At 43.4% G+C, this 115,343-nt stretch carries 87 protein-coding genes and 1 pseudogene (1 of these 88 running past the window's edge); 51 read left to right on the top strand and 37 right to left on the bottom strand.

From position 1 onward, the window contains the following. A protein-coding gene (locus ACP7AE_RS09215) for a hypothetical protein (protein WP_201539854.1) crosses the window boundary here: on the top strand, positions 1-260 show its end. 274 nt of this gene lie to the left of the window's left edge; 260 of the gene's 534 nt are visible here — the last part of the coding sequence; the start codon falls outside the window, past its left edge; the stop codon is at positions 258-260. Between the two features lie 73 nt (positions 261-333). Here the strand turns inward: ACP7AE_RS09215 and ACP7AE_RS09210 are convergent, their stop codons facing one another. The 5 genes from ACP7AE_RS09210 to ACP7AE_RS09190 all read right to left on the bottom strand — a co-directional run bounded on the left by ACP7AE_RS09210 (position 334) and on the right by ACP7AE_RS09190 (position 6,290). After that, entirely contained in the window at positions 334-990 is a 657-nt protein-coding gene (locus tag ACP7AE_RS09210; protein WP_227676385.1) for a YsnF/AvaK domain-containing protein, read from the bottom strand. A 261-nt stretch (positions 991-1,251) separates the two neighbouring features. Next, a complete protein-coding gene (locus ACP7AE_RS09205; RefSeq protein WP_045443477.1) occupies positions 1,252-2,100 on the bottom strand; it encodes a DUF2382 domain-containing protein in 849 nt (282 codons plus the stop codon). Positions 2,101-2,528: 428 nt separating this feature from the next. After that, positions 2,529-3,710 (bottom strand): thiolase family protein, encoded by a 1,182-nt coding sequence (locus ACP7AE_RS09200; protein WP_201539853.1) that lies wholly within the window; start codon positions 3,708-3,710, stop codon positions 2,529-2,531. A gap of 96 nt (positions 3,711-3,806) precedes the next feature. After that, entirely contained in the window at positions 3,807-5,165 is a 1,359-nt protein-coding gene (locus ACP7AE_RS09195; protein ID WP_426242674.1) for a homoserine dehydrogenase, read from the bottom strand. A gap of 270 nt (positions 5,166-5,435) precedes the next feature. Further along, positions 5,436-6,290, bottom strand: a complete 855-nt coding sequence (locus tag ACP7AE_RS09190; protein ID WP_426242672.1) for a DsbC family protein — start codon at positions 6,288-6,290, stop codon at positions 5,436-5,438. A gap of 413 nt (positions 6,291-6,703) precedes the next feature. Between ACP7AE_RS09190 and ACP7AE_RS09185 the strand changes: the two genes are divergently transcribed. After that, the gene (locus ACP7AE_RS09185) at positions 6,704-7,633 is read left to right on the top strand and encodes a DUF808 domain-containing protein (RefSeq protein ID WP_087814859.1); all 930 of its coding nucleotides are present in this window, start codon (positions 6,704-6,706) and stop codon (positions 7,631-7,633) included. 104 nt (positions 7,634-7,737) lie between these two features. Here ACP7AE_RS09185 and ACP7AE_RS09180 read toward each other — a convergent pair whose 3' ends face one another. Then, entirely contained in the window at positions 7,738-12,045 is a 4,308-nt protein-coding gene (locus tag ACP7AE_RS09180; RefSeq protein WP_426242669.1) for an Rne/Rng family ribonuclease, read from the bottom strand. Between the two features lie 1,210 nt (positions 12,046-13,255). On the opposite strand from ACP7AE_RS09180, the gene ACP7AE_RS09175 reads away from it, so the two are divergent. Together ACP7AE_RS09175 and ACP7AE_RS09170 are read left to right on the top strand one after the other, a co-directional pair. Next, positions 13,256-14,266 carry an RluA family pseudouridine synthase gene (locus ACP7AE_RS09175; RefSeq protein WP_201539849.1) on the top strand — a complete coding sequence of 337 codons (1,011 nt, stop codon included), beginning with the start codon at positions 13,256-13,258 and terminating at the stop codon, positions 14,264-14,266. A gap of 120 nt (positions 14,267-14,386) precedes the next feature. Next, positions 14,387-15,100: an HAD-IA family hydrolase gene (locus ACP7AE_RS09170; protein WP_201539848.1), complete on the top strand. Its 714-nt coding sequence runs from the start codon at positions 14,387-14,389 to the stop codon at positions 15,098-15,100. 147 nt (positions 15,101-15,247) lie between these two features. Here ACP7AE_RS09170 and yihA read toward each other — a convergent pair whose 3' ends face one another. Beyond that, a complete protein-coding gene (gene yihA, locus ACP7AE_RS09165) occupies positions 15,248-16,036 on the bottom strand; it encodes a ribosome biogenesis GTP-binding protein YihA/YsxC (RefSeq protein WP_201539847.1) in 789 nt (262 codons plus the stop codon). A gap of 454 nt (positions 16,037-16,490) precedes the next feature. Between yihA and ACP7AE_RS09160 the strand changes: the two genes are divergently transcribed. From ACP7AE_RS09160 to ACP7AE_RS09145, 4 genes are all read left to right on the top strand, one after another. Further along, positions 16,491-16,826, top strand: a complete 336-nt coding sequence (locus tag ACP7AE_RS09160) for a c-type cytochrome (RefSeq protein WP_109592356.1) — start codon at positions 16,491-16,493, stop codon at positions 16,824-16,826. Positions 16,827-17,164: 338 nt separating this feature from the next. Further along, positions 17,165-17,833: a c-type cytochrome gene (locus ACP7AE_RS09155; RefSeq protein ID WP_045443487.1), complete on the top strand. Its 669-nt coding sequence runs from the start codon at positions 17,165-17,167 to the stop codon at positions 17,831-17,833. 446 nt (positions 17,834-18,279) lie between these two features. Next, positions 18,280-19,422 (top strand): hypothetical protein, encoded by a 1,143-nt coding sequence (locus tag ACP7AE_RS09150; RefSeq protein ID WP_201539846.1) that lies wholly within the window; start codon positions 18,280-18,282, stop codon positions 19,420-19,422. After that, a complete protein-coding gene (locus tag ACP7AE_RS09145; protein ID WP_227676383.1) occupies positions 19,410-19,790 on the top strand; it encodes an RnfH family protein in 381 nt (126 codons plus the stop codon). The genes ACP7AE_RS09150 and ACP7AE_RS09145 overlap by 13 nt, the downstream gene beginning before the upstream one ends. A 44-nt stretch (positions 19,791-19,834) precedes the next feature. On the opposite strand, the gene ACP7AE_RS09140 is transcribed toward ACP7AE_RS09145, so the two are convergent. Further along, the gene (locus ACP7AE_RS09140) at positions 19,835-20,254 is read right to left on the bottom strand and encodes an outer membrane protein assembly factor BamE (RefSeq protein ID WP_045443819.1); all 420 of its coding nucleotides are present in this window, start codon (positions 20,252-20,254) and stop codon (positions 19,835-19,837) included. 327 nt (positions 20,255-20,581) lie between these two features. On the opposite strand from ACP7AE_RS09140, the gene fur reads away from it, so the two are divergent. Continuing rightward, a complete protein-coding gene (gene fur / locus ACP7AE_RS09135) occupies positions 20,582-21,016 on the top strand; it encodes a ferric iron uptake transcriptional regulator (RefSeq protein ID WP_045443492.1) in 435 nt (144 codons plus the stop codon). A 148-nt stretch (positions 21,017-21,164) separates the two neighbouring features. Here fur and ACP7AE_RS09130 read toward each other — a convergent pair whose 3' ends face one another. After that, complete coding sequence (locus ACP7AE_RS09130; RefSeq protein WP_055123483.1) at positions 21,165-22,286, bottom strand: PilT/PilU family type 4a pilus ATPase; 1,122 nt, start codon at positions 22,284-22,286, stop codon at positions 21,165-21,167. A 168-nt stretch (positions 22,287-22,454) separates the two neighbouring features. Continuing rightward, entirely contained in the window at positions 22,455-23,510 is a 1,056-nt protein-coding gene (locus ACP7AE_RS09125; protein ID WP_045443495.1) for a type IV pilus twitching motility protein PilT, read from the bottom strand. 399 nt (positions 23,511-23,909) lie between these two features. Here ACP7AE_RS09125 and ACP7AE_RS09120 point away from each other — a divergent pair, with 399 nt between their 5' ends. Further along, entirely contained in the window at positions 23,910-24,626 is a 717-nt protein-coding gene (locus ACP7AE_RS09120) for a YggS family pyridoxal phosphate-dependent enzyme (RefSeq protein ID WP_426242665.1), read from the top strand. An 11-nt stretch (positions 24,627-24,637) separates the two neighbouring features. On the opposite strand, the gene ACP7AE_RS09115 is transcribed toward ACP7AE_RS09120, so the two are convergent. Both ACP7AE_RS09115 and ACP7AE_RS09110 read right to left on the bottom strand, forming a co-directional pair. After that, complete coding sequence (locus ACP7AE_RS09115) at positions 24,638-25,912, bottom strand: hemolysin family protein (RefSeq protein WP_055123481.1); 1,275 nt, start codon at positions 25,910-25,912, stop codon at positions 24,638-24,640. Between the two features lie 247 nt (positions 25,913-26,159). Beyond that, the gene (locus tag ACP7AE_RS09110) at positions 26,160-27,851 is read right to left on the bottom strand and encodes an NAD+ synthase (protein ID WP_426242663.1); all 1,692 of its coding nucleotides are present in this window, start codon (positions 27,849-27,851) and stop codon (positions 26,160-26,162) included. An 807-nt stretch (positions 27,852-28,658) separates the two neighbouring features. On the opposite strand from ACP7AE_RS09110, the gene ACP7AE_RS09105 reads away from it, so the two are divergent. The 3 genes from ACP7AE_RS09105 (at position 28,659) to epmA (ending at position 32,067) form a co-directional block, all read left to right on the top strand. Further along, positions 28,659-29,786, top strand: coding sequence for an AI-2E family transporter (locus ACP7AE_RS09105; RefSeq protein ID WP_201539842.1), 1,128 nt, complete (start codon positions 28,659-28,661; stop codon positions 29,784-29,786). A gap of 70 nt (positions 29,787-29,856) precedes the next feature. Then, positions 29,857-30,969 carry a 4-phosphoerythronate dehydrogenase gene (locus ACP7AE_RS09100; protein WP_426242751.1) on the top strand — a complete coding sequence of 371 codons (1,113 nt, stop codon included), beginning with the start codon at positions 29,857-29,859 and terminating at the stop codon, positions 30,967-30,969. A 72-nt stretch (positions 30,970-31,041) separates the two neighbouring features. Further along, positions 31,042-32,067 carry an EF-P lysine aminoacylase EpmA gene (gene epmA / locus ACP7AE_RS09095; RefSeq protein WP_426242661.1) on the top strand — a complete coding sequence of 342 codons (1,026 nt, stop codon included), beginning with the start codon at positions 31,042-31,044 and terminating at the stop codon, positions 32,065-32,067. A 116-nt stretch (positions 32,068-32,183) separates the two neighbouring features. On the opposite strand, the gene ACP7AE_RS09090 is transcribed toward epmA, so the two are convergent. The 6 genes from ACP7AE_RS09090 to ACP7AE_RS09065 form a co-directional block, all read right to left on the bottom strand. Next, positions 32,184-32,822 (bottom strand): NAD(P)H-binding protein, encoded by a 639-nt coding sequence (locus tag ACP7AE_RS09090; protein WP_201539840.1) that lies wholly within the window; start codon positions 32,820-32,822, stop codon positions 32,184-32,186. Positions 32,823-32,996: 174 nt separating this feature from the next. After that, a complete protein-coding gene (locus ACP7AE_RS09085) occupies positions 32,997-33,446 on the bottom strand; it encodes a YaiI/YqxD family protein (RefSeq protein WP_201539839.1) in 450 nt (149 codons plus the stop codon). Continuing rightward, complete coding sequence (locus tag ACP7AE_RS09080) at positions 33,446-34,798, bottom strand: 5-(carboxyamino)imidazole ribonucleotide synthase (RefSeq protein ID WP_426242658.1); 1,353 nt, start codon at positions 34,796-34,798, stop codon at positions 33,446-33,448. The genes ACP7AE_RS09085 and ACP7AE_RS09080 overlap by 1 nt, the downstream gene beginning before the upstream one ends. Before the next feature lie 190 nt (positions 34,799-34,988). Next, positions 34,989-35,549: a 5-(carboxyamino)imidazole ribonucleotide mutase gene (gene purE / locus ACP7AE_RS09075; protein WP_201539837.1), complete on the bottom strand. Its 561-nt coding sequence runs from the start codon at positions 35,547-35,549 to the stop codon at positions 34,989-34,991. Positions 35,550-35,647: 98 nt separating this feature from the next. Beyond that, positions 35,648-36,613, bottom strand: a complete 966-nt coding sequence (locus tag ACP7AE_RS09070) for a metallophosphoesterase (RefSeq protein ID WP_201539836.1) — start codon at positions 36,611-36,613, stop codon at positions 35,648-35,650. A gap of 157 nt (positions 36,614-36,770) precedes the next feature. Further along, the gene (locus ACP7AE_RS09065) at positions 36,771-37,379 is read right to left on the bottom strand and encodes a rhomboid family intramembrane serine protease (protein ID WP_045443506.1); all 609 of its coding nucleotides are present in this window, start codon (positions 37,377-37,379) and stop codon (positions 36,771-36,773) included. Positions 37,380-37,753: 374 nt separating this feature from the next. Between ACP7AE_RS09065 and ACP7AE_RS09060 the strand changes: the two genes are divergently transcribed. Both ACP7AE_RS09060 and ACP7AE_RS09055 read left to right on the top strand, forming a co-directional pair. Further along, the gene (locus tag ACP7AE_RS09060) at positions 37,754-39,382 is read left to right on the top strand and encodes a hypothetical protein (protein WP_426242656.1); all 1,629 of its coding nucleotides are present in this window, start codon (positions 37,754-37,756) and stop codon (positions 39,380-39,382) included. Between the two features lie 464 nt (positions 39,383-39,846). Then, positions 39,847-41,442 carry an OmpA family protein gene (locus tag ACP7AE_RS09055; RefSeq protein ID WP_426242654.1) on the top strand — a complete coding sequence of 532 codons (1,596 nt, stop codon included), beginning with the start codon at positions 39,847-39,849 and terminating at the stop codon, positions 41,440-41,442. Between the two features lie 125 nt (positions 41,443-41,567). On the opposite strand, the gene nagZ is transcribed toward ACP7AE_RS09055, so the two are convergent. After that, positions 41,568-42,653 carry a beta-N-acetylhexosaminidase gene (gene nagZ, locus ACP7AE_RS09050; RefSeq protein ID WP_426242652.1) on the bottom strand — a complete coding sequence of 362 codons (1,086 nt, stop codon included), beginning with the start codon at positions 42,651-42,653 and terminating at the stop codon, positions 41,568-41,570. Positions 42,654-43,245: 592 nt separating this feature from the next. Between nagZ and ACP7AE_RS09045 the strand changes: the two genes are divergently transcribed. Further along, positions 43,246-45,456, top strand: a complete 2,211-nt coding sequence (locus ACP7AE_RS09045; protein WP_045443512.1) for a carboxy terminal-processing peptidase — start codon at positions 43,246-43,248, stop codon at positions 45,454-45,456. Between the two features lie 555 nt (positions 45,457-46,011). On the opposite strand, the gene ACP7AE_RS09040 is transcribed toward ACP7AE_RS09045, so the two are convergent. Beyond that, a complete protein-coding gene (locus tag ACP7AE_RS09040; protein ID WP_060490376.1) occupies positions 46,012-46,497 on the bottom strand; it encodes an FKBP-type peptidyl-prolyl cis-trans isomerase in 486 nt (161 codons plus the stop codon). A gap of 333 nt (positions 46,498-46,830) precedes the next feature. Between ACP7AE_RS09040 and ACP7AE_RS09035 the strand changes: the two genes are divergently transcribed. After that, positions 46,831-48,834: a M61 family metallopeptidase gene (locus ACP7AE_RS09035; RefSeq protein ID WP_426242649.1), complete on the top strand. Its 2,004-nt coding sequence runs from the start codon at positions 46,831-46,833 to the stop codon at positions 48,832-48,834. A gap of 181 nt (positions 48,835-49,015) precedes the next feature. On the opposite strand, the gene copM is transcribed toward ACP7AE_RS09035, so the two are convergent. Both copM and ACP7AE_RS09025 read right to left on the bottom strand, forming a co-directional pair. Then, positions 49,016-49,837: a CopM family metallochaperone gene (gene copM, locus ACP7AE_RS09030; RefSeq protein WP_426242648.1), complete on the bottom strand. Its 822-nt coding sequence runs from the start codon at positions 49,835-49,837 to the stop codon at positions 49,016-49,018. Positions 49,838-50,102: 265 nt separating this feature from the next. Continuing rightward, positions 50,103-50,729, bottom strand: coding sequence for a pseudouridine synthase (locus ACP7AE_RS09025; RefSeq protein ID WP_055123471.1), 627 nt, complete (start codon positions 50,727-50,729; stop codon positions 50,103-50,105). Positions 50,730-51,190: 461 nt separating this feature from the next. Here ACP7AE_RS09025 and icd point away from each other — a divergent pair. Further along, positions 51,191-52,450 (top strand): annotated as a pseudogene (gene icd, locus ACP7AE_RS09020) (NADP-dependent isocitrate dehydrogenase). Positions 52,451-52,775: 325 nt separating this feature from the next. Here icd and ACP7AE_RS09015 read toward each other — a convergent pair. Continuing rightward, on the bottom strand, positions 52,776-54,995 hold the full coding sequence (locus tag ACP7AE_RS09015; protein ID WP_055123469.1) for an NADP-dependent isocitrate dehydrogenase: 2,220 nt from the start codon (positions 54,993-54,995) through the stop codon (positions 52,776-52,778). A 733-nt stretch (positions 54,996-55,728) separates the two neighbouring features. Between ACP7AE_RS09015 and ACP7AE_RS09010 the strand changes: the two genes are divergently transcribed. From ACP7AE_RS09010 to glyA, 3 genes are all read left to right on the top strand, one after another. Beyond that, positions 55,729-57,099, top strand: coding sequence for a GNAT family N-acetyltransferase (locus ACP7AE_RS09010; RefSeq protein WP_426242645.1), 1,371 nt, complete (start codon positions 55,729-55,731; stop codon positions 57,097-57,099). A 65-nt stretch (positions 57,100-57,164) separates the two neighbouring features. Next, positions 57,165-57,668: a chorismate--pyruvate lyase family protein gene (locus tag ACP7AE_RS09005; RefSeq protein WP_426242643.1), complete on the top strand. Its 504-nt coding sequence runs from the start codon at positions 57,165-57,167 to the stop codon at positions 57,666-57,668. A gap of 458 nt (positions 57,669-58,126) precedes the next feature. Then, complete coding sequence (glyA, locus tag ACP7AE_RS09000) at positions 58,127-59,383, top strand: serine hydroxymethyltransferase (RefSeq protein WP_055123466.1); 1,257 nt, start codon at positions 58,127-58,129, stop codon at positions 59,381-59,383. Between the two features lie 75 nt (positions 59,384-59,458). On the opposite strand, the gene ACP7AE_RS08995 is transcribed toward glyA, so the two are convergent. The 6 genes from ACP7AE_RS08995 to ACP7AE_RS08970 all read right to left on the bottom strand — a co-directional run bounded on the left by ACP7AE_RS08995 (position 59,459) and on the right by ACP7AE_RS08970 (position 66,078). Then, on the bottom strand, positions 59,459-61,507 hold the full coding sequence (locus tag ACP7AE_RS08995) for a WG repeat-containing protein (protein ID WP_426242641.1): 2,049 nt from the start codon (positions 61,505-61,507) through the stop codon (positions 59,459-59,461). Between the two features lie 193 nt (positions 61,508-61,700). Further along, entirely contained in the window at positions 61,701-61,949 is a 249-nt protein-coding gene (locus ACP7AE_RS08990) for a DUF2164 domain-containing protein (RefSeq protein WP_045443523.1), read from the bottom strand. A gap of 141 nt (positions 61,950-62,090) precedes the next feature. Next, complete coding sequence (gene gltS / locus ACP7AE_RS08985) at positions 62,091-63,365, bottom strand: sodium/glutamate symporter (protein ID WP_045453577.1); 1,275 nt, start codon at positions 63,363-63,365, stop codon at positions 62,091-62,093. Positions 63,366-63,454: 89 nt separating this feature from the next. Beyond that, positions 63,455-63,823 carry a barstar family protein gene (locus tag ACP7AE_RS08980; protein ID WP_045453580.1) on the bottom strand — a complete coding sequence of 123 codons (369 nt, stop codon included), beginning with the start codon at positions 63,821-63,823 and terminating at the stop codon, positions 63,455-63,457. A gap of 1 nt (position 63,824) precedes the next feature. Further along, positions 63,825-64,595 carry a ribonuclease domain-containing protein gene (locus ACP7AE_RS08975; protein ID WP_426242639.1) on the bottom strand — a complete coding sequence of 257 codons (771 nt, stop codon included), beginning with the start codon at positions 64,593-64,595 and terminating at the stop codon, positions 63,825-63,827. A 181-nt stretch (positions 64,596-64,776) separates the two neighbouring features. Then, positions 64,777-66,078, bottom strand: coding sequence for a glutamate-5-semialdehyde dehydrogenase (locus ACP7AE_RS08970; protein ID WP_270894755.1), 1,302 nt, complete (start codon positions 66,076-66,078; stop codon positions 64,777-64,779). 449 nt (positions 66,079-66,527) lie between these two features. Here ACP7AE_RS08970 and ACP7AE_RS08965 point away from each other — a divergent pair, with 449 nt between their 5' ends. The 11 genes from ACP7AE_RS08965 to ACP7AE_RS08915 all read left to right on the top strand — a co-directional run bounded on the left by ACP7AE_RS08965 (position 66,528) and on the right by ACP7AE_RS08915 (position 78,298). Next, positions 66,528-66,851, top strand: coding sequence for a hypothetical protein (locus ACP7AE_RS08965; protein ID WP_201539821.1), 324 nt, complete (start codon positions 66,528-66,530; stop codon positions 66,849-66,851). Between the two features lie 566 nt (positions 66,852-67,417). Beyond that, positions 67,418-68,215 (top strand): ABC transporter ATP-binding protein, encoded by a 798-nt coding sequence (locus ACP7AE_RS08960; protein ID WP_045443533.1) that lies wholly within the window; start codon positions 67,418-67,420, stop codon positions 68,213-68,215. Positions 68,216-68,526: 311 nt separating this feature from the next. Continuing rightward, the gene (locus tag ACP7AE_RS08955) at positions 68,527-69,327 is read left to right on the top strand and encodes a transporter substrate-binding domain-containing protein (RefSeq protein WP_173936682.1); all 801 of its coding nucleotides are present in this window, start codon (positions 68,527-68,529) and stop codon (positions 69,325-69,327) included. 32 nt (positions 69,328-69,359) lie between these two features. Beyond that, entirely contained in the window at positions 69,360-70,286 is a 927-nt protein-coding gene (locus ACP7AE_RS08950; protein WP_201539820.1) for a transporter substrate-binding domain-containing protein, read from the top strand. 102 nt (positions 70,287-70,388) lie between these two features. Continuing rightward, a complete protein-coding gene (locus ACP7AE_RS08945) occupies positions 70,389-71,300 on the top strand; it encodes an ABC transporter substrate-binding protein (RefSeq protein WP_426242636.1) in 912 nt (303 codons plus the stop codon). Between the two features lie 233 nt (positions 71,301-71,533). Then, positions 71,534-71,734, top strand: a complete 201-nt coding sequence (locus ACP7AE_RS08940) for a hypothetical protein (protein ID WP_426242634.1) — start codon at positions 71,534-71,536, stop codon at positions 71,732-71,734. Positions 71,735-71,758: 24 nt separating this feature from the next. Further along, a complete protein-coding gene (locus ACP7AE_RS08935; RefSeq protein WP_045453595.1) occupies positions 71,759-72,493 on the top strand; it encodes an ABC transporter permease in 735 nt (244 codons plus the stop codon). Between the two features lie 12 nt (positions 72,494-72,505). Further along, positions 72,506-73,231 carry an ABC transporter permease gene (locus ACP7AE_RS08930; protein ID WP_201604686.1) on the top strand — a complete coding sequence of 242 codons (726 nt, stop codon included), beginning with the start codon at positions 72,506-72,508 and terminating at the stop codon, positions 73,229-73,231. 272 nt (positions 73,232-73,503) lie between these two features. Beyond that, entirely contained in the window at positions 73,504-74,148 is a 645-nt protein-coding gene (locus ACP7AE_RS08925; protein WP_227676394.1) for a fumarylacetoacetate hydrolase family protein, read from the top strand. Between the two features lie 250 nt (positions 74,149-74,398). After that, positions 74,399-76,600 carry a PhoX family protein gene (locus ACP7AE_RS08920; protein ID WP_426242632.1) on the top strand — a complete coding sequence of 734 codons (2,202 nt, stop codon included), beginning with the start codon at positions 74,399-74,401 and terminating at the stop codon, positions 76,598-76,600. Between the two features lie 228 nt (positions 76,601-76,828). After that, positions 76,829-78,298 (top strand): esterase/lipase family protein, encoded by a 1,470-nt coding sequence (locus ACP7AE_RS08915; RefSeq protein ID WP_426242630.1) that lies wholly within the window; start codon positions 76,829-76,831, stop codon positions 78,296-78,298. A 116-nt stretch (positions 78,299-78,414) separates the two neighbouring features. Here ACP7AE_RS08915 and ACP7AE_RS08910 read toward each other — a convergent pair whose 3' ends face one another. Then, complete coding sequence (locus ACP7AE_RS08910; protein ID WP_201539815.1) at positions 78,415-79,395, bottom strand: Hsp33 family molecular chaperone HslO; 981 nt, start codon at positions 79,393-79,395, stop codon at positions 78,415-78,417. A 324-nt stretch (positions 79,396-79,719) separates the two neighbouring features. Here ACP7AE_RS08910 and ACP7AE_RS08905 point away from each other — a divergent pair, with 324 nt between their 5' ends. The 13 genes from ACP7AE_RS08905 to ACP7AE_RS08845 all read left to right on the top strand — a co-directional run bounded on the left by ACP7AE_RS08905 (position 79,720) and on the right by ACP7AE_RS08845 (position 96,600). Then, positions 79,720-80,706 carry a glutamate/aspartate ABC transporter substrate-binding protein gene (locus tag ACP7AE_RS08905; protein WP_426242628.1) on the top strand — a complete coding sequence of 329 codons (987 nt, stop codon included), beginning with the start codon at positions 79,720-79,722 and terminating at the stop codon, positions 80,704-80,706. A 96-nt stretch (positions 80,707-80,802) separates the two neighbouring features. Further along, the gene (locus ACP7AE_RS08900) at positions 80,803-81,549 is read left to right on the top strand and encodes an amino acid ABC transporter permease (protein WP_201501958.1); all 747 of its coding nucleotides are present in this window, start codon (positions 80,803-80,805) and stop codon (positions 81,547-81,549) included. Further along, a complete protein-coding gene (locus ACP7AE_RS08895; protein ID WP_060490392.1) occupies positions 81,546-82,217 on the top strand; it encodes an ABC transporter permease subunit in 672 nt (223 codons plus the stop codon). The genes ACP7AE_RS08900 and ACP7AE_RS08895 overlap by 4 nt, the downstream gene beginning before the upstream one ends. 182 nt (positions 82,218-82,399) lie before the next feature. Beyond that, a complete protein-coding gene (locus tag ACP7AE_RS08890) occupies positions 82,400-83,131 on the top strand; it encodes an amino acid ABC transporter ATP-binding protein (protein ID WP_045443837.1) in 732 nt (243 codons plus the stop codon). 211 nt (positions 83,132-83,342) lie between these two features. After that, entirely contained in the window at positions 83,343-84,563 is a 1,221-nt protein-coding gene (locus ACP7AE_RS08885) for an FAD-dependent oxidoreductase (protein ID WP_426242626.1), read from the top strand. Positions 84,564-84,942: 379 nt separating this feature from the next. Next, positions 84,943-86,730, top strand: coding sequence for an AMP-binding protein (locus ACP7AE_RS08880; RefSeq protein WP_201539811.1), 1,788 nt, complete (start codon positions 84,943-84,945; stop codon positions 86,728-86,730). A gap of 277 nt (positions 86,731-87,007) precedes the next feature. Continuing rightward, the gene (locus ACP7AE_RS08875) at positions 87,008-88,783 is read left to right on the top strand and encodes an AMP-binding protein (protein WP_426242624.1); all 1,776 of its coding nucleotides are present in this window, start codon (positions 87,008-87,010) and stop codon (positions 88,781-88,783) included. Between the two features lie 135 nt (positions 88,784-88,918). Continuing rightward, on the top strand, positions 88,919-90,529 hold the full coding sequence (locus ACP7AE_RS08870) for a carboxyl transferase domain-containing protein (protein ID WP_426242622.1): 1,611 nt from the start codon (positions 88,919-88,921) through the stop codon (positions 90,527-90,529). 49 nt (positions 90,530-90,578) lie between these two features. Continuing rightward, the gene (locus tag ACP7AE_RS08865; RefSeq protein ID WP_426242620.1) at positions 90,579-91,388 is read left to right on the top strand and encodes an enoyl-CoA hydratase/isomerase family protein; all 810 of its coding nucleotides are present in this window, start codon (positions 90,579-90,581) and stop codon (positions 91,386-91,388) included. Positions 91,389-91,457: 69 nt separating this feature from the next. Further along, a complete protein-coding gene (locus tag ACP7AE_RS08860; protein ID WP_426242618.1) occupies positions 91,458-93,575 on the top strand; it encodes an acetyl/propionyl/methylcrotonyl-CoA carboxylase subunit alpha in 2,118 nt (705 codons plus the stop codon). Positions 93,576-93,621: 46 nt separating this feature from the next. Next, positions 93,622-94,572 carry a hydroxymethylglutaryl-CoA lyase gene (locus ACP7AE_RS08855; protein ID WP_426242616.1) on the top strand — a complete coding sequence of 317 codons (951 nt, stop codon included), beginning with the start codon at positions 93,622-93,624 and terminating at the stop codon, positions 94,570-94,572. A gap of 204 nt (positions 94,573-94,776) precedes the next feature. Beyond that, positions 94,777-95,964: an isovaleryl-CoA dehydrogenase gene (locus ACP7AE_RS08850; RefSeq protein ID WP_201539805.1), complete on the top strand. Its 1,188-nt coding sequence runs from the start codon at positions 94,777-94,779 to the stop codon at positions 95,962-95,964. 123 nt (positions 95,965-96,087) lie between these two features. Further along, positions 96,088-96,600, top strand: a complete 513-nt coding sequence (locus tag ACP7AE_RS08845; protein WP_426242614.1) for an energy transducer TonB — start codon at positions 96,088-96,090, stop codon at positions 96,598-96,600. Between the two features lie 82 nt (positions 96,601-96,682). Here ACP7AE_RS08845 and ACP7AE_RS08840 read toward each other — a convergent pair whose 3' ends face one another. Beyond that, entirely contained in the window at positions 96,683-97,411 is a 729-nt protein-coding gene (locus ACP7AE_RS08840; RefSeq protein WP_045453617.1) for a pantothenate kinase, read from the bottom strand. Positions 97,412-97,448: 37 nt separating this feature from the next. Beyond that, complete coding sequence (locus ACP7AE_RS08835; RefSeq protein ID WP_426242612.1) at positions 97,449-98,408, bottom strand: biotin--[acetyl-CoA-carboxylase] ligase; 960 nt, start codon at positions 98,406-98,408, stop codon at positions 97,449-97,451. A 195-nt stretch (positions 98,409-98,603) separates the two neighbouring features. Here ACP7AE_RS08835 and ACP7AE_RS08830 point away from each other — a divergent pair, with 195 nt between their 5' ends. Continuing rightward, positions 98,604-99,407 carry a sulfite exporter TauE/SafE family protein gene (locus ACP7AE_RS08830; RefSeq protein WP_426242749.1) on the top strand — a complete coding sequence of 268 codons (804 nt, stop codon included), beginning with the start codon at positions 98,604-98,606 and terminating at the stop codon, positions 99,405-99,407. Between the two features lie 47 nt (positions 99,408-99,454). Beyond that, positions 99,455-100,390, top strand: coding sequence for an STM4504/CBY_0614 family protein (locus ACP7AE_RS08825; protein ID WP_426242610.1), 936 nt, complete (start codon positions 99,455-99,457; stop codon positions 100,388-100,390). On the opposite strand, the gene ACP7AE_RS08820 is transcribed toward ACP7AE_RS08825, so the two are convergent. Continuing rightward, a complete protein-coding gene (locus tag ACP7AE_RS08820) occupies positions 100,391-100,690 on the bottom strand; it encodes a DUF4298 domain-containing protein (protein ID WP_426242608.1) in 300 nt (99 codons plus the stop codon). 139 nt (positions 100,691-100,829) lie between these two features. Here ACP7AE_RS08820 and ACP7AE_RS08815 point away from each other — a divergent pair, with 139 nt between their 5' ends. The 4 genes from ACP7AE_RS08815 (at position 100,830) to ACP7AE_RS08800 (ending at position 110,017) form a co-directional block, all read left to right on the top strand. Continuing rightward, positions 100,830-104,792, top strand: a complete 3,963-nt coding sequence (locus tag ACP7AE_RS08815) for an AAA family ATPase (protein WP_426242606.1) — start codon at positions 100,830-100,832, stop codon at positions 104,790-104,792. 214 nt (positions 104,793-105,006) lie between these two features. Next, complete coding sequence (locus ACP7AE_RS08810; protein WP_426242604.1) at positions 105,007-106,035, top strand: cell division protein ZipA C-terminal FtsZ-binding domain-containing protein; 1,029 nt, start codon at positions 105,007-105,009, stop codon at positions 106,033-106,035. A 292-nt stretch (positions 106,036-106,327) separates the two neighbouring features. Then, a complete protein-coding gene (ligA, locus tag ACP7AE_RS08805) occupies positions 106,328-108,415 on the top strand; it encodes an NAD-dependent DNA ligase LigA (protein WP_426242602.1) in 2,088 nt (695 codons plus the stop codon). 3 nt (positions 108,416-108,418) lie between these two features. Next, a complete protein-coding gene (locus tag ACP7AE_RS08800) occupies positions 108,419-110,017 on the top strand; it encodes a hypothetical protein (RefSeq protein ID WP_426242601.1) in 1,599 nt (532 codons plus the stop codon). Positions 110,018-110,067: 50 nt separating this feature from the next. Here the strand turns inward: ACP7AE_RS08800 and ACP7AE_RS08795 are convergent, their stop codons facing one another. The 4 genes from ACP7AE_RS08795 to ACP7AE_RS08780 form a co-directional block, all read right to left on the bottom strand. Further along, a complete protein-coding gene (locus ACP7AE_RS08795; RefSeq protein WP_426242600.1) occupies positions 110,068-110,631 on the bottom strand; it encodes a hypothetical protein in 564 nt (187 codons plus the stop codon). Between the two features lie 239 nt (positions 110,632-110,870). Next, a complete protein-coding gene (locus tag ACP7AE_RS08790; RefSeq protein WP_426242598.1) occupies positions 110,871-111,284 on the bottom strand; it encodes a hypothetical protein in 414 nt (137 codons plus the stop codon). Positions 111,285-111,619: 335 nt separating this feature from the next. Next, on the bottom strand, positions 111,620-114,079 hold the full coding sequence (locus tag ACP7AE_RS08785) for a YgiQ family radical SAM protein (RefSeq protein ID WP_426242596.1): 2,460 nt from the start codon (positions 114,077-114,079) through the stop codon (positions 111,620-111,622). A 220-nt stretch (positions 114,080-114,299) separates the two neighbouring features. Next, a complete protein-coding gene (locus ACP7AE_RS08780) occupies positions 114,300-115,055 on the bottom strand; it encodes a hypothetical protein (protein WP_426242594.1) in 756 nt (251 codons plus the stop codon). Between the last annotated feature and the right edge of the window lie 288 nt (positions 115,056-115,343).

The raw sequence follows: 115,343 nt of genomic DNA, 5'->3' as shown, positions 1-115,343 counted from the left end.
CACCTGAGCTGAAAGTTAATGCAACTTATAAAGAAGATGCCAAACAAGTAGTCATCGCGACTGATACGGGTACGGTGACATTAAATAAAACCAATGATGCCAGTAATCCAGAAGTGTTCGAAGTAGCAACTGCTATTGATGGTAGTCAGGGCTTTACCCAGTGGCGTGTAGCACACGAAGCGCGTGAGACGGGTGTGATGCGTACAGCAGGTACAGATGCGGCGAACGTCAGCACTTATGAATGTAAAAAAACCTCATAATAAGTAAGCAATCAAGAAAAAAGCAACGATAACGTTGCTTTTTTTTATGTCTAGTTTTAATGAGTCAGAAAAATTATTTATGAGGATTGGCGCTAGACTCATGTGCCAAAAATCCCTCTTCTTTCACATCTAATTCTTCATGCTTAAGCACTACTTGGATACTATCTGTATGGATATGAGTGGTTTTATTGATATCGATTTCTTGGATAGCATAAGTGTCTTTAGTAATAGTAGCCACTTGACGTGATAGGACAATTTCAATCGGTTCATCACCAATTTCGATCTGTTTGCCATTTACGGTAACGACCGCCTTGCTATCTAACGATGGCTCGACATGGCGCAATATATCCTTTTCATCATAATTGCCTGACAATAAGTCCTGACTTTTCGCATCATGGTATTCAGTGCGAATAGTAATATACTCTTCTACCAACTCAATAGGCACGTCAATGGTCTTAGTACGAGCGTGCTTGGTCACCGTTACTTTACCAACATCTAAACGCTCTTTGTTGATGACAGGACGCTCTTCTAATAGCTCCAAGTGTCCAACATTAAGATTGCTCTTATCTATGTTATTACTACTTATATCATTACTTTCTATGTCATTAGCTACTGTGCCATTAGGAGTATCAATTGGGGCAGTCATAGCGTTTGGTGTCACTTGTTTGTTATGTAAACCCTCTTTTAGAAAGCTATCGTTCTGGATACTGTCGTCGTGATTGCTAGTCATCCTAATGTCCTTATCTTTATGAAATAATCGTTATACAATATTTTAGAGCCATTTTTGCAGATTTTGCAAGGTTAGCATTATCAGATGTCATTAAGTATTTCTAATTCCTAAGTATTTTTGAGTATAGTAAGCAAAAAAAGACCAGAGGCATGCTCTGGTCTTAATTCACTAAGTAAAAATACTTAGCTGCTTATTACGGTCATGTATTGCTCGGCGATCTTATTTTTTAATGACAGCCAAACAGTATGACAGTTTAGCGTATTACATACCACGAGCGCGGCGTACGTCTTCTGCAGTAATACCATCACGGTCGATTATGTTGCCTTCGCGGTCTACTACGTTGCCATCGCGATCGATATCTAGTTCTTCACGTTGGATAGTCTCAACGATAGTTTCAGTATGACGTTCAGTGGTTTTACCGACGTTCACTTCTTCAGATACGTAAGTGTCTTTACCAACGCGGGCACGTTCAGCCTCTAGTTCAACCTCAATGGTTTGATTACCATCAATGTCACCGATACGGCGATCTGTTGGACGATCTACGTTAGTACGCTGGATATTAGCATGCTCTTCTTCTAGCTCAACATCGACATTACGCTCTTCGGTCACTATATGCTTACCAACTTTAACCAAACCTGCCACGATACGGTCTTTATTGACGGTCAAGCGCTCTTCTAGTAGCTCTAATGTATTTGGTGCGTCATAGGCATGGTCTGCTATCTCCATACGCTCTGCAACTGGAACAGTATCAGCAACAAATGCTTGACGATCCTTTTGATACTGGTCTTTATAGCTATACTGATAATCATGGTCATATACTTCCATGGCATCGACTTGAGACTTGGTCAAGCTGTCAAAAAAGACATCATCACCAACGATACGTGCCAAGCCAGCGGGTACCAATACTTCTTTTGAGCTGAACCAGCCACCAGCATCAACGATTAAATAACGAATGCGACCAGTCGTGTCTTCTACTAATGCACCTTCAATTTTACCAATTTTTTCTTCATTGACACCATAAGCAGTTTTACCTGTTGGGTCATAATAATCATCACCGATTAAATCTTTATGAGTAGCTTGGATATCTTTTAAACGAATTAGTTGGCTCATTGTTGTCTTCCTTTTTTATGAGTTAATCATTATTAATTTTTTTAAAAACAATCGTTGTTTTGGAAAAGTTAAATTTCTAGTAAAAATATTTTTATAATAAGAGGTGTAGTAAGCCATGTGAGTAGCCTCTACATCGACTTGTAAGAATCTTAACATCATGATTTTCGATGAGATATATGAGCAAGGTAGCAAAGTGTGCGCTTGGAGTAATTGCGTGTAATAGGCTGTAAGTGGCATAACATAGCTGGGGTCAAAGATTAACGTGTCTTTACACAGAGCAATATTTCTAGCTTATTTAAGAGTCATAGACACAGAAAAACCGCAAAGCAAATAGCGATGCGATTCCTGATATGTTGAAAATTTTGTAATAAACGATAATGATAGAAGCTAATTTAACATATCAATCGATTAATTGATCTACTTGAGTGTTAAGCAAGTTCAATAGCCACAGCCACGGCTTCACCGCCACCAATACAAAGTGTCGCAACACCTTTTTTGCCGCCAGTACGCTTGAGAGAGTTGATAAGCGTGATCAAGATACGAGCACCTGAACAGCCTACTGGATGACCGAGTGCACAAGCACCACCTTCGACGTTTACTTTGGCATGGTCGATTTTTAGCTCGTCCATCGCCGCCATGGTTACCATTGCAAACGCTTCGTTGATTTCCCATAGGTCAACATCAGCGACTGACCAACCAGCACTAGCCAATACTTTTTCAATTGCACCAATCGGAGCAATGGTAAATTCGCTTGGGTGACGAGAGTTTGATGCGGTTGCAACAATACGCGCTTGATATTCAAGGCCTTCAGCTTTCGCTTGCGATTCTTTCATGACCACAACCGCTGCCGCACCGTCTGAGATTGAGCTGGCGTTTGCTGCCGTGATGGTGCCGTCTTTAGCGAAGGCTGGACGTAGAGTAGGGATACGCTCAGCATTAGCAAGTGCGGGTTGCTCATCGGTATCGATGGTTTGCTCGCCTTTACGGGTTTTAAAAGTCACTGGCGTGATTTCATCTTTGAAGTGGTCGTCTTTGATAGCAGTGAGCGCACGATTTAGCGATTCGATAGCAAACGCATCCATTTTCTCACGGGTGTAGCCTTTTTCATCAGCCATTTCCTGTGCGAACATACCCATCAGTTTGCCAGTTTCAGCATCTTCTAAACCGTCTAGGAACATATGATCTTTGACTTCTTTATGTCCCATACGGTAGCCGCCACGTGACCCTGGCATGATGTATGGCGCATTGGTCATTGATTCCATGCCACCAGCGACTGCCACATTGAAACTACCAGCTTTGATGCCGTCATGTGCTTGCATGACTGCTTTTAGCCCTGAACCACAAAGCTTGTTAATAGTGACAGCGCCAGTTGCATCAGATAAACCTGCATTACGCATCGCTTGACGCGCAGGGCCTTGACCCAAGCCTGCAGTCAAGATACAGCCCATAATGACTTCATCAATACTATCGACTGCCACACCTGAGCGTTCGACAGCGGCTTTAATGGCAGCGCCACCAAGTTCAGTTGCGCTCATATCTTTTAGTGCGCCTTGGAAGCCGCCCATTGGAGTACGTGCACCGTTTAAAATTACAATTGCATCATTTGACATCGTTATTATTCCTTTTTACGTATTTTAAATGAGTTTGTTTTAATTAAAACCAAACGCGGACTAGATAGCATCTTTTAGGCTCAATAACTGCAGGCTTTATGCTAGCTCATCTAAGCGAATGCGTACTACTTTATCAGTAATGGTATCTAGTTTTTCAATTTTTTCGATGGCTAGATTCATCTGGCTTTCAACCACGGGCAGCGTCAAAATAATAACTGGAACTTGACCAACTTTGTGCGCAGGTTTTTGTAAAATCGCATCGATATTGATACCAGCATCGCTTAGAATGCGAGTAATATCTGCCAACACACCAGGGCTATCATAAGCATGCACACGCAAATAATAACCGGTAATCATCTGCTCAGCGCGCAATATGGGCGTGTCTGATAGCTGCTCAGGGATAAATGCTAAATGCGGCACATGGTGACCGTGATTGTTTTGATTACTGTTGCTTTCATCGCTACTGTCTTTGCTACCTAGAACACGTACCAAATCCATCACATCGGCCATCACCGCAGAAGCGGTTGCGCCAGCGCCAGCACCATCACCGCAATATAGCGTCTGTCCAAGCGGATGAGAGTTGACTAACACCGCATTTTTTACGCCATTGACGTTGGCGAGTAACGCATCCTGCGGAATTAGCGTTGGGTGTACGCGCAGCTCGATACCAGAAGCCTCATCATTACCTTGACCATCACGGCGTACGGCAAAACCCAAATGCTTGATACGGTAGCCAAGCTCTTCCGCATAGTTGACGTCTTGTAAGGTGATACCAGTGATGCCTTCACAGTAGACCTTGTCAAATTGCAGCGGAATACCAAAGGCGATAGAGGCGAGTAATGCCAGTTTATGAGCTGCATCAATACCTTCGACATCAAAAGTCGGATCTGCTTCCGCATAACCCAATTCTTGTGCTTCGCTCAACACGTCGGCAAACGGGCGACCTTTGTCACGCATTTCGGTCATGATAAAGTTGCCAGTACCGTTGATGATACCTGCTAGCCAATCGATTTTATTGGCAGCGAGCGCTTCGCGCATGACTTTAATAATAGGGATACCGCCTGCGACGGCTGCTTCATAAGCGACATGAACGTTATGCTCTTCAGCAAAGGCAAAGATTTCGTTGCCATGTTCTGCCAATAGCGCCTTATTTGCAGTCACCACATGCTTACCGTTTTTAATGGCGTGCATAATTACGTCTTTGGCAAGGGTCGTACCGCCAATCACCTCGACGACGATATCGACATTGTCGCTTGCAGCAGTTGCCATCAAGTCACTGTTTTGCATAATATTGGGATCAATATCATCACGATGACGGCGCGTACCAACTTCGGTAATGATAATGTCGTGTCCGCTACGGCGTTTTAGCTCATTTAAGTTGTCATTGATTAGATTGATCACGCCCGTTCCGACGGTGCCCAGACCAAGTATCGCTAGTTTGATGGAATTACTCACAGTATCCTCAAGAGGTTAAATATAATGAACCAATGATAACGCTGTCATAGCGTCAAATGCACATGCGCTACTAGCTGTAGTATTGGTGTGCATTTTGACAGTCGCAGCTTTATCGATTTCTCATTACAGTTGAATAAAAAATACTCAAATAAAAAGTATGCTGCTGATTTTTCATAGCGCTTTATCGTATCATACCGACAAGCAGTTGTGACGTCTACACAATGTCGCCATCGTCATAGATATCACAAATACCTGAAACAATAACAGATTTTAGCTAGCACCGACAGCTTGAGCCAACTCCGCCGCAGGTAGATAGCCGCCTACTTGCTGACCAGATTCTGTAAAGATAGCGGGAGTACCACGCACACCAAGTTTTGCACCCAATGCCATGTGTTCTTGTACAGGGCTGGCACAGCTAGGCGCTTGTACATCAGCGCCCATTTTTCCTTGATTCATGGCAGCCTTACGATCTTGACTACACCAAATGGCTTCCATTTTTGGCACCGATTCCTGACTGCGCGGCCATGCCAAATAACGTACTTCGATACCACGTGCATTGATATCATCCATCTCTTCATGCAGTTTACGACAATAACCACAGTCTGCATCGGTAAAGGCATAGACCACTAACTTCGTTTCGCCTATTGCTGGATAAATCACCATGTCTTTTTTATCGACGGCTTTTAAGGCTTCTTGTGCGGTACTAGCAACCAATGCCGCACTGATATCGATAGGCAGAGCCTCGCCAACCGCAATAATCTGACCTTGGATAATGTGTTTGCCAGACTTATCAGTAAAGAAAGAAGGCAGTCCTTCCGCTGTGACCCAATAAATACCATCCATATCTGTTGGTACGGCTGAAATGATATTTTCTTCAATACCGGACGTATTCAAATTCGCCTGCAACGCCTTTATCACGGCAGCATCGCTATCAGCGGATGCTTTACTTGTACTGGTTTTAGCATCGGTATTATTGACGATACTGGTGTTGCTGGTCGCATCTGCTGCATTGTTTGAGCAGCCCGCAGCAATCACAACAAGCAGTGCACTCATCATAAAGCGAGATAAATTATTTCGAGAAAAGCGGTTTTGAGCAAAGGTGTTTTTTGCAATCGGGGATGACATATATAGGTGTCCTGTAGGCATCGTGCCTAATCGTGAAGTCGTTTTAAGAAAAATGATACTAAATTTCTATATAAAGCAATACGTATCGATATTGTCTTAAAGGTTTAAAATTAAAAGGTTTTTTTACAATTTAATAATTATAAAAGGTAAGTAATCATGTCGCCTATATTAACATATTTATGGCAAATAACAGCCACAGGCTATGAGGTGATATAGGGAGGTGAGGGCAGCAATAATAGTAGTAGGCATAAACGTCAATTCAAAAAAATAAGATACATTTGTACTATTTAATATCGACGCTTGCCCTTGTAGTCTACGGCTAATAACAGTGTTTTTATAAAAATTCATATAAAACTATTGGTATAAGTTATTTTTAACCCTTTATTTCAATAAATTTTTGCTAAGGAGCACACATGGCAGGTGCCAGTTTATTAACCCTACTTGATGATATCAGTGTGATATTGGATGATGTTTCCGTCATGACCAAAGTCGCTGCTAAAAAAACCGCTGGTGTATTGGGCGATGATTTGGCGCTCAACGCAGAACAGGTCACGGGTGTCAAAGCCAATCGTGAGCTTCCAGTGGTCTGGGCGGTCGCCAAAGGCTCATTTATTAATAAACTTATTCTAGTACCAGCGGCACTCTTGATTAGTGCTGTTTATCCACCGCTGGTCACTTTTTTACTAATGTGTGGTGGTTTGTTTTTGGTTTATGAAGGCGCTGAAAAAGTCATTCATCGATTTTGGCCGCATGCTTTGCCGCATGATGAGGAGCAAAATGCTCGTCGGCAAGCCAATGCTGATGAGACTATAGATTTGGTCGCTTTTGAAAAGGAAAAGATCAAAGGTGCAGTACGTACGGATTTTATTCTGTCAGCTGAGATTATCGTGATTGCCTTGGGATCAACGGCAAGCGCCACTTTATTAGAACGAAGCTTGGTGCTATCTATTTTAGCCATCGGTATTACGATTGGTATTTATGGCTTGGTCGCTGGTATCGTGAAAATAGACGATGCAGGTCTGCATTTAATGGAACAAGAAGGGGCGTTCAAGCAAAAATTGGGCAAGTTAATGTTTGCAGCGGCACCAAAACTGATGAAGTTTCTATCTATCGCTGGCACGTTGGCGATGTTTTTAGTAGGCGGTGGTATCTTAGTACACGGTATCGGCTTCTTACATCATGGAGTAGAGGATATCGCTGATTTAACGGGTATCTTTGAAAGCTTAACGACAACGGTATTAAATGGCGTCATTGGTTTTATCATTGGCGCTGCGGTTGTGGCTATCTTGACAGTTATTAGTAAAATTCGTGGAAAGGACGACACAGCGTCATCTGCACACTAAGTCAATTACCTGTGCTTTAGCTTTATATTGATTGTAATTTTATTTCGTAAAAAAGCCCCAAAGTTGCTAACAACTTTGGGGCTTTTACGTTGGACGTTATACGATTAGCTTTCGCTATCTGAGTCATCAGCCTCTAGCTTTTCAGCTTGCGTGGGCTTTTTATGCTCCGTTTTAGGCTTACGGCTACGTGCCTTTGGTACTTTTGGCGTGGTCAAATTAAACATACCAGTTTGCGGCAGCAGTTGTTCAGCCACATTTTCAATCATGTTTTTATAACTGGCAATCGTGGTTTTTGATTTAGCAGCCTGACTGTCGTCTTTGCCTGCTTCTTTGGTATTGGTAGGTTGCTCTACCTTAGGCTCATCTGCTGGCTTAGTTTTTTCAACGTCAGCTTCTTGAGTATTAGCCTCTTGAATTTCAGCAGCTTCGCTATCGTCATGTGCCCCGTCAATCTTTTCAGCTGCTACGTGCTTAACAATCACAGTGCCTTCATTCGACGGCTCGTTAGTTGCTTCTACTAGCGCTTGATCTGCTTCTAACAACTGCTCGCTATGAGCACTGATATTATCAGCCTGAGCTTGATTGGCTAGAGTATTTGCCTCAACATTATGAGCATCCACATTGTTATCATCATGTTCAATAACCGCTTGCTCAGTATCAGCCGCTTGTTCGGTCGGTAGACTCAACACTGCGGGCTCCTGATAACTAGGATGTTGACCACGTGGATCGTTGCCAGCACGCTTACCAATGGCGCGTGGTTCGACGTCTGTTTTACCTTGCGTTGCCGCAAACTGACTGACCGCTTGTGTCATCGTTTCAAAGCGCGTCAGGTAATCTGCCGCCAATGGCTGATAGCCATAGTTGCTAAAGTCGAAATTGCTATCCTCAACTTTGGTATCAGCAGTCGGTGTGACGCTCGTTTCAATGTTGGCTGATTTGTTAGCTGATTTTGCTTGCTGCGTATGTGCATCGATAGCAGCAATAAAGCAACTAATGACACCGTCATTTTTCAAACGACTTTCTGCATCTGTTAATGCTTTACGAACAAAATCACCAACGGTGCCACGAATAGTCGATGGGCTTACCACTGCAGGCTCAGCTACTGGTGGTTGTTGAGTTGCTTGCACTTGCTGACTACGAACCACACGTGGATCATTACTAGCCTGACCAAACTTCTCAGCAGTCACGTAGCGTTTGGCAAATAATGCTTCGTGCGTTAGTGCCAGTGCTGAGTTGTTCTTATCATTTGCGCTATGACTGTCATTGGCATTGCTAACATCGGCGTCACTGTCGGTAGTAGCGTCAACAGTGTCACTATTCGCTTTTTCTGTGGATTCTGATTCGGGCTGCTTTGGTGCTATTGCTACGCTGTCCACGTCGGTATCCACAGATTTTGAATGGTCAGCTTGGTCTTTGGTAGCGCTGTTAGATGTTGGTTGCTCATCTATAGCAGGTTTTTTGACAGTAGCGTTACTGTCTGTTTTCGGGGCATTATTTTGTCCCTTGTCCTCAGTGGTGTTAACGTTAACATCATCAACATTAACATCATGAATTGCTACAGTGCCTTCGTTGTTACCCTTAACAGCAGCTGTTTCAGGAGCAACTTTTTTGTCATTGCTCTGCTGATTGTCACTTTGCTGTGTACTAGCTTCTTTTTTACTGCTTTCTTTATTAACATCATTTACTGACTTTTGCTTTTCAGTAGACTGAGGTTTTGTCTGTGTAGACTTACTGTCATCTAGAGACAAGTGCACGACTTCTGGCGATTTCAGATCAACGGCTGCTTCATTGACCTGTAGCACGACTTCATTAGGATCTTGATTTCGACGCGTATTCGAGTGATTTTTTCGGCCGTTTGCACCTGTCGTCGCTTGCTGATTGGGTTGCTTAATATTTTCAGCTGTTAGTGTCTCGCCGCGCTCTAACTTGCCACGTGAGCCGCGTTGACTATGCGATTTACGCTTCGCACGAGTTTGCTCATCTGCCGTATTACTGTCTTTATCAGCATCATCATTGCGCTCGTTTGTATGGTGGCTACTGTCTTGACGACTGCTGTTTTGCTGGTTATTGTCTTGACGATTGTTGCGGTTGCGCTCATTCGTGCGTCTGGTATCCTGCTGACGTTTGTTTTGATTGTCAGCCTGCTTGTCATCAGCGTTATTTGCCGCACTATTTACGGCATTGTTCTCGGTATCAACGCTTGCTTCATTGCTCGACTCTTCTGCCTGATCTTTTCTTTGACGAGGTTTAGAAGATCTAGATTTACGTGGCTTACGTCTTCTTTTATCTTCATTACTGCTATCATCATCGGTGTCGCTGTCTGAGCTACGACGCGCTTGTTGACGATTGGCATTTTTGTCGGACGGTTGTTCGTTATTTTTCTGACTGTTCTGCTGATTTGCTGGTACGTTGTTCGATGCACCCGTTGATATATTACTCAGGGCACTGCTATCAACTTGTCCAAATGAGCCTAAGCTTTGTGCGCCATTATTTACTAGTGCTTCAATGGCTTCTGCTGCATCACGACTACTGACGCTAGGCGTCGTTGAGGCTTGTGGTGCTTGCGTAAATAGGTTTGATAACCACGCCACTGCTTGTGGCTGAGCTGCTGTCTCAACATGTGCAGGAGCTGTAGTTGCTGCTACTGGAGCAACAGGGGCAGGGGCTGCCACACTCTGGTTGTTGTTTGCTTGTGGCGCGCGCGCCGATGAAACGTTGGTCGTATTTTTATTGTTACGATGGTCGTTGCTGTGTTTGCTATGCTCAGCTGTACTGGTCGATTTGTTTGATTGGTTAGCAGTATTAGTATCATTACTCGCTACCTGACGTGGCTGGCGCGTTGGCTGTTGCTCTGGACGCTCTTTTTCAGCCGTTTGCCAGTCAACTTCATAACCCAAATCGCTATGTTCTTGCGCTGTATCCGTAATACGCTCATAACTTGAAGGCGCAAAGCCATCACGGTTAAAGTGTAGTTTAAAGTTAGGCGACTCTAAATGCGCGTGTGGCAAAATCGTGATACGCGTGCCACTGTCTTGCTCAAGATAAACTAAAGCATCACGTTTTTCGTTTAATAAAAAGGCGGCGATATCTGTTGGAACTTCTGCTTGTACTTCGCCTTGACGCTCTTTTAGCGCGATTTGTTCAATCTGACGCATAATTGATAGTGACAATGAGCGCAAGTCACGAATCATGCCGTTACCATGGCAGCGTGGGCAGATATAACCGGTTGACTCTTCTAGCGATGGACGCAGACGCTGACGGCTCATTTCCATCAAACCAAACTTAGAAATATCACCAAATTGCACGCGTGCACGGTCATATTTGGTGGCATCGATCAGACGTTTTTCGACTTCTTTTTGATGCTTATTGTCATTCATATCAATAAAATCAATGACAATCAAACCACCCATATCACGCAAACGTAGCTGACGAGCAATCTCATCGGCTGCTTCTAAGTTAGTGTGGTAAGCGGTCTCAGCGACATCTGAACCTTTGGTCGACTTGGCTGAGTTGATATCGATAGAGACTAGTGCTTCCGTTTGATCAATAACGATTGAGCCGCCTGATGGCAAACGCACTTCACGTTGATACGCGGTTTCGATTTGCTTTTCGATATTAAAGCGCGAAAACATCGGCTCATAGTCGGTATATTTGCGTAGCTTTTCTGCTTGTTTTGGCATAACCGCATCGATAAAACCCGCCGCTTCGATATAAGCGTTTTCATTATCAATCCAAATCTCAGCGATATCATCACGTAGGTAATCACGAACAGCACGGGTTACGACGCCTGCTTCTTGATGTACCAAGCGCGGCGACGGGTATTTTTGATTTTGTTCTTGAATGGCTTGCCAGATATTCAGCAAGTGGTTTAAATCGTGCTGCAAGTCTTCTTGAGTTTTACCAATACCCGCAGTACGAATGATGACACTCATACCTTTTGGTAAATCAAGATTGCTTAGCATACGCTTCATGTCTTCACGAAGTTTGCCCGAGATTTGACGTGAGATACCGCCGCCACGAGGGTTGTTTGGCATCAATACCAAATAGCGACCTGCTAAAGAGACATACGTCGATAGGGCAGCGCCTTTGTTACCGCGTTCCTCTTTTTCGACTTGGACGATTAATTCATCGCCTTCTTTGATCAGTTTTTTGATATTTTCGTCACGTGGATTACCGCTTAAGTATTCAGCAGAGATTTCACGAATGGGTAAAAAACCTTGGCGCTGTGAGCCGTATTCGACAAACACCGCTTCAAGCGATGGCTCGACACGGGTCACATGACCTTTATATATATTGGATTTTTTTTGTTCACGAGTACGGTTTTCAAGATCGAAATCGTAAAGATGGTTGCCTTTACATAAGGCGACACGAATTTCTTCGTTTTGAGTAGCGTTGATCAAAATGCGTTTCATATTTGTATCCTATGAGTACGCATAACAACGACGAGACGGGCTTTAGAGCGCAATGGCAAGTATGGCTAATATTTAAATTAGCATGGGCAGATGTTAATCAACGATAGAACGTAAATCATGGGTTAATAAAGCACTTGGGCTTTGTCAATGGCTTGTTTTTTACCTAAAGTGTGTTAGCAAAACTAACGTAAATATAAAATTTATAGGGTGTAAGGCTATCTATTTATATCCTATTATTGATAGGTTTGGTACAAATATTAATGCGTCAGCATGCGATTCAGTTTTACTATCAGCAAGCTTTATTGGTAGTCATGCCAGCTTACTTTGTAAGAGCAGGCGACGGGCAATGACGAGATTCAATATACTGATATTCAAAAGGCGTTATGCTGCTGCAATCCATCCATCAAAGTCTAGCAATAATATCGCTGTTATAAATACCATTATATGAAATGGTGATATTCAGCAATTATTTGTTTAGGTAAAGCAATTGGTCACTCTTTATTTATCGTTCTTTCTGGTATAACGTCAATAATATCTTGGGTGTTTTACGGTTAGGTGTCGCGGCTCCGGTGATCAGCGGGGCGTACTTGGCAAACAGAATAAATGACCAAACTATCGGTGTGGTGCTGTATTTATATCTTTTTTATCGTTATCTGTTTGACCACCAATACGTAGGCAGCTATCGATATACTTCTCGATCCTAATGCTAAACAACCCATACTTGCTCAACTACACTTGCGTAAAGGACCGCCAGATAACCAGTCATTAAATCATGAATAATTATCAAATAAAGTCGTTGTCATGCAGGTTGTGAGTCAATGTAGTGTCATTATCGGTCAATAAACAGGCATTTAGCCAAACTTATCAACGCTGAATTTATGAACACAAAGGTATTTAGTGTCACTATTAATTCTATGGTACTGAGTAAAGTCAGTACGATACTTTCATTTTACAATTTATGGGGACATATCTATAAATATCTACAAGTGATATTTCTAAACAGATACTGCGCCCTAAAATCCGATTAAACATACAATGTTGGCAGGGTATACCGCTAATACCTTTTCACTAAAAGTTCGTAAAAATGGTAATGCACTATTTAGAACAACAACAACGATTATTGCTGCAGTCTCTGCTTAATTGTCGCTCAACATGCTAAACTATAGCAAATCTTTCTGTAAATACCTAACTAAAAATGACGAAGCCAAAAATGACTGACGACGCACCTACCCATGAAGCCCCTGCTATTTTTAATAGTAAAACACGCCCGCAAAGCGCTGATGATGAAATCAGCAACTTTGGTAAGGTAAATTATCTTGAAGTAACCCGCCATCAACACGATCAGCGCTTGGATAATTTCTTACTGAACCGTTTAAAAGGTTTGCCAAAACCGCATATCTATAAAATGATTCGCTCAGATGAGATTCGGGTCAATAATAAACGCTGCAAAGCGCACGATAGAGTACAGCGTGAAGACGTGGTACGTATCGCGCCAGTGGTACTTGCTACCCGCGAAAAACCAATTATCAGTGCCGAGTTTGCTAAAAACTTGTTAGCGCGCGTAGTGTATGAAGACGAAGGAATGCTAGTGCTGAATAAGCCTTCTGGCATCGCCGTTCACGGTGGTAGTGGTTTGGACTTTGGTGTTATCGAAGCCATGCGTGAAGTGACAGGTAAAAAATACCTAGAGCTGATACATCGCATTGATAAAGATACCTCAGGTCTATTGATGATTTCTAAAAAACGCTCAGCGCTAAAAGCGTTGCAACAGCATCTTGTCGATAAAACCATCCAGAAGCATTACTTATGTATCGCCAAAGGTCAGCCAGCATTAAATGAGCAACGCATTGATGCGTCATTACTACGCTATACAGTTGCTAGTGGTGAACGCCGCGTCAAAGTAGATGCGCAAGATCCGCAATCTAAGGAAAGCCAGACGGATATCGTCGTTCATGGTCGTTTTATGATTGCTGATCAGCCAGTGAGTTTAATTGAAGCCAAACCGCTAACCGGTCGCACTCATCAAATCCGTGTGCATTTGGCGCATATTGGTCACGCTATCTTGGGTGATGATAAATATAATGTGCACGATAAATCAGGCGTCCATCGCCTGTGTCTGCATGCGTGGCGTTTAGACATTCCAGGCTATGAAACTATTACTGCACCGCTACCAGATGACATGGCAGATTGGTTGCCAGAGCAAGTTAAATTGCCTGAATAAGTCGCCAAATAAAATTTTTAAGCATTAACTTTAAACGTCACGAACGCTTATTTTTCTTAATAAGTCGCCGTGACGTTTTCGTATCTACCATTTATTATTGATATTCGTTAAGGTCTATTTATGAGCAATCAATCTGTCGCTAGTATCTCTAGCGCTTCCAAAGGAACTCAGTTATCAGCCAGTCATCGTTTAGCGGACAAGACGCTGATTATTTTTGATTGGGATGGGACGCTGATGGATTCCATTGGATTAATCGTTGAGTCAATGCATGTGGCAGGAGAGGCGCATGGTTTTCAGACGACCGATAAAGCAGTACAAGACATCATTGGGCTGAGCTTAATGAATGGCATTGAGATTTTGTATCCGCAAGCCAATGACACGCAAAAGCTTGCGATTCAGCAAAGCTATGCAGACCACTATATTGCCAACAGCCACAGTACACCGCTTTTTGCGCCGATAGAAGGGATGTTGCAGACCCTACAAGCCCAAGGGAAAAGCCTCGCGGTTGCAACTGGTAAAAAGCGAAAGGGCTTAGACCGCGTATTAGATGCTTCAGAGAGCCACCATTATTTTGTGATGACCCGCTGTGCCGATGAGGCAGGCTCAAAACCTGATCCGCAGATGTTGACCGATATTTTGGATTATACGCAGCAGCAAATCGCCGATGCTGTTTTCATCGGTGACAGTATCTACGATATCCAAATGGCAACGAGACTGGGCATGACCAGTGTTGCGGTGAATTATGGTACAGCATCACCTGCAGAGCTCGCCGCACAGCAACCCACGTATCAGGTTGACACGCCACAAGCATTGGCTGAGCTACTATGCACTTAACTAAAAGCACTTAAATAAAAGCACTTAAATAAAAATATTTTTAAATGCTAAAAAATGATAATAAAGAAAGGGTTTATCGATAATAACGATAAACCCTTTTTACTTGGAGACGATGATATTTGTTTGTTTTATTTTTGAGCACTATCCTTATTGAGTGCTATCCTTCTGAGTACTTTCCTTTTCAATAGCGTCTTTTTCGATGTTATCTTTTTCGATCGCTTCTTCCAACTCAGCGCCTTCTAGTAACGCAAAAGAGGATTCAATGATTTTGTCTGCATCGAGCTGATACTCATACCAGTTGCCCATGACACCAGCCAGCTCATCAAGGCCTTCTTTTCTTAGTGCTGAAAATAGCTGAATGCTACAGTTCAATCCCAGTTCTTTCAGTCTTTTACGAGTATTAAGTAACGCATTTTTAGATGCGCCATACTTTAGCTTATCTGCTTTGGTTAACAAGATATGCACTGGCAATTCGCCATCATTTGCCCAACGTAGCATTTGCTCGTCAAAGAATTTCAATGGATGACGAATATCAGTCATGAGCACCAAACCTGCAAGGCTTGAGCGCGCCACCAAGTATTCTTCTAGCTCAACCTGCCATTCTTTTTTCATCTCAAGCGGTACCGCTGCGTAGCCATAACCTGGTAAATCCACCAAACGTCTATCAGCATCACCAATACTAAAAAAGTTAATCATCTGTGTACGACCAGGCGTTTTAGATGAGCGTGCGAGTTGGCGTTGGTTGGTTAAGGCATTAATAGCAGAGGATTTACCTGCGTTTGAGCGTCCTGCAAAGGCAACTTCTAAGCCCATATCGGGTGGGCAGAGACGAAAAGTAGGCGCTGACATCATAAACTCAGTTTGCTGAATTTTTTGACGAGATTTAGTGTTGAACAATGCATGTTCGGCGGCGACATCAGTAAACGGGGTACTCATAAATGGCTCATTAATCTTTAAGAAATTGGATACGGTTATAAAATTTTAATCAACTGGTTGTCGAGAAGACAGTGCATTAGACAAAAAATCGTTACGAAGTTATTCATCATAACTTTCAATGTTTATTGGTCATAAACACAGTCATTTCAAGTTATCGACTATTCTATACTATTACTTATCTTACTTATCTTACTTATCTTACTTATCTTACTTATCTTACTTATCTTACTTATTGAAATAACTATGATTAGCATCACATAAATGACAGAATACCATTAAAATAAGCGCTCATTAGAGCAAGTTGCCGCTTTTATTCATGCGTTACCAAAGCCAAACTATATTTATCTATATTTATACGACATACATTGTTACAATGTTTAATAAGATATATTGAACGAACGACGTTTAATAGCAAGATTGATTAAACGAGAGAAGCATCAAAAGGAGGTGTTCTATGGTTTCAATCAATGCACTTTTTAGCCAGACCTATCGAGTTTTAGTAGGTAGCGGAGCGGTATTACTGCTCAGTAGTGCCATCATGACTAGCGCTAATGCTGCTGATATTGCAGCCACCTATGATAACTCATGTGCTGCCTGTCACGATAGTGGGGCGCTGAACGCCATCAAAAAAGGTGATAGTGCCAAATGGCAACAGCTTATCAAACAAAAAAGCATGCCGACACTTATTAATTCTGTTAAAAGTGGTATGACGCAGATGCCTGCTGGTGGTCTTTGTAACAGTTGTAGCGACGATGATTATCGTAAGTTGATTGAGTACATGAGTAAGTGAGACGCTGACCGATAAAGCAACACAATACGACACACTATAAAACAACTTAAAAAAGCGCTGGGGTTTTTAACCTGTAAGCGCTTTTTGTTTTTTGTTGGCATACTTGTCTATGTGTTAGAAAAACTGATGGATGTGACGATTAAGTAGGCAAATGCTACAAAGTCTTGCTATAATAATCGAAAATAAACCCTGATGTTAGTAAGTACTTTCAGACTGCTTGTGGCCAAGACCTTAAAACATATACCTACCTAACCAATAGTAGGGTGGTTTATATAAGGTATCTTATCAGTGCAATCACTCTAAATAATGCTTACGCCGAGCTAGTAGGATTTGTATCAATGAAAAAGTTAATCGCTGCTGCCAGCTTATGCGTTGCAAGTTTCAGCGTACAAGCTGCTATTATTGTTCCTGAGTACGACGTCAATGCCGGTAAGCAAATTGCAGAAACGGTTTGTGCTGCTTGTCATGGTGTTGATGGTGTCAGCGTTGTCCCTGCGCAGCCTAATTTGGGTGGCCAAAACGTAAAATACCTTTACAAGCAGTTGGTCAACTTTAAAGCAGGTTATCGCAAGAACGGTATTATGCAATCACAAGTTGCAAACTTATCGCAGCAAGATTTAGCCAACGTTGCTGGTTATTATGCTAGCCAAGCGCCTTGGGGTGTTGGATTTGGTAATCCTGCGACCAACCAAGAAGCCACTAAGCTATTCTTAGGTGGTGATAAGTCACGCGGTGTCATCGGTTGTGCAGGCTGTCATGGTCCAGATGCTGCTGGTAATACTTGGGCGGCATTTCCACGCTTAGGTGGTCAGCATGCACAGTACATCGCAACTCAGCTAAAACTATTCCGTGCGGCTGGCCGTGTTGATGATGTTGATAGTGATGAGCAAAAACGTGTCAATGATGCTGCGAAAGAAGGCGATATGGGCATGATGCAGACAGTCGCATCGAAACTGTCGGATCGTGATATTCGTATCTTGTCAGATTATATCAGTGCTGTTCACTAATTGATTGATATCAGCTACGAGTGGCTAATGCACGTTACCTCGCTGAAATTAATAAGCACTTGACCATATATCCGCCATTGTTTCATTATTAAACCCCGATTTCGGGGTTTTTTTATAACTGTTCATCCCTTATATTATAGAGACCTTATAGTCACTCCATTATAAAAGAGTCGCTGCATTAATCCCGCTTGAAGTATTGAATAGATATTTGCTTTTGGTTACCTTGTGCATCTTTTAAATTGAATTGACTATATAAAATAAAACTGCTTACAGAGGCCTATCATTGCTCTGTATCATGATAAATTATCGTTATTCACTTTATACCAAACCCACAGACTATGATTAGCGGTGTCAAACTTGTTTCGTCTACAATACGTAGTACGGACACTCGTTTTCCTAGCTATTCTCATTTTTGTGAAAGGTATTAGATCGTTTGGATTTAGATTATGATGATCCGTTATGCTTCTTATTTTATCGCGGCACTGCTACCGCTACTGCTGTTTCGTTGGTTTGCACCAGCATCCATTGGTGAGATTGACTTTTGGTTACTCTGGCTATTGGCTATGGTATTGGTATCCTTGCCCGTTGTTTATGCGGAAATTGCCTTAGCCTACCGTAGTGTTGATGCGCCATTAGCAGGGATGCAAAAGCTTACTCGCGAAGCAGATGCCAGCCCAATATGGCGTAGTTTTGGTTGGCTCGCCGCGCTGGTCTCTATTCTGATTGCGGCGTTAGTGGTCTCAGGCGCGAGCACAGGTATTTTGGCGGCATTGACGGAGCTTAATAGCGCTCCTGCTATACCAGATTTTGTGATCGCTGCTGGCTTGATGGTCATTGCTGTGTTACTCAGTTTATTGGGCGTTGCACCGTTACCGATTGGCCTAGGATTAATGGTGATAGGTTTGTTGCTGGGCGTGGCAAATGGCCTACCCAATATTGACTTTGCGATGACTGATATCAGCTTAAATGAATGGGCGCGTGCAGTCGCGTTAGCGTTGGTTAGTGTGGGTGCAGGCACAGGCTTATACTGGTTTGGTCAAAACTTGGTAACGAACCAAGTGGCAACAGCAGTAGACACAGACAATATCAATGCGCAAAAACCTGCTCGCAGCCGTGCGCCGAGTGAGTATCGGGCAACCAAATTGGTACTCCCGATTTGGATATTACAATTGTTCGTTGGGGTTGTGGCGTTATCTATTAGTGGCATGGCATTGCCACCGATTGGACAGCTATCGTATTGGATAGGGGTGTTATTTGTCGCCAGCTATTTGCTGCATTATAGTACCCAGCAATTAGCGCACAAGTTTGGGCTACTGGTCAGTTTGGTATTAACCTTTGTCTTGGCGCTTTTGTTAGTCGTTATCATACCAACTGTGTGGCTGGTCGGACTTTTAGTGATTATTAGCAGCATAGCGGTATTATTGCTGTCTATCTTTGCGGGTTGGCAGATGAAAATTAGTCATCTGCGTAAGTCATTAAATTTTGGCAATGAAGCGTTTTATAACTTATGGCGAATAGCGATTCGTTTGATTGTGCCACTAGCACTGTTATTGGCATTGATAGGTTGGGTGATGCAGTGGTTGAGTTAACTGCTAATGGCGTTCAATCTGATAATAATTGTGCGCCGTCATCTGAGCAGACCATGCTAATGACTGTTTATTTGGCATATGCTGAAGATGGAAAATGTCAGCATTATTTGACCCTACAAGTTAATGATGAAACAAGTTTGTATGAGGCATTGAGGCAGGCAGGATGGTTGGTGAAATTTCCAGCGTTAGCACGTTGGTGTGAGCAAGTGGCAGATATTACCACGCCAACGGCGAAGCGTTGGCATGTGGGTATCTATGCACAAAAACAGCCGCTCAGCTATCGCTTGCAGCCTTTTGATCGTATCGAAGTATATCGCAGCTTAAGCGCTGATCCCATGTCTCAGCGCAAAAATAAATCTCGAGTTTAAGCGATGTTGCGCCATCTATCATTAAAGCCAGTTGCCGTTCTTGATTATGAGGCAGGCAGGCTTTCGATACCTTCAATACGATTGACCAAACCATTATTATCAAAGTAGATAATTAAGTGCTGACTGGCATTTTTGACGTCAGCAATACCTTTGCGGCTACCTTCTGTCCCTGCTTTGTAATCGTAAATATAATCCCAACGCTTAGGTTCTAAGGTGTCTCTAATAGCTGGGCTACCAAGGATATAGAGAACTTGGTTTTGATTCATACCCACTTGCAGTTTTTGCGCTTGTGCTTGAGTGATGGCAGTGCCTTGTGGCAAATCAATCTTATAAACACTCAATAATGAGCAGCCAGACATAGCGACAGTAGCGCTAAGCATACTGGTTATGACAATCTTGCGTAATACGCTTGTAGGGCTTAACGGACGAAAAGTTAATGTCTTTATCATGGTAAGATGACTCATAAGAAATGAATTAGGCGCAGCCAGAGGTTGTTAATGCGAGTCTGGCCGACAATCTTGGACAAATGATACGTCATTTACTTGCAATTTCCTACCACTTACGACATTATTTACCAAATGCTACCTGAGTCATTTTATTATTTATATTTTAAATTCATAGACTTGCGTTAGGATTATTATAGAAAATAACAGGCTTGGAAATCACGTCAAATCAGCCAGTCTGCTGTTATTAAAATGTTTCATATACTATAAAAAATAATCATTAACGATTATTTATCTCATATTTTTGGTTCTTTATTTGCTAAGACTGTCACAGTCAGAAGGGATATTATGGCTTCTTTTACCAATCAAGATTTACGTAAAGCGGGATTAAAAGTCACTTTACCTCGCATCAAGATTTTAGAGCTACTAGAGAGTGCAGAGTTGCATCATATGAGTGCTGAGGAGGTTTATAAGGCATTGATAGAGCAAGGTGAAGATGTGGGTTTAGCGACTGTCTACCGAGTGCTGACACAGTTTGAACAAGCTGGTATCGTCGAGCGTCATAACTTCGAAAATAATTTATCGGTGTTTGAGATTACCCAAGAAGGCCATCATGACCATTTGGTTTGTGACGTTTGTGGCAAGATTATAGAATTTCATAATGAAGTCATCGAAGAAGAGCAGCTTAAAGTCGCAGAAAAGCATGGATTTAAGTTATCAGGTCATTCATTGGTGCTATACGGTATTTGTAATGACCAAGAGTGTCGGGATAGCATCAAGTAATTTTTTAATAGGTGAGCATGATCTACATTTGATATCGTTTTTATTGCGTTATCGCTATGTATAAAATAGGAAAAGCCCTCATAATAATATGAGGGCTTTCTTATAAGTTTTTATGGCAAAAACGAATAACAACGCTCAAAAGCCATGCTTAACTAATATCTAATGATAAGTTATCCGCACCTTCATCCAGATTGGCGGTGCCATTCTTACTACTGAGTTTGATTTTTAGGCGTAAATCATTAGGAGAGTCAGCATGAAGAATGGCTTCTTTATAGGTGATTTCTCCTTGCTCATATAAGTCAAAAAGAGCCTGATCAAAGGTTTGCATGCCGCTATCCCGCGATCGTGTCATGACATCTTTGATTTCATGAACCTCGCCTTTACGGATATAGTCACTAATCAGCTGTGAGTTCAATAAAATCTCAATAGCCGCACGGCGTCCTTTACCATCAGGAGTTGGGATGAGCTGCTGCGCAATAATGGCTTGCAAGTTGAGCGACAAATCCATAAATAACTGATTGTGGCGACTGGTTTCAAAAAAGTGAATGATACGGTCAATCGCTTGGTTGGCGTTGTTGGCGTGTAAGGTTGCAAACACCAAATGCCCTGTCTCAGCGTATTGGATCGCGTAGCTCATGACTTCACGGTTACGAATCTCACCAATCAAAATAACATCAGGTGCTTGGCGTAACGTGTTTTTTAGCCCTGCCTCAAATGAATGGGTATCGATACCAACTTCACGCTGGGTAATAATACAACCACGATGTTTGTGGACAAACTCGATAGGATCTTCGATGGTAATGATGTGACCATGCGAGTTTTGATTACGGTGTCCGATCATAGAAGCAAGGGTCGTTGATTTACCTGTACCCGTTGCACCCACAAGCAGAATGATACCGCGTTTTTTCATTGCCAACTCTTTTAACGCGGGCGGCAAACGCAACTCTTCGACAGTCGGAATTTTATTCTCAATTTTCCGTAAAATCATCCCTGCCATATCACGCTGTATAAAGGCACTGACCCGAAAACGTGCTTGCTGTGCTTCATCAGCAATGGCAAATTGGCACTCGTTGGTCTCTTCAAACTCTTTTTGCTGGTTGGGTGTCATGACGCCTTTGACCAATCGCATGGTTTGCTCAGCGGTTAAAGGCGTTTTACCAACAGGCAAAATTTTGCCATTCACTTTCATGGAAGGCGCTACATCAGCGGTAATAAAAAGGTCCGAGCCATTTTTATTGATCATTAACTGCAATAGTTTATCAATGTCCATATCGTACCTGCATTCGATGTAAATCGATTAAAAAAGTATTTGAAATCATGTTTTAAAAATCGCCAGTAGCAATAGAAGTAAGGCATATCATGGCTTATGAATGCTTGTATTGTTGACTCACATATCAATCGTCAATCATTATAAGCCAGTGACGCACGATTAATAATATTACAAAAATGCCTCAGGCTGTTTGGCATAAGGACGGGCTACGTCTTTACTAATGGTGCCTTTCGCTACTAGATTTTTGAGTGTTTGATCCAGCGTAATCATACCTTCACCTGCACCTGTTTGGATAGCAGAGTACATTTGAGCGATTTTATTCTCACGTATCAAGTTACGGATAGCAGGTGTGCCGAGCATGATTTCATGTGCTGCTACACGTCCGCCTGCTTGACGACGCAAAAGTGTTTGTGAAATAACGGCTTGTAGTGACTCTGATAGCATCGCCCGAATCATGTCTTTTTCTGCGGCGGGGAATACATCAATGACACGGTCAATGGTCTTGGCGGCAGAGCTGGTATGCAAAGTGCCAAAGACTAAGTGACCTGTTTCTGCGGCGGTCAATGCGAGGCGGATAGTCTCAAGGTCACGTAGCTCACCAACCAAAATTACATCGGGATCCTCACGTAGCGCAGAGCGCAATGCAGGCTCGAAACCTAAGGTATCGCGGTGCACCTCACGTTGGTTAATCAGGCTTTTCTTGGAATCGTGGACAAATTCGATCGGATCTTCAATGGTCAAGATATGCTCTTTACGGCTCTCGTTGATATAGTCAATCATGGCAGCCAGCGTTGTAGACTTACCAGAACCTGTCGGACCCGTGACCAATACCACGCCACGTTTAAAGTCTGACACGCGCTTGAATACATCACCCATACCGAGGTCTTCCATTGTCAAAACTTTGGACGGAATAGTACGAAAGACAGCGCCTGCCCCACGGTTTTGATTGAATGCGTTTACCCGAAAACGTGCTAGATTGGGAATCTCAAAAGAGAAATCCGTCTCATAAAATTCTTCAAAGTCAGCGCGCTGCTTATCATTCATGATGTCATAAATAAGCTGATGCACAACCTGATGAGTCATCTCTGGCATATTAATACGGGTCATTTCACCATCAACACGTATCATTGCTGGCATACCGGCTGAAATATGTAAATCTGATGCTTTATGCTTAACCGTAAAGCGCAGCAAGTCTTCGATGCTTAAATTGTTTTTTTCAGCCATAATCGGATATTCCTATCAATCAATAAGGGTAGGACAAAAGAGCAAAAAAGGGGAGTGATTCTCAATCGATCAACGATCTGATTAAAGTCGGTCACGTTAATAAAGGAGTAGCGATGGTCTTTACCATTACTATTATATTCAGTAGCATATGTTAAACCATGTAACAATATAATAACAATACTACCGCTAATTAACCATCTACTACACCAATAAAATGTAATATTAGTCAATATGAGTGTCGATTTATAGATTGATACTTGTTGAGTTTTTCTATATTAAAAGACATTTATATAAAGTTTAACCATAATTAATAAAAGTTTATTATAGAAGTCATTAAAAATAGAAGTCATTAAAAGTGACTGATTAAAAAATAGATTAAATTATTCTCGTGAGTAATATATGAAAGAAATAGAAAATAACATTGATAGCCAAAATCTGATTGCGAGCTGGCAGCAAGTGAGTAAGCAAATGACTCAAGCGTGTGAGCATGCGGCACGACAAGCAGATAGTGTGACGTTGCTGGCAGTTTCCAAGACCAAACCAGCTGATATGATTGCTACTTTGGCTCAGCAAGGACAGCAGCACTTTGGTGAAAATTATCTGCAAGAAGCCATCGAAAAAATCGATACGCTAAAACGACAGCCAGAAACTAAAGGCATTGTTTGGCATTATATTGGTAGTATCCAGCGCAATAAGACCCGTGATATTGCTGAGCATTTTGATTGGGTACAAACGGTTGAGCGTGACATTATTGCTCAGCGTCTAAACGACCAGCGCCCAGCTGAGCTGCCCCCATTGAATGTATTGATTCAGTTGAATATTGATAACGAAGAAAGCAAATCAGGCTGCCTGCCAGCACAGTTGCCTGATTTGATAACTGCTATCAAGGGGTATGACAGGTTACAGCTGCGTGGTTTGATGATTATTCCTGCTAAGGGAGGTACGGATGCTTTTACCCGTACCAAGCAGTTATTTGATGAGATTAAAGAGACTCATGCAGAGCTAGATGCTTGGGATACACTGAGCATGGGCATGAGCGGTGATATGACAGAGGCGATAGCCAGTGGTTCGACGATGGTGCGCGTTGGTAGCGCCATATTTGGCGCACGAGCTTAAATTTTTATTTATCAGACAGTCTCATCCATTCTGGTCACCAACATCTGAGTAATTTTGAGATTGTCCGTTGCGATAATCTCAAATCGATAATTGGCATACTCGATAGTATCGGTTTTCTTTGGAATCTTGCGTAGCATGTACATCATAAAGCCACTGATGGTTTCATAGTTCTGACTGCGTGGCAGATCAACGATATCTAAAGCGCGTACGACGTCTTCGATAGGAGTCATACCATCGATTAGCCACGAGTTGTCAGTACGTTGAACAATGGGCTGCTCCTCCAAGGTGACAAGCTCCCCCATGACGATACTCATCACATCCTTAAGCGTGATGACACCCACTACCAATCCATACTCATTCACGATGACGGCAAAGTCAGCGCCTGTAGATTTAAACATCTCTAATACTTCAAACAAGGACAAGGTATCAGGAACGAAGAGTGCAGGTTTTAATAGCGCTTTGTCAGTTAAGCTGACCTCCTGCTGGTTAAGAACCAATGCCAAAAAGCTGCGCGACTCTACATAACCAATAATGTGCTCTAGGTCATCTTCCTGACAGACCAAAAACTTGTTATGTGGTTGTTCAATCATCACTTCAACGACTTTTTCAGTGCTCGTTTTGGTATCAAAATAAACAATATTTTCACGTGGATTCATCACCGACGTTACGGTGCGCTCTTGCATGTCAAAGATATTTTCTATCAGATGATGTTCTTGTTTTTTGAGCACACCAGCTTCAGCACCAGCATCCATGACAGCATAAATATCTTCTGGCGTCATATCGTCTTGTCGTATGGTTGAAATACCCAGTAATTCAAAGATGACATTTGCTGCACCATCAAATATCCAAATCACGGGTTTGAATATAAAAATCAATAGCATCATTGGTCGTACGAGACGTACAGCGATAGCTTCAGTGTTTGACATCGCCAATCGTCTGGGCATTAAATCAGCGAGTAGAGAAAACAAACTGGTGATCAGCACAAATGATATGACAGATGACACTGCTTCATTCTTCACCAAAAGCTCTAGATAAGGGCTAATAGCTGACTCACCGACCGCACCAGCTGAGATAGCGACGGCATTCAAAACCACTTGTACGACAGTAATAAAACTGCCAGGGTGCTCTTGCATTTTAAGGACGTCAAATGCGCGGACATCCCCTTCTTTTGCCATGATTTGTAGCTTAATTTTGCGACCAGCAGCGATGGCAATTTCGGCAGCGGATACAAAGGCACTTAGGGCAAGCAATAAAAGAAGAAAGATACTAGCGGTTAGCAAACTCATGACATACTCGGTAAAAAAATATAGGGATTAAAATAATTGAAGTTAAAGAATGAATGGATTAGAAGTACAAAAAGAAAGTATTGTTTATAACAGCTTGGCATTAAAAGTCGGTTTATAGAAACTAAAAAAGCTGGGTAAGCACCCAGCTAATTATAATAAACTTGATTTTTTATAAAAGTATTAAATTAGCCATGTTGCTCGCGTTCTACATAATAAAAGTAGGGCAAGCAACAATGGCTAATCTAATTTAGCCTTTTACGGACCATTTATTCACTAATGGATAACGGCGTTCACGTCCAAAGGCTTTATGGCTAATTTTGGTACCGATTGGCGCTTGTAAACGCTTATATTCGCTATTGTCTACCATCTGGATGACTTTTGCGACCAGTTCAGCGTCAAACCCTTTATTAATAATGTCTTGATAGCCCATATCTTCATCGATGTATGACATTAAGATGCCATCTAATACATCATAGTCAGGCAAGCTGTCTTGGTCTTTTTGGTCTGGGCGTAACTCAGCAGATGGCGGGCGAGTGATGACACGCTCAGGGATGACTGGGGTGTCTTCCAAGCGGTTGCGATAACTGGCCAATTTATAAACCTGCGACTTATAAACGTCTTTTAGCACATTAAAGCCGCCTGCCATATCACCATATAATGTCGAATAGCCGACTGCTAACTCAGACTTATTACCAGTGGTGATGACCAAGTGCCCAAACTTATTGGACAGCGCCATCAGTACCACACCGCGCGCACGCGCTTGGATATTTTCTTCAGTGGTGTCTGCTGGCGATTTGTTAAATAGTGGGGCTAAGGTATGACGGATGCCTTCAACCGCATCAAAAATAGGACAAACCGTATAAGATACATTTAAGCGGCGAGCCTGTGCTTGAGCATCTTCTAGACTAATCTGAGAAGTATATTCATAAGGCATCATCACCGCATATACCTTGTCAGCACCCAAAGCATCAACAGCGATACATAGCGTTAAGGCAGAATCAATACCACCTGATAGCCCAAGGATAATACCAGTGAATCCTGAATGGTTGACATAATCACGCAGGCCAACGACCAGTGCTTGATACATCTCTGACTCACGGCTCAGTGTTAATGGCGCTTTAGTTTGACTATTAAACTTGGCAGTTTTGACGTCTAAAGTGGCAAGAAGTAACTGATTCATAAAACGTGGTGCTTCGTGGGCAACGCTACCATCAGCTTGCACCGCCATAGAACCACCGTCAAATACCAAGTCGTCTTGACCGCCAACGGCGTTGACATAGACGATAGGCAAATTATTCTCACGGCTACGCTTGGCCAGCATCGTTTTACGATTGTCTTGTTTTTCGATCTCAAAAGGTGAGGCGTTCAAGCTAATAATCAGATCAGCACCTTGCTTTTTAAGCTCGGCAATAGGGCCTTTTTCCCACAAGTCTTCACAGATGAGCAGACCGATTGTGATGCCTTTATAGTCAAATAAAACTTGGTTACGACCTTTATCAAAATAACGACGCTCATCAAATACGCCATAATTTGGCAAGATTTGCTTATGATAAAAGCCTTTTTGATGACCATTATGCAAAATAGCAGCAGAGTTGAAAGTACCATGATGGTCGACATGTGGATAACCGACAATCATCACAATGTCATCGATATCACTTAAAGTAGACAAGGCGCTTTTGATGCGACCAGATAAACTTGGGCGTAGTAATAAATCTTGCGGTGGATAACCTAATAAAGCAAGTTCTGGGAAAATAATGACATCCGCACCTTGCTCGCGAGCTTGCAATGCGAGTGCACGCATTTTTTCAGCATTGGCAGTGATATCACCAACCAAAAAATGCGACTGAGCCAATGCAAAAGTAACGGTTTCTTGGGTTTTATTGGTCTTACTGGCCTCAGTTGAGGGAGTGATATTGGGATTATCATTGTCTTTTGACATTGTTATTGTTCCTATCGATATATGGTTTAAAATTTGTTGGGTCGTTGTTGATTTAAAATAAAATCAAAGTAGGTCCGAAATTCACTCAAAATAGCACTCTGTCATATCGAATTCTAATAGTGAACCGAGATGATGAGCTTGCTTACGCACAGTATCCAACGTTGTAACGCCCCTCTACAGGTTTGATCTTATGATAGTCTATAGAAGGACGATGAAAGAGGGCTGTAGCGCATCGTCTGAAAAATGTTATATATGTAGAATGATCCAAATAAATAAGAACAAACGAATTTAATGCTATTAAAAAGCTTAAAATAATTGCTTTAGTATAGCATCAATTATCGTTGCAAATAGAACGCGCCAGTGAATTACCTTTCAATAGGTCAGTTTACAGTATGAATGTAAAATATCCTTTTAGTGCATTGTTTTTACATGTTAAATCTATGTGTCAACTTCTATCTATTAATGTCATCATCTAGTAAGCTTATACAGAGAAAGTTGTAAGTAAAGATTACAACATATCGTTATATCATTATCATATTTTGCGGCATAATAAGCCGTGATAATCGCTTGATATTTATCTTGCGTTAGTCAAAACTATCGTCCGTAAGTATGTTACGGTATGCTACGATTTGATGCTCTCAAAGCAGGTTTACTGGTACGGATTGTTTACACCCCTCGCTAATGAATACCGCTAATGGACAGGGTCTTTTTATGGGCACCGTCTGTGAGTTGATATTCATCACACATTTATAAACTTGCCAGCAAGGTCGCGATAGATCTTTGCTGTCTGCTCTTGGTTTATACGCTATGATTGAAAATTGGACAAAAGAATTTATTATTCAGCGCCTATTGGCTATTACTCTGTTGGTGGTGCTGTTCGTACTGTGTTTTCAAGTGGTACAGTTTTTTATTGTACCCGCATTATGGGCGGCGATTTTAGCGTATGTTACCTTTCCTATTTATAACTTTTTTTACGAAAAAGTAAAGCTGAGTCCTAATTTTAGCGCTGCTATTATGACGGTGAGTATCTCCTTAATGATAGGTGTGCCACTGGTTATCGGTGTTTTTATTCTACAGCAAGAAGCCTTGAGCCTAATCAGTAACTTGATTTATCGTATAAAAGTGGGCTATTTAGATGTGCCTGATTCTATTAAAGATATGCCTATCATCGGTCAGCAAGTGAAAGATGTGCTGTGGAGAATCAATAAAAACCCAGAAGGGACGTTAGAGGCGTTTCGTATTTGGGTACAGTCACATTTATATTATGGCAAAGTAGCGTTTGATGTGGTGTTTAGCGGTCTTGCCAAGTTAGGTATGGCGCTGATGACGTTGTTTTTCTTTTATCGTGATGGTACCAGTTTGGTGCGTCAAATTCGTCAAGCACTGCGTAATATCATTGGCAATCGCATTGATGGTTATATTGATTCTGTGGGTACGACCACGCGTGCGGTGGTTTATGGTATTGGTCTGACGGCATTGGCACAAGCACTGCTCGCAGGTGTGGGTTACTACTTCGCTGGTGCACCAAGTCCTATCTTACTTACTATCGTAACCTTTATTATCGCCCTGATTCCGTTTGGCACGCCATTTGTCTGGGGTGGTGTATCCATTTGGTTGTTAAGCCAAGGTCATACTGTAGAAGGGATTGGCTTGGCACTATGGGGCACTTTGGTTATCAGCTGGGTTGACAATCTCATCCGTCCTATTGTGATTAGTGGCGCGACCAAAATCCCTTTTATTATTATTTTTATTGGTGTATTAGGTGGTCTAACGGCTTTTGGCTTTGTTGGTTTGTTTATCGGTCCTGTAGTGCTAGCCATCGGATTGGCGGTATGGCGAGAATGGATATCGCAGCATAAAAATGAGATATTTGCTCCGCAGGATTTGGTGTTGTCTGACAACCAAACGTTGCCACCAGTCAATGAATCAAAGTAGAGGCACGTAGAGGCACATAGTCATGTTAAATAAGAATACTGCAAACGTTATGCAAAATAGAGCGAACTCTATTGACAGCATTACTATCGTGGCCGATAGCAATATCGCAAGCTTAGATGCGTTTTTTAATGCTTCGATGCTTGGACAGGCGTCTGAGCAGACGATCAATATAATCACCGTCGCTGGACGTGATATCAATGCGCAGTTGCTCGCAGACGTTCAGCCTGATGTGCTGTTGATACGCTCGGTGACACCAGTAGGCGAGGCATTGCTAGCCAATAATAACAGCGTAAAATTTGTCGGTTCGGCGACTATCGGTACCGATCATGTCGATCAAGATTATTTGGCGGCGCGAAATATCACTTTCGCCAATGCGGCTGGATGTAGTAAACATTCTGTTGCGCAGTATGTATTGACGGCGATTTTGACGTTGCGTCCGCATTGTTGGCAGCAATCCACGAAGCCATTAATATTGGGCATCATCGGACTTGGTAATATTGGTAGTACGCTCGCTCAGTATGCCATTGATTTAGGCTGGCAGGTACTAGGCTATGATCCATTACTGCCTACATCGAATACGAATAACGCAAGCCTTGAGCAAGTGCTTAGCCAAAGTGATGTAGTGAGCTTACATGTGCCTTTAACCGATAAAAAAGATAGTACAAACCTTAGTGGCAGTGATTATCCAACAAAGAATCTGATTGACGCAACTACGCTGGCAGTGATGCCTGCGCATACCTTGTTGATTAATAGTGCGCGCGGACCAGTCATTAATGCGCGTGATTTAGAAGCAGATATTGAGCGCACAGATCGCCAAGTAGTGCTCGATGTGTTTGAATTTGAACCAGAGATTTCTGAGTGCTTATTGTCCAAACTGGCTATCGCCACCCCTCATATCGCAGGCTATACGGTCGAAGGTAAGCTGCGTGGTACGCAAATTATCTATGACGCTTTATGTGAAAAGTTAGCAGTCTTGCCTGTATTGTCGATGCATAGTTTGCTACCGCTTAATACTTATCTCTGGTCTGAGCTAAAAGCACATCCAGACAGATTACAGAAGTTTTACGACATCATGCACGATGATGCTGCACTAAGAAGCAAGCTGGCTGACGGTCAAGTAAAGGGTGCTGACTTTGATCAGTTGCGCCGAGATTATCATTTACGCCGCGAATGGCAGTGGTAAAAGTTAGGCAGCCTTCAACCCTAAAGTAGCATCTGAGAACTTACTCTTATCCTTTAATTGCAGTAAATAATAATGACCCAAGCAAGTAACTCTTCTTCAAAACCCAGCTATGTGCCGACCATGACATTGGCAATGGCTCAGCAGCGTGCGCAATTGATGAGCACCATTCGTCAGTTTTTCGCCACGCACCAAGTGCTTGAAGTGCAAACACCGCTACTATCGCAGGCTGGCAATACCGATACTTTCTTACAATCCGTCGCCGCGCAAGTGACGTATCAAGATAAACCTTGTACTTATTATCTGCATACTTCACCTGAGTTTGCCATGAAGCGTTTACTTGCCAGCTGGCAAGTGCCTATATATCAAATTTGCTCCGTATTTCGAGATAATGAAATAGGCGTACGCCATAATATCGAATTTACCATGCTTGAGTGGTATCAGCCGAATTATAGTCTGGATGATATGGCGGCTGAATTAGGTGAATTATTAGCGGCGCTTTATGGGCATTCAGTGGTGATGAGTCATTACCGCTATGTTGATGCGTTTATGGATTTTGTCGGCATACATCCGCTGACAGCTAGCCTTGATGCCCTGCAAGCAGTAGCAGAAGATAAGGGTTTAACAGGTTTTGATTTTAATAGCGACTTGGATAACACAGAAGATGGCGAAGCAGATATTCGTCAAAGCTGGCTGGATTTGCTGTTTAGTCATGCGGTCGAGCCAAACTTGGGTCACGACTTACCGACCTTGATTATAGAATATCCACCTGCCACGGCTGCACTGGCAAAAACAGCGGTTGATAAAGAGGGCAATACAGTTGCTAAACGTTTCGAGCTGTATATCAATGGCATTGAGATTGCCAACGCTTATGATGAGCTAGCAGATGGACAAGCGTTAAGAGAACGGTTTGAGCGAGACAATCAACTGCGTAAGCGTCATAACCTGCCACAAATGCCAATCGATGAGCATTTATTAGCAGCATCTGATGCTTTAATTCCCTGTAGCGGTATCGCCGTTGGTATCGATAGATTACTCATGGTGATCACAGGCGCGAATAGCTTAGAAGATGTGATTTCTTTTCCGAGCGGTTTGGCCTAGTCGATTATTGATAGACTTAATATAGTTGCCACTTATTTGACAAGCCTATTAGAAAAAAGCGAGTAACCCATTAGGCTTACTCGCTTTTTTCGTTTTAATCGCTGTAAAGTTGATTCTTATAATTTTGCAATCGCTTCATCAATCGCAGTCTCACCGTTATGCATACTAAAGACTTTCTTGATGGTATTATTGGCATTTAAGACGGCTGCCAAAGTAGTCGCCACATCGGCAATTGAGTTTTCACCAGCATTATCATCGTTGACAGTGACTTTACCAGTTGCTTCGCGCTCTTTTAGCGCCCCTGCTTGAACGATGGTGTAGTCAAGGCTACTATTATTAATCAACCACTGATCCGCATAATGCTTGCAGATATAATATTCTTTTAGGTCAGCAATACCAGCATTGTCCCATTTGCTGGTGTCTAATGAAAAGACGGTACTGAGCATGATATAGCGCTTAATACCTTTATTCTCTGCGGCTTGCATTGTTTTGACCGCCCCATGTAAATCTACTTCTAAGACATCTTTGCCGCCAGACCCTGCAACGAAATAGATAGCGTCAATGTCTTGATCAATTTGCTTTTGTATAGCCTCTTTTTCGGCAGTGATATCTAAATCGAGTTGGCTATAATTGTCATCGGTAAACAGTTTTTCTTCTTGGCGTGTCGTGCCAATAACTTGATGGTTATCCGCTAATAGCTGCTTGGCCAAATCCGTTCCCACTCGACCACTTGCCCCAATTACTAAAATTTTCATTGTCATTCCTATTCTTATGTACGTTATCGTTGTTGTAAAAACTGGATATAGCGTATCAAGAAAAAACGGCACACTTCGTTATGAAGCGTGCCGATTGCATAGTGTTTGGTTATGGCGTGTATACGGTTTGCAAAGTGGATAAGATCAAAAAACCAAAGACAAAGCGTGTGAAAACTAGCGTACCAACTTGTTTAATCCATCAGCAAAAGCTTTTTTGTCACGATCGCCATAAGGTTTTTGACCGCTCATTTCTTGTAGCTCGAGCACGCCAGTACCGCGCATGGTATCCATGAAATCACGCATATTGAGCTTTTGCTTGATATTATTTTTGTCGTAGACCATGCCGCGAGAGCTCAAGACCATACCACCTTTGTCCAAAATGTCATTAGCCAAAGGAATGTCGCTGGTAATAGCCAAATCGCCTGGCTGTATTTGCTCAACGATATAATCATCGGCTTTATCAAACCCTGATGGCACCACTGTCATGACAAGCAGTGGTGACTTACGCAGTTTGATCGGCTGATTGGCGACGAATATTGCCATGGTTTGTGTGCGTTCAGCGGTTTTGATAATCAAATCTTTGGCAATCAATGGCACCGAATCGGCATCTACCCAAATCTGCATTATTTCTTAACCTTTTCTGTTTTTGCCTTAGCGTCGATAGCCTGAGTTGTTTGGCTGTCATCAATATGGATTTCTGTACTCTCTAAAATATTGTCATTGTCAGTAGTGGTTAGACTATCTGCCGCTTCTGGCTGGCTATCAATCGCAGATGGTTTTTTCTCAAGTCCCATTTTATTGGGTAGCGTAGCGACGAGCTTGGCCAAAGCAGGTTCTAAGTCGGCAACGTCGTTTGGCATCAAGGTAATATGCGCAATTTTGCGGTCATCGCGTTCTGCTTTGTGGTAGCTATGATAGTGTGCGCCATCGATATTTAGTACGGCGCTGATATCTGGATATTGCCCCAAGACATTGAGCATAATCGCTGGATGCACGTTGTCGGTATCACCTAATGGCAGATTGACGACGGCACGAATGTGGTTTTCAAATTGGCTGGTGACAGCGCCTTCAATGCTCCAGTGCCCAGAGTTATGTACGCGCGGCGCAATTTCATTAGCGAGTAGTGTGTCATGACCACGCGCATCTTTGGTCACAAAGAGCTCAAGTGCCATCACACCAACATAATCTAAATGATTCATGATCTTGGTGATGGCATCAGTTGCTTGTTTGAATAAATGACTGGTGCCAACGGCAGGCGCTTGGGTCTTGGCTAAAATACCATTATGATGATGGTTTTCGACCAAATCGTAGCAACGAACCTGACCATTTTGTGCGCGTGCGGCGATAATAGAAAGCTCGCGGCTAAAGTTAATAAAACCTTCTGCAATCAAAGGTGCAGGCGTTGGCGTTAGTGAACCCTTCCCCGTAACCGCATCTTTAAGATCTTGCCATGCCGCCTTGATATCACTGTCTTGTCTAATCACAAACTGACCTTTGCCATCATAACCACCACGGCTGGTTTTTAGGACGATAGGCAGTCCTAATTCATGACAGGCTTGCTGTAAATCCGCTTCAGAGTTGACAGCCATAAAGGGTACAGTGGCGATCTCAAGTGCATTGAACATTTGCTTTTCTTTCAAGCGGTCTTGAGCGATATCAAGCGCAATCAATGGCGGAAACATACCTTGTTTACTACCTGATTTTGACAGATCGGTCAGCTGTTCTACAGTCGCAGTCGGTGTGTTTTCAAACTCTAAAGTGAAAACGTCTGCTGCTGCGATGAAGTCTGCTAACTGATCACTATGAAAGACACGACCGTATAGGCTAGCAGGGCAGTCAGCGCTGTCTTCTAAAAACACACATTGGTAGCCAAGTGGCATCGCTGCTTCGGCAAGCATCATACCAAGCTGACCACCGCCTAAAATACCGATGGTACGAATGGTTTGGGTAACAGGGTAAGCGTTCGCTGTAGTCATGGCAGGCTCTTTGAGTTAAAAATGAATAATATTTTGGGTGTAATAAAAGGCAAAAAGTCATCTATTAAAATCGGAAAAGGTGCATTACATGCACCTTGTATTAAGTAAAACCCATCTAAAAATAAATATCAAGTAAATAGCGGCTATATCTCAATAATGGGATTCAAGAACCGTTATCAAAGACAGGTAATTAGGTATGGATAATGCCTGGCGTTGGGCTGGCAAGGATGGTATCAGTTTGCATTTGGCGCAGATTGTCCAGCTTAGCCGCAATGGTCTCATCATTCAATGCTAACACTTGAATCGCAAGCAGGGCAGCGTTGTAAGCGCCTGCTGAGCCAATCGCCAATGTGCCAACGGCAACGCCTTTCGGCATCTGTACGATGGACAACAAGCTATCCCAACCGCTGAGCATAGAAGACTTTACAGGAACACCAAACACAGGTAATGGCGTTTGACTGGCACACATGCCAGGCAGATGAGCAGCACCGCCAGCGCCAGCGATGATAACTTGTAGACCGTTATCTTTTGCACTTTTTGCATAGTCAAACAGTCTATCAGGGGTGCGGTGTGCTGAAACCACTTCACAATCAAAAGCGATATCAAAGTCTGCGAGCAATTGCGCTGCCGCACTCATGGTTGCCCAATCAGATTGTGATCCCATAATAATGCCAACTTTCGGCTGACCAGCAGGGGAGGCGATAGGGCTGTTTTGATCCATCGTGTTAACAGTAGCTATTGTGGTGCTCATGCTTTGATATCCTCAAAAAGACCATCATACAAAAGTTTTGTTGCTCTCGTAAAGCCAAGTTTGATTTTTAATAAGAAAGCGGGGCAATAGCACCAATTTTATGGATTGGGGTTTACCGATTTATCATGGCGATATTGGACAAAGTTACTGGCTTTTAGTGGCAATGGTTGCTCAGTATTGAGCTGATAACAAGTCAGATATCCGCTGTCTACCGCCGCTGAATAATCAGTACAGGCAACTTGTGAACTCAGTGGCTCAGGCGTGCCAGTTAGCCAATAATGACCGACAAATACTGCTTTATCCGTTTTCAGGGCGAAATCAATACTTTCAGCCAACACCTCTTTTGGAATCTGCGCCAATGCTGATGCAGGCGCACGCGCCACCTCATAAAGACGGCGCTTATTCAGCCCGTCAAGCCACCAGCATACTCGCACGCGCTTGCGCTCAGTGCCTTCTTTATCGACCATGACCATGCCGTCGGGTAATGCTGTTTCTACACCTTTTAATACCCGCTCTAGCGCGTCAAATGGCGCCGTGTTTTCTTTGGCAGTGGCGACTAGCCCGTGCGGCGTTAAGCAATTGTCGTCAGTCAATAGTGGCTGCAATACCGCCATACTATCAACATCCCAGCAGGCATGAACAAAACAAGCGTCGTCTGTTTCAATCCATAAAGGCAGCTCATACAACCGATTAAGCCAATATTGATGACGCTCTGAGCCAAAAGCTATTTCGGCTAAAAATGCCGCATGTTGGCGCGTATGTATGTCATTGTGCGAGCGCAGATATTGGCTGGAGTTATCAGGGTCAAGTGTGCCAAAGGCGAGGGCGTTATATTCATGATTACCCATTATCGCATCTGCTACGTTAGCATCTAACATCGCAAAAACAATCTCTAAGGTAGCCAATTGCTGTGGTCCTCGGTCAATCAAGTCACCGATAAATAACGCCCGATGCCCTACTGGCGGTACAAAGTACGTACCATTATGAACGTAACCTAACTGCTTTAATAAGCCAATTAACTTGTATGCGTAGCCGTGAATATCACCGATAACATCTATCATCATAATAATTATCAAATTCTTAAATAGTTTGTTAAGTATAAGTTTGTGCAAAACATAACGCGACGTTAATTATCGCTTAATTACTTAAACTGTCATCATAACCCAAGTGCTCATTTCAATTTTTATCATTGAGCTTCATTAATAAACTTCATTACTAAATTTAAAGCCCAGGTGATAATAGCGCATTGATAAAATGCGGTAGGACTTGCGGTTCTAAAATAATCGTGGCAATAACCCCAAACGCGCCGCCCCACATATGCGCCATATGATTGATATTAGAGCCGCCCCGTTTGTCTGCATAGATACTATAAGCGATATAAGCAACGGCGAATAATATCGCAGGTATAGGAACAATCGCGAATAGGTAGATTTTCTCCCACGGTGCCAGCAAAATAAAAGCAAACAATACGGCTGATACACCGCCTGACGCGCCAAGGCTCAAATAGCTCGCATTGTTTTTATTCTTAAGGTAGCTTGGAATCATCGCAATGATAATGGCCAATACGTAAAAGACCACAAAACCATAACCAAATAAGAACGGCTGATACAGCCCTTCAATAGCACGACCAAAAAAATATAAAGTAAACATATTAAAGAGCAGGTGCATGCTATCGGCATGAATAAAGCCATGCGTGACAAAACGGTCCCACTGCCCATTATTTACCGCTGGTGGATAAAAAATGAGTCGATTAAATACTGTCTTGTTTTGCCATGCCACTAAGCTGACAATAACCGTGATAATAATAATAAGGGTCGTATGATTGAACAAAGGAAAATCCTTAGGCTGCGCCTGATATGTGACAAGGTGATGAATAACAATGTTCAAAGCCTACGCATTATGGCTGAGTGCAAACTAAATAGGACTGACAAGCAATTATTAAGCATGAGCTATTTATAATAAAGTAATACTAACAGTAGTTATGACAATGCAAAAACTTATTATGTGACAAAATAGTGCATTTATATGCTTTTATAGTGAATAATATAGCAGGCTGTCAGGCAAATTGAGTAATGCTTCGTATCTTGACGGTAATGGTGGGTTAAATAAGAGCGGTATCTAAGAATGCAGACGCTAACGACAAGTAAAATAAACGTTTCATGCGTTGGTAAATTTAAAATAAAGGCCGAAAGAGGCAGCAATCTATGAGTATTATCGACCAATTAGAAAAGACCGTAACGCCAGCTGTCATAGGTGAACGCAATAGTCAGGATAGTGTGGCTTACATCAGCTTATTGGAGCAGTTTTATGCCATCTTGGCGTCGCGTCTCGCCTTGCCGCAAGTGTATTCACAATTTATCCGCGCCGAGCAAGGGATGGTTGATAGAGCCACAGAAAGTCCACTGTTCGAACAACTGTGGCAAGATAAAAGCATACAACAGCTTATGATCCGAGAGCTGTCTGCTACCCATCATATTGATGAGTCTGCTACGTTACAGCTGCTCATCAATGCCGCGCCACTGGCTTATCGTGAGCTGACAGTATTGGCAAAAGGCCAGTTTTTGCCAGCGTTTTTGCAGGGAGAGCAGGCGGCACTGCGTCAGTATTTACCGATGTGGTCAGCACCTATTATTACTGCTCCTCAAAACGTCAATAGCGCATCAGAAGCACACCCACACATCGCCGCAGATATTGATAGCGTACCAGTGCGTGACATCTCTTTGGATGGTCGGCAAAATTCTCATATAGACACCAGTACGATCACCGCAGCGCCAGCCGCTTATAAGCAAAATGCTGATACAGCAGATAAAAAAGATAGTGGAAATACTGATGTAGAAAGTATGAGGATAGGTGATACCGATGGTCATTTTAGCGCTCATACTGGCGCCATTCATGCCAATCCATCCACGCATCATTTGGCAGAAAATAGCAGTATGAAGCAAGAAAAAGTGCGTACTCGCAATCAACGTAATGATTTAGTGGTACGGGTGGGTTTGTTAATAGTAGCCATTGCCGCGATAGGGCTTGCTGCTTGGGCAATATTAATCAGACCGAACAACGCGCCGCCTGTAGAAGCCGCTGCGACAGTGCCTGTTGTGGTAGCACCAACGCCTGCACCAGTAGCGCAGGTAATGACTCCCATTGAGCTCATCGTTGGCGTAGATAACAGCGGTAGTCTTTATACCTGTAGTGCTACCATTGGCGATGCAGCGCTACAAAGCACCTTGCAACAAGCGCTCAATACCAGCTTTGGTGAGCAAGCGAGTATTTGCGAATTAACAGTACAGGCTGGAGTTGCCAGTAGTATTGCCAATTTACCAGAGGAAGTACTGCCCAATGTCTTGACGATGATTAGGTCTATGCCATTTGCACGCCTACATTTGCAGAATGATCGTCTTATGTTAGAAGCGCCAGATAGTATGCTATTGCAACGACTGGTTACGGATATGCGTACTTTGATACCTGCCATGGTCATCGATAGTACTGCACCACTACCATTGCCTGAAAATAACGATGCCAATGCAATGAATAATACGAATAACCAGTTTGAAAATGAGGGAGCTGCCAACAATCAGTATGCTAATGACTATAACAACGGTGGCTCTGGAGAGTTCCAAGCAGCAGATGATGATACAGGCGATCGTATCGTACCTAATCCTGCACCCAACAATTATAGTAACAATGCCAACAATATTCCCAGTAACATTCCTAACAATACCCCTAACAATGCACCGATGAATAACAGACCGTCAGGTTCTATTTCAGAATCGGAGGTAGATGATATGGCAAGCACACTCATCATCGCTGAACCTGCGCAAGTAAGGAATAAATGATTGGATAATAGAGGTGTTTAACGATTGTTTAATCACCTATCCATTGAAACAAGTTATCAAGTAAAGATGGCGGTATAAGTTGCTTATACCGCCATCTTTTCTGTAGATACCCAGTTAGAAGTATCTAAAAAACCATAAAGTATCTGAAAAAAGGATGTATTTTCTCCATTTATACATAAGTTTTACTGATTCTTTTATGGCTTCTCACTGGGTTAATGGTTGGTTATTTGCCATGTTTTTGGTTACGTGTGACACTTGAAATATTACCTAACGTATCATTTGTACAACAACCTGTTGATTGTTAACACTGACTTAATACTTTTATAATGATGAAAATTGAAAAGGGTCAAGATGGTTTTAGCTGTCATGGTTCTTATTTCAAATCATTATTTTATCTGGCATTTTTTGAATATTTAAATTATATAAATCGATACTTATGTAGGTATTAATAGGAGAATTGTATTATGGATATTATCAGTCATTTGACGCGTACAGTCAGCCCAGCCGTGCTGGAAGATGATCATAGTCCCGCTAAAAAGGGGCTGCTTGAACAGTTCTACGCTATTTTTGCGGCTCGCTTAGCGGATAACGATACTTATAATCGTTTTGCAAATGAGAATATCACTCGTGATGACCAAGGGTTTTATGACCGTGTATGGAGCGATGATGCGCAACGTGATCAAATCGCTCGTGAGCTGGCAGACAAGCATAATGTTGATGCAACGTCTTCGCGTGGACTGATAGCGATGGCAGCGCCACTGGCTTTTCACGAAATCAAAAGCTTGGCAGGTAACACACCAGTGCCGCAGTTCTTAAATGATAATCTCGACAGTTACCAGCGTTATATCCCTGCTTGGGCAAGCGCCGTTCTGCCAGTCGGTATGTTGGCGGCGACGCCTCCTGCTGGCGCGCGTATCTCTGATACGGTGAGCACCGCTCCATTGCAACGCGAAGAAGAGCAGCAAGGTAGCTTTATGAAAGCATTGCTCCCCATTATTGGCTTGATTATTTTAGGCGCATTGGCTTGGGCTTTACTTCGTGGTTGCCAAGAGAATCCTGAGCCTGTCGCTACACCGGTGGCTACTGCCCAACAAGCAGCGCAGGGAGAGGGTCAGTTGGCAGTGGCAGGTGATATTGAGCCTGCATCATTGCGCATTGCGACTGGTGAAAATAGTGAGCTGTATGCTTGCCGTATGAATGTGGGCGACGAGACTTTGCAGACCAATGTAATGAATGCGTTAACCAGTGCATTTGGTGAAGAAGCCAATAAATGCCGTGCTGATGTCGATGACAATTTTGCAGTAGATATGCCAGCGGCGGCTCAGCTAGCTACTATCTTACCTATCGTCAAAAATGTACCAAATGCGAGCATGATCATCAAAGGCGATGTGATCACTGTCAATGCGCCTGATGCAGCGGCATTAGATAAGCTAGTGGCTGACTTACAAGCGGCTGTTCCTGCGATGACCATACAAGCCGAAGGGCCATTAGATTTGCAGGGTGAGATTGATAATAGTTTGGCAGCTGCGGATGTTGCTATGACCAATCTTGGTAAAAACCCAGATCCACGTGATGTGGCTCGTGCATTGAGTATTCAGGTGATCAACTTTGAAGTGGATGAAGCGGTCATTCCTGATGTCAATAAAGAGCTGCTTGACCGCGCTGCTAAGATTATCAACGAAGTACCGAATATGAAGCTGACGATTATCGGTCATACTGACAGTCAGGCATCAGATTCTTACAATGTAGAATTGTCTCGTGATCGCGCTGAGGCAGTGAAAGAGTATTTGGTATCTCAAGGTGTTGATGCCAGTAAATTGATGACGAAAGGCATGGGTGAATCAGAACCTATTGCTGATAACTCAACTGAGCAGGGTCGCTTCCGTAATCGCCGTATTGAATTTATAGTCAATGACGAGATGGCCAGTGCGAACGATGGTATGATTATTAGTAATAACGCGCTTGACCCAGACTTAAATCCTCTAGATAGCAATAACGATGACTTATTGCCTGATGGTGATGATGCCACTCAAGGTATGGCAGTAGATCCTGCCAATTAATGTACAACAGCTTGATTGAGAAGTTATTCATTCAAAAGAACCGCACCTTATAAAAGGTGCGGTTTTTTATTTTGTTAAAGCTGTGATCTATAGGTGGCTAATGATAAGTATCTAATAATAAGCGATTATTTATAAGCGGTCGGATCTTTTAATTCAGTAGCGCTGCGAGTCGCTTGTGCCTCAGATTGAGGATTAAAAAAGGTTTGAGTCACGTTTTGCTTTGCCTGTTGCCAATAGTTGAATTGTTGGCAAGTTGATTCCAGATCACCCTGCCATGTTGGTATCTGTCCGCACATCGTTTTAATACGGTTTTGATTGGGATAAGGCAGCTCTTGTGCGGTCTCTGCGGCTTCATGGGCGGCGACGCGATCGTTACAAACCAGCGCAATATCACAACCCGCTTCAATCGCGGCTTTCACACGTGCGCTGACATCGCCTGCGGCTTGAGCACCTGCCATACATAGATCATCAGAGAATAAGACCCCATCAAACTTTAGCTGATCCCGTATGATGTCCTTGAGCCAAATTTTAGAAAAACCTGCTGGCTTATCATCGACTTGCGAAAAAATAACATGGGCAGGCATTAAGGCATCAAGCCACGGTAGGGTTTGGGCAAAAGGCTGCATATCGCTATGCATAATCTCATCCAAGCTACGCGTATCGATGGCCTCAGCCACATGGGAGTCAGGGGCAATCGCGCCATGACCGGGGAAATGCTTACCTGTGGTTGCCATGCCAGCGGCTTTCATACCGCGCATAAACTGAGTCGCCAGCGCAATGATCGCTTGCGGCTCTTGATGAAAGCTACGATCCCCAATGACTTGGCTGATGCCATCTCTGTCAAGTACTGGGGCAAAACTGAGATCAATGCCCACGGCTAATACTTCTGTTGCCATTAGATACCCACAATCGTAAGCACAGCTTAGCGCATGGCTAGGCTCTTGATTAAATAATTCCCCAAGCCTGCCCATGGCGGGTAGTGGGGTAAAGCCATTGCGCAGGCGTGCGACTCGTCCACCTTCTTGGTCGACGCCGATTAATATATCCGGGTTGTGATAACGTATGTCGTCACACAATGCCCGTACTTGTGCCGCATCTGCAACGTTTCGGGCAAATAAAATCACCCCGCCCACTTGTGCCTGTTTGATTAAGCTGACATCTTCTGCTGTCAGTGCGGTACTATCGATATCAATCATTAAAACGCCGTACATTGCGTAATCCTTATGGTGTTATATATTGTTATATGATCGGTTCAGCTTCAAATAAATAAATGATGATAACTGGCAGTGTGCCCCTATTATCAAAACTGCTTTATTATGACAGTTATTAGCAAATGAGCATAATGTGGCAGATGAATAGACTCGAATCAATTCGCGAGTGGGCATTGAATCGTCAATAAATGACCCAAATAATGATGAACAATAAATGTAATAGAAAGTTTGGTATGTGCAGGCGTAGCGTGTAAGATTGCTTATACAGTTTGAGACAGTTGGATATCTATGTGCATGATAATATTGAGTGATTTTTAACAATATATTAGCAAACAGCAATGGCATTTAGTGACCATAATGATTCAGAAAATAGCATATTTAGAAAATATCGTTTTAGATTTTAGAAAGTATCATTGAATAAATATTCGATTTAGATTTTAGAAAGTATCATTGAATAAATATTCGATTGATAATGGTAGATAAGTATTTCGTGACTTAAAGATAAAGCATTTATAGGCGGCGACTGATTCAGTCACTTTTGATTTTTATAAAACAAATAATATTATTAACGTAAAATAACTAGGTATATATGATGAAAAAACAACCAGCACAGTGGTTACTCAGTGCAGCGTCAGTGGGCATCGCCGGTATTATTCTTACCCAGAGCTACGGGACGGCAATGGCCGACACCAATACTGAAGGCTTTGTACAAACCCCTGAACAAAAAGTCACCACTCGCCAAGTAGCCGCATTGCTGGATCGTAGCCACTATTTGAATCAGCCGCTAGATAGCAAAACGGGCAGCGAAATCTTGTCTATGTATATCGATAGCCTTGACCCAAACCATACGTTGTTTTTGCAGTCTGATGTGGATGAGTTTAAGAAAAAATACGCCGATGAATTCGGTGCTCGCCTCAAGCGTGGCGACTTGTCTGCAGGAGTAGAGGTCTTTGAACGCTATCGCAAACGCTCAAATGAGTATTTTGCGATGGCGAGCAAGATGCTAAAAACCGATATTGATTTGACGAGTGATGATACGATCGTGCTTGACCGTGAAAAACTCAATCATTTTAAAACCAAAAAAGAGCAGCGTGATTATTGGACGCGTCAGCTTAAGTTTCAGCTGATGAGTATTACCTTGGGTCAAGAAGATGAAAAAGCCAAAGAAAAAGTATTTCTGAGCAATCCTGATATTACTCGTGGACAAGATTTGGTGCGCAACGACCAACGTACACCAAGCGAGATTTTACAAAACCGTTTATCGCGACAGCAAGAGCAGTTTAAGCGTCTCACAAACGATGAAATCATGGAAACCATCTTAAATACGGCGATGCTGACTTACGATCCGCACAGTAATTATTACGCACCGATTCAAGCCAACGAATTGCAAATCCAATCTAGCTTGCAATTAGAAGGCATTGGCGTCTCTATTCGCCCTGATCGTAAAAACCCAGATTATACTCGCATCGTGACCTTGGTCGATGGTGGTCCAGCAGCCAAATCTGGTCAGATTAAACCCAACGATTTGATTATCGGTATTGCCAAAGATGGCGAGAACATGACAGATGTAGTTGGCTGGTCAACGCGTGAGATTGTGAGCTTGATTCGCGGTAAACGTGGCACATCAGTGACCATTAAAGTGCGTCAGCCAAATACCCCTGATGCCAGTGCCCGTAACGTGACGGTGGTTCGTGACATTATTCAACAAGAAGAGTCAGGGGTTACCCAGCGCGTGGTAGAAGTACAGCGCCCTAATATTGATAAAACGCCAAAACGCATCGGTGTCCTTGAGATACCGAGCTTTTATCTGAATTATCAGGCACGCCGTAACGGTGAGGATTATCGCAGCGTCAGTATCGATACCGAAAAAGCATTGAAAGCATTGAATAAAGAAAATATTGATGGCCTCGTGGTTGATTTGCGCAATAATCCAGGTGGTTCATTGGATGAAGTAGCAAAAATGCTTGGCTTCTTTATCAAGAGCGGACCGATGGTGCAAATCCGTGACAATCGCGGCAACATTCAGGTCTACCGTGACGATGATGGCGGTGAGCAACTTTATGATGGCAAAGTGGTCGTTATTACTAACCTAGCGTCTGCCTCAGCCAGTGAGATATTTGCTGCGGCTATCCAAGATTACGGTCGCGGGCTAGTGGTTGGTAGTACGACAACGGGTAAAGGTTCAGCGCAGATTCAACTCGATAATTTGGCATTGGGTTCAGCCACTTTAACGCAGCGCAAATTCTATCGCATCACTGGTGGTAGCACACAGAATAAAGGTGTGGTACCTGATGTAGAGTTGGTCAATATCTACGATGATGCCACTTTTGGCGAACGTGCACAGAAAAAAGCGTTGCCTTGGGATACCATCAAAACGGCGCCTTACAAGCCTGAAGGTAAGTTCACTGATACGACGCTGGCGACACTTAACCAGCAGTCTAAAATTCGTCAAGAGCAAAACCCACAGTTTGTTTATCTCTCAGCGCTAAACAACATTCGCGATATGGAAGACGAGAAAAAACCAATTCCACTTGATATTAATAGCCGCCGAGCTAAGATGCAGTTAATTGAAAAGCGTTCACTAGAGGCTGAAAATAAACGTCTTATTGCAACGGGTGAGCGCCCTTATGCCAATTGGAACACCTATCAAGCGGCAATGGATGCAAAATTTGAAGAGCGCAGCCGCATGAAAGCCAAGGAGCGCCCAGAGCTACCTGAAGACGAAGCCTTCATCAATGAAGCGGCCTATATTATGCTAAGCGCTGAACCTAAAGCATTGTTAAGCCCTGAAGAAAAGCTATAAACAGTCATTATTGTCAGCCAAAAAGGCTGTGATTAAAATCCATGTAAGCATATGCTTACATGGATTGACGTTTATACCTCTTACTAACCATGAGGCAATCTGCGATTATAACTGTACGGCACGATTGAACGAAAAGGTTCATTGATACTAGGGATTGGTATCTCAAAGGTCGCATCAGGGATAGGTGGTTTGCTGATTAAGGATGATAAGGCTAGAGGCCTGTCAGTTATAGGATACTCCGGGATTAGGTATCATATAACGATAACATGGATGGTTAGTGATAAAAGCCGCATAACGCTTGTCGTTATGCGGCTTTATTACGTCTGGACATTAGTAATTTTTATGGTAGATTTTTTGGAGAGATATTGCTCAAGTTTAATATCACTGTAGACGTAAATAGCGCTCAGCTTATAGATAAGTATATTTATATTAATATTGAACTTATCATAGAATAAGCATAAAAAAGGTCAGTAGACAAAGTCACTGACCTTTTTTGACCAAATGGCAGTCTTAATAAAGACTACCATTTAATATTTTACTATACTCTAGAAGAGATTAGTGCTCAACGCCACCAGCGCCATGGACATGACCATGGTTTAGTTCGTCTTCAGTTGCTGCACGTACTTCTTGGATTTCAACATCAAACGTCAAACGCTTACCAGCCAATGGATGGTTTGCATCAACGGTCACTTCTTTGTCATTTACTTCAGTAACGGTAACTAGCATTACTTGGCCGCCAGCTTCTGACTGAAACTGCATACCCGGCTGGATATCGTCAACGCCTTGGAAGTTATCACGTGGTACATGTTGTACCGCTTGCTCTTGATATTCGCCGTAGCCATCAGCAGGTTCAACAACAGCATTGACTTGTTCGCCAGCAGATTTACCTTCTAGCTGTTGCTCAAGGCCTGGAATGATGTTGCTGTGGCCATGCAAGTACGCAAGTGGTTGACCTTCTGGTGATTGGTCAAGAATGTTGCCTTCGTCGTCTTTTAGTGTGTAATTGAATTTGACGGCAGTGTCTTTTGCAATAATAGTCATAAGTTATCCTAAATATATCTATGTAAAAAATTAAATACGGTTGCAATAAACCTAAAAAATCCAATCAGCAAGCCAAATAGCCACGTCATTAGTCAATTATCATCAGTTTATTAAAGTAACTTTAGCAGTTAGCATCTTTAATTGAGATGGCTCATATAACTTTCAAGGTAAAAACAATAAAAAATGCTATTTTATACTGATAAATGGCGTTTTTTATGAAAATAAACACAGTTTTTTGTGGTTTGAAGACCGTAAATGGATATTTGGGGTTTGTCAGTTGCGTTTTTGGACAATGGCTTTTACCATAATGATATAAATAAGGATAAAAAAACAATGACTTCATTTGCTAATAATTCACGCAATCAGCTATCAGATGCCAATACAATCAATGATCACCATAAAGCTAAAGCTGATATTAATTATCGACTCAATTTCGAGCGTTTTTCTGAGCACTTGGTTGATGTGTCGCTCAATTTTACGGCAGTAAATGATGCGCCTCAACTTTGGATGCCAGCGTGGATACCAGGCAGTTATCTGATGCGTGAGTTCGCGCGCAACATTACCGCGGTGCATTATAAGGTGTTAGACAGCCAGGTGCTAGATAGTAAAGCATTAGACAGCCAAATCATGGATGATGATACTCATACTAAGGTTTATCGCGCGCACAAAATAGATAAAAACACGTGGCAATTACCAAAAGCTAAGGCAGGGCAAGCCGTCAGTGTCCATTATGAAGTTTATTGCTATGATTTATCGGTACGTACTGCCTATGTCGATCAGCAACGTTTGTATGGGAATTTCACCTCACTGGCATTGGCTGTAGAAGGGCAGGAGCATCGAGCTGTACAAGTCAGTTTAGCAGTGCCAGTAGCATTTTTAGCAGGTAAAGACGAGAGTCGGCTACTATTGGCATGTGGTTTGGAGTCTACGCATCTACGCCTTGATGGGCAGCATAGCTATGGACTACAAGCAGGCAGTTATCACGACCTTATTGATTACCCGTTTGAGATTGCAGAACAAGATAAGTTTGACTTTATTATTCAAGACAGTACGCATCAGACGCTACACCATCGTTTTTATCTCTCAGGTAAGCACAGTGCCAATATGGGCAGGCTACAGCAGGATGTCACTCAGATCTGTCAGTGCTATTTAGATTGGTTGGGTGATGCGCCATTTAATGATTATACGTTTATGACCTTTGCCAGTGGTCAGGATTATGGTGGACTTGAGCATATCAATTCGACCAGTCTCATTACGCCGCGCCGAGACTTACCAACTCTTGATGAGCCAAAAATACCAAGCACCGATTATCAGCGATTTTTGGGCTTATGCAGCCATGAGTATTTTCATTCGTGGTGGGTCAAAACGGTACGCCCAGATGTTATGTTGAATGTTGATTTGCGCCGCGAGGCATTTACACCACTGCTATGGGTATTTGAGGGATTTACTTCGTATATCGATGACTTTATGTTGCAAGCGTCGGGCGTGATTGATAAGCCAAGCTATCTCAAGCTACTGGCTGAGCAAATTAATCGTTACTATCAAACCGCGGGTCGCGCGTATCAAAGCGTTGCAGAGTCGAGCTTTGATGCGTGGATTAAGCTATACCGTAACGATGAAAATACAGGCAATGCTGGTATCAGTTATTACAACAAAGGCGCATTGGTGGCGTTATGCTTGGATTTAACACTGCTCCAAAAGAGCAATGGTCGCTATCGTCTGTTTGATGTGGTCAAGGCTTTTTATACTCAAGCAAAGCAAAACGACAATAAACGCATTGGCATCAATAGTGCTGATATGGGTACAGTCATTGGGCAGTTCATGCCCATAGAGGATTGGGAAGACTTTGAGTATCGTTATGTCAATGGTGTTGAAGAGTTGCCAATTGAAGCGCTGCTGGCGGCAAACGGCATTAGCATGCATAGCAATAGCAAAGAGACGGCTGACAAGCATGTGCCTTGGGGCATGCGCTGTACTGAAACACCTGCTGGACTCAAAGTCAATCGCGTGACACGTGCTAGTGTCGCTGCTAGAGCGGGTATTTCAGCGAACGATGTCATTGTGGCGCTTGACGGTATCAAGGCTGACAGTAAACAATTGGCGTTGCTAAGTAATGTGGAGCGTGACATTGAGTGTCATCTATTTCGCCGTGATGAGTTGATGCGTGTTAACGTGCTTCATAAAGCGGCTAATGAAGCCATTGACAAAGCATCTCCGCATAAAGTGAGCTTGCACTTAACAAAAGCAAATCAATCGTCAGGAGTCAGTGATAACTCTTCTCTAGTCGATGCAGGCTGGCAAGCATGGCTTAACGCTATAGAGCGTTATCAAAGTTAAATACATTGCTAAATGTATTAATGTGAATGTATTTGTTCTCACTATTCTGTCCAATAATTGGTTAAAAGTAAAAGCCCCTGCCAAATAATATTATTTGGCAGGGGCTTTGTGTAATGACTGGCAGTCTTTTTTGAGGCGTGCTAAAAATTAACAGCTAAGTCAGCGTTTAGTAATTCAGCACCTAAGAAGCAGATTGCTCAGATTGCTGATGATTATCCGCTTCACTTGTGCCCTGTGTCTCTTTAGTATTTTTATCGGTACTAGCACTAGCATCTGCAATCCATTGTTGCATACGCGCAATCTCCATCTGCTGACCATCGATGATATCTTGTGCCAATTGACGCATCTCTTCGTCAGTACCATATGTCAGCTGAATGTTTGCCATCTCTACCGCGCCAATGTGATGCGGCAACATGCCACGTGCAAATGCCATGTCAGGCACAGGATCGGCGATACCCAATACCATCTCGCCATTTAAGACATCCATGCTTCTGGCATACGCTTGCTGCATCGCTTCAGTATTGGGTTTAGGTTTGGCTGTATCAGGGTGGCTAGCAAGCCATTTATTCAAAATATCGATTTCAACTTGCTGAGCGGCGATAATCTCTTGTGCCAATTGACGCATCTCTTCGTCAGTACCATATTTCAGCTGAATTTTTGCCATTTCTACGGCACCGCGGTGGTGTCCAAGCATCGCTTTAGCAAAGGCTGTATCAGGATCGTTATAACCCATACCGATCATCATCTCATCATGCATTCTAGTCATCGACCTGGTATAGTCTCTGAGTATATCGGTCATTTGGCTCTCATCCGCGCTGTTTTCGCCAGCTGCTAGTTCGTTGTCAGCGTCAACGTCATTTGGAGTATCGACGATATCAGTCACAGGTGGGGTCGCTGCATTAGGATCTGTGTCATCGTTGTCTTTTGTCGGCTGACAGGCGCTCAGTATAAGCGCCGTAGAGACGCTAGTAGCCAACAAGATCCAACGACGAGAAACAAACATAACATATCCCTATAATAAAAAATTAAATGATAAGTGGATGAGACTTATGACACCTAAACAAAGGTGTTCTGAAGCTTAGCAGATAAACCTTGCTCGTTCGAGACGCGATGTTTAGAAAGTCGTAATTGGTTTTAATTGCTACCAAAGCCAATGACTAAGACGTATTCTTATTTAAAAAAGCTGATAGAAATAAGGATATCCTCTAATAAGCGGATGCCAGTCACGAGCAATCAGCAATGAGATACCAGTAGATTGGTAGTAATAATTAATCAAGAATGCCTAATTGCTGACAGCGTTCGCTAGTGAGATGAATACGCACAAACTCACCAACGGCTAAATCACCCAATTCGAACCCTGCCACTGACCAGCGTATCAAACGCAAACAAGGCAGTCCAACCTGCGCTGTCATGCGTCTGACTTGGCGATTCTTACCTTCATAAATCGTCAGCATGAGCCACGAAGTCGGTACATTCTTACGCTCACGAATAGGCGGCTCACGTTGCCATAAATCAATGGGTAAGTTTGCCTCTTCTACCATGAGAGCCGTCGCAGGTAGTGTCTTGCCATCTTTTAAATGTACGCCAGAGGCAAGCTCATTCAACTGCGCTGGCGTTGCTGTACCTTCAACTTGCACCAAGTAAGTTTTGCCCTGCTTATGACGGTTTTTTGCAAAATTAGCAGCAGAAGGTGGCTGGGTAATGGCTTTATTGACTCGACCATCACTCGTTAAAATCAGCAAGCCCTCTGAGGTGGCATCAAGCCTACCCGCAATCCGTAAAGACTTATCGGTAAAATACTGTGATAGGGTGGTGTGATCATTGTTGCTGTCATCACGAAATTGACTTTGCACCCCATAAGGTTTGTTGAATAAAATCAGACTAGAGGTTGACATGGTTTGGGATTTCCTAAATTTGAATCATTATTTTGTGCGTATTTTGAGATTAGAGCGTGTCCTCAATTCACCATTTTTAAAATGAAGACACACCCTAATAAAACGTTATTTTTTTAAATCAACGCTATAAGCTGCAAATTTGTTGATTTTATATAAAGTATCTTTGTTATTTTGCGCGTTATTATAACAGTCTGTGTGGATGCTATTTTACTAAAGGGATTTTTACAGTATCGTTAATTCAATAAATCGTTAAGTCAATAAATGATTATTCACTGTATCGCTATTTTACTTATTCATTTTTTAAATCATTTATCAGCATATCGCAACTTACCTATTGCTCAAAGTTTTTAGTTTGGCTCACCCGCGTTTAAAGCGGTATAAATAATCATAATAGAGTGGCTAGCATAACAGAGTGCTAAGGATGCTTGCGATATCTAACATACAACCAAGGAGTTTTATCCATGTCTTATGAGAAGGTTATCGTCCCAAGAGACGGCGAAAAAATTACCGTAAATGCTGATCTGTCGCTAAATGTACCCAATCATCCTATCATCCCGTTCGTTGAAGGGGATGGTATCGGGATCGATATCACGCCGGTCATGATAAAAGTGGTCAATGCAGCAGTAGACAAAGCTTATCATGGCAAACAGTCCATCATTTGAATGGAGGCTTATCTCGGCGAGAAAGCCGCTAAAATATATGATGGTGACTATCTGCCAAGCGAGACGCTAGAGATTTTAAAAGACTATGTTATCAGTATCAAAGGTCCATTGACCACGCCAGTTGGCGGTGGTTTTCGCTCATTGAATGTGGCGGTACGTCAAGAGCTTGACCTCTATGTGTGTCAGCGCCCAGTTCGTTGGTTCGAAGGTGTACCAAGTCCTGTTCAACATCCTGAGCTGACAGATATGATCATTTTCCGTGAAAACTCAGAAGATATCTATGCAGGTATCGAATGGAAAGCGGGCAGTGAGGATGCTAAGAAAATCATCAAATTCTTAAAAGAAGAGATGGGCGTTACGAAGATCCGCTTCGATGATGATTGCGGTATCGGCATCAAGCCAGTATCCAAAGAAGGTTCGCAGCGTCTGGTGCGTAAAGCCATTCAACACGCTATCGATAATGATTTGCCCAGTGTGACTTTAGTGCACAAAGGCAATATTATGAAGTATACCGAAGGCGCATTTAAGGAATGGGGCTATGAGCTGGCCGCAGAACGCTTCGATGCAGAATTATTAGATGGTGGTCCTTGGATGACAATGAAAAATCCAAAAACAGGCAATGATATTATTATCAAGGATGTTATTGCTGATGCCTTTTTGCAGCAAATCTTGATGCGTCCTGCGGATTATTCAGTCGTTGCGACGCTAAACTTAAACGGTGGTTATATCTCTGATGCCCTAGCAGCCGAAGTGGGCGGTATTGGTATCGCACCAGGCGCTAACAAAGGCGGCGCAATTGCGGTTTATGAGGCAACTCATGGCACAGCACCTAAATATGCGGGTCAGAATAAAGTAAATCCTGGCTCATTGATTTTATCAGCTGAGATGATGTTACGAGACATGGGCTGGACAGAAGCCGCTGATCTCATTATCAGTGGTATCCAAGGTGCGATTGCAAATAAAACAGTCACTTATGACTTTGAGCGCCTCATGCCAGATGCTATCTTGCTCAGTACTTCTGAGTTTGGTAAAGCGGTTATCAAGCACATGGATGTTTAAAAAGTATATAGCACTGAGTCAGCAGTTATCAGAATTTTATACTATTGATAAAAGTATCAATATTCACAAAAGTATCGCTGAACATAGCAATGTCAAAAAGCCACCTACAGTTATGTAGGTGGCTTTTTTATTGGCAGTTTTTTGCTGTTTATAAGTGATATTTCAAAAGTAACGTTTTAAACGTACTGTCTTATGTTCAAGCATAAAAAACACCGCTTAAGTCTGAGACCTAAGCGGCGTTTTTATTTTACCTAACTGGGTTCAAAAGTCTTTATAAATAAAGAAAATTAAGCCCAATTGTTTGCTGTATTAGCACACAACTCCATTACAATGAGGCGATTGCTGCATTGAATAGCGTGCTTGGACGCATCGCTTGTTCAGCCAATGCTTCGTCTGCCAAGTAGTAACCTTTCAGGTCCACAGGCTTGCCTTGAGCTTCATTTAGCTCCTTGACGATAGCAGCTTCGTTGCTCTCAAGTTTTTCTGCCAGCGGTGCAAATTTTGCTTTTAGATCAGCATCTTTATCTTGTGCCGCAAGCTCCTGTGCCCAGTACATCGCCAGATAGAAATGACTACCACGGTTATCGATTTCACCTGTTTTACGCGAAGGACCTTTGTTGTTTAACAACAGTTTTTCTGTCGCCGTGTCCAATGTATCCGCCAAGATTTGCGCTTTAGCATTGTTATCGTGACTGGCCAAATGCTCCAAAGAGACGGTCAAGGCTAAGAACTCACCCAATGAATCCCAACGTAAATGGTTTTCCTCTAACAATTGTTGAACGTGCTTAGGTGCAGAACCACCAGCGCCCGTTTCAAACAAACCGCCGCCTTTCATTAATGGTACGACTGACAGCATTTTCGCACTGGTGCCTAATTCTAAAATTGGGAACAAGTCAGTCAAGTAATCACGTAAAATATTACCGGTCGCAGAGATAGTATCCAGACCACGGGCAACGCGCTCTAGCGTATAACGCATCGCACGAACCTGTGACATGATTTCAATATGCAGGCCTGTAGTATCATGATCTTTTAAGTAAGTTTGAACTTTTTTGATCAGCTCGTTTTCGTGCGGACGGTAAGGGTCTAGCCAAAAGATAACAGGCGTATCTGATTCACGGGCACGGCGTACGGCAAGTTTTACCCAATCTTGGATAGGCTCATCTTTAACCTGACACATGCGCCAAATATCGCCGTTTTCAACCTGCTGCTCAAGCAATACCTCATCAGTATCTTCATCGACAATACGAGCCAACCCTGAACCACTCGCCTCAAAAGTCTTGTCATGCGAGCCATACTCTTCGGCTTTTTGCGCCATCAAACCAACGTTAGGAACCGTACCCATCGTTGTTGGATCAAAGTTACCATGCCATTTACAGAAGTTAATCATTTCTTGATAGATGCGAGCAAAGGTAGATTCAGGCATGACTGCTTTACAGTCATACATTTTGCCATCAGCGCCCCACATTTTACCGCCTGAACGAATCATCGCTGGCATAGACGCATCAACAATTACATCACTTGGTGAATGGAAGTTGGTGATACCTTTTGATGAATCAACCATCGCTAGGCGTGGACGATGCACTTGGCAAGCATGTAAATCGCGTTCGATTTCTTCACGCTTACTGGCAGGTAGCTCAGCGATTTTTTCGTACAAACTTGCCATGCCGTTATTGACGTTGATACCTAACTCGTCAAAGAAAGCGCCATGCTTATTAAAGGCATCTTTATAATAAGTTTTGACCGCATGACCAAACACGATAGGATGCGACACTTTCATCATCGTGGCTTTTACGTGCAGTGAAAACAAGATACCAGCTTCGCGGCAATCTTCCATTTCACGCTCATAAAACTCAAGTAGTGATTTTTTGCTCATAAACATCAAGTCGATGACTTCTTTGTCCAGCAAGGCAATGCCTGTTTTGAAGACATGAATAGTGCCATCTTCAGCGACACGTTCCATACGTACAGTACGTGCTTTATCCAAAGTGATAGATTGCTCACCAGCATAAAAATCGCCACTGTGCATGTGCGATACGTGGGTCTGTGACCATTGCTTCCATTCACCCATAGAGTGTGGATGCTTGCGTGCATAGTTTTTAACCGCTTTTGGTGCACGGCGATCTGAGTTGCCTTCACGCAATACTGGGTTGACAGAACTGCCCAAGCTTTTGCCGTAACGCTTACGGATCTCTTCTTCTTCTTCTGTCTTAGGATCATCTGGAAAGTCAGGAATAGCGTAGCCTTTGCTTTGTAATTCTTTGATACAAGCTTTTAGCTGCTGAACAGAAGCACTGATATTAGGCAGTTTAATGATATTGGTGTCTGGATCTTGAGTCAGACGACCTAGCTCAGCCAGATTATCAGGAACGCGCTGCTCTTCCGTTAGGTACTCTGGAAACTCAGCCAACACACGGGCAGCAACAGAGATATCACTGGTTTCAACTTCGATGCCTGCTGTTTGAGTAAAGGCTTTTACAATTGGCAAAAATGATAAGGTTGCTAGCGCTGGTGCTTCGTCAGTTTTTGTATAAATAATTTTAGACATTAGTTGGGCATTCCTTTTAGTTGTAATTAATAATAAGGCTCAAATATAAGTTAATCATTCCATGCAGCTCTGATGTAATAATGGATCATGCAACGATACTAAATAATGTGTCGCGAGCTTTTTGTAGCCAGTTTCTTGGAGACCATCGAGTCTGCTTAGAATTTTTCTTCGTTAAGCGGCAGTTTGACTGTCTTGTCTGAACGACCTGCTCATATGAATGACTTAAAAATAGAGTGCGGACGCTACATCATAGTTAACTGATTATAAATCTGATACGATGTCAATATCGCATAATGAACTAAGTGTAGTGTTTTCGGTTGTTTCTAATATGTCTTAATTACATTAAGCTGTTAAGAGCCTTATTCTACCAGTCATCGATAAAAATTTCATCCTTTCTATACAAACACTGCCTGCTAATACTCGTCATAAAACGATGAATAATACAATCATTATTCAAAAAACTGCCAGTCATATCATAGATATGAGTCGTGACTAAGTGATTCTTACTCTTCTGTCAGACATGAGCTGACAAACCAAATTATCTATGTTTTAGAGATGACTGTATTGGGATAGCTTTTATTATCGAGAGTGCATTGTTACCTATTTTATCCATAATATCTGACAATTATGAGAGCATAATTGTGACAGAGTTTGAGTAGAATTTTGCTAGGCTAGTCATATACAAAACAAGGTATAAAAAACTACGCCCATATAAAAATAAATAGTGAGTATTATGAGTTTACAATATGCATTACTCAATGACACCAGCTGGCAGAGTCAAGCAGACTGGCAAACCCCCGATACCCCTTTTATGTCGTTTGCCTTTTGGCAAGCGTTAGCTGACACTAGCGCGATTGGTGAGCAGGCAGGCTGGTTGCCGATATTTGTGTTGGTACATCGTGTCGCAGATAGTCAAAGCGACAGCTCGATAGACCACGCTGATCATAGTGAAAACCATAGCGAAAACCATTCTGCGATTAACGAAGCTGCGCAAACAGTCGCGCATCCTGTGGCGGTGTTACCAATATTCCTCAAAGGTCATCATCGTGGCGAGTTTGTGTTTGACCATTCATGGGCAGAAGCCTATGCGCGTTATGGTGTGGATTATTATCCAAGGCTGGTTACCAGCGTGCCCTATACACCGATTACGGGTCAGCGGCTTTGGTTGGCAAAAGGTGAGACGTTAACCTCCGATATTATAAAAGTAGCTATCGCAGGCATCGATGATATTGCTCAGCAAGTAGGTGCCTCAAGCTGGCATGGATTATTCATCACGCCTGAGCTGGCAAAGATTGCGACGGCATCTATGCCTACTGATATTGATATAGCGCATTTGCTAGCCGCTCAAGATAATGGTTTAGAATCAACCGCAATTGACATGCCTATACTGGAACGTCAAGGCTGTCAGTTCTTATGGCAAAATAAAGACTTGCTACAAGACTGTCAACCGTTTGCTGATTTTGAAGCATTCTTAGCGACGCTAAAAGCCAAAAAACGCAAAACCATTCGTGCTGAGCGTCGTAAAGTTGCGGAGCAAGGCATCATCTGCCAACGCAAATGCGGTGATGCTATTACCGATGAAGACTGGAAAGCCTTTTATCATTGTTACGTGATGACGTATGCAGTACGTGGACAACAGCCTTATTTGACGATAGATTTTTTTATAGCACTGGCAGCGACTATGTCTGAGCACTTAATGCTCGCACAAGCGTTAGATTCCTCTGGAGAAATTATCGCCAGTAGCTTGTTTTTATACGATGATCGCCATAGCGAAAATGCCACTCTTTATGGTCGCTATTGGGGAGCACTGGGTGAATACGACAGCTTACACTTTGAGCTGTGTTATTATCAAGGTATTGAGTTTGCCATCGAGCAAGGGCTTAAGTATTTTGATCCGGGTACGCAAGGGGAGCATAAGCTGGTTCGTGGTTTTATTCCAACGACGACACACTCTATCCACCGTATTTATGACCCACGTTTTGTGCCAGCTATCGCCAATTTTTGCGCCCAAGACCGTGAGCACATGGCGCAGTATCGTCAGCAAGCATTTGAGGCATTGCCCTTTAATGCGGATAATATGCCAGCCTTTGATAACAATCAATAGGCTTTGCTTAATACGCCTAACGCTCGCTTTCTTTTTTATTATTATGTCACTATTAGCCGTTAACTATGTCCAGTACTCAATTTTTTTGTCCTACCCATTTGTCTCCTCCTAGTGAGCTACTCTCGTGGCTCAATGTCGCAGGCTCTCTCACGGCAGTGTTGGAAGTGAAAGCAGGGCAGCCCTTGCGCGTGGAGCGCAGCTTTGAGGGCTACCGATTGCTGTCATTGGCACAAAAAAAACAATTGAATGTCACAGGTGCCATGCTAAATCGTCCCATGCTAGCATGGGTGCGTGAAGCGCAACTATATGGCAATGACGCGCGCCCGTGGGTGGCCGCGCAAAGTATCTTTCCGTTACCCAGTCTCAAAGGTAACGCCCGCCGTCTACAGCAGCTCAAAGGCACGCCCATCGGTTATGTGTTATTTAAACGCAGCCGGACTTTGCCCAATCAGCGTTTTATCCAGCAGACAAGTGAGGGTTGGCAACGGCAAACACGTTATGATTGGTATGGTCGCCAGTTGCTGATCAGCGAAACTTTCTTGCCAGCATTTGTCGCTACTGACAGTTGAATATCCGTTAAGTAGCCAGTCAATAGATAAATATCGCTAATAATCTGCTGACCAACAACAGGCTAGGAGCAGGATGATATCGGTAAACCATTTATTTTATTGGCTATTTATCTGCGTTATATCACCATTTAATTCACTCAGCTTACAGTGAGGTTTTTTTGCGCTCACCGCACAAATTTTCATGTTACACTTAATGTTTAGCGATGATTTTGATGCCAACGCGTATCGAGTTTATTGCCGAATTGGACAAGTTAATGACAGGCCTATTGCCTCTGCTTACTCCTACTTATCTTTGCTAATAGACTCAATTCACAATAATGGTCATACCATAAAACTGAGCGTAAAAGTACCGCTGGTACTTTGAGCGACGTTGACACAGTAATTGTTTTATTGTGGGCAGCCTATAAGCTTCTTTTCAACGACATTTTTCAATGACAGTCACTACCTAGGACATCACTATGTTTAAAGATATTTCTATCAAAGATTTTGATCCAGTACTTGCTGAAGCGATGGCTGCAGAAAGCGTTCGTCAAGAAAACCATATCGAATTGATTGCGTCTGAAAACTACTGCTCGCAAGCAGTGATGGAAGCGCAAGGTACAGATCTAACCAACAAATACGCTGAAGGCTATCCTGGTAAGCGTTATTATGGTGGTTGTGAGCATGTAGACGTTGTAGAGCAATTGGCGATTGATCGTGCAAAAGAGTTGTTCGGTGCTGAGTATGTCAACGTCCAGCCACATTCTGGTAGCCAAGCAAACTCTGCCGTATTTTTAGCGTTACTTGAAGCAAATGACACCGTACTAGGCATGAGCTTAGACGCAGGTGGTCACTTGACTCACGGCGCACACATTAACTTTTCAGGTCTGAACTACAATGCTGTACAGTACGGCTTGGTCGAAGGCACTGGTCTTATCGATTATGACCAAGTTGAAAGTTTGGCAAAAGAGCATAAGCCTAAAATGATTATTGCTGGTTTTTCAGCGTATTCACAGGTAGTCGATTGGGCACGTTTCCGTGAAATCGCTGATGAAGTTGGTGCTTATTTGCTAGTAGATATGGCACACGTTGCTGGTCTAGTTGCTGGTGGTGTTTATCCAAACCCAGTACCGTTCGCTGATGTGGTTACAACAACTACGCACAAAACCCTACGTGGTCCACGTTCAGGTATGATTTTGGCACGTGATGAAGTACTTGCTAAAAAGCTCAATTCTGCCGTATTCCCAGGTAACCAAGGTGGCCCGTTGATGCATGTCATCGCGGCAAAAGCGGTTTGCTTTAAAGAAGCGTTAGAAGATAACTTTTCTACTTATCAGCAGCAAGTGGTTAAAAACGCTAAAGCGATGGCAAAAGTGGTTCAAGACCGCGGCTATGAAATCATCTCTGGCGGTACTGAAAACCATCTCATGCTGATCAGCCTAGTTAAGCAAGAAATGACGGGTAAAGAAGCAGACAAATGGCTTGGCGATGCGCATATTACTGTGAATAAAAATGCCGTACCAAATGATCCGAAATCTCCGTTCGTGACTTCTGGTATCCGTATCGGTACGCCAGCAATCACTACTCGTGGCTTCAATGAAGCGCAAGCGGGTGATTTGGCAGGTTGGATTTGTGATGTACTAGATAGCCGCGGTGATGAAGCCGTCGCTACTGAAGTACGCGGTAAAGTAGAAGCGATCTGCAAAGAGTTACCAGTTTACGAAAAAAATCAGTAGTTTTTGTTTGAGCAGTTTTAAACGTTGGTTAAAATAAAAACCGCTTAGCTGAATGGCTAAGCGGTTTTTTTATGGTCAGCTCACTTCTGTTTTGAGATAAAATATACTGCCTTCTTTTTTAACAAGTATAACGCCTTTATTAAAAGGCTTTATAGCATCTTGATTCTGCGGAATAATGGCGATTTCATTATCGAAATATCCTAATTGTGCGTCTTGTTTCACACTGGTGATATCTCCTTCAAAGTACCATAGGCTATCTTCTGAAAATTTGGTTTTGTTATCTACTACAGCTAAGGCATTGCTTTGCTCATTTTCTAATTTAAAGGTCGTTGCACCTTTTAGAGCTTCATCCAAAAAATTAATATACGTTAAATCTAAAAACTTAAGGTCATTGAACTGTACTGGCACAATCTCTTTACCCAGTTTATCTACCAAGCCTACTTTAGTCTTTTTGGTGACATGAGCTATACCATTGGTAAAAGGCTCAACCTTATCGTATTTAAAGGGAACAACGGTTTTATTTTTGGTATCAATAAAGCCGCATAATCCGTCTTTTTGAGCGGGTGCTAAACCTGCTTCAAACGTATCAATTTTATCGTATTCTAACGGTATGACCACTTGGCCAATTTGATTGATTAGCCCCATCCTACCGTCTATATCAACTGCTAATAAGTCTTTATCAAAATGCCAAGTATAATCATACTTTAGAGGGATAATTATAGCTCCTGTCGTATCTATAAACCCTGATTGACCATTTTTAGTGACAGGGGCAAGACCTTTATTAAAATCCAAAACATTCTCATATTGCAAGGGGATAACTGCGTTACCTAACTTGTCAATGAAACCATATTTATCATCCTTTTTAACCCACGCTAGACCATCAATAAATACACCAGCCTCATCGTATTGTGGTGGTGAGATGACTTTGCCTGACGCATCTAAAAAGCCAAATTTATCTGCTTGAGAGATATGTATAATGCCGTCGGCAGTGTGAGAGATATTGTCGAATTCCACAGCCACAATGACGTTGCCTGCACTATCGATAACCCCTCTTTTATTTTCTTTTGTGACGATAACTAACCCTTGACTAAAGTCTTCGACAGAATCATATTCTGTAGGTATGACCTCATGACCCGCTCTATTAATAAAGCCAAACTTATCATTCTTCTCAACGCGGGCTAGCCCTTCATCGAAAACTTCAATAGCACTGTACTGTATAGGAGTGATTTTATTTCCGCTTTGGTCGATGAGACTCCATTTGCCTTCTTTTTCTACCCGTGCGATACCCTGCTCAAAAGAGTGAGCGCTATTAAACTGCTCTGGAATGACAAAATCTCCTTTTTTATCAATAAATCCATAATGATCATCTGAGGATGGATAGTGTTCAGTCATGGTTACACTGGCTAAACCCTCATTAAAAGAGGTTGCATTGCTATATTGTAGAGGGATGATTTCATTGGCCTGTTTATTGATGAATCCATATTTTCCAGCCTTTTCGACGACGGCTAACCCTTCAGAAAAAAAGTTTACATAGTCATACTGGATAGGGATAACAACCTCTTCAGCTCTATTAATAAAACCCCATTTATCATCTTTTTGAACTCTTGCCATACCTTCAGAAAAAGACCCAGCATTACTATATTGTAGTGGGATGACTTCCTCTCCAGTTTTATTGATAAACCCACTGTTATTGTTTTTCTCAACCATTGCTAAGCCTTCAGAAAAAGACTCAACATTTTCATATTGTAATGAAGCAATAGTGTTGCCCTTTTCATTGATAAAGCCCCATTTATCTAGCATAACGATATTTGCCAATGGGCGAGATGTCGCGACAGCGGCCAACCCTTCATTAAAAGATTTAGCCTTATCATATTGCAGTGGTACAATGATTTGTCCTGAAGCGTCAACATAACCATATTTGTCGTAATTATATGGGCTTTTAAAAGTAGTACGCATTACTCGTGCTAATCCTTCACTTAAGCAATCAATACTCTCGTAGTTTGCGATAGGTGGCTTTTTACATACCTCGGTCAATGAGTCATTTGCCCAAGCAATTTGTGCAAATAACGTTGTCGCTAGAGCGAGGCTGACCTTCAGTTTTGAGAAAATCGGATTAAAGAACATAAATATCTACAACAGTCATCATTAGTTCAATAGTAGGTAGACAACTAAGTTAAGTCCAGACAAATATTCTCATCCGTTACTGTACCTGGTTTATGCTAAAAATCAGTAAGTCTTAATTATTGAGTTTTAAGCTTGAAATAAAAAATCGCTTAGCATTTGCTAGGCGGTTTTTTTGTGTCGTAGAAAATAGTAGCTAATCCTTCTTCAGCGCATGACTGTCTTCTAATATGCCCATAAACCTCTCATATAACCAAGGCTCAGCATCATCGATGGCTTGGTTATATATTTTAGAGCCAATCAAGTCCACTATAAAATCGAATAAGAACTTGGCAGGCAAATTACCGATATCCAAATCAAACTCTTCGCTCATATAATCTCTCAAATTATCTAACAGCGCTTCTTCCTCTTCTTTCGATAACTTGATAAGTTTGTCTTTACTCATATCATTCTCTCAATACTAGGTAATGATCTAGCTTAGTTCAATCATATCTTTATAGGAAGGTTGAATAACCAATAAAAAGGCTGGGTTACGATAGCGTAGCCCAGCCTTATTCAGGTTAATTCGACTTTATTGCTTATAAAATTACATAAACGGCAGTTTAGTAAATATCTGCAAGATCGTCGCGTTGACGATATCGACGAAGAAAGCACCAACCATTGGCACAATCAAAAACGCCTTAGGCGAAGGCAGATAGCGATCCGTGACCGCCTGCATATTGGCAATCGCCGTTGGCGTCGCACCCATACCGAAACCACAATGTCCAGCTGACAAGACCGCTGCATCATAGTCTTTACCCATCACCTTAAAGGTTATGAAATAGACATAAACAACCATAATGACCGTCTGTACCAGTAAGATAATCAACACAGGACCTGCCAAATCAGTCAGCTGCCATAGCTTCAATGACAGCAGCGCCATGGCTAAGAACAGACTCAAAGAAGCGTTACCAAATACGTCGATAGAGCGATCAAACATATCAAAATTAAAGATAGTGGTTAAGACATTACGAATAATCACACCACCTGCCAACGCCCAAACGAAGGTAGGTAGCTCAAACCATGTGCCTTGGGCAACAAGCGTCATGACATCGGCGAAAGCCAACGCTGCGGCAAACAATGCCAATGTCTCAATAGTAGAAGAGGCGGTGATAAAGCGCATGCTATCAGGTCTTTCAAAAATTTCTTTATTGCTACTCGCCGAATCTTCATCATGTTTAGTGCTATAAAGCGACTGCGCACCAGCGACTTTTTCGATGTCACTAGGATTGGGATTGGCGGGCGTTGGTTTTAACCCCAGCTTTTGAATCAGGCGACGAGCAACAGGACCACCAATGATACCACCAGCGACTAAGCCATAGGTGGCAACAGCGATACCAAGTGTCGTTGCACCGACCACACCGTAATCTTGCTCCAAAGTGATACCCCAAGCGCCTGCCGTACCGTGACCACCAGTCAGGGCGATAGAACCTGTCACTAATCCAAGTAGTGGATCAAGTCCCAACGCGCTTGCCATGGCCACACCAACGACATCTTGCAAGACGATAAAAACGGACACAACGATGGTAAAAATCAACAATGGCGTACCACCGGCTTTGAGTCTACTAAAATCAGCACTCAAACCAATAGAGGCAAAAAACATCAGCATGGTAGCCGTCTGTAATCCTTGATGAAAGTTAAAACTATATCCCCAAATGATATTTAGAATATAGACCACTATTGCTGCGACCAAACCACCAGCAACAGGCTCTGGAATGTTAAAATCTTCTAAGAATTTAATTTTCTTGACCAAAAAGCGCCCAAGCAGCAGCACTAGAGTGGCTAGTATCAGCGTGTAATAGCCGTTTAGGGTAATTTCCATATATTAATCCTTTCTATAAAAATAAATTAACCTGAATTCGGGATAAATATGGTTTTATCTCGAATTCAGGTTTGTGTGGTGATTGGCGACTAGGCATCATCCACGGACGGCATAATAACCCATAATTGCGGCTTGCCAAAATCTCTGTAGGCATCTTCAATGATGCTTTTGAAAACATTAAAATCTTCGGTGTTTATTTTTTTCACCGCTGTTAGATCCAGCATCAGGTGAGTCACTTCGCTATCCGTTAAACAGTCCCATGCGCTATCCCAGTTATGTGAAAAATAGCTGGGAAAATCACAGGCATTGGCTAAGTTTGTTAATAATGTGGTTTTATTGAGTATCTCGTCTACTGGTATGTTAACAGTCTGAGCGGGCATGCTAGCATTTAGTGCTGTAGTTTTTTGGTTAATATCTTGGTCAAAACCCAGATTAATATAGTGGATGGCTTTACTCATATTATTTTACGTCCAGTCTGCGAAAGCTGTCATAGTGATCAACGGTTAAGTAATACACGGTCGGCGGATGACCACCTGTGACGATACGCCGTGCACCGCGATGTGACACGCCAGGGGTCGGCACGGTATATTCGCGGTAGTAGCCTTGTGACTGCGTGGGCAACCTGCCCTCACGATTATAAAATGTCGTGCCATCTTTATGAGGATAAGGAAAGGGCCCGCCTCGTTGAATAAGGGCAATGGTATTGTCTATCTGAGCATCGCCCGTGACGCCGCTTGTCTTTGCTGGCTGGGTCTCTGATGAGGTTTCTGATACCGCCGTTGGGTCAATACTATTGGTCAAAAACCCAGACGACAAATCACCAAAAAAGTAAACAGCAACGGCAATAAGGGCAATCAAACTAAATAGGGTAGATCCTAAGCTTCTCTTGTTTTGATTGCCACGCTGACTATGACGATTGTCACGGGTAGTGTGTCGCGGGTTTTTGTTATTATCAGTAGGGTTGTTTCGGCTGCCATTATTTGAATGGTGATTGGCTATATTTGAGTCTGGAGTGGCTAAAATACTCAATTCGTTGGAAGTGACTTCAGTGGCTCGTAGTTGGTTTTTATCATTACGCTCACTATTAAAATAGACGCTTTGACCGATGGTTATCGGCTGTGATAATCGCACTTTACTCACATGAAAAAACACGTCTTCACTTTGGTTGTCTACATCGATAAAGCCATAGCCTTTATCTGAATTCCAGTGCTTGATTTTACCACTCTGCATAAGCCCACTTTCCTATCGCATGTTTTGTTATCGTGCCGCATGACTTCTATCATATACATAGTTTTAATACCGCATATATAACATATTTGACACTACTAAAAAACGCCAGCAATTGAGCTGGCGTTTTTTTGTGGATTATACGTTAAATGAGAGAGTGGATGATAGGCTAAGCGATAAGACGTTAGGCGCGAGTCTCACCATGACCATACACGATCCATTTTTGTGAGGTGAGACCTTCAAGTCCTACTGGACCACGAGCATGGATTTTATCGGTCGAGATGCCAATCTCGGCACCCAATCCATACTCAAAGCCATCGGCAAAACGGCTAGAGGCGTTAATCATGACGCTCGCCGAGTCGACTTCACGGATGAAGCGTTGCGACTTGGTATAGTTGTCGGTAATGATAACGTCGGTATGATGGCTGCCATGAGTGTTGATATGTTCAATGGCTTCGTCAATACCTGACAAAACTTTTACCGCTAAGATAGGCGCTAAATATTCGGTATCCCAATCCTCAGCAGTGGCCGCAGACAGATGTCCAGCAAGCTTAGCATTGTCATTTAAGATGGCTTGCGACTTGTCATCAAGGCGCAGTTGCATCGCATCATCAGCGGCGATGATGGCTTCGGCAATCTTAGGTAATAGCTCACCCGCAACTGATTCGTCGATCAATAGCGTCTCCATGGTATTACACGTACCGTAGCGATGGGTTTTTGCATTGACGCTGACTTTGATGGCGATTTCGGCATCCGCATCACTATCGATAAAGGTGTGGCAGTTGCCATCTAAATGCTTGATGACAGGAACGCGAGCATCGCGGCTGATACGCTCAATCAACCCTTTGCCACCGCGTGGGACGATGACATCGACATAATCTGTCATGGTGATCAGCTCGCCGACAGCAGCACGATCTGTCGTTTGTAATACTTGCACACTGTGCTCAGACAGCCCGACTTTTTGTAGTCCTTCCAAGATACACTTGGCAATCGCTTGGTTGGATTCAAACGCTTCAGAGCCGCCGCGCAAGATAATAGCGTTGCCTGATTTTAGCGCCAATGAAGCCGCTTCTAAGGTCACATTAGGGCGCGACTCATAAATCATGCCGACCACGCCGAGCGGCACCCGCATTTTACCCAAATGAATCCCTGATGGCTGATAGGTCATGTCGGTGACTTCGCCGATAGGGTCTGGTAATGAGGCGACGTCTTTTAACCCTTGGAGCATACCGTCAAAGCGGGCATCATTTAGTTCTAAGCGATCCAGTAAGGCTGCCTCTAAATCGTTGCTTTGTCCATTATCCATATCGATTTTATTGGCGGCCAAAATATCTGATTTGGCCTCTTTTAACACATCATGAATCGCTATTAATGCTGAGTTTTTGTCACCAGTGTTTGCCGCAGCCAGCACACGAGAAGCCGCTCGTGCTTGTTTGCCGACAGCTTGCATATAGGCAGTAACGTCTGTGGTATTCGATTGACTCACAAATTATTTTCCTTATGTTATAAATGTTTTAAGCAAATGAAAGCGCCCAAAAAGGCGAAAATGTGGCAAAAAGATGATTTTGATACCTATCAGGTATTATGCTATTTAACATAGAGGAGATTGAGGCGATAGTAAAGATGATTTTGTGAACAGTGCCTGCTTTACATAGCGTTTATGAGCATTGTCGTCGCGTCATTTTACTGACTTTACCATTACTGAGTCCTTGCCACTTCATGATACAAACATCATTTTAGAGAAAGCAAAAATACAAGCCTTCGGTTACGTGGTTTTAACAGAACTGTGTTGTAACTACTAAGGTAGCTAGCATTAATCATACGTATAGTAGAGCTTAACGGTGCATCAAAAAGCAATTAAAGGGCAGACATTCATGTACGAATGGTTGCTCGTCAAATACAATTCAATAAATGAAATAATGATGGAGAATAAAAATGGCTATTAGAAATGACAGTATCGACAACACCACGCGTAAAAGCTTACTGACAGTTGGTTTGGTTGCCGCGGCATTGACATTGGGCGCTTGCAGTAAGAAAGAGGAAGCCCCTATGGAAACTGCTCCAGCCGTTGATGCACAAACAGCAGTAGAGGATGAAGCTACTGGTGTTGCGACAGCAGGTGATGGCGATGATATTGCAGTTGCTAGCGCCGATGATGGCATGGCAGTGGATAATAATGATGATGTGGCGGTGGCAACAGCAGATGACGCCGAAGTGCTGGATGGTACTGAGAGCGAAGAACATGTCTCGACGTATTAAATCGCTACTTTGATTAACTGATTATTATTAGTTGATGATATAAGCGAATAAAACTAGATAATCAGATAAAACTACGCCCAGTACACGAAAGTGATAAAATAAGGCTCAGCGCTGTAAATACAGTCTGGGCTTTTTTATATTAGGGCGTGTCTTCAATTCACTCAATAGTCATCTAAATGGGCTAAAAATGGATAAATATTGCCAAACATCGTCAAATAGCTTGTTAATATCCCGATATTATCTACGCTATTTTTCTTGTTTGACGGCAATTTATCTCATTTTTATCTCCATTTTTGAAATGAAGACACGCCCTAGCTATTTAGTGGCTTATTAATATTTATTTACCACTGATTCAGCGTTGATTGAGCATCTGGTTCAATACAGGATTTGCCTTTTTGCTGTGTAATAAGAGACAATGTGACATTTTTTCTATTTGTGTCACGAATCATTGCCTTATCACAATAATGCTATGATTGATGCTGATACTATTTATGCTGCCTATGCCGCTATTTTTTATTCATTTTTATTCGTGTTTTCACTCATATTTATTGGAAGTCTGCTGAACCATGCTTGATATTGCAAAAGATCCGACTCGGCCTATCGCCTTAGATTTACAAGACGTCCATAAAAGCTATGGCTCATTGGCAGTTCTAAAAGGAGTGTCCCTTACCGCATATGACGGTGATGTCATCTCTATTTTGGGCTCATCAGGCTCAGGTAAATCTACCTTGCTGCGCTGCATTAATTTGCTCGAAAAACCCAATCAAGGTCGTATTATTATCGGTAATGATGAGCTGATGCTTAAGCCTGCCAAGTCAGGTGAGCTGCAAGCGGTCGATATCAAGCAATTGGAAAACTTGCGCGCGCGCGTGGGTTTTGTCTTCCAAAACTTTAACTTGTGGCCGCACAAAACGATTTTGCAAAACATCATCGAAGGACCAACGCAGGTTTTAAAGATTAAAAAAGATCAAGCCATTAGCGATGCTGAAAAACTGCTCGATAAAGTCGGTTTGCTTGATAAAAAAGACGCCTATCCAGCGAATTTATCTGGTGGTCAGCGTCAGCGTGTGGCAATTGCCCGTGCGCTTGCCATGCAGCCACAGGTGCTACTATTCGATGAGCCAACCTCAGCCTTAGATCCTGAGCTGGTCAATGAAGTGCTCGCCGTCATGCGTGAGTTGGCAGAAGAGGGGCGTACTATGCTTATCGTCACCCATGAGATGCGTTTTGCGAGAGAAGTATCAAGCAAAGTGGTGTTCTTGCATCAAGGCGTGATTGAAGAGATTGGCACGCCCGAGCAAGTTTTTGATAATCCTACCTCTGAGCGTGTCAAAGACTTTATGGCATCGCATCGTCAGAACTAGCCTCGTATTTAGTATCCGTTTTATATGCAAAAATGGGGTGGTAATATTCTTACCACCCTATCGTCATTTTATTTTAAGCATAAAATTACTGCTTAGTAAGCAGCGTTGACCGTTTATTACTCGTTAATAACAGTCGGTATGTAAAACGTTTGTTTTTGATATTTTACTCAGGTATTATCAAAAGGTTTACAGGTGGTCGATAATGACGGCTGCTTGTGTATTCTGCTATCTATATTGCTTGTCTGGCAGGGACGTCAGAGAACAAAATATCAGAACCCTACATTAAAAACCCATCAGAATTTAAGGAATGTATGATGTCGAATTCTCGCCTATTGTGGTCATCGATGACCGTTACCGCCGCATTGATGCTGAGCGCCTGTAGTCAACCGGCTAATGAAACTACTGATAGCAACACTGACGCCACTGCAGCAGAAACGGCTGGCAAGACCATTCGTATCGCGACTGAAGGTGCTTACCCTCCTTTTAACTACACCAATGCTGATGGCAGCTTGGCAGGCTACGATATTGACGTTGCCAATGCCTTATGTAAACAGATGCAAGCCAAATGTGAAATCGTCGCTCAAGATTGGGATGGTATTATTCCGGGTCTTTTAGCACAAAAATATGATGCAGTGATTGCGGGTATGTCTATTACACCTGAGCGTCAAGAAAAAGTCGACTTTACCGAGCCTTACTTTGCCAATACGATGGTTTGGCTGACCGATACCAAAGGCAGTTTTGATCCTATGGCGATCAAAAACTTGACACTTGGTGGTCAACGTTCAACCACGCCTGGCGCTTATTTACAAGATAACTATGAAGGCAAAGACGGCAATACTGTGCAGTTGTATGACAATTATGACAATGCTTATCTGGATCTAAAGTCTGGTCGTAGCGATGCAGTATTGGCGGAAAAAGTCTCTGCCAAATCATGGTTGGCAGACAACCCTGAAGGCTTTGGTATCGTTGGTGACGAAATTGACAATGACGACAATATTGCCATTGCTGTTCGTAAAGGTGACGCACTCAGAGACGACTTTAATAAAGCACTCAGCGAAATCCGTAGTAACGGTGAGCTGGCACGTCTTGAGCAAGCGAACTTTGGTCAATAATCTTCTGATTGAAAAATGAAGGAATAGCAAACATGACAATATCAATGACATCATCATTAAAAACTAAGGTGCTTTGGCTTGCGCCATTAAGTGCCGCGATGCTTATGCTGGCTGGTTGTAATAATAGCACCACGCCAGAAGATGGTGCGGCAGCTGACACCACAGCCGATGCACCTATGAACATAAAAATTGCCACCGAATCAAGCTATAAGCCGTTCAGTTATACCGATGCTGATGGCAAGTTAATTGGTTATGAGATTGAGCTGGTCGACGCTCTGTGTGCACAAATGAAAGCGAAATGTGAAGTCATCTCACAAGATTGGGATGGTCTCATTCCTGGTCTAAATGCCCAAAAATTCGATGCAATTATCGCAGGTATGTCGATCACGCCTGAGCGTAAAGAAGTGGTTGAATTCACTGACCCGTACTTTCACACCGGCATTATCTTGATTGGTAAAAAAGGTGATGACATTCGCGTCGATGCATTAAAAGGTCAGCCCATTGCCTCACAGCGCTCAACCGTCGCTTCACAGTACTTGCAGGATGAACATGCAGATGCTGATATCAAGCTTTATGATACCCAAGATAATGCGTATCTGGATCTGACTTCAGGTCGCGTACGGGCAATGATGTCCGATAAAGTCACTGGCATCGATTGGCTAAAAACGGATGCTGGTAAAGACTATGAAGTAAAAGGACAAGAAATCAGCACCGACGAAGATGCCATGGGTATCGCGCTTCGTAAAGGCGATCCATTGGTCGCTAAGTTCAATAAAGCGTTGGCTGAATTAAAAGAAAACGGTACTTATGACCAAATCACAGGCAGCTATTTTGGCACCAGCTCTACCGCTGCTGCGCAAAAAGCCGTGGCAACCACCGACGTAAAAGAAGTGATGGTGGTTGAAGGTGATGATGCTGTTGAAGTGAAAGAAGAATCAGCTGAAGCGGCGACTAACTAATATCATAGCTCATCTCTGTGCTCGGCTGATATGGCTGTCACGTATGGCGATATTCACTCATAGAGATGAGTGTTATTTTACTCACAAACCCCAAGGATGATCATGAATAACCATTTTGACCAACACCGTGCAATCGCGAACGCATCCGTTATCAATGGCATCAAGGCGCGACGTTTTTCAGCGCCCTTGCTTGCGATGGCGGCGCTTTTAACCTTAGCAGGGTGTAGCAATGGTCAAAATGATGCAAATGATGATGTCAGCCCAGACGCCGCTGAGACCGCAGCGACGGGTGATGTGTTACGTATTGGTACCGAAGGCGCTTATGCCCCCTTCAACTATACCAATGCGGATGGCACCCTTGGTGGTTTTGATGTTGATATTGCCAACGCTATCTGTGCCGATATGAAGGTGACGTGTGAAATCACGGCGCAAGATTGGGACGGTATTATCCCCGGTCTAAAAGCGGGTAAGTATGATGCGATTGTGGCCGCTATGTCGGTGACGCCTGAGCGTGAGCAACAAGTCAGCTTTACAGAGCCGTACTTTAGCAATACCTTGGTGTTTTTGGCCAGAAAAGACAGCAGCTTCGATCCCAGTAATAGCGATGATATCAATGCGCACTCTATTGCCGCTCAGCGCTCGACCATTTCTTCGCAGTGGTTAGAAAAAGTTTATCCAAATGCTGATATGAAGCTTTATGACACGCTCAGTAATGCGTTTTTGGATTTGGGTTCGAATCGTGTCGATGCGATGGTGTCTGATAAGCTGCCAGCGCTAGAATGGCTTGGCTCCACCTCAGGCAGTCAGTATGCGCTCAAAGGTCAAGAGATTGACATCAATGATAATTTTGCCATCGCGGTGCGTCCAGGCGATGCATTGCAAGCAAAAATTAATAAGTCATTGGTCAATATTAAAGCGGATGGCACTTACGATAAAATCAATCAAAAATATTTTGCGATTCCAGCATCAAGCTCGACGGTCACTACTGAGCCGACAGAAAAACCTGCTGAATAAGTCTTAAAATATGTTTAGCACTGTTGCATCGTAACCGTGAGAATGGTGATTTTTAATAGGTTAATTTGAATTCCATTTCATAGGAAGGGTATTGCTTCAATAGCGATATCCTTTTTTTGTTTTTTATAAAAAATAGTTTGGTCTTGTGATATTGACTGTTCGGTTTGTAAAAATATGACTAATCTAATGCATTTTTAAGAAGATAAGCGTCTATTTAAGCACTGCTTTTACGTGTGAGTATTAACATAGCTGGCAGCGAATATGATAAAATCAGCGCTCATTTCTACTGTGTCAATTTCCGCCGCAATAATCGTATTGATTTGACGTCCATCTATGACGCAAAGTACCAAGGTCTATTTGGTATAAAATACGCTTATCAGCAGCGCTCAGCGATTGATGCTGATTCTTTTAACTCATATTTTGCAAATTGCTAATATAAAGAGACTGAGTGGATAATTGTGTTTGATTTACAAGGATTTGGCGCGCTACTACTGAGCGGCGCTACCGTCACCATCAAGCTTGCCATGACCAGTTTAGTCATCGGCATGGCTTTAGGGCTGCTCGGTGCCACAGCTAAGCTGTCCAATGTCTGGCTGCTGCGTAAAATTGCGACTGTATATACGGCGACAATGCGCGGTATTCCAGAGTTGCTATTGGTACTGTTTATCTATTACGGTGGCTCTATGCTGCTGATGACGATTCTCAAAAAATTCGGCTATAACGAATATGTTGAGATCAGTGCCTTTTGGGGTGGCGTGATGGCGTTGTCTATCGCGTTTGGCGCTTATGCGACTGAAATTTTTCGCATGTCGATCCAAGAGATTCCAATAGGGCAGAAGGAGGCGGCGCAAGCGATTGGTATGCGTCCTTTTCAGACGTTTTATCGCATTACCTTGCCACAAGTTTGGCAGATTGCGTTGCCAGGATTGGGCAATTTGTTTTTGGTGTTGCTCAAAGATACTGCATTGGTATCAGTTGTGGGTCTCAAAGACATCATGTATCAGGCGTCACGTGCCGCTCAATCAACGCAGCAGCCATTTACTTTTTATATGGCTGCTGCGATTATTTATCTGGGTTTAACCATGTTGATTACTGGTTTTATGATGTGGCTCGAATGGCGCGCCAATCCAGCGGCACGCTACGCTAAAAAGCTGAGCCGTCAGTCAACCCACCGTCAATCGACCATAGGATAGAGGAGAGATACTATGGATTGGAATTGGCAGGTTATTTTTGATAGTATTCCTGATTTATTAGACGGGGCAGTATTGACCGTACAGCTGGTGGTTATCTCAGGTATTATCGGTCTCTTTTTTGGTTTGGTTTTAGCCCAGTTACGCTTGTCAAAAAACTGGCTGGTGCAGATACTACCCTTTTCTTATATCTTCTTCTTCCGTGGCACGCCGCTGCTGGTACAGATATTTTTGATTTATTATGGTCTAGGACAGTTTGAGGCTATACGGAATTCGTTCTTATGGGAACCTGTGCTCAGTCAAGCGTATTGGTGTGCCATCATTGCCTTTACCATGAATACCAGTGCTTATTTGGCAGAGATCATTCGCGGTGCGATTCAGACGATTCCTGTTGGTGAGCTCGAAGCAGCTGACGCTATCGGTATGTCGAAATGGCAGAAGCTTACGCGTATTACCTTACCCCGTGCCTTTGGTATTGTCATTCCAGCTTATAGCAATGAAGTGATCTTTATGCTAAAAGGCAGTGCGCTTGCGTCAACCATCGCTTTGATGGATATCACGGGTGTCGCTCGAACCATTAGTGCGCGAACTTATACCTTGATGGAGCTGTTCTTTGCTGCTGGTATTATTTACCTTCTATTATCATGGGTGATTCTGTTTAGCTTTAGGTTGTTTGAAAAAAGAATGAATCGCCACACAAGCTATGTACCGCCTGATGTAATGACCAACACCATACCTTAATGGTTTGGCTCAAAATAATGCTAAAAAATCAATGAAATAGCGGGTTAATATCTTAATATTAACCCGCTATTCTTTTGTTTAACTGCCATTTATCTCATTTTTATGACTATTTTTAAAATGAAGATAAGCCCTAGAAAAATAGCGACAGATAGTGCAGTATGTATGACCAACCTATCAATAATCTGCTGTGAGTGCCTAGTATGAGCAAATCACCCCATATGTCTTTAATCAATGCGATTGCTGCCAGCGTCAATGATGACACGAGTATCGCAATGGTTAACGATAGCGTACGTGCATCCATCGGCAAAGTGGTCTGTGTCGGCCGTAACTATGCGGAACACGCCCGCGAGCTTGGCAATGAGATACCAAAATCACCCATCTTATTTATGAAACCAGCATCGTCAGTGGTCAGTGTGCGTCATGATATCGTCCGTCCCAATCCAGCGATATATGGTGAGACCCATTATGAAGCTGAGCTGTGTGTGCAATTAGCAGCAGACTTATCGGCAGCCACGCTTGAACAAGCACAGCAAGCGATAGGTGGCGTGACTTTGGGGCTGGATTTGACCTTACGTGACTTGCAAAGTAAGCTCAAAGAAAAAGGTCATCCATGGGAGCGTGCTAAGTGTTTCGATGGTGCCTGTGTGCTTGCTGATTGGATTGATCCGCAAGCGTTTGGTGATTTTAGCCATGTCGAATATCAGCTTTATATCAATGATGAGTTGAAGCAAGATGGTGATAGTGCATTGATGCTATTTCCAGTTTATGAATTACTGGCAGAGATTAGCCATGCCTTTAGCTTACAAGCAGGTGACGTGATTATGACTGGAACGCCGAGCGGCGTTGGCATATTACAAGCAGGCGATGCGTTAAAATTGAAGCTCGGTGCCCATGAATGGCAGGCGCAGGTTCAATAAGTTTTTATAGCAGTACTATTTTATCAGTCGTCAAATGCAGCGACGCTATCAAAAAATCCCAAGTTAACGCTTGGGATTTTTTTCGTTTTATGAGGGGCTTACAAAGTGCTGTCATGAGACTGTCATCTATGTTTCAACGTTCTGTCATAAACTCTCGGTAGACTTAGGCGTAATTCGTATTTTTGTGGTGATAATTGTAAAGCCGCGACCAACTCTCCGCCAATCCAGCCTAATAGCAAGGTGACTGATAATGACATTATTGAATAATAAACAACCACTTGCCCATGAAGTCGTTGAAGATTCTAATCCGACTGACAATATCGATTTTCAAACCATTATTAGTCGTCGTTTAAATCGTCGCAGTATCCTAAAAGGTGGCACAGGATTGACGGCGGCGGCTTTTTTTGGGGCGCTACCTTTGGTTGGCTGTAGCGATGACGATGATAGCAGTCCTATCAAAAATACTGATAATAACGCGGCTATCCCTGCACAGGGCGATCTCAAACGTCCTGAGACTTTGAAGTTTACGGCAGTGGCGCATTCAACTGCCGAGACGATGAGTGTGGCAGCAGGCTATAAAGCCGAGATGATATTACCACTTGGTACGCCGCTGATATCGGGTATCGATGATTGGAAAGACAACCGAGAGCAGTCGGCAGAATCATTCGAGTGGCGCATGGGTGATAACCATGATGGCATGTGGTTCTTTGGTAAGAATGGCGGCACGTATGATGCCAAAGCGTCAGATAATGGCCTGCTAGTCATGAATCATGAATACGTGAATAGTAACGAATTGAGTCCGTTTGGCTACTATGTGACCCAAGATGATAATGCTGCTCCGATATTTAAAAACCGTCGCCTTGCGAGCGATGTGCGCCGAGAAGTTAATTGCCATGGTGTTGCGGTGGTCGAGATGACCAAACGTACTGATGGTAAGGGTTATGAGATGGTGACTGATTCGAAATATAATCGCCGTCTCACGAGTAGTAGTACGGCGCAGTTAACAGGGCCCGTTGCTGGCTCTGATTTGGTCAAGACTAAGTTTGATCCGACAGGCTTTCAGACGCGCGGCATCAATAATAACTGCGGTGCAGGTTTGTCACCTTGGGGCACCTATCTGACCACCGAAGAGAACTTTTTAGGGGTATTCGCCCGTGGGCAAGATGCTAGCCAATTAAGTGATGGGCAAAACTATGGTCGCGAGCGCTACGGTGCAACAGAGTATTTCCCAGGCTGGGAGTATCTGTGGCACACACCTGAAGCCAAAGATGCCAAGATAGCCGATGAGTTTTCGCGCTGGGATATGACCGCCGTCGGTACCAGTGCGGCTGACGATTATCGTAATGGCTTTAATACCTTTGGCTATATCACCGAAATTGACCCTTTTGACCAAAACTCTATGCCGCAAAAACGTACGGCACTGGGACGTTTTGCCCATGAAAACTGTGCTTATGCCCCCGTTGAACAAGGCAAACCGGTGGTCTTTTATATGGGCGATGATGCTCGCGGCGAATATATTTATAAGTTTGTCTCCAAAGCCACATGGTCAAATAGTGATATCGGCGGTGGCTTAAAAGCAGGTGATAAGTATTTGAATGACGGTACGCTCTATGTTGCTCTCTTTAATGAAGATGGCAGCGGTGAATGGAAAGCACTCGTCCATGGTCAAAATGGACTGGATGCCTCCAATACTATTTTGCCTTTTAATGGGCAGGATGAGGTGTTGGTTTTTGCTCGTGCCGCAGCAGATGTGGTCGGCGCCACCAAAATGGATCGACCAGAGTGGGTGTCGGTTAGCCCTATGACGGGTGAGGTATACGTCACATTGACCAATAATAAATATCGCGGCGTACGTGAAGACCAACCTGTGTCAGCCTCTAATCCGCGTAGCTATCAGGCAGGTGAAAAAGCGGCAGGTAATGACAATGGTCATATTATTCGCTGGGCAGAAACAGGTGGCGATCATGCAGCCACGAGTTTTGAGTGGGACATTTATTTGTTTGCCACGCCTTATGATCTGGTCGCAGAAAATTTGTCACAGTTAAATGATAGCAATGATTTGTCTTCTCCCGATGGTTTGTACTTTGATCCACGTGGGGTATTGTGGATTCAGACCGATGACGGCGCTTATACCGATACCAGCAGTTGTATGTTACTGGCGGCGCTGCCGGGTAAAGTTAGTGATGGGACAGCCATAACGACCTCAGCAGGACAACAAACACGAGTCGGCATGCCTGCTAGTAATGACAATATCAAACGTTTTTTTGTCGGTCCTGAAGGCTGTGAAGTCACAGGTATTACCATGGCTCCTGACTTTAAAACCTTATTTATCAATATTCAGCATCCGGGTAATACTTGGGGCGCTATTGCTGGAGGCAGTACGCCGCGCTCAGCGACCGTGATGATTACGCGCGAAGATGGCGATGTCATACTGGCAGAGTCGTTTGTCTAATTAGACATTTGCATGAGTAATGATGTGTCTTACTCAACACATAAATCCCAAGTCATGGCTTGGGATTTTGTATTTTGGAGGATAGTTATTAATATGCAAGCATTGGTATTAAGGGATAGCGCCTTTCTTTGACAATAAAAATACTTGATAGTTAAATCATTCTCTTCTGTTTATGACAATTACAGGATAGTATGGAAAATCCTTTCAACTGCTTGATATGTTAACACTATGACCAGTCCAAAACCTTTAGAAACCATTCATGATTTATTTGCCACCACTCGGCGTCCAACTGCTATTGAGTCGGATACTGGTGAAGGTTTTCAGGGCGATGTCTATGAAGAGTTGGCGAAACTCGAATATATCTATGTCGATGAGCTGAGCGCAGAGACGGTGGATAACAGTTATAGCAAACCGCATCAGCCCATTACGTTGGTTGATTTTTTTGAAGGCTTGGCTCAGTTGGCAACGATGGGCGTGGTGGAAGTCACTGATATTGTAGAGGCTATCCATCGTGAGATTCTGCTGCGTCCTTTAGGGCGGTTTAATAAAGGCAATATTGAGCACTGGCAGCGCGGTATCACGGGGCGTATTTATGGCACGGTGCGTTATACGATGCAATTGGTGGGCAATAATCTTGCCTCAGGGCTGCGTCTTTATAACACTGTTTCTAAACCCAAAAAAATACAACCTTTACCCAAAAACTTACGTCGCTTGGTCAATATTCTAAATGGCGTCATGGGCGATCACCTTATCACTCATCACAACCCATTGGCAGTATCGATGGTGCTATACGATGAATACAATCGTGTACAAAGTGGCGCGCTGTCAGGGCATGTTATTATTTTATGCCATGGGCTTTGTATGAGTCACTTGAGCTGGCAGGTATCTGGAGAAGGCAATTTGGGTGAAGCGTTGGTCAATCACTTGCCAAAAGCGACGGTGCTGTATTTAAACTATAATACGGGTCGGCGTATTTCTAGCAACGGACGTAGCTTTGCAAAAGTTTTGCAAGATTTGGTTGAGAATAATCCAGACGTCACTCAGATAGATTTAATCGGTCATAGTATGGGCGGTTTGTTGAGCCGTAGTGCGTTGTTTTACGGTAAAGAGCAAGGCTTTAGCTGGGTCAAACGCGTGGGTAATCTTGTCACCTTAGGCTCACCGCATCATGGCGCAAGCTTGGAGCAGATTGGACATTTTGTTCAAGATAAAATCGCTAAGCTGCCTTTTGCAGGATCATTGGCTAAATTGGGCGACTTGCGTAGCGCCGGTATTATAGATTTACGTTACGGCAGTATTCGCGATGCTGATTGGAAGTCTACCGAAGGGCGCAGTGTGCTGCCAGCAGAGTTTCGTCATCCCACGCGTTTGCCCCTGCATGTGAATACCTATTTAGTGGCAGCAGCTTTGATTGAAACTCATTATGAATCTAAGACCACAAGTTTGCTTGGGGACGGGTTGGTCTCAGTAGAGTCAGCGCTCGGCGAATATACCGAAGAGCATACGCTAGCAGTACCAGAGGGACATAAGGCGATTTTTTATGGAGTCAATCACATGAATTTAATCTACAGCGATAGAGTACATGAGCAAGTTATTGCTTGGCTATTGGATAACAGGCTAGGCGATGCCCATGATGCAAAGTATGGGCTTGATAGTCGTATCTATTCTTATCCAGAAGTGGATGAGGTAGCCAATTAAGCGTGCTCGAAACCATTTATATCGTCAGTCATAAATTTCAAGCCCTGACGTTAAAAACCCCCAAGCGACACACTTGAGGGTTTTTTTATTACTAAGCGAGCTGCACTAAACCCTAATTACTCAGAAAATATCGCGGTCACATCGTCTTTATTAAATTTATACATCTCGCCACAAAAACCGCAATCCATCTCAAAGTTACCGCCTTGCTCATCAATGATGTCTAAGGCTTCTGCTTCACCGATTTGCTCAATGGCCATCTCACATTTCTCACGGGAGCAGGTACAACCAAATGATAAGGCAACAGGGTCGGGCGCGACGACATTTTCCTCATGATACAAGCGATAAAGGATTTCGTTGGCATCAAGCGTGGTCAACTCTTCAGCTTTCACTGTCCGTGTCAAAACGCTCAGACGCGTCCACAAGTCATCGTCGATACCCGCATCTTGGTTTTGCTCGACTTCATAGGTTTCTTCAGCAGTACGAGGAAGCATCTGTACCAACATGCCACCCGCTTGTAGACCATCAGATGCCAAATTAATCAAGGTTGGAATCTGCGCCGATTGCTTTTGGTAGTGCGCTAAGCAGTCTGCCAAATTGTCATGGCTGCGCTCGACGATGCCTTGATAGGCTTCGCCGCCTTCAGGCTGAATGTTAATAAACAACACGCCTTGACCCATCGAACCCAATTCAGCAAATGCCTCTTTGGCATGAGTCATATTTTCCCAAGCCTGTACTTGCTCATCAGTCTCACCCTTCCAGCTAGCAAGGGCACGGATGATACCGTCTTGATTGCATTCTGCCATTGCCCAGTTTAGCAAGCTATCGCTGTCTGATGATTGCAACTGAATGGACAGGTGACCATTGATTTTGACCGTGCCGATAAGCAAACTCGCTGCTGTCAGCATCTCACCCAATAAGCGCTTGATCGCTTCAGGATAAGGCTTTTGGGCTATTGTACTGGCATAGCTGCGTGATAGGCGCACCACATCACCGCGCACTGGCGAATCTTCAATAAAGAAACGTTGACGTACGTCATTGTCACTATGGTTGCCAGCGTTCTGGCTGTCCGTATTAGGGACTTGAGTATCTTGTGTCATAGGTCATTTATAGTATTAAGAAGTTGTTAGCTTTATGGGGATTCATCGTGATTTATCAATTGCCCGTTAGATATTGTTTAACAGATTAAAGGCGTTTATTGGATAGTTATTGTGATACTAAACCCGATATCCTTAAAAAATAAGCCTCATTAAAAATTTTTTACCCACACCCGCTATTTTGTTGTACAGTAACATTAAGTTGCATTGTGATAAATAACAGCAACAACAACCGCATGGATGCGTGGCAATAAGGTCAATGAATAAGACCTGTGTCGTCCAAGCACTCATTCAATCTTGTGATAATGTGATAAAAGGATGTATCTCATGAGCTATCTATCTTCTAGGTCTTTCTCTAAACCTTTAACTCTCGCTGCTTTTATGGCACTAGGTCTTGCAGGGTGTAATAACAGTAGCCAAACCAGCACTGATGCGCCAGCAGATGATGCAACAGCGACAGAAACCACTACCAACGGTACTCTACAAAAAATCAAAGACTCGGGTACTATCGTGGTCGGTCACCGTGACTCTTCTATTCCATTTTCTTATATCGCTGACGACCCAAATAAGCCGATTGGTTATGCACACGATTTAGAGATGAAAGTCGTCGAAGCGGTTAAGCAAAAGCTAAACATGCCAGACCTCAACGTCCGTTATAACCTTATCACCTCACAAACCCGTATTCCCTTGGTACAAAACGGCACGGTCGACTTTGAATGTGGTTCGACCACCAACAACGAAGAGCGTCAAAAACAAGTGGCATTCTCTAACGGTTTCTTTGAAATCGGTACGCGTTTATTGACCAAAAAAGACTCAGGTATTCAAGATTTCGAAGACCTAAAAGGTAAGACCTTAGTCACCACCGCAGGCACAACTTCAGAGCGTTATATTCGTCAGTATAACGATGACAACAAAATGGACATGAATATCATTTCAGCAAAAGACCACGGCGAAGGCTTCCTTATGCTAGAAAATGGTCGCGCGGATGCCTTTATGATGGATGATGTACTACTTGCTGGCGAAAAAGCCAAAGCAAAAAATCCTGATGAATGGGTCATCGTCGGCACGCCGCAATCGTTTGAGATTTATGGCTGTATGATGCGTAAGGATGATCCTGAGTTCAAAGCAGTGGTCGATGAAGCGTTAGCGAATGTCTTTAAATCAGGGGCAATCAACAGCATTTATGACAAGTGGTTCCTAAACCCAATCCCACCAAAGAACGTCAATCTAAACTTTGAGATGTCTGACAACTTGAAAGCCTTGATTGCCAGTCCGCATGACAGCGCTCAGCCGAAAGTTGCGACGGCACAGTAATTATTGTCCTGCAACATAGCTTGCTTACGTGTTCAGACTGATGTTGATGTCAATCTGAACACGTAGGATTTTCAGTCGCTGCTCGGAGAGACAACCATGAATTATAGCTGGAACTGGGGTGTGCTCTTTGAGCAGACTGGTATCGGTAATGAGCTTTATATCCATTGGATGATTACTGGTCTTGGCTGGCTACTATTGATTGGTAGTATCGCATGGGCCATTGCTATGGTCGTAGGTACTATCTTTGGCATCATGCGTACTTTGCCTAATAAGACCGCTCGTGCCATTGGCACCGCTTATGTGACATTTTTTCGTAATATTCCACTGCTTGTCCAGTTGTTCTTTTGGTTTTATATTGCACCTGGCTGGCTCACGCCCACGATACAAGAGTGGTGGTATAAGGATTTATCGCCCAACACGTCAGCCATGCTCTCAGCAAGTATCGGTCTTGGCTTATTTACCGCCGCTCGTATCGTTGAACAAGTACGTACAGGTATTGAGTCATTGCCCGAAGGTCAGATCAATGCTGCTTATGCACTAGGCTTTAGTATTCCGCAAGTCTACAAAGAAGTACTGCTACCGCAGGCCTTTCGTATTATTTTGCCACCGCTCAGCTCTGAGCTGACCAACTGCTTCAAAAACGCCTCCGTCGCCTCATTAGTGGGGGTAATGGAGCTGATCAGTCAAACCAAAACCATCAGCGAATACACCCAAAACAGCATCGAGATTTATACCTACGCGACGATTATTTATTTAGTATTTAACTTATCGTTGATTGCTATGATGGGGTTAATTGAGCGCAAACTGCGTGTACCTGGGCTCATTGCAGGAGGTCAGAAATGAACATGATGACCGAATTGGCAACGGCCTATCCTGGTTTGATGGGCGGCATGATTACCACCTTAAAGGTGCTGTTTTTGGCGATTATTGGTGGTATTAGCTTAGGAACGGTATTGGCGTTGATGCGCTTGTCTGGTATCAAAGCGCTTGAGATTCCAGCAAAGCTATACGTCAATTACTTCCGCTCTGTACCGCTACTACTAGTGCTACTGTGGTTTTACTTTGCCGTACCGATGATTTATTTTTGGATAGCGGGTAAGTACTTACAACTTGATGCTGCTTTTGCCTCTTGTGTGGTTGCATTTATGATGTTTGAAGCCGCTTACTTTTCAGAGGTGGTGCGTGCTGGTATTCAATCGATTGGTAGTGGTCAGGTTAATGCGGCTAAAGCGTTAGGCATGACTTATGGGCAGACCATGCGTCTGGTCATTTTGCCACAAGCCTTTCGCAAGATGCTGCCGCTAATCTTGCAGCAGTGTATTATTTTATTCCAAGATACGACGTTGGTTTTCGCTATTGGTTTGACAGACTTTTTCCGTGCCGCCTATGTACGCGGTGAGCTGATGGGTTTGCTGACGCCTTACATTTTGGGTGCTGGTGCGGTGTATTTCATCATCAGTGTCAGTGCCTCCGTGGGTGTACAACAATTGCAAAAGCGTTTGCGATTTTGATAGATATTTATCTTGGCTTGCGCTTTTTGAGTGTTGAGGCTTTGGTTGAGTAGTTGATTCAACTTTTCTTAAATGACGATTATTAAAAACAATGTGGTTAGGAGCCAGTGATGAGCAAAGCTGATACATACTTAAATGCCTTTGGCGGACTGGTCACTAACAATGGTCATGCTAGTGATGAGATGGTCATTCAAATGTCCGATGTCAGCAAATGGTATGGGGATTTTCAAGTATTGAGTGATTGTACGGCGCATGTACATAAAGGTGATGTCGTTGTCGTGTGCGGGCCATCAGGTAGTGGTAAATCAACCTTGATTAAGACGGTCAATGGACTGGAGCCTTTTCAAGAAGGTGGAATCATGGTGAATGGTATCTCAGTTGGTGCGGCAAAAACCAATCTGCCAAAATTACGCAGCCGTGTCGGCATGGTCTTTCAGCATTTTGAGCTGTTTCCGCATTTGACTATCATTGATAATTTGACAGTGGCTCAAATTAAAGTATTGGGTCGCAAAGAGAGTGAGGCCAAACAAAAAGCTATGGCATATTTAGATCGTGTTGGACTAACGGTACAGGCCGCGAAGTATCCAGCCGAGCTCTCTGGTGGTCAGCAGCAGCGTGTTGCGATTGCACGAGCGCTGGCAATGGATCCTGTAGCGATGCTCTTTGATGAGCCGACCTCTGCGCTTGACCCTGAGATGATTCAAGAAGTACTTGATGTCATGGTTGAGCTGACTCGTGATGGCATGACCATGATGTGTGTGACGCATGAAATGGGCTTTGCCAGTCAAGTAGCCAACCGTATTATCTTTATGGACGAAGGTCATATTGTTGAGAACTGTAGTAAGGATGAGTTTTTTGAAGGGGCAAAAAGTGATCGCGCGCAACTGTTCTTATCGAAGATTTTGAATCACTAACCATTTATATGTTTCTTCTCATGTAGCTTTATGATTATATCAAGCGTCTACTTATAGGCGCTTTTTTGTGCGTGATAGCTTGATATATTTAACAGTGACTTTGATACGATTCACTATATAAGTGAAAAGGTGAGTGAATACCTGTTTACTGATACAATAGCAGTCAATATTCTAACAACTAAAATAATTGCTTATCTATATGGGAGTTCATATGAGCGCTGAAAACTCAGAAGTATCAAACAACGGTATTGTCATTATCGGTGCAGGTTTGGCTGGCTGGCATGTCATTGATGCCATTCGTGCGAAAGATAAAGACATTCCGATTACCTTAATTACTGCCGACAGTGGCGATCGTTATCACAAGCCAATGCTGACGATGGCGATTAGCCAAAAGAAAAGTGCGGCAGATTTGGTCAGAGCAACGGGTGTTGATGCCGCAGAAGCTGCAAATGTTAAGCTACTTGCCAACACGCAAGTGACTGATGTTGATACGACCACTCAACAGTTGCAGCTTATCTCTGCGATGCGCTCAGATCCCGTTTATACCAATTACGCTACGATCGGCTATGACAAGCTGGTACTAGCGATGGGTGCGCACCCTATCTTCCCAAAAAGCTTGCCAGAGGATTTGGTATGGCACGTCAATCATATTGAGCGTTTTGGACAGTTGCAAGAAAAGCTAGCCACTGGCAGTCAGCACGTTGCTATCGTCGGTGCTGGTATGGTTGGGACAGAGATTGCCGAGGACTTGTTAAAAGCAGGTCATCAGGTGACACTCATTGATTTAAACGATGCGCCGCTATCACAAATGCTACCGCCAAAAGCAACGGCTCGTATTGCGCAAGCGGTCAAATCGCAAGGGATTAACTTTTTAGGAGGGTATCAGGTATCTGCTATTACTCGTATCAGTGATGGAAAACTGCAGGTCAGTTATGAGGCGTTAGCATCAGCGACAGAAAGCAGTACTGCTGAGGCAATCGAACCACTTATGGTCGATCATGTGATTGCTAGTACCGGTCTGACGGTCGATGACAAACTACCTGCCGCAGCTGGTGTCGATTTTGACCGTCGCACTGGTATCGTGGTGGATGCGCCGACCTTGCGTACCAGTAAGGCCAATATTTATGCGATTGGTGACTGTATGTCTATCGATGGCGTGCCGTGTCGCTATGTCGCACCGTTACGCGCGCAGGCTGCTACCATTGCTGATGATGTATTGGACTTAGAGCATAATGGCTACGATTATAAGCCACCCATGATTCGTCTAAAAAACAAAGCAATCTCCGTCATGGTGACAGGCGTGCCAAAAGCGACTGGTAATTGGCAGGTCAAGATAGAAAGTGATGAAGAATTGGTCATGGACTTGCTAAATGATAGTGATGAAGTCAGCGCAACGGTAACGATTAAATCGCCTGTAGTGCCTAAAACATAATTGTAAAAGTATTACAAATCATAGCCAGTGTTGTCATCTTTATGCAGCACTGGCTTTTCTATATCTATAGTCAGAGAACTAGTAAACCGCTACGGTGTTACCCTCCCTAGAGGTACTATATTATGTACAATCTGCGGTCGGCTGCCTTGTAGCTGGTTTAGATTTCTTTGACTATATAACTTTTTATATCAATCATAATCGATACGCACTGTATCAATATTATTGACAGGCTTTCATTTAAGAGGCTATATTGGTTAGGGCTGGATTTAATTATAGTCTATGGTGACAGAGAATATTCAAGGAAGAATATGAGATTTACCTTTGTAGTCTATTACCGCTCTGATAACAAACATTAAACAGCAAAACGAAAGGACTCGTAATGACTCAGATTACCGATTTTGACAGCATTATTAATGAAAGTACGCCTAATAACAGTATTCTCAATAATATCCCTAAAGTTAATGTAGGCGTGCGTTCAGCAAATGCGCCACTCATACAAAGCCATGATAAAGGCATTGATGTGCCGCTGATTGAAGCGACAATCGGTGATTTTTTTGATGCTATCGTATTCAAATATCCAGAGCGTGAAGCATTGGTTTCTCGCCATCAAAATATTCGTTGGACGTACCTCGAACTACAAGAGAAAGTCAATCAGTTAGCGAGTACCATGATTGAAATGGGACTTGAGATTGGTGATCGCATCGGTATCTGGTCACACAATAATGCTGAATGGCTGCTGATGCAATTGGCAACCGCGAAAGTCGGCGTTATCCTTGTCAATATTAATCCTGCTTATCGTACCTTTGAGCTGCAGTATGCGCTGAATAAGCTAGGCTGTTCGGCATTGGTATTAATGCGTCATTTCAAAAGCAGCGACTATACACAAATGATTCGTGAGCTTTGTCCTGAGATTTATCATAAAGATTATACACAGCTTGATTTGGTCGAGATTCCAACGATTGAGCGCATCATTTGGATTGATGACTCAGACAGCGATGAGAATTTTAATTTTATGCAAAAATTCTCTGCTTGGATGGTAGAGGGTAACGCAAACGACCCTCGTTTAGCTGCGCGCCAAGCACAGCTTAAGAATACCGATGCTATTAGTGTACAGTTTACTAGTGGGACAACGGGTACACCCAAAGGCGCTACTTTAACGCATCGAAATATCCTGAATAATGGCTACTTCCTTGGCGAAGGTATGAGGCTGACAGAGGAAGATAGGCTATGCATTCCATTACCACTTTATCACTGCTTTGGGATGGTGGGTGGTAACTTAGCTATTTTGACCCATGGTGGCTGCGCGGTGTATCCCAACGATGGTTTTGATCCGCTAACGGTATTGCAAACGGTGGAAGAGGAAAAATGTACCGCTCTGCTTGGGGTACCGACGATGTTTATCGCAGAGCTCGATCATCCAGACTTCGACAGTTTTGACTTGACCAGCTTACGCACTGGTATCATGGGCGGCTCTAGCTGTCCGATTGAGGTTATGCGCCGCGTCATGGATAAAATGCACATGAGCGAGGTGACGATTGCTTATGGCATGACCGAGACCAGTCCAGCTTCTTGTCAAACCAGCTCGCAAACACCCCTTGAAAAAAGAGTCTCTACCGTAGGGATGGTGCTGCCTGCGATTGAGGTCAAAATCGTCGACACTGAAACGGGTGATGTCGTCCCGATTGGAGAGACGGGCGAATTACTCACTTATGGCTATGCGGTGATGAAAGGCTATTGGGGCAGCCGCTTTAAAACACGCGCGGCGATTACTGATGGCTGGATGCATACGGGTGATTTGGCGGTAATGGACGAAGATGGCTACATCACTGTGGTTGGACGTAGCAAGGACATGGTCATTCGCGGCGGCGAAAATATCTATCCAGTAGAAGTCGAAAACTATCTCTATCGTCATCCGAAGATTCGCGATGTACAAATTGTTGGTGTTCCTGATAAAAAGTATGGTGAGGTACTCGCGGCGTGGATTATTACAAAAGAGCCAAATAGCTTAAGCGAAGAAGAGATAAGGCTGTTTTGTTGTGACCATATTGCTCATTATAAAGTGCCGACCTACTTTCGTTTCGTTGATGAATATCCAATGACCATCACTGGTAAAATTCAGAAATTCAAAATCGTTGAGCAAATGATAAAAGAATTGGGTCTGAAGTGATTTGAGACTATTAATCACTGGAAAAGCCAGCTTTTTTCTATATGTGATAAGGCTGGCTTTTTTGATTTAAGTCATTCAAGAAATTCGTCACTTAATCATGACTGATGAATTTATCTTATAACATCATTTTAAATGATACATATTGTATTACTATTATTGACAGCCTTCGATTTAAGACGGTATAGTAGCTAACGCTAGTTAAGACCTGTTCAAGGAAGAATGAATCGGTGATAGGCGACTAATAAGCACCATAAAAAGTAAAACGAAAGGACTCGTTATGACGCAAACTTCTGATTTTGATGCGACTAAAATTGATTTTGATACTATTCTAAATAGCATTCCTAGTATTAATATGGGCGCACGCTCAGCAAATGCACCGCTTACCCAAAGCTATGATAAAGGTCCGGATGTGCCGCTCATTGAAGCGACTATCGGTGACTTTTTTGATGCTATTGTATCCAAATATCCAGAGCGCGAAGCTTTGGTTTCTCGCCATCAAAATATCCGTTGGACTTACCGCGAGCTGCAACAGCAAGTCAATCAGCTGGCCAGTAGTATGATTGAGATGGGGCTGGAAATCGGCGATCGCATCGGTATCTGGTCACACAACAATGCTGAATGGCTGCTCATGCAGTTAGCAACGGCAAAAGTCGGTATTATCCTTGTCAATATCAATCCTGCCTATCGTACCTTTGAGCTGCAATATGCCTTGAATAAATTGGGCTGCTCGGCGCTTGTGCTCATGCGTCATTTTAAAACCAGCGATTACGCCAGTCTCATCAGTGAACTGTGTCCTGAGATTTATCACAAAGACTATACCCAGCTTGATTTGGTCGAAATTCCGACGATTGAACGTATCATTTGGATTGATGAGCCAGCATCTGAGGAAACCTTTGGCTTTATGCAGAAGTTCTCTGCATGGATGGCGGAAGGCGATGCCAACGATCCTCGTGTTGCCGAGCGTCAAGCCCAGCTCAAAAATACGGATGCCATTAATGTACAGTTCACCAGTGGCACGACTGGTACGCCAAAAGGTGCAACATTAAGCCATCGTAATATTCTTAACAACGGTTACTTCATCGGTGAGGCTATGAATCTCACAGAAGAGGATAAACTGTGTATTCCGGTGCCACTCTACCATTGCTTTGGTATGGTACTTGGTAATTTAGCGATTCTCACGCATGGTGGCTGTATCGTTTATCCGAACGATGGTTTTGAGCCATTGACGGTATTACAAGCGGTGGAAGAAGAAAAGTGTACGGGTCTGCACGGTGTACCAACGATGTTTATCGCTGAGCTTGACCATCCAGAGTTCAAAAACTTTGATTTATCGACTTTGCGTACTGGCATCATGGCAGGCTCTAGTTGCCCGATTGAAGTCATGCGCCGCGTCATTGATAAGATGCACATGAGTGAAGTGACGATCGCTTACGGCATGACAGAGACCAGTCCCGTATCTTGTCAGACCAATGAACATACGCCACTTGATAAGCAAGTATCAACCGTTGGCTTAGTGCAGCCTGCACTTGAAGTCAAAGTCGTCAATACTGAAACGGGTGAGATTGTCGCATTGGGCGAGACCGGTGAGTTATTGACACGCGGTTATTCAGTAATGAAAGGCTATTGGGGCAGTCGCTTCAAAACCCGCGCAGCCATCCAAGATGGTTGGATGCATACGGGTGATTTGGCTACGATGGATGAAGATGGTTATGTCAAAATCGTTGGCCGTAGTAAAGACATGGTGATTCGTGGCGGAGAGAATATCTATCCGGTCGAAATCGAAAACTATCTCTATCGTCATCCGAAGATTCGGGATGTGCAAATCGTCGGTATTCCTGATAAAAAATATGGCGAAGTGTTAGCGGCGTGGATCATTCCTAAAGAACCAGACAGCTTGACGGAAGAAGAAGTTCGCCAGTTCTGTAGCGAGCATATTGCCCATTATAAAGTACCGACTTATTATCGTTTCGTGACTGAATATCCAATGACTATCACTGGAAAAATTCAGAAATATAAAATTATTGAACAAATGAAAGAAGAGCTAGGTTTGTAGTCAGATGATGACTTAATCTGTAATACTAAAGACTATTTCAGATCTGCTATATTGAAAATTATTATTATGAGTCAAGACTAAAAGAAAAAAGCCACTCGCATTTACGTATCTACGAATTAAAGAAAAAGGGATGTCATGAGCGCTATCATAACCAGTAAACTGAGTCCAAACGCCGCTGAATTCCAGCAGAACAGTGCCGCCATGCAAGCGGTGGTCGATGACTTATATGGTCACTTGCGTAAAGTCGTGCAAGGCGGTTCAGAGCGTGCACGTGCCAAGCATTTAGCCCGTGGTAAACTCTTGCCTCGTGAGCGTGTTGAGCGTTTGCTCGATGTAGGTACGCCATTTTTAGAAGTGGCACCGATGGCTGCACACGATATGTATGGCGAAGAGATTCCTGCTGCTGGCGTGATTGCGGGTATCGGTCGTATCAATGGTATTGAGTGTATGATTGTTTGTAATGATGCCACGGTAAAGGGCGGTACTTATTACCCAATGACGGTCAAAAAACATCTGCGTGCGCAAGAAATCGCGCAAGAAAACAATTTGCCTTGTGTTTATTTGGTGGATTCAGGCGGGGCTAACTTACCCAATCAAGATGACGTGTTCCCTGATAAAGAGCACTTTGGTCGCATCTTTTTCAATCAAGCCAATATGAGTGCGGCAGGTATTCCACAGATTGCCGTGGTTATGGGTAGCTGTACGGCTGGCGGGGCTTATGTGCCAGCGATGAGTGATGAGTCTATTATCGTGAAAGACCAAAGTACTATCTTTTTGGGTGGTCCGCCACTGGTCAAAGCGGCGACTGGTGAAGAGGTTACGGCCGAAGACTTGGGCGGCGGCGATGTGCATACCCGTCTGTCTGGGGTGGTCGATCACTTAGCACAAAGCGATACCCATGCGTTGTCCATTGCACGCAACATCGTTAGCCATCTAAATCGTCCTGTTAAGCAAGTGCCCAATCAAATCAAACCGCGTCCACCACGCTATGATGCCAAAGAGCTATACGGCGTCATTCCAACGGATAAGCGCAAGCCATTTGATATCAGAGAGATTATTGCTCGTATCGTCGATGACAGTGCCTTTGATGAATTTAAAGCACGCTTTGGTACGACGCTGGTATGTGGTTTTGCTCATATTGAAGGTATGCCCGTTGGTATTATTGCCAATAATGGCATCTTATTTAGTGAATCAGCGCAAAAAGGCACGCACTTTATTGAGCTGTGCTGTAAACGCAAAATCCCATTGATATTCCTGCAAAATATCACTGGCTTTATGGTTGGTCGCAAATATGAAAACGAAGGCATTGCGCGTCATGGTGCAAAAATGGTCATGGCAGTCGCCAATGCAAAAGTGCCAAAGTTCACGGTCATCGTCGGTGGCTCATTTGGTGCTGGTAACTACGGCATGTGTGGTCGCGCTTATAGTCCGCGCTTTTTATGGATGTGGCCAAATGCACGTATCTCGGTGATGGGCGGCGAGCAAGCAGCATCAGTATTGGCAACGGTCAAGCGTGACAATTTTGACCGTAAAGGCGAGGCATGGAGTGATGATGATGAAGCCGCATTTAAAGCGCCGATTCTCGATATGTATGAAAAGCAAGGTCACCCATATTATGCCACTGCACGTCTATGGGACGATGGGGTGATTGATCCTGCTGATACGCGTCATGTATTGGCATTAGGGTTGAGCGCCGCCTATAACGCGCCGATTGAAAAAACGACTTTTGGTGTTTTTAGAATGTAAGCATTCTAAAGTTTGCCTAAATAATGAGATATAAAATATAGAGAAAGTTATGCAAAAAGACAGTGATAAAAATTATAAAAGCTTACTGGTTAAAGTCGAACAGCACGTTGCTACAGTGACGTTAAACCGTCCTGAGATACGTAATGCTTTTAACGATGAAATGATTGCCGAGTTAACCGATGCATTCAATACGCTTGGCGCTGATGATGAGGTACGTGTCATTGTGCTAGCCGCTGCTGGCAAGGCATTCTGTGCGGGTGCTGATTTAAATTGGATGCGTGCCATGGCAGATTATAGCTATGAAGAGAATCTAGCAGACGCCGATAAATTGGCGCAAATGCTCAAAACTATTTATGAATGTCCTAAGCCAACAGTTGCTGCTATTCAAGGTGATGTTTATGCCGGAGGCATGGGCTTAGTGGCTGTCTGTGATGTGGCCATCGCTGTCAAAATTGCTAACTTTTGCCTCAGCGAAGTCCGTTTGGGCTTAGCCCCTGCAACGATTAGCCCTTATGTCATCAGAGCACTGGGTGCTAGAGCCTCGCAGCGCTACTTCTTAAGTGCTGAAGTATTTGATGCCAAAAAGGCACGGCAGCTTGGCTTTATCCATGAGCGGGTTAGCGAAGAGTGGCTGGCTGATGAGGTCGCTATATTTTGTAGCAAAATCGTCAAAAATAGCCCTGATGCAGTCAAAACCTGCAAGCAACTATTACACGAAGTCGCTGGTGCGCCTATTACAGATGAACTGATTGCCGACACGGTCAAAGGTATCGCTGATATCCGCTCATCAAAGCAAGGCAAAGAAGGGGTACAAGCCTTTTTGCAAAAACGTAAGCCCAATTGGTTGACGGCAGATTGATAATGCACGAAAGATAAATGAGTAAATAGACAAGACCTCAAATAAAAACGATAACACACAGGGATAGTTATGTTTTCTAAAATTCTAATTGCCAACCGTGGTGAAATTGCTTGCCGAGTAGCCGCGACCGCCAAGCGTCTGGGTGTCAGCACCGTCGCTGTTTACTCTGATGCGGATCGTGAAGCCAAACATGTGGCTGTCTGTGATGAAGCAATCTATTTGGGTGGTTCGGCACCGAAAGACAGCTACCTAAAAGGTGATGCGATCATTGCGATAGCGCTTGAGACTGGCGCACAAGCGATTCATCCGGGTTATGGTTTTTTGAGCGAAAACGCTGACTTTGCGCAAGCTTGTCAGGATGCTGGCTTGGTGTTTATTGGCCCATCGGCTGACGCTATCCGCGCCATGGGTGGCAAATCTGAATCCAAGCGGTTAATGGAAACAGCTGGCGTGCCACTGATACCGGGCTATCATGGTGACAATCAAGACGCAGAATTTTTGCAGCAGCAGGCAGACGCCATTGGCTATCCTGTCTTGATTAAAGCGAGTGCAGGTGGTGGCGGTAAAGGCATGCGTATCGTCGAGCAAAGCCGCGACTTTGTGGATTTATTAGACTCATGTCGCCGTGAAGCCATTACCAGCTTCGGTGATGATAAAGTGTTGGTTGAAAAATACGCCTTAAAACCGCGCCATATCGAAATCCAAGTATTTGGCGATACGCATGGCAACTATGTGCATTTATTTGAGCGTGATTGTTCCGTACAGCGCCGCCACCAAAAAGTATTAGAAGAAGCGCCTGCACCAGGTGTTGACATTGCGATGCGTGAGGCGATGGGAACAGCTGCCATCGAAGCAGCTCGTGCAGTCGATTATGTCGGCGCAGGCACGGTTGAGTTCATCGTTGAGCAGCGCGAAAATTCTATGAATTTTTATTTCATGGAAATGAATACTCGGTTGCAGGTTGAGCATCCAGTCAGTGAAGCGATTACCGGTGTCGATTTGGTCGAATGGCAGCTTTTAGTTGCGGCAGGTCAACCATTGCCAAAAACCCAAGCCGATCTGACTATCAACGGTCATGCTATTGAGGCGCGTATCTGTGCTGAAAACCCTGACAATAGCTTCTTGCCCGCGACCGGTACGTTGTTTACGTATCAAAAACCTGAACACAGCGCTTTTATGATTGATAAAGACGGTACTGGTGTGCGTATCGATGATGGCGTGCGCGAAGGCGATGTGATTAGCCCGTTCTATGACTCTATGATTGCCAAGCTCATCGTTCATGCGCCAACGCGAGAGCAAGCATTAGCCAAGCTCGATCGAGCACTTGCGCAAACGCGCATCGTGGGTTTGCCGAATAACGCGGCATTTTTACGCTACATCTTAAATACAGAGTCTTTTAGCAAAGCCAATCTCGATACGGCATTGATTGAACATGAGCGTGATGCGATTTTTAACCAGCAGCCTTTGGCATTATCCACGCTTGTTGTGACCGCCATTACTCGTCAGCTTGCGAGCGAGATGGCGACGCAAGAGTCAGATATCGACCCATTTAGTAAACCTACCGGCTTCCGTGCTTATAGCGATTACACCAGATCATTTAGTTTAGTTTATGGTGAGAGTGCTTATACTGCCCGCATGAGCAACTGGCACAATGCAAATTGTTCAGACAGTAAAAAGGGTAGCGATAACCTCAGTAGCTTTACACTCGTTATTGAAAAAGAAGTCGCGAATACGCAGGATAATAGCAATATCAATGTCGCTGCTGAGACAGAAATGGTTTATGAAGGTCAAGTGAGCTATGCCAGCAGTGACGAACACAATCATACGCTATGGTTAGAGGGTGCACGTATCAGTGCACAAAGCTGGGTGAATAACGAGACGGTCTATGTGTTCACCGATAGTGGACGTGATGAGATTATGCTTATTGATATCATGGCACATGTGGGTGAGGAGACAGCAGCGGTTGGTAGCTTGAAGTCACCAATGCCAGGACAAGTGGTTGCATTCAAAGTAGCTGTTGGCGATACTGTGAAAAAAGGCGAGCCATTAGCTGTCATCGAAGCCATGAAAATTGAGCATACCATTACTGCGCCGACGGATGGGGTGGTGGCAGAATTGCTGTTTGCAGCCGGTGATTTGGTCGCTGATGGTGATGAGCTATTGCGCATTGATACTGAAAGCCAATAGCTGACAGAGCCTCATAAAAAGGTGAATAATAAAAAGGACGACGAGCATGAGCCATTCGTATCTAAACCATTCATATCCAAGCCATTCATATCCAAGCCATGTCAGAATCGTTGATGTCAGTCCTCGTGATGGACTACAAAACGAATCAATGACGGTACCGACTGAGGTTAAGCAAACGCTTATCAACGATTTGATTGCAGCCGGTGTCAAAAAGCTAGAAGCAACAAGCTTTGTCTCACCAAAGTGGGTGCCACAGATGGGCGATAATAGCGCGCTACTTGACGCGCTAGCGCCGACACGGCAGACAGACATTTGCTATTCAGTGCTAGTACCCAATATGCGCGGCTTTGAAAATGCCATTTTGCACCGCCCTGATGAAATCGTTATTTTTGGTTCAGCAAGTGAGACCTTTAGTCAAAAGAATATCAACTGTAGTATCGATGAGAGTATCGAGCGTTTTGCACCAGTGGCAGCGGCTGCAAAGGCGCAAGGTATCAAAGTACGCGGCGTGATCTCTTGTACGGTTGGCTGTCCTTATGAAGGCGAGATTGACCCAAGACAAGTAGCGTATGTGACCAAGCGCTTGGTTGAGATTGGTTCAGAGCAAATTGGTATTGCTGATACCATTGGTGTTGGTACACCGCTCAAAGTGCAGCGTGCGTTACAAGCCGCATTAGAATATGCCGATATCTCTATGCTATCGGGTCATTTTCATGATACTTATGGTCAAGCATTGAGCAATACGCTAGCCGCACTACAAATGGGTGTTAGCGAATTTGATACCTCAGTGGCTGGACTGGGCGGCTGTCCTTATGCTAAAGGCGCAACGGGTAATGTCGCGACCGAAGATGTGGTGTATATGCTGCATGGTATGGGTATCAGTACAGGTATCGACTTAGATAAATTGGTCGTGGCAGGCGAGCGTATCAGTGCGTTTTTAAAGCGTCCAAATGGCTCAAATGTGGCACGGGCGCTGATTAATAAACGTCAGTCTTAACCAATATAGTCAATCCACTATAAAAGTGTTACTGCGTTAACCTCGCTTGAAGTATTACATATACATCTACACTCGGTTGTCTTGTCAGACTTTCACATTGAATTGACTATGACTCCAAAAATGACATTATAAATACAGTTACAGTGGTTTTAAAAAGCAGATTAAAATTCGAAATTTAAAAATATCAAAACACAAGGAATAGTTATGAGTTTACCTGGATTGAATTTTCAGCTTGGCGAAGATATTGATGCCCTACGCGATATGGTACAGCAGTTTGCCACCAATGAAATTGCTCCACGTGCTGCCGAGATTGATAGCAGCGACGAGTTCCCCATGGATCTGTGGCAAAAGATGGGTGACATCGGTCTACATGGCATCACCGTTCCTGAAGAGTACGGCGGCTCTAACATGGGCTACGTCGCACATATGGTCGCGATGGAAGAGATTAGCCGTGCGTCTGCTTCTGTAGCACTGAGCTATGGTGCGCACTCAAATCTATGTATAAACCAAATAAAACGCAATGGCTCTGAGGCACAAAAACAAAAGTATTTGCCAAAGCTGGTTAGCGGTGAGTTCATCGGTGCACTGGCAATGAGTGAGACTGGTGCTGGCTCAGACGTCGTTAGCATGAAGCTCAGAGCCGAAGAGAAAGACGGCAGCTATGTGTTAAACGGTAGCAAAATGTGGATCACCAATGGCCCTGATGCTGACGTGATGGTGGTTTATGCTAAGACTAAGCCAGAGCTTGGCGCTAAAGGCATGACGGCTTTTATCGTTGAAAAAGGCATGGAAGGTTTTGGCACAGCACAGAAGCTAGACAAGCTTGGCATGCGCGGTAGCCATACGGGCGAGATGACCTTTAACAATGTAACCGTACCGAGCGAAAATATCTTGGGCGGTCTCAATGAAGGCGTTAAGGTATTGATGAGTGGCCTAGATTATGAGCGTGCCGTATTGGCTGCAGGCCCTATCGGCATCATGCAAGCGGTGATGGACAATGTCGTGCCTTATATCCATGATCGTAAGCAGTTTGGGCAAGCCATCGGTGAGTTTCAGCTTATCCAAGGCAAAGTTGCAGACATGTATACGATATTGCAAGCAGGTCGTAGCTTCTTATACACCGTCGGCAAGAACCTCGATATGTTGGACGCGCGCGGTGCTGGTCATAGTCGAGAAGTACGTAAAGACTGTGCCAGTGTGATTTTATGGTGTGCTGAAAAAGCCACTTGGATGGCAGGCGAGGGCATTCAAATCTTTGGTGGTAATGGCTACACCAATGAGTATCCACTCGGTCGCTACTGGCGTGATGCCAAGTTGTATGAGATTGGCGCAGGTACCAGTGAAATCCGCCGTATGCTAGTCGGTCGTGAGCTGTTTAACGAGACTAAATAAAGCATAATAATGATTTAAAAGTTAACTTTTATCGAATAGTTTTGTCTTAAGTTTTAAAAATGTGCTACGTTATATGTCTCATAGCGTGGCACTTTTTAATGACTGAAATAAAAGACTTTTATCATGATTCGTAAATTACATATCAAGCTAGCCTTTAATACAGTTTCTACCTTTTTTACCAATATAAAACCTATCAGTATCTATGGACTGTTAGTTACCTTTTTTGCATTATTTACGATGACAGCGAATGTCACGCCTGCACAAGCAGAGCTGGTTGATTTATCTAGTCCTGAACCCATTATTCAACTCTCTACCCAAGACGCTAGCTGGCTAACACCGCCAAAGTTTGATCGACTTGTTCGTTCTATGGATAGATACTTAATCAATTGTTCTTATGATCAAGACGGGAATGTTATCAGACCTTGCGAGAGAACAGATTTAGAAATGGTTTTTTCATTGCGCGTTGATAAGCAAGGTAGTATCCAAAATGTCAAAGTTATTAAGAGTAGTGGTAAAGAAGTGATAGACAAAAAGGTTGCTAGAGAACTTTCCAAAGCTCGATTGAAGCCTTTTTTGAGAGAAGGAAAGGCAGTAATGGGAGATGTTAATGTACCAATTGTATTTACAGCACCATAACCATCGTATTTAAGTCAAAAAAAGCAGGACGACTAAAACGTACTGCTTTTTTATTAATCATTTTATAAGGTTCATAAAATGATTACGACTGTTTGGTATGATCAAAATATCGTGCCAAGCCATTTAATAGTAAATCATCACGCAGGCGTACTGGACGGTTAACATGCTGCGAGATAATGGCAGCATCACCACCCGTCATGATAACTTCAAAGTTGGGATGACGATGGCTAATCTCATTAATGGCACCAACAATAGAGAGCAAGATACCGCGATGTACCGCATCTTGTGTGGTCATGCCTTGACCAACACTATCAAAGGTGCCATTGGATATGGTAATTTGCTTAGTGCCTGAAAATAGTGATTCACGTTGCAGATAAATACTGGGGAAAATATAACCGCCCAAATGCTCAGCATGATCAATCAAGTCAATGGTCACTGCTGTGCCACAGCCAATCACGCATTGACGTTTTTTCTTATCCACGGCGCCCAGCATCTGTAACCAACGATCACAGCCGAGCTGTTCGTCATTATAAGCACTCTTCATCAAAGCATGCGCGGCATCGACATGGACAAACTCAAACGGGATATTCAGACGACCTAACGTCTCTGACACTTTAACATTCAAATCATCGCCCAGCACCGATGAGATACCAATGAAATCAGGCGCATAACGCTCGAAGCGATCGGTCAAACCCATCAGTAGTTCGGCAGGCGCTTGCAAATGTTGCTTGGCATCATGCGCGACTATTTGTCCGATATCATCGGTGAGCCAGTATTTTAGGCGGGTGTTGCCAAGATCTAACCAGAGCATAAAAATCCCTTTATATCGTGCCCATTGGGTCTTTGATTTAAGCCTTATCAATAACGTCGATGCGTCCGGTAAAAAGCGCAGAAATCTTACCGCTATCTTGACGCAATTGCAAACATCCATGTGTATCAAGACCACAAGCATAACCTGTGATGCTATCTGTTTTACCGTTATGCTCTTGAGTAACGTGCAAGCGTAATCCTGCCAGTGCATCCATCGATTCAAACTGTTTTAAAAAGCTGTCCAAATTATAGCTTTGACCAGTGGGCTTCTCTAATCCTAGGTGCTCAAAGCGTGTCATCGCGGCTAGCAGGGCTTTACTCATTTGTTGGTAAAGTATTTTTAGGCTTGGTAGGCTCACAATATCTGTCTCTGGTTTTAGCTTCTCATAAATATCCTGTAGGCTAATCGCTTGATAACTCATGCCTTCGCAGGTCTTTGCAGTGAGATTGGGCGTTGCCTGTACATTAAGTCCTACGCCCATCACCACGCCGACCAATTTGCCCGTTTGGGTAACAGGTTCTATTAAAATACCCGCAAGTTTATTAAAAGGTAGGGTCTGTGCTGCCAGTTTAGGCTCATTTGACATTGAGTCAGATGGCAGTTGATAAAAGCCCAAATCATTTGCCCACTTCACGCCGATGGGCGTCAATCCTTGCGCGCGCAATTGCTCATTTAATATTTGAATAACGGGCATTTTTGCCAGTTCAACGCCAATAATTAACGACAATAAACCGCTAATCGGCAGATGGACAGGATGATATAACGACAGATAGACATTGCCGCGTGGTGATTGCCACGAGCGCCCGTGCTGCCCACGACCTGCACTTTGGGTTTCAGCGGTCAGTAAATGCATCTCCGCAGCATTTAACGTGCCATGTTGTACATCTGCTATCAGCTCGCTATTGGTAGAGGCACTGCTGACAAGGTGGCGATGGTTCAGCTGCGGTAAATGATGAAGCTCTAATGAGTCGTCAGAAAAATTGGAAAATGGCGGCATAAGTTTCGTCGATGTGGTTAATATAGCGTGGATAATCTTTGTTATACTGGGCGATTGTCATGAGATTGTCACGATTAAACAGTATCAAATAAACAGCATAAAGGTCGGATTATGATTTAGCAAATGCGATAGGCAAGTGATTATAAAACTAAAGAATTTTTATAAAAATAAGTGTGATAAAAGGCTGATTCGATGATGTTATATGTGTGGTTTGTGATTGCAGGCGCGTTTGCGGGTGTCAGTGCCGGTCTATTTGGCGTTGGCGGCGGCATGATTATCGTACCAGCATTGGTATGGATTTTTACCGCTTATGATTTTTCACCAGAAGTGGTGACCCATTTGGCGATTGGTACGTCACTGGCGACCATCGTTGTGACCTCGATCAGCTCAATGACTGCGCACAATAAGCGTGGCGGCGTGCGTTGGGAAGTGTGGCGCAAAATGGCACTCGGCTTGGTCATCGGTAGTTTGGTCGGTGCTGGTATTGCCGATATGATTGACGGTAAAGTATTGCAAGCCATCATCGGTGTCGGCGCGTTATTGGTTGCTTTAAAAATGCTGTTTTTGTCCAATAAAGAGCAGCTGGGTAAACCGCTACCGTCAACTGGCGTACAGTTCGGCGCGGGTACAGGGATTGGCATGGCGTCGTCTATTTTTGGTATTGGCGGTGGCAGCTTAACCGTACCATTTTTAAATTGGGCCGGGTTACCGATGAAGCAGTCGGTCGGCACGTCTGCCGCTTGTGGATTGCCGATTGCATTGGCTGGTGCGGCAGGGTTTGCATGGTTCGGGCAAGACGTGGTCAATCTGCCTGAGGGTACGATAGGCTTTGTGCATATCACGGGATTTTTATGTATCTCCGTCGCTAGCTTTGCGATGGCAAAAGTCGGTGCGAAGCTTGCGCACCAATTGCCTGCGCTAACGCTTAAGCGTGCCTTTGGGGTGTTGTTATTGGTCGCAGGCGGGCAGCTGTTGTTAAGTGGGCTTGGGGTGATTTAGTTTTGGTTCAGTAAAGTAGTTATTAATCAATAAATTGAGGGTTTAAAATGGCTATTGTTGAGTTATTTCATAAAAGACAGAAAAGGCTACGGGGCGAATATCCTGATGTTTATCAATACGATGAATTGCCGGATAAATTAAAAGTTCAAATCGTGCACATGTGGGATGAAACGGTAGGAAGAGACCCGAGTATATATAATACTTATTTGGATTCAATCCAAAAAAATAGTCGTATTGTTTTAGAACAAGTATATAAAATATTAACAAAAGAATTAGGGGTTTTTAAATTAACTTTAAACGAACAAAGTGACTCTACTTATTTTGAAAAAATATCTAACTATTTTCTTAATGAGACTGAAACAGAAAAGTCTTTAGATGTTGTTGAAGTTATGATGCAAGCAATAATCTTATTCCATAGAAGCTCTCGAAATAAATTCAAATTAGTAGAGGTAATGGATGAATTGAATCAGCGTTTTCGTGAACATGGCATAGGTTACCAATATGAGAACGGACAAATCATTAGAATGGATTCCGAGTTTATCCATGCTGAGGCTGTTAAGCCTGCTTTACACTTACTTAGTGATCCAACATATAAAGGTGCACAACAAGAATTTCTAAAAGCACATGAACACTATCGTCATGAAAGGTATAGCGAAGCTTTAATCGACTGTCTTAAAGCGTACGAAAGCACATTAAAAATTATTCTAGATAAAAATAAATGGGAGTACAGTCCTAATGCAACCGCTGACGAGCTCACAGGTCGACTCATGCAGTCAGGGTTAGTTCCCGAGTTTTGGCAACAGTACTTTAAGTCCTTAAAAAATACTTTAACTTCAGGTGTTCCTACTGCTCGTAATAAATTGGCAGGTCATGGTGCAGCCAATGAAGTTAGAGAAATACCTGAATATTTAGTTAGCTATATCCTTCATATGACAGCCTCTACCATTGTATTTTTAATCAAAGCAGATGAAAGCTTGAGATGATTATTTTTTATCAATCGCATCTAGCCCCAAACGCATCCATTTTCTCGCTAGCTCATCATGGCCGCTGAGCATATTCCACAGCGCATCTTCACTAAAGATAGAGTATTCATCACCTGAATGTTCAATTGGCAGATCCGCTTCACGATCTGTCATCCATTGAGGGTCTAGGTAGTAATTTTTCAACTCATTTTGCAAGGCTTCAGCTTGCAAAAACTGCTGCTGCGCTTCGAGTTGCTGGCGATGTAGTTTGCACCATTCTTCATATTTTTGCTGTAGTTCTTGCGGATTATAGTTAGGCATTTTTATACTCTTATTTTTTGATAGTTAGACGAATGATTATTATTTTAAGCCATATTATAGCATCTGTCACAAACCCTAAAAATTTAGCACAATTTCAGGTAGAATAGCCGCCTGTTTTCGCCATATTTACTGATCCCTCATGCGCCTAAAATCTCTCAAGCTGGCAGGCTTTAAATCCTTTGCCAATCCAACGACTTTTACTTTTCGTCATGGTATCACCGCCATTGTCGGGCCGAACGGCTGTGGCAAATCTAACGTCATTGATGCCATTCGTTGGGTGCTGGGCGAGACATCTGCTAAGCAGTTACGTGGCGGCGCGATGAGTGATGTCATCTTTGCCGGTACGCAAGATAAAGTCGCCAAAAGTGTCGCTAGCGTTGAGCTCACCTTCGAGCATACGCAAGATGAGCAAAACGGTATTCGCCATGAGTTTAATCTCTATCAAGAACTGTCCGTTCGTCGTCAGGTAAATAAAGAGGGGCGCTCGGATTATTTTATCAATGGTACGCGCTGTCGTCGCCGTGATGTCGTCGATGTATTCTTGGGTACGGGACTTGGCGCACGTAGTTATGCGGTGATTGAACAAGGTATGATTGGGCGGATTGTTGAATCTAACCCGATGCAGCTGCGTGAGTTTATCGAAGAGGCGGCTGGGGTCTCGCGCTATCAAGCTCGCCGTGAAGAAACCCAAAAGAAGCTCGAGAAAACTAAAGATAATTTAGCACGCCTGCATGATATGCAAAGCGAGCTGGTCAGCCAACAAAAACGTCTGTCTAAACAAGCCGCTAGTGCTGAGCGTTATGAGGAATTAGCGCTAACACTAGCTGATATCAAACAGCAGCTCGCCATTCAGCAGCTCTATCAAGCCAAGCATACTCAGCAGCAGCAAAAAATAGCGCATGAGCGCAGCGCCACTGAAGTATCAACTTTACAAGCCAACTATGATACCCTAAAAGCCAAGCAAGATAAGCTTGCTGTTCATATCAATCAAGAGCAATGGCTAAAAGACGATGCCCAAAGCGCCCATTATCAACAGCAGCTAAGCTATCAACAAGCAGAGCATCAATTAGGTGATGCCAAGTCACAGCTGACTGCTACCGCGCAGCAACTAGCCAGCTTGGATCAACAGCGTCAGCAAGCAGTCGATGAGATAAATCGCTTAAAGGCTGAGCAAGCCGAGCAGCAGACTGTGCTAGAAGGATTGCGTCCACAGCTTAATGAATTAACGAATAAACGTGAAGCGCATAAACGCAACGAGCAGCCATTACAGCGCGCCTACCATGACGCGCAAAATCAGCTATCACGCTTGCAGGATGAAGCTCGCTCGCTAGAACAGCAGCAAGCCATTAATAGCCAAGCACAAAAACGTTATCAGCAAAATAATGAAAAATGGCAACGTCGTCAGCAAAACTGGCAGGATTTATGGCAGCAACTCCAACAGTCGCTATCACCAGTTGCAAGTGCTGGTTTGCAAGATAATTCTGATACGAATAATTTGCAGCAGACATTAGTGGCGCAAGTTGCCGAGCTAAACAAACAATTGCATCAGATTGAACGCCAACAAGACAGCGTCGATGAGCGACTGTCTGAGCTACAACCGCAAGCGCAGGATTTACAACAGCAATTACACACGCAGCAGCGTGAGCTTAGCGAGAGTGAGAAGCGCTACGCCGTATTGGCAGGTGAGTACGATACCCTGCATCAGATATTGCATCCTAAGCCGACACCAAAATCGCAACCGCTTGTTCATGCAAAAACTGCTGATATTAAAAGTGATTTAGAAAATGAAATAGCTAGCGACTATAGCCAATTGACCATTACCATCTTGCGTGACCAGATTGAGTTAAGCGCGAAAGGGCAGCAGCATGCAGAGCTACTTGATAGCGTATTGGCATTGTGGCTAGATAGCCATGTGCTGGTTTCTAACCAAACTTATCAACCAAGTGTTGATAACGCGAGAGACGACTCTGAGAAACCGCATAGCTTATGGCAGGTGCTTGAGCATGAGTTAAAAGATTTATTTGTTTATCAAAATGCGCAAACCAATACAGTGGACAAGTCATCAATCAAAATAGAAACGGGTCATAGTTTGTGGCTATCTGCTAAGAAAAATGAGGTAAATACAAAGCCATTGATTAGCGAATTGCCTGAGAGTTTGATTGATAAAGTACTGCCTTTATCACAGCTGATTAGCGCACCGAACTTAGCGCTTTGGCAGCAGTGCTATTTATATATTGCACAGCCTGAGACAGATAACAGGCAAACGTTAGAAGCGCTTGCTGAGATTTTAAAAGTATTGCCATCGTCAGCTATTTTACTAACGACTGACGGCTGGCTTATCAGTCGTCAGGGCACGATTAATCTCAGTAAGTTTGTTGGTGCGCAAGATGGACAAAATGATAGCAATAACAGCAACAGTCAATTTTTAACCCAGCGTTTGCAGCAGCGCAGCCGTCTGCAAGCGTTAGAAGACTTGCTCGATGATTTTGAAACAAAGATACAAGGCCAGCAAAAGGCGATTGCTAATAACCAGCGTAACTATGATGCAATGACAGTTAGCTTAGAAGAAACGCGCGCGCAAGCTGAGCAGTTAACCCGCGATAAGCATCAATACCAGCAAAAGCTCACTACTCAGCGCGCGAACGCTGAACGATTGCAAGCGGACAGCCAACGCCTCAATGCTGACAAAGCTACCCTTGAGCAAGAGCAACAAGAATTAGAGCAAGAACAACAAACGCTGAATCAAGAACAGCAGGATATCCAAAGCAAAATAGCAGCGCTAACGCCACAAATTGCCGATGCTCGTGCGGCAACTCAGCAATTACAAGCTGAGCGCAGTGAGCTAAATAGTACACGTCAAGCGGATGATGACGCTTGGCAAGCCTTGCAACTTCGTATCCAGCAGAGTGAGATGCGTTTAGAACATAGTGTCAGTAGTCTTACTCGGGCAAATGCGCAATTTGATAAGTCGCTACAAAGCGAGCAAAATCTAAAGACGCGTCATGAGCAGCAGCAAAATAGGCTGCCAGCACTGCAAGCTGCATTGCAAATAGCACAGACCGCGCGCGATGAGCAGCAGGCTGTATTAACAGGGCGCGAGACCGCGTTAACGGCGCTCAAGCAAGAATACAATCAGCAGCAGCTTGAGCTAGATAGCTTGCAAAACACACTGCAAACCCAGCAAAGCGCGCTTGCCAATCACTCGACCGAGTTGGCATTAAGCGCTGCAAAATTAGAGGATGCTAGTAGCCATACGCAAGAAGCGCTAGATGCTTATTATAAGGTGAGTCATAAATATAAAGCACAATCAGACATAGCGCAGTACCCACAGCATCAGCAACAAGTGATGAGCGTCTCAAACTTATTGGCAGATTTTATCGCGCATGATCGCCGTGTGCGCCCAGATAAAATCGCTGAGCTTGAGTCTGAGCGCGTGCAGCTTGAGCAGCAGCTAAGCAAAATTGGCGCAGTCAACTTGGCAGCCGTGGCAGAGTTAGCAGAAGTTAATGAACGCTTAGAGCCACTCGCGCAGCAGACCGCAGATATTGCTGCCAGTATGCAGACGTTAACGGAGGCGATTGCTTCGATTGATGAAACGACCAAGACGCTATTTATGCAGACGCTCGATGCCGTCAATATTGAGCTTGCCAATTTATTTGCCAAAGTGTTTGGCGGCGGGCAAGCCAGTTTAACGCTCAATACGGATGATATGCCTGTTAGTGCGCCAAAATCAGAACAGTGGCGGGCAGGGCTAACCTTGATGGCACAGCCAAAAGGCAAACGTAATAGCCGCCTCGCTGTACTTTCAGGTGGTGAAAAGACGCTTACTGCATTGAGTTTGATTTTTGCGATATTTAAGCAGCATCCCGCGCCATTTTGCGTACTGGATGAAGTGGATGCACCACTTGATGACGCCAACGTCGCCCGCTTTACCAGTCTCATTCATGAATTAGCAGACGATTTACAGTTTATCTTTATCAGCCATAATAAATTAACGATGCAGATTGCCGATGAGTTAAAAGGCGTGACCATGCCAAGCGCGGGCATTTCTACCTTGGTCAGTGTGTCACTCGATGAGGCAGCGCGTTACCTTTCTGATTAAGAGCAGCGCTGAATAGCAAAAATAATTGATAACTGGCAGCAGTTGTCGGTGGTATAGTTAGAAATGATGTGCCAATATTACAACGTCACGCAAGTGTGTCAGCCTCACGGTAAACGATGACTATATGGTGACGATATTCATTAGCCATGCTAGACTATTGCCATTTATTCCCTCTTATGTATTCCCTTTTGTCATATATTAGGATGTATCTCTTATGACCGCTATTCAGTTTATATTGATTGCCATTGCCGCATTTATCATGCTTGCAGGGCTATTTATGGTCATTCGTAGCTTTAAGCGCCGCAACAATGCTGAAGCGGTAGCGGTCAATTATGATAAAAACGGTATTCCTATCATACCGCGCCATGAACGCAATATCGTCGATCAGCCAGACTTGGATGATACAGTCGCTGGCGAAACAAGTATCACCCCTGATCGCAGTTATCTAAATGCGGTGGTCGAAGACGAGCCTTTGACCCAACCTCATACCCATGTCGATACGCAGCTGACAGCTGGGCATGCGGATGTTAATGACAGCGATACTGAAACCGATACTGACACAATAGATGATGCTGACTATGTGCGCTGGCAAGCAGAGCAGCAGCGTGCTGACAACAGCGAGTTTGCAGAAGCCGCTGAGCAGATGCATATCGAGCAAGAGCAGGATGCGTTTTCAAGCTTGATGTCGGCAACTGACAGCTTGATGCCCTCTATTGATACCGCAGACGAGCCAAGCTTCGATAATAACAGTCCGATACTCGATCAGCATCTCTCAGAGCCAGTAGATGAAGCGCAAAACGGTCCACTCATCAATGCCAAAGACAACATTAATATCACTATTTTGCCGCATCAATATCGCGACCGTCCAGCCGCAATTATCCGTGGTCGTGATTTATTGGCATTAATTGATAAGTATGGTCTGCGCTATGGCGCGATGAACATGTTCCATCGTTATGAGCAAAAAGACGGCACGGGCATGCTATGGTTCAGTATGATGGGTATCACTGATAGTGGTATCGCGCCTTTTGATCCGCATAGCGTGGCGACCAATACTTATAATGGCGTGGTAGTATTCTTATCGCTGCCGCATCCACAAGCGCTGCGTAGCTTCGATAGTATGATGAGTATTGCTTATATGATGGCAAGTGATTTGGATGCCATTATGCTCGATGAAGAGAACGAACCAATCACCCCTGAATACAAGCAGCAATTGCGTAACCAAGTTCGCGATTATGAAGGTTAGTTTTAATGTATTAATACAGGTTGATTAATAAAAGCTGATTCATATTAGCAGTATTCTAAAAGGCAAATAGCGCTTGACGTTATTTGCCTTTTTTAATGGGCTTTAGTTTCTGCAAAATGTCAGAGTCGGTTCAAGATAATTTAGATACAAGGAAGGTGAGTGAAAGTACTACACATAGTAGACTGAGCGAGCCTGACACAGTATCTAATTTATATAGGATCGACTATATCCGAGCATCCTACAAACTTGTTATCATATCGGCATCTTGAATTGCAAAGAAAAGACGCCGACTATGACTGATCCTATCTCACCGCTTACCTCCAAAGACATTAATAAAGACATCAATACTACCAATCCTATAAAAAATGATGATGCTATCGTCACCCAGATGCGCACGTTTATCGATGCTCTCAAGCAGCACAATTATGCCTACTATGTGCTTGATAGTCCCATTTTAGAAGACAGTGAATACGATCAGTTGCGCCGCTCTTTATTGGCGCTTGAAGAACAATATCCGGATTTGGTACAGCCAGATAGCCCAATTAACCAAGTTGGCGACATGCCGCTATCGGCTTTTACCCAAGTCACTCATGATATTCCCATGCTCTCGCTTGGCAATGTCTTTGATTATGATGAATTACATGGCTTTATGCGCCGCGTGAATGATCGCCTCAACGATGCGCAGAAAAACCCTGAATACGAGATGGAGCTAAAGCTCGATGGCTTGGCGGTATCACTCAAGTATGCTCATGGTAAATTTATACAAGCGGTCACACGTGGCGATGGACAAACGGGCGAGGACATCACCCAAAATGCCAAAACCATTCGTAATTTGCCACTTTGGCTCGCGGCTGCAAGCGATATTCCATTATTAGAAGTGCGCGGTGAAGTGCTGATGCCAAAAGCGGGCTTTGAGCGTTTGAATCGCCTTGCTGAAGAAAAGGGCGACAAAACTTTTGCCAATCCACGCAATGCTGCCGCTGGAAGTTTGCGTCAGCTAGATCCCGCCATTGCTGCTAGCCGTCCGCTCGCATTTTACTGTTATTCAGTCAATCAAGGGTTGCCTGAGCATATCAAAACCCAGTCAGCAGCGCTTGCATGGCTAAAGACCATTGGCTTTACCGTCAGTGCAGTCGAGGTGGTACAAAATCCACGCGAGGCTCAAGCTTATTATGAATCGGTAAAGGAAACACGTGGCGAGCTGCCGTTTGAGATTGATGGCATGGTCATCAAGGTCAATAGCTTGGCGTTGCAGCAGCAGCTTGGCTTTTTATCGCGTGAGCCGCGCTGGGCAACCGCTTATAAATTCCCTGCCGAAACGGTCATGACCCGCTTGCATGCTATCGAGTGGCAAGTCGGACGCACTGGCGCCATTACGCCCGTTGGTAAATTAGAACCCGTGAAAGTCGGCGGCGTCACGGTTAGCAATGTCACCTTGCATAACTTTGGCGAGATTCAGCGCTTGGATGTGCGTGCAGGCGATATGGTCAGCGTCCACCGTGCAGGCGATGTGATTCCTAAAGTGACCCGTGTTTGGACAGATCAGCGTCCAGAAAATTCTGAACCCGTTACGTTGCCATCGACCTGCCCAGTATGCGACTCACCTGTGGTGTTACCCAAAGATGAAGCGTTGGCGCGTTGCACTGGTGGGCTGTTTTGTCCCGCGCAGCAGGTTGAGGCGCTCATTCACTTTGTCTCGCGTCGGGCAATGGATATCGATGGCTTAGGCGCAAGTTGGCTGATTAGCTTTTTTGAGCATGGTTTGGTGAAGACAGTCGCTGATATCTATCAATTGCACAATCATCAAGACGAGCTGATTACGCTTGAGAAGCTGGGCGAAAAGTCGGTACAAAACATCCTCAGTGCTATCGAAGCCAGTAAGCATACGACACTCGCGCGCTTTATCTACGCGCTGGGTATTCGCGGTGTCGGTGAGACGACGGCGCAGAACTTGGCGCAGCAATTTGGCGACCTTGATAGCCTGATGGCTGCTGATATTGATAAGCTACTGCAAACGCCTGATGTCGGTGCGATCACTGCTGAACTCGCTTATAAATTCTTCCGCGCACCGCACAATATCGAAGTCATCACGGCATTACGAGAAGCTGGCGTGCATTGGGATAAGGTTGAGCAAGTCGCATCAGAAGGACTGCCACTTGATGGGCAGACTTGGGTCATCACTGGTGCGCTAGATAGCATGGCGCGTGATGAAGCCAAAGCTAAGCTGCAAGCACTCGGTGCAAAAGTCTCAGGCAGCATCTCGGCAAAAACCACGGCACTACTGGCAGGGGAAAAGGCTGGATCTAAACTGACCAAAGCCGAAAAATTGGGCGTGAAAGTAGTGAGTGAGGAAGCGTTTTTGGAAATGGTTGGGGAGTAGGTTATGGATGCTAATATATTAGAGGGTTTAGATGACGCAACGCGTAAAGAAGTTGAGAAATTACTGCAAGTGACTCGTGAAAAAGATGGAAATGAGAAATTTGTAAGCGCTCAATTCAAGTTAGACGAGTATATGTTTAATAATAAGAAATGGAGATTGAGTATAAATTTTCTAAAAAATATTAGAAAGGAGGATGGTGAATTACTTTATTTTAAATCTTTATATTTCTTGTTTCTAAACAATTATATTTTAGGAGATTTTGAAGTAGCTTATATTAATATATTAGAATTTCTGAAATATAGTGATTTTAACGCTGATTCTAGCTCTGAGGCTGATTCTGTAAGAAAGGAGGTTTTTAATTTCGCAAAATTATTCTTATCTAAAAAAAATTACTCAAAGTCTTTGAGGTTGTTTGAGTTGATTGGAGGATCTTATTCATATAATTCTAAGTGTTATGAAAATATATGTAAGTTAATAACCAATGGAGAGACTAGTATAGTTGGAGAGTTATGTGAATCTTTGATAGGAAAGGTGGACGCAATCATAGATATTTTAAGACTAGACTTTCTTTCTTTACTAGAAGGAGAGAAGGCTCCCGAAAGAAAGTTAGCACATTATACAGGCACATACACCACTAACAAGCTACTTTTCAAAGAAGAAAGTAAAGAAAAAGCAAGCGCTTTCCGCCTAAATACGATTAATAATGTTAATGACCCTAGCGAAGGTAAATTACTTAAAAATTACCTTGAAGACGTGAAGGAAAGTTCTTTTTACAAACCTGATTTCGATGAAAATTTACATGCATTTATTAGCTGCTTCACTTTCAACCATGATAGTTTAAATCAATTTAGACTGTATGGAAAAGAAGATAACAAAGAAGCCTCTGGTGTGAGTTTGGTATTTAATAAAGAGTTCTTTAAAGAAACTGAAGTTCAGTCTGGTATGACTAACATATATATTAAGAAAAAACTAAGTGATGTTGACGATGACTTTAATGAGGTTAATAAAGTTGAAAAACAACCAGTGATGAGATGCGTTTACATTGATCCTACTTCCGACTATATCCATCTAGCTCAGAGGAATCGCCTAACATTTTTTCGCGAGTTTGGTCGTGAAGATTTGAAAGACGATAGTATCTCTAGAGCTGAAATTGAATGCACTGAATATGAGAATTATATAGATAAGAAAACCGAAGATTTTAGAGAGGCATTTGCAGAGTTAAAAAGTATTTATAACGACGCTATAGATAAGAGAAAATCTTTGAAGAATTTAAGTAAAGATGATGTAGATGAGATAGACAGCTTGCTGGACATGATAATTTTACCTTTAAAGTACCTCATAAAACATTCTGCTTTTCAGGAAGAACAAGAATGTCGCATGGTCTATATCACATCTTTAGAAGATAAAAGGGTGAAAATGGATTTTGGCAAGTTTCTATACGTAGAGTACGAACCAGAGGTAAAAGCGAATTTAGACAAAATTTACATCGCACCAGCCGCAACGCAATATCAGCCTTATTTTGCTAAGCTATTATGCGGTAAAAATAATATGGGTAAAAAGATTAAAATTGAGCCCTCGAATAATCCTTATCGGCAGACCTAATATTGTTTAGTAGCGTGTGTCATATAAATAAAAACACACGCTATCAACTTCTACTCCGCCATCTCCCCATGCGCCTTCGCTTCACTTTTCTTACCATCAGGTTTAATCTCAATCGGTAATACCAACCCTTTGGCAAAGTCATCGGACAGCACGTAATCATAGCTACTGGCAGCGATATCAGGCGTAGTATGAATAATGAGTTTCATCTCATTTCCATCAGTTAGCTCATGAGAGACATAGCTTTCACTCAGCTGATCCAAGGCTTTCGATAGTGCCTCATTACTCGCCATGCTCACCGTTAGATTATGCTGAGCGGTGGCATTATCCACTTTGAAATATTCTGCATAATCACGGACATTTTGGCTATCAAGCGCAAAAGGATATTGATAATTGGCAGGGTCAGCGGGCTTCTCACCGCTCGCCATGACAGCCCAGTCGATAGTCTTAGTGGCTGTCGTTGATGAGTCTGCGGTCGCCACCACTGGCTCAGAAGCTTGAGCGGCAGTTTCAGCACTGTTGTCGCAGCCTGCCAGTGCCCACATGCTGGCAGTAGCGATGATCATCATATTTATTAAGCGCTTAGCCATCGACGTATCCTCAGTATTATTAATCATAGACAATGTCCTATCAGCGCTATTTTGACAGGTTTCTTGATGCTTCTCTAGACAAAAGCAGCAAACCGTTCATTCTAACCAATGCTTAACCTGAATCTAGGGTTTTGATGTCAGTTTTTATACAGATATTCAATGCAATATTGTTCAATCAACACGCAAAAAAAACAGCCATCCTATGATGACTGTTTTTTATAAGTAGCTAGTTTTTTACAACTGGCAGACTGTTTATAGCTAGCTAACTAGATTTGGCAGTTCACTTGATATTCTTTACCGTTTGCCCATTTGATGGCAAAAATACCTTTGTCGCCTTTCATGTGCCATGCATAGACAGCTTCTGGGTTTGACTCATTAACGTAGCTTGCGGTATCACCTTGCACATCACCATTTAAGATGATTGGTTGCTCAGCCCATTTTACTTTAGGTAAAGTCGCATTGAGCATCACTTGTTTTTTATTAATAGATTGTTTAGCCATGATGGTGCTGTCGTCAGTACAGGTATAAGGTGCTGGTGCCATACGATCATAAGCGGCATCGGTGACGCTTTCTGATGCAGGCGTGTTTGATGCATTTGGCGTAGTAGGAGCCGTGGTCGCACAAGCACTTAATAGGGCAAGGGTAGGTAGGGCAACAGCAAATCTAGTTAGGGTGTTCATGGCATTCTCCAAAGATATAAAAATCTTAATGTATTTATTTTTAACAATGCGTTAAGCATATAGCGCATATGGTAACGAAAACAGCGCTTGAAGAATGTTAGAAATTGTTTGTTACGTGTTCATTAAGTTACGTAATCACTGACTAATGTAACGCATCATTTGGCGCGTTTTGGTCGGTATTTAAGCTTTGATTACGCATTTATTAAAAATAAACCGATTGAAATGAAAAAGCGTCTATCGACCTTTTGACCGATAGACGCTTTTTTGATGAGCTTAAATAAGTGTTCGTCACTCATTTAAGCATCTGCATTTAGCAATGAGATACAGGGCTTTAACTACTTGGTTTTACGCGGTGGCAGATCAGTATGCTGGGTTTGGAAATTGCCTTTACTCACGCGCTTTTTGGTGTTTTTGCTGACCGTGTTTTGACTCGCAGCGCCTTTAGCGGATGCGCCATTGGTTGACGAATTATTATTACGCTTCACCGAGTCATTACCTAGGCGGCTGTTCTTTTTACGCGCTGATTGATAGCTGTCTTGTGCCGCATCGCGCCCTTCTAAACTGGCGTTGAACGGCGGGATTAAGCAACCACGATTTTTACCAATCAAATCGCCACGACCCATATCTTGCAGAGCTTTACGCAATAATACCCAGTTTTTTGGATCGTGATAGCGCAAGAACGCTTTATGCAATTTACGCTGCTTGCCCGATTTGACGATATCCATGTCACCTTCATCACGGCTGATCTTATGCAGTGGATCTTTATGCGTGTGATACATGGTGGTCGCTGTCGCCATCGGGCTAGGATAAAACGCTTGCACTTGGTCAGCGCGGTAGCCATGGCTTTTTAGCCACAGCGCAAGGTTCATCATATCCTCATCTTTAGTACCCGGATGCGCGGCGATAAAGTAAGGAATCAGATATTGCTCTTTACCTGCTTCTTGGCTGTACTGCTCAAACATGGCTTTAAATTTATCATAGCTGCCCATGCCCGGCTTCATCATTTTCGATAAGACGTTTTCTTCTGAATGTTCAGGCGCAATTTTTAGATAACCACCGACATGATGGCTGACCAATTCTTTGACGTATTCTGGATCTTTTACCGCCAAGTCATAGCGTAAGCCAGAAGCGATGAGAATCTTTTTCACGCCCTTGATATCACGGGCTTTGCGATATAGTTTGGTCAAATTACTGTGATCGGTAATCAAGTTTTCGCAGACGTCAGGATAGACACAAGACGGCTTACGGCAGTTCTTTTCAATGGTCTCATCTTTACAGCTCAGACGATACATATTGGCCGTTGGCCCGCCAAGGTCAGAGATAACGCCAGTGTAGTTAGGTGCGGTATCACGAATCGCTTCGACTTCTCGTAGGATAGATTCTTCCGAGCGGTTTTGGATAATGCGTCCTTCGTGCTCAGTGATTGAGCAAAAAGTACAACCACCAAAACAGCCGCGCATGATATTGACAGAAAACTTAATCATGTCATAAGCAGGGATGCGTGCATCGCCATAGCTTGGATGCGGCAAGCGGGCATACGGCAAGTCAAACACGTAATCCATCTCTTCAGTCGAGAGCGGAATCGGTGGTGGATTGAGCCAGACATCGATGGAGGTGTGTGAGTTACCAGCGCCGCTACTATGACGTTGCACGAGGGCACGGGCATTACCCGGATTGGTCTCAAGATGTAAAATACGGCTGGCATGAGCGTATAAAACAGGGTCAGATTTGACGTGCTCATAATCAGGGAGACGAATGACCGTCTTTTCACGTGGTGGCATTTTTATTTTATGCTTACGCGCCGTCATTGGCTTATCAAAACCACGCATTTGCACCACTTGCGTTTCTTCGTCAACTTGCTCGGCATTTAGAATTTTATTGGCAACTGGTTCAGAAACAAAGCCCGGATACTGTGAAGCCATTCCTGAGAGCGCTTGCCCAACTGGTGAATCGCTGGGTTTGTCTTGCTCGATTGAGCATTGATCCACGTCTTCGGTCATCACATAAGGGTTGATAATTGGGTCAACACGGCCAACGGTATCGACATCATTACTAGCGACTTCAGTCATATCGTCTTGCCAATGGCGGCGTGTTGGCGTCAACAGATATGAAGTACCGCGCAATTTGCTCATCTGCTCAAAGCTATAGCCTTTTGACAGACCATGTACCACATCGACGATGGCGCGCTCAGCATTACCGTACAATAAAACATCGGCACGGGCATCCATCAAGATACTACGGCGGACTTTATCCGACCAGTAATCATAATGAGCGATACGGCGTAGACTGCCTTCGATACCACCTAGGATAATTGGCACATCAGGATATGCTTCGCGGCAACGCTGGCTATAGACGATAGCGGCGCGGTCAGGGCGTTTATTTGCCACGTTGCCCGGCGAGTACGCATCATCGCTACGAATCTTGCGATCGGCGGTATAGCGGTTGATCATACTGTCCATGTTGCCCGCGGTCACGCCATAAGCATAGACAGGTTTGCCTAATTCCATAAACGCGTCTTTGCTCTTCCAATCTGGCTGAGCAATGATACCTACGCGAAAGCCTTGTGACTCTAGTAGACGACCGATAATCGCCATACCAAAGCTTGGATGATCGACATACGCATCGCCTGAAATGATGATGACATCACAGGCATCCCAGCCCAAATCGTCCATTTCTTTGCGGCTCATTGGCAAATAAGGCGCTGGCTCGTAGCAGCTTGCCCAATGTTTGTCGTAGTCGTAAAGTGGTTTGGTGCCTTGTTTAAAGGCGGTGCGGGCGATGGTATCGGCAGACATGAGCGGACCTGTTAATTAGAAAAATGGCACTAAAAAAAGCCGTTATTCATTAGAAATATTAACGGCTAATTTAAAAGCGCTCATTTTAACATGAATTACGCTCATTATGTGATAAACGATTAGCGATAAGTTATTGATAGTTTAAGTAATCTATGAATAAAAAGGCTTGTAGAAACTAAGCGCATCTTTATTCCAAATCATCGTTTATAGTAAGGATTTACTACTCTAATAATTGAAATGGGAAAGTAACTACGTCAAAAGCTAAAGCAAAGGGCAGTAAGACCAGTTTTTGTGCCGTATTTGCGCCACTACGAGACACTTGATTTTGCTGACTTTGGGTATAAAAGCTCACCGTATAAGGCTTAGTTAAAGGGCGATAATTGGATTGGATTAAGCTGAGATTACTCACTTGCGGATAAATAGCGCCTTTGACAGGAACGCTAAAGCAAAAACGCTGAGCATTGATACGCTGGTCACTGGCTGAGGTGCATTCTTTGCCGTTGTTTTGCAAAAAGAACTGATAGTCAGAACGTTTAAATTCATCTTTTAGTTTGGCATAAGACAGCTTCATCTCTCCCTGAAAGTAGCCATCATTATTGGGCACATAAAAATTCATCTCATTATCGACTTGGATATTTTTTGGTGTCAAATTGGTCAGTAAATTCACCATCTCTGTCCCACCTTGGGTCAGCACATAGCTGTTCTTTTCGCCAACGATAACCATCGTCGCATTTGGCATTTTTGGTAATGCCTGTGCAGGGCGACCAAAGGCCACAATTTGATCTTCTGACAACACACTTTTAGTTGTCGTTGTGCTGACTCGATTGTCACTGTCTAATAATGAACTGGTTGCACAGCCAGAGCTGGCTAGCAATGCCGCAAGTGATGTACCGACTATCACTGTCTTAAAGCTTAATGCTTTTAGTACTGGATTATTACTTTCTTCTTTTCTAATGGTACGGGTGTTTTTAATCATGGTAAGGCTTCCTTGTCTACTAGGCGATGGACTACTGGTGCGGCATCTATTATTTACTGCCAAACTTTCGTTGATATCGTACCTTGTTTGACCGCGACTTATCTACTTTTAATTAAACAGCCAAGCAGTTTTCATAATCAAATTAATCGAGCAAAATCTTTGTCCCACTTTTAGGGCGTGTCCCTAATCTGTAAAAGTAAGTATAAAGGCTTTAAAATAAAGAGACTATTTCAAACAGGGCTCTCTAAATTATGGCAAGAACAGTGCTCACCGATAATACATGGGAAC

The organism is Psychrobacter sp. TWP2-1-2, from assembly GCF_049896785.1.
Taxonomy (GTDB): domain Bacteria; phylum Pseudomonadota; class Gammaproteobacteria; order Pseudomonadales; family Moraxellaceae; genus Psychrobacter.
The sequence above is the reverse complement of the archived record's forward strand: the minus strand, read 5'-3'. Positions and strand labels throughout refer to the sequence as shown.

Coding starts and splice junctions, on each gene's coding strand:
- ACP7AE_RS09210 (WP_227676385.1), bottom strand. CDS start 990: ATGACTAGCAATCACGACGACAGTATCCAGAACGATAGCTTTCTAAAA.
- ACP7AE_RS09205 (WP_045443477.1), bottom strand. CDS start 2,100: ATGAGCCAACTAATTCGTTTAAAAGATATCCAAGCTACTCATAAAGAT.
- ACP7AE_RS09200 (WP_201539853.1), bottom strand. CDS start 3,710: ATGTCAAATGATGCAATTGTAATTTTAAACGGTGCACGTACTCCAATG.
- ACP7AE_RS09190 (WP_426242672.1), bottom strand. CDS start 6,290: ATGTCATCCCCGATTGCAAAAAACACCTTTGCTCAAAACCGCTTTTCT.
- ACP7AE_RS09185 (WP_087814859.1), top strand. CDS start 6,704: ATGGCAGGTGCCAGTTTATTAACCCTACTTGATGATATCAGTGTGATA.
- ACP7AE_RS09180 (WP_426242669.1), bottom strand. CDS start 12,045: ATGAAACGCATTTTGATCAACGCTACTCAAAACGAAGAAATTCGTGTC.
- ACP7AE_RS09175 (WP_201539849.1), top strand. CDS start 13,256: ATGACTGACGACGCACCTACCCATGAAGCCCCTGCTATTTTTAATAGT.
- ACP7AE_RS09170 (WP_201539848.1), top strand. CDS start 14,387: ATGAGCAATCAATCTGTCGCTAGTATCTCTAGCGCTTCCAAAGGAACT.
- yihA (WP_201539847.1), bottom strand. CDS start 16,036: ATGAGTACCCCGTTTACTGATGTCGCCGCCGAACATGCATTGTTCAAC.
- ACP7AE_RS09160 (WP_109592356.1), top strand. CDS start 16,491: ATGGTTTCAATCAATGCACTTTTTAGCCAGACCTATCGAGTTTTAGTA.
- ACP7AE_RS09155 (WP_045443487.1), top strand. CDS start 17,165: ATGAAAAAGTTAATCGCTGCTGCCAGCTTATGCGTTGCAAGTTTCAGC.
- ACP7AE_RS09150 (WP_201539846.1), top strand. CDS start 18,280: ATGATGATCCGTTATGCTTCTTATTTTATCGCGGCACTGCTACCGCTA.
- ACP7AE_RS09140 (WP_045443819.1), bottom strand. CDS start 20,254: ATGAGTCATCTTACCATGATAAAGACATTAACTTTTCGTCCGTTAAGC.
- fur (WP_045443492.1), top strand. CDS start 20,582: ATGGCTTCTTTTACCAATCAAGATTTACGTAAAGCGGGATTAAAAGTC.
- ACP7AE_RS09130 (WP_055123483.1), bottom strand. CDS start 22,286: ATGGACATTGATAAACTATTGCAGTTAATGATCAATAAAAATGGCTCG.
- ACP7AE_RS09125 (WP_045443495.1), bottom strand. CDS start 23,510: ATGGCTGAAAAAAACAATTTAAGCATCGAAGACTTGCTGCGCTTTACG.
- ACP7AE_RS09120 (WP_426242665.1), top strand. CDS start 23,910: ATGAAAGAAATAGAAAATAACATTGATAGCCAAAATCTGATTGCGAGC.
- ACP7AE_RS09115 (WP_055123481.1), bottom strand. CDS start 25,912: ATGAGTTTGCTAACCGCTAGTATCTTTCTTCTTTTATTGCTTGCCCTA.
- ACP7AE_RS09110 (WP_426242663.1), bottom strand. CDS start 27,851: ATGTCAAAAGACAATGATAATCCCAATATCACTCCCTCAACTGAGGCC.
- ACP7AE_RS09105 (WP_201539842.1), top strand. CDS start 28,659: ATGATTGAAAATTGGACAAAAGAATTTATTATTCAGCGCCTATTGGCT.
- epmA (WP_426242661.1), top strand. CDS start 31,042: ATGACCCAAGCAAGTAACTCTTCTTCAAAACCCAGCTATGTGCCGACC.
- ACP7AE_RS09090 (WP_201539840.1), bottom strand. CDS start 32,822: ATGAAAATTTTAGTAATTGGGGCAAGTGGTCGAGTGGGAACGGATTTG.
- ACP7AE_RS09085 (WP_201539839.1), bottom strand. CDS start 33,446: ATGCAGATTTGGGTAGATGCCGATTCGGTGCCATTGATTGCCAAAGAT.
- ACP7AE_RS09080 (WP_426242658.1), bottom strand. CDS start 34,798: ATGACTACAGCGAACGCTTACCCTGTTACCCAAACCATTCGTACCATC.
- purE (WP_201539837.1), bottom strand. CDS start 35,549: ATGAGCACCACAATAGCTACTGTTAACACGATGGATCAAAACAGCCCT.
- ACP7AE_RS09070 (WP_201539836.1), bottom strand. CDS start 36,613: ATGATGATAGATGTTATCGGTGATATTCACGGCTACGCATACAAGTTA.
- ACP7AE_RS09060 (WP_426242656.1), top strand. CDS start 37,754: ATGAGTATTATCGACCAATTAGAAAAGACCGTAACGCCAGCTGTCATA.
- ACP7AE_RS09055 (WP_426242654.1), top strand. CDS start 39,847: ATGGATATTATCAGTCATTTGACGCGTACAGTCAGCCCAGCCGTGCTG.
- nagZ (WP_426242652.1), bottom strand. CDS start 42,653: ATGTACGGCGTTTTAATGATTGATATCGATAGTACCGCACTGACAGCA.
- ACP7AE_RS09045 (WP_045443512.1), top strand. CDS start 43,246: ATGAAAAAACAACCAGCACAGTGGTTACTCAGTGCAGCGTCAGTGGGC.
- ACP7AE_RS09040 (WP_060490376.1), bottom strand. CDS start 46,497: ATGACTATTATTGCAAAAGACACTGCCGTCAAATTCAATTACACACTA.
- ACP7AE_RS09035 (WP_426242649.1), top strand. CDS start 46,831: ATGACTTCATTTGCTAATAATTCACGCAATCAGCTATCAGATGCCAAT.
- copM (WP_426242648.1), bottom strand. CDS start 49,837: ATGTTTGTTTCTCGTCGTTGGATCTTGTTGGCTACTAGCGTCTCTACG.
- ACP7AE_RS09025 (WP_055123471.1), bottom strand. CDS start 50,729: ATGTCAACCTCTAGTCTGATTTTATTCAACAAACCTTATGGGGTGCAA.
- ACP7AE_RS09015 (WP_055123469.1), bottom strand. CDS start 54,995: ATGTCTAAAATTATTTATACAAAAACTGACGAAGCACCAGCGCTAGCA.
- ACP7AE_RS09010 (WP_426242645.1), top strand. CDS start 55,729: ATGAGTTTACAATATGCATTACTCAATGACACCAGCTGGCAGAGTCAA.
- ACP7AE_RS09005 (WP_426242643.1), top strand. CDS start 57,165: ATGTCCAGTACTCAATTTTTTTGTCCTACCCATTTGTCTCCTCCTAGT.
- glyA (WP_055123466.1), top strand. CDS start 58,127: ATGTTTAAAGATATTTCTATCAAAGATTTTGATCCAGTACTTGCTGAA.
- ACP7AE_RS08995 (WP_426242641.1), bottom strand. CDS start 61,507: ATGTTCTTTAATCCGATTTTCTCAAAACTGAAGGTCAGCCTCGCTCTA.
- ACP7AE_RS08990 (WP_045443523.1), bottom strand. CDS start 61,949: ATGAGTAAAGACAAACTTATCAAGTTATCGAAAGAAGAGGAAGAAGCG.
- gltS (WP_045453577.1), bottom strand. CDS start 63,365: ATGGAAATTACCCTAAACGGCTATTACACGCTGATACTAGCCACTCTA.
- ACP7AE_RS08980 (WP_045453580.1), bottom strand. CDS start 63,823: ATGAGTAAAGCCATCCACTATATTAATCTGGGTTTTGACCAAGATATT.
- ACP7AE_RS08975 (WP_426242639.1), bottom strand. CDS start 64,595: ATGCAGAGTGGTAAAATCAAGCACTGGAATTCAGATAAAGGCTATGGC.
- ACP7AE_RS08965 (WP_201539821.1), top strand. CDS start 66,528: ATGGCTATTAGAAATGACAGTATCGACAACACCACGCGTAAAAGCTTA.
- ACP7AE_RS08960 (WP_045443533.1), top strand. CDS start 67,418: ATGCTTGATATTGCAAAAGATCCGACTCGGCCTATCGCCTTAGATTTA.
- ACP7AE_RS08955 (WP_173936682.1), top strand. CDS start 68,527: ATGATGTCGAATTCTCGCCTATTGTGGTCATCGATGACCGTTACCGCC.
- ACP7AE_RS08950 (WP_201539820.1), top strand. CDS start 69,360: ATGACAATATCAATGACATCATCATTAAAAACTAAGGTGCTTTGGCTT.
- ACP7AE_RS08945 (WP_426242636.1), top strand. CDS start 70,389: ATGAATAACCATTTTGACCAACACCGTGCAATCGCGAACGCATCCGTT.
- ACP7AE_RS08930 (WP_201604686.1), top strand. CDS start 72,506: ATGGATTGGAATTGGCAGGTTATTTTTGATAGTATTCCTGATTTATTA.
- ACP7AE_RS08925 (WP_227676394.1), top strand. CDS start 73,504: ATGGTTAACGATAGCGTACGTGCATCCATCGGCAAAGTGGTCTGTGTC.
- ACP7AE_RS08920 (WP_426242632.1), top strand. CDS start 74,399: ATGACATTATTGAATAATAAACAACCACTTGCCCATGAAGTCGTTGAA.
- ACP7AE_RS08915 (WP_426242630.1), top strand. CDS start 76,829: ATGACCAGTCCAAAACCTTTAGAAACCATTCATGATTTATTTGCCACC.
- ACP7AE_RS08910 (WP_201539815.1), bottom strand. CDS start 79,395: ATGACACAAGATACTCAAGTCCCTAATACGGACAGCCAGAACGCTGGC.
- ACP7AE_RS08905 (WP_426242628.1), top strand. CDS start 79,720: ATGAGCTATCTATCTTCTAGGTCTTTCTCTAAACCTTTAACTCTCGCT.
- ACP7AE_RS08900 (WP_201501958.1), top strand. CDS start 80,803: ATGAATTATAGCTGGAACTGGGGTGTGCTCTTTGAGCAGACTGGTATC.
- ACP7AE_RS08895 (WP_060490392.1), top strand. CDS start 81,546: ATGAACATGATGACCGAATTGGCAACGGCCTATCCTGGTTTGATGGGC.
- ACP7AE_RS08890 (WP_045443837.1), top strand. CDS start 82,400: ATGGTCATTCAAATGTCCGATGTCAGCAAATGGTATGGGGATTTTCAA.
- ACP7AE_RS08885 (WP_426242626.1), top strand. CDS start 83,343: ATGAGCGCTGAAAACTCAGAAGTATCAAACAACGGTATTGTCATTATC.
- ACP7AE_RS08880 (WP_201539811.1), top strand. CDS start 84,943: ATGACTCAGATTACCGATTTTGACAGCATTATTAATGAAAGTACGCCT.
- ACP7AE_RS08875 (WP_426242624.1), top strand. CDS start 87,008: ATGACGCAAACTTCTGATTTTGATGCGACTAAAATTGATTTTGATACT.
- ACP7AE_RS08870 (WP_426242622.1), top strand. CDS start 88,919: ATGAGCGCTATCATAACCAGTAAACTGAGTCCAAACGCCGCTGAATTC.
- ACP7AE_RS08865 (WP_426242620.1), top strand. CDS start 90,579: ATGCAAAAAGACAGTGATAAAAATTATAAAAGCTTACTGGTTAAAGTC.
- ACP7AE_RS08860 (WP_426242618.1), top strand. CDS start 91,458: ATGTTTTCTAAAATTCTAATTGCCAACCGTGGTGAAATTGCTTGCCGA.
- ACP7AE_RS08855 (WP_426242616.1), top strand. CDS start 93,622: ATGAGCCATTCGTATCTAAACCATTCATATCCAAGCCATTCATATCCA.
- ACP7AE_RS08850 (WP_201539805.1), top strand. CDS start 94,777: ATGAGTTTACCTGGATTGAATTTTCAGCTTGGCGAAGATATTGATGCC.
- ACP7AE_RS08845 (WP_426242614.1), top strand. CDS start 96,088: ATGATTCGTAAATTACATATCAAGCTAGCCTTTAATACAGTTTCTACC.
- ACP7AE_RS08840 (WP_045453617.1), bottom strand. CDS start 97,411: ATGCTCTGGTTAGATCTTGGCAACACCCGCCTAAAATACTGGCTCACC.
- ACP7AE_RS08835 (WP_426242612.1), bottom strand. CDS start 98,408: ATGCCGCCATTTTCCAATTTTTCTGACGACTCATTAGAGCTTCATCAT.
- ACP7AE_RS08830 (WP_426242749.1), top strand. CDS start 98,604: ATGTTATATGTGTGGTTTGTGATTGCAGGCGCGTTTGCGGGTGTCAGT.
- ACP7AE_RS08825 (WP_426242610.1), top strand. CDS start 99,455: ATGGCTATTGTTGAGTTATTTCATAAAAGACAGAAAAGGCTACGGGGC.
- ACP7AE_RS08820 (WP_426242608.1), bottom strand. CDS start 100,690: ATGCCTAACTATAATCCGCAAGAACTACAGCAAAAATATGAAGAATGG.
- ACP7AE_RS08815 (WP_426242606.1), top strand. CDS start 100,830: ATGCGCCTAAAATCTCTCAAGCTGGCAGGCTTTAAATCCTTTGCCAAT.
- ACP7AE_RS08810 (WP_426242604.1), top strand. CDS start 105,007: ATGACCGCTATTCAGTTTATATTGATTGCCATTGCCGCATTTATCATG.
- ligA (WP_426242602.1), top strand. CDS start 106,328: ATGACTGATCCTATCTCACCGCTTACCTCCAAAGACATTAATAAAGAC.
- ACP7AE_RS08800 (WP_426242601.1), top strand. CDS start 108,419: ATGGATGCTAATATATTAGAGGGTTTAGATGACGCAACGCGTAAAGAA.
- ACP7AE_RS08795 (WP_426242600.1), bottom strand. CDS start 110,631: ATGATTAATAATACTGAGGATACGTCGATGGCTAAGCGCTTAATAAAT.
- ACP7AE_RS08790 (WP_426242598.1), bottom strand. CDS start 111,284: ATGAACACCCTAACTAGATTTGCTGTTGCCCTACCTACCCTTGCCCTA.
- ACP7AE_RS08785 (WP_426242596.1), bottom strand. CDS start 114,079: ATGTCTGCCGATACCATCGCCCGCACCGCCTTTAAACAAGGCACCAAA.
- ACP7AE_RS08780 (WP_426242594.1), bottom strand. CDS start 115,055: ATGATTAAAAACACCCGTACCATTAGAAAAGAAGAAAGTAATAATCCA.